104 protein-coding genes, 2 pseudogenes and 1 riboswitch (1 of these 107 cut by a window edge) are annotated in these 111,449 nt (G+C 61.1%); of the genes and pseudogenes, 52 read left to right on the plus strand and 54 right to left on the minus strand.

Annotation, left to right across the window (positions count from 1 at the left end; genetic code table 11):
* A protein-coding gene (tkt, locus tag ACIPL2_RS06455) for a transketolase (protein ID WP_401354066.1) crosses the window boundary here: on the minus strand, positions 1 to 1,158 show its 5' portion. Its footprint begins 840 nt before the window's first position; only the first 1,158 of its 1,998 coding nucleotides appear in the window; its start codon is at positions 1,156 to 1,158; the stop codon falls past the left edge of the window.
* 273 nt (positions 1,159 to 1,431) lie between these two features.
* On the opposite strand from tkt, the gene ACIPL2_RS06460 reads away from it, so the two are divergent.
* The 4 genes from ACIPL2_RS06460 (at position 1,432) to ACIPL2_RS06475 (ending at position 6,079) form a co-directional block, all read left to right on the plus strand.
* The gene (locus ACIPL2_RS06460) at positions 1,432 to 2,427 is read left to right on the plus strand and encodes an ArsR/SmtB family transcription factor (protein WP_401354069.1); all 996 of its coding nucleotides are present in this window, start codon (positions 1,432 to 1,434) and stop codon (positions 2,425 to 2,427) included.
* Positions 2,428 to 2,445: 18 nt separating this feature from the next.
* The gene (gene metK / locus ACIPL2_RS06465; RefSeq protein WP_401354071.1) at positions 2,446 to 3,636 is read left to right on the plus strand and encodes a methionine adenosyltransferase; all 1,191 of its coding nucleotides are present in this window, start codon (positions 2,446 to 2,448) and stop codon (positions 3,634 to 3,636) included.
* Positions 3,637 to 3,915: 279 nt separating this feature from the next.
* Positions 3,916 to 5,595, plus strand: coding sequence for an NAD-dependent DNA ligase LigB (ligB, locus tag ACIPL2_RS06470; protein WP_401354074.1), 1,680 nt, complete (start codon positions 3,916 to 3,918; stop codon positions 5,593 to 5,595).
* A gap of 91 nt (positions 5,596 to 5,686) precedes the next feature.
* On the plus strand, positions 5,687 to 6,079 hold the full coding sequence (locus ACIPL2_RS06475) for a DUF1090 domain-containing protein (RefSeq protein ID WP_401354076.1): 393 nt from the start codon (positions 5,687 to 5,689) through the stop codon (positions 6,077 to 6,079).
* 130 nt (positions 6,080 to 6,209) lie between these two features.
* Here ACIPL2_RS06475 and ACIPL2_RS06480 read toward each other — a convergent pair whose 3' ends face one another.
* A complete protein-coding gene (locus ACIPL2_RS06480; protein WP_401354079.1) occupies positions 6,210 to 6,659 on the minus strand; it encodes a c-type cytochrome in 450 nt (149 codons plus the stop codon).
* 127 nt (positions 6,660 to 6,786) lie between these two features.
* Between ACIPL2_RS06480 and ACIPL2_RS06485 the strand changes: the two genes are divergently transcribed.
* Positions 6,787 to 7,959, plus strand: coding sequence for a murein transglycosylase A (locus tag ACIPL2_RS06485; RefSeq protein WP_401354081.1), 1,173 nt, complete (start codon positions 6,787 to 6,789; stop codon positions 7,957 to 7,959).
* A gap of 131 nt (positions 7,960 to 8,090) precedes the next feature.
* On the opposite strand, the gene ACIPL2_RS06490 is transcribed toward ACIPL2_RS06485, so the two are convergent.
* Both ACIPL2_RS06490 and ACIPL2_RS06495 read right to left on the minus strand, forming a co-directional pair.
* Positions 8,091 to 8,474, minus strand: coding sequence for an MAPEG family protein (locus tag ACIPL2_RS06490; protein WP_401354083.1), 384 nt, complete (start codon positions 8,472 to 8,474; stop codon positions 8,091 to 8,093).
* 31 nt (positions 8,475 to 8,505) lie between these two features.
* Complete coding sequence (locus ACIPL2_RS06495) at positions 8,506 to 9,339, minus strand: EamA family transporter (RefSeq protein WP_401354085.1); 834 nt, start codon at positions 9,337 to 9,339, stop codon at positions 8,506 to 8,508.
* Positions 9,340 to 9,625: 286 nt separating this feature from the next.
* Between ACIPL2_RS06495 and ACIPL2_RS06500 the strand changes: the two genes are divergently transcribed.
* A complete protein-coding gene (locus tag ACIPL2_RS06500) occupies positions 9,626 to 10,795 on the plus strand; it encodes an MFS transporter (RefSeq protein WP_401354087.1) in 1,170 nt (389 codons plus the stop codon).
* Between the two features lie 250 nt (positions 10,796 to 11,045).
* A complete protein-coding gene (locus tag ACIPL2_RS06505; protein ID WP_401354090.1) occupies positions 11,046 to 13,106 on the plus strand; it encodes a patatin-like phospholipase family protein in 2,061 nt (686 codons plus the stop codon).
* A 43-nt stretch (positions 13,107 to 13,149) separates the two neighbouring features.
* Here the strand turns inward: ACIPL2_RS06505 and ACIPL2_RS06510 are convergent, their stop codons facing one another.
* Positions 13,150 to 14,028, minus strand: a complete 879-nt coding sequence (locus ACIPL2_RS06510; RefSeq protein WP_401354092.1) for a formate/nitrite transporter family protein — start codon at positions 14,026 to 14,028, stop codon at positions 13,150 to 13,152.
* Between the two features lie 205 nt (positions 14,029 to 14,233).
* Positions 14,234 to 14,638, minus strand: a complete 405-nt coding sequence (locus ACIPL2_RS06515) for an acyl-CoA thioesterase (RefSeq protein WP_401354094.1) — start codon at positions 14,636 to 14,638, stop codon at positions 14,234 to 14,236.
* Positions 14,639 to 14,836: 198 nt separating this feature from the next.
* Positions 14,837 to 14,939, plus strand: a riboswitch (S-adenosyl-L-homocysteine riboswitch).
* Between the two features lie 23 nt (positions 14,940 to 14,962).
* Between ACIPL2_RS06515 and ahcY the strand changes: the two genes are divergently transcribed.
* The 4 genes from ahcY to ACIPL2_RS06535 all read left to right on the plus strand — a co-directional run bounded on the left by ahcY (position 14,963) and on the right by ACIPL2_RS06535 (position 20,499).
* A complete protein-coding gene (gene ahcY / locus ACIPL2_RS06520; protein WP_401354096.1) occupies positions 14,963 to 16,372 on the plus strand; it encodes an adenosylhomocysteinase in 1,410 nt (469 codons plus the stop codon).
* 161 nt (positions 16,373 to 16,533) lie between these two features.
* Positions 16,534 to 17,379 (plus strand): methylenetetrahydrofolate reductase [NAD(P)H], encoded by an 846-nt coding sequence (metF, locus tag ACIPL2_RS06525; protein ID WP_401354098.1) that lies wholly within the window; start codon positions 16,534 to 16,536, stop codon positions 17,377 to 17,379.
* A 197-nt stretch (positions 17,380 to 17,576) separates the two neighbouring features.
* Positions 17,577 to 18,392 carry a substrate-binding periplasmic protein gene (locus ACIPL2_RS06530; protein WP_401354100.1) on the plus strand — a complete coding sequence of 272 codons (816 nt, stop codon included), beginning with the start codon at positions 17,577 to 17,579 and terminating at the stop codon, positions 18,390 to 18,392.
* 223 nt (positions 18,393 to 18,615) lie between these two features.
* Positions 18,616 to 20,499, plus strand: coding sequence for a DEAD/DEAH box helicase (locus tag ACIPL2_RS06535; RefSeq protein WP_401354102.1), 1,884 nt, complete (start codon positions 18,616 to 18,618; stop codon positions 20,497 to 20,499).
* Between the two features lie 276 nt (positions 20,500 to 20,775).
* On the opposite strand, the gene ACIPL2_RS06540 is transcribed toward ACIPL2_RS06535, so the two are convergent.
* From ACIPL2_RS06540 to ACIPL2_RS06550, 3 genes are all read right to left on the minus strand, one after another.
* Complete coding sequence (locus tag ACIPL2_RS06540; RefSeq protein WP_401354104.1) at positions 20,776 to 21,372, minus strand: YceI family protein; 597 nt, start codon at positions 21,370 to 21,372, stop codon at positions 20,776 to 20,778.
* 32 nt (positions 21,373 to 21,404) lie between these two features.
* Positions 21,405 to 21,956, minus strand: coding sequence for a cytochrome b (locus ACIPL2_RS06545; protein WP_401354107.1), 552 nt, complete (start codon positions 21,954 to 21,956; stop codon positions 21,405 to 21,407).
* A gap of 254 nt (positions 21,957 to 22,210) precedes the next feature.
* Positions 22,211 to 23,962 carry a flavin monoamine oxidase family protein gene (locus ACIPL2_RS06550; protein WP_401354110.1) on the minus strand — a complete coding sequence of 584 codons (1,752 nt, stop codon included), beginning with the start codon at positions 23,960 to 23,962 and terminating at the stop codon, positions 22,211 to 22,213.
* Positions 23,963 to 24,185: 223 nt separating this feature from the next.
* On the opposite strand from ACIPL2_RS06550, the gene ACIPL2_RS06555 reads away from it, so the two are divergent.
* Positions 24,186 to 25,592, plus strand: coding sequence for an adenosylmethionine--8-amino-7-oxononanoate transaminase (locus ACIPL2_RS06555; protein WP_401354112.1), 1,407 nt, complete (start codon positions 24,186 to 24,188; stop codon positions 25,590 to 25,592).
* A 142-nt stretch (positions 25,593 to 25,734) separates the two neighbouring features.
* The gene (locus tag ACIPL2_RS06560; RefSeq protein ID WP_401354115.1) at positions 25,735 to 26,454 is read left to right on the plus strand and encodes a 16S rRNA (uracil(1498)-N(3))-methyltransferase; all 720 of its coding nucleotides are present in this window, start codon (positions 25,735 to 25,737) and stop codon (positions 26,452 to 26,454) included.
* A 114-nt stretch (positions 26,455 to 26,568) separates the two neighbouring features.
* Here ACIPL2_RS06560 and ACIPL2_RS06565 read toward each other — a convergent pair.
* A pseudogene (locus ACIPL2_RS06565) lies at positions 26,569 to 27,186 on the minus strand (hemolysin III family protein).
* A gap of 285 nt (positions 27,187 to 27,471) precedes the next feature.
* Here ACIPL2_RS06565 and ACIPL2_RS06570 point away from each other — a divergent pair.
* On the plus strand, positions 27,472 to 28,386 hold the full coding sequence (locus ACIPL2_RS06570; protein WP_401354117.1) for a LysR substrate-binding domain-containing protein: 915 nt from the start codon (positions 27,472 to 27,474) through the stop codon (positions 28,384 to 28,386).
* Positions 28,387 to 28,497: 111 nt separating this feature from the next.
* Here ACIPL2_RS06570 and madM read toward each other — a convergent pair whose 3' ends face one another.
* From madM to pilG, 15 genes are all read right to left on the minus strand, one after another.
* The gene (gene madM / locus ACIPL2_RS06575) at positions 28,498 to 29,262 is read right to left on the minus strand and encodes a malonate transporter subunit MadM (RefSeq protein WP_401354120.1); all 765 of its coding nucleotides are present in this window, start codon (positions 29,260 to 29,262) and stop codon (positions 28,498 to 28,500) included.
* 1 nt (position 29,263) lies between these two features.
* The gene (gene madL / locus ACIPL2_RS06580) at positions 29,264 to 29,680 is read right to left on the minus strand and encodes a malonate transporter subunit MadL (protein WP_401354122.1); all 417 of its coding nucleotides are present in this window, start codon (positions 29,678 to 29,680) and stop codon (positions 29,264 to 29,266) included.
* A gap of 71 nt (positions 29,681 to 29,751) precedes the next feature.
* A complete protein-coding gene (gene mdcH / locus ACIPL2_RS06585) occupies positions 29,752 to 30,657 on the minus strand; it encodes a malonate decarboxylase subunit epsilon (RefSeq protein ID WP_401354124.1) in 906 nt (301 codons plus the stop codon).
* On the minus strand, positions 30,654 to 31,274 hold the full coding sequence (locus ACIPL2_RS06590; protein ID WP_401354126.1) for a malonate decarboxylase holo-ACP synthase: 621 nt from the start codon (positions 31,272 to 31,274) through the stop codon (positions 30,654 to 30,656). The genes mdcH and ACIPL2_RS06590 overlap by 4 nt, the downstream gene beginning before the upstream one ends.
* Positions 31,268 to 32,071, minus strand: a complete 804-nt coding sequence (mdcE, locus tag ACIPL2_RS06595; RefSeq protein ID WP_401354128.1) for a biotin-independent malonate decarboxylase subunit gamma — start codon at positions 32,069 to 32,071, stop codon at positions 31,268 to 31,270. The genes ACIPL2_RS06590 and mdcE overlap by 7 nt, the downstream gene beginning before the upstream one ends.
* Complete coding sequence (locus tag ACIPL2_RS06600) at positions 32,068 to 32,910, minus strand: biotin-independent malonate decarboxylase subunit beta (protein WP_401354131.1); 843 nt, start codon at positions 32,908 to 32,910, stop codon at positions 32,068 to 32,070. The genes mdcE and ACIPL2_RS06600 overlap by 4 nt, the downstream gene beginning before the upstream one ends.
* A complete protein-coding gene (locus tag ACIPL2_RS06605; protein WP_059402568.1) occupies positions 32,903 to 33,202 on the minus strand; it encodes a malonate decarboxylase subunit delta in 300 nt (99 codons plus the stop codon). The genes ACIPL2_RS06600 and ACIPL2_RS06605 overlap by 8 nt, the downstream gene beginning before the upstream one ends.
* Positions 33,202 to 34,077 (minus strand): triphosphoribosyl-dephospho-CoA synthase, encoded by an 876-nt coding sequence (locus ACIPL2_RS06610; RefSeq protein WP_401354134.1) that lies wholly within the window; start codon positions 34,075 to 34,077, stop codon positions 33,202 to 33,204. Before ACIPL2_RS06610 ends, ACIPL2_RS06605 begins: the two co-directional genes overlap by 1 nt.
* Positions 34,077 to 35,747, minus strand: a complete 1,671-nt coding sequence (mdcA, locus tag ACIPL2_RS06615; RefSeq protein ID WP_401354137.1) for a malonate decarboxylase subunit alpha — start codon at positions 35,745 to 35,747, stop codon at positions 34,077 to 34,079. Before mdcA ends, ACIPL2_RS06610 begins: the two co-directional genes overlap by 1 nt.
* Before the next feature lie 213 nt (positions 35,748 to 35,960).
* Positions 35,961 to 36,416 carry a chemotaxis protein CheW gene (locus tag ACIPL2_RS06620; RefSeq protein ID WP_401354140.1) on the minus strand — a complete coding sequence of 152 codons (456 nt, stop codon included), beginning with the start codon at positions 36,414 to 36,416 and terminating at the stop codon, positions 35,961 to 35,963.
* Positions 36,409 to 42,414, minus strand: a complete 6,006-nt coding sequence (locus ACIPL2_RS06625; protein WP_401354143.1) for an Hpt domain-containing protein — start codon at positions 42,412 to 42,414, stop codon at positions 36,409 to 36,411. The genes ACIPL2_RS06620 and ACIPL2_RS06625 overlap by 8 nt, the downstream gene beginning before the upstream one ends.
* A gap of 49 nt (positions 42,415 to 42,463) precedes the next feature.
* The gene (locus ACIPL2_RS06630) at positions 42,464 to 44,521 is read right to left on the minus strand and encodes a methyl-accepting chemotaxis protein (protein WP_401354145.1); all 2,058 of its coding nucleotides are present in this window, start codon (positions 44,519 to 44,521) and stop codon (positions 42,464 to 42,466) included.
* A 156-nt stretch (positions 44,522 to 44,677) separates the two neighbouring features.
* The gene (locus ACIPL2_RS06635; protein ID WP_401354148.1) at positions 44,678 to 45,211 is read right to left on the minus strand and encodes a chemotaxis protein CheW; all 534 of its coding nucleotides are present in this window, start codon (positions 45,209 to 45,211) and stop codon (positions 44,678 to 44,680) included.
* Between the two features lie 10 nt (positions 45,212 to 45,221).
* Positions 45,222 to 45,587: a twitching motility response regulator PilH gene (pilH, locus tag ACIPL2_RS06640; RefSeq protein ID WP_008068134.1), complete on the minus strand. Its 366-nt coding sequence runs from the start codon at positions 45,585 to 45,587 to the stop codon at positions 45,222 to 45,224.
* A gap of 56 nt (positions 45,588 to 45,643) precedes the next feature.
* Positions 45,644 to 46,048 carry a twitching motility response regulator PilG gene (gene pilG / locus ACIPL2_RS06645; RefSeq protein WP_150711282.1) on the minus strand — a complete coding sequence of 135 codons (405 nt, stop codon included), beginning with the start codon at positions 46,046 to 46,048 and terminating at the stop codon, positions 45,644 to 45,646.
* Positions 46,049 to 46,281: 233 nt separating this feature from the next.
* Between pilG and ACIPL2_RS06650 the strand changes: the two are divergent.
* The 8 genes and pseudogenes from ACIPL2_RS06650 to ACIPL2_RS06685 form a co-directional block, all read left to right on the plus strand.
* Positions 46,282 to 46,359, plus strand: a pseudogene (locus ACIPL2_RS06650) (outer membrane lipoprotein carrier protein LolA); the annotation flags it as partial.
* A 39-nt stretch (positions 46,360 to 46,398) separates the two neighbouring features.
* The gene (gshB, locus tag ACIPL2_RS06655) at positions 46,399 to 47,352 is read left to right on the plus strand and encodes a glutathione synthase (RefSeq protein WP_401354151.1); all 954 of its coding nucleotides are present in this window, start codon (positions 46,399 to 46,401) and stop codon (positions 47,350 to 47,352) included.
* A gap of 64 nt (positions 47,353 to 47,416) precedes the next feature.
* Positions 47,417 to 48,316, plus strand: coding sequence for a TonB family protein (locus tag ACIPL2_RS06660; RefSeq protein WP_401354153.1), 900 nt, complete (start codon positions 47,417 to 47,419; stop codon positions 48,314 to 48,316).
* Between the two features lie 191 nt (positions 48,317 to 48,507).
* A complete protein-coding gene (locus tag ACIPL2_RS06665) occupies positions 48,508 to 49,080 on the plus strand; it encodes a YqgE/AlgH family protein (protein WP_401354155.1) in 573 nt (190 codons plus the stop codon).
* Positions 49,080 to 49,517, plus strand: a complete 438-nt coding sequence (ruvX, locus tag ACIPL2_RS06670; RefSeq protein ID WP_005792259.1) for a Holliday junction resolvase RuvX — start codon at positions 49,080 to 49,082, stop codon at positions 49,515 to 49,517. The genes ACIPL2_RS06665 and ruvX overlap by 1 nt, the downstream gene beginning before the upstream one ends.
* Positions 49,518 to 49,597: 80 nt before the next feature.
* Positions 49,598 to 50,101: a bifunctional pyr operon transcriptional regulator/uracil phosphoribosyltransferase PyrR gene (gene pyrR, locus ACIPL2_RS06675; RefSeq protein WP_059407348.1), complete on the plus strand. Its 504-nt coding sequence runs from the start codon at positions 49,598 to 49,600 to the stop codon at positions 50,099 to 50,101.
* Between the two features lie 27 nt (positions 50,102 to 50,128).
* Positions 50,129 to 51,133 (plus strand): aspartate carbamoyltransferase catalytic subunit, encoded by a 1,005-nt coding sequence (locus ACIPL2_RS06680; RefSeq protein WP_053163287.1) that lies wholly within the window; start codon positions 50,129 to 50,131, stop codon positions 51,131 to 51,133.
* Positions 51,130 to 52,401 carry a dihydroorotase gene (locus ACIPL2_RS06685; protein ID WP_401354157.1) on the plus strand — a complete coding sequence of 424 codons (1,272 nt, stop codon included), beginning with the start codon at positions 51,130 to 51,132 and terminating at the stop codon, positions 52,399 to 52,401. The genes ACIPL2_RS06680 and ACIPL2_RS06685 overlap by 4 nt, the downstream gene beginning before the upstream one ends.
* Positions 52,402 to 52,502: 101 nt before the next feature.
* On the opposite strand, the gene ACIPL2_RS06690 is transcribed toward ACIPL2_RS06685, so the two are convergent.
* Positions 52,503 to 52,934: an NINE protein gene (locus ACIPL2_RS06690; RefSeq protein ID WP_401354160.1), complete on the minus strand. Its 432-nt coding sequence runs from the start codon at positions 52,932 to 52,934 to the stop codon at positions 52,503 to 52,505.
* Between the two features lie 249 nt (positions 52,935 to 53,183).
* Here ACIPL2_RS06690 and ACIPL2_RS06695 point away from each other — a divergent pair, with 249 nt between their 5' ends.
* Positions 53,184 to 53,813, plus strand: a complete 630-nt coding sequence (locus tag ACIPL2_RS06695; RefSeq protein WP_401354162.1) for a C40 family peptidase — start codon at positions 53,184 to 53,186, stop codon at positions 53,811 to 53,813.
* Between the two features lie 160 nt (positions 53,814 to 53,973).
* Here ACIPL2_RS06695 and ACIPL2_RS06700 read toward each other — a convergent pair whose 3' ends face one another.
* The gene (locus ACIPL2_RS06700; RefSeq protein ID WP_401354164.1) at positions 53,974 to 55,008 is read right to left on the minus strand and encodes a type IV pilus twitching motility protein PilT; all 1,035 of its coding nucleotides are present in this window, start codon (positions 55,006 to 55,008) and stop codon (positions 53,974 to 53,976) included.
* A 56-nt stretch (positions 55,009 to 55,064) separates the two neighbouring features.
* Between ACIPL2_RS06700 and ACIPL2_RS06705 the strand changes: the two genes are divergently transcribed.
* The 10 genes from ACIPL2_RS06705 to ACIPL2_RS06750 all read left to right on the plus strand — a co-directional run bounded on the left by ACIPL2_RS06705 (position 55,065) and on the right by ACIPL2_RS06750 (position 62,093).
* Positions 55,065 to 55,751, plus strand: coding sequence for a YggS family pyridoxal phosphate-dependent enzyme (locus ACIPL2_RS06705; RefSeq protein ID WP_401354167.1), 687 nt, complete (start codon positions 55,065 to 55,067; stop codon positions 55,749 to 55,751).
* A gap of 34 nt (positions 55,752 to 55,785) precedes the next feature.
* The gene (gene proC, locus ACIPL2_RS06710) at positions 55,786 to 56,604 is read left to right on the plus strand and encodes a pyrroline-5-carboxylate reductase (RefSeq protein WP_401354170.1); all 819 of its coding nucleotides are present in this window, start codon (positions 55,786 to 55,788) and stop codon (positions 56,602 to 56,604) included.
* Between the two features lie 24 nt (positions 56,605 to 56,628).
* Positions 56,629 to 57,216 (plus strand): YggT family protein, encoded by a 588-nt coding sequence (locus ACIPL2_RS06715; RefSeq protein ID WP_401354172.1) that lies wholly within the window; start codon positions 56,629 to 56,631, stop codon positions 57,214 to 57,216.
* 4 nt (positions 57,217 to 57,220) lie between these two features.
* Entirely contained in the window at positions 57,221 to 57,517 is a 297-nt protein-coding gene (locus tag ACIPL2_RS06720; RefSeq protein ID WP_401354174.1) for a DUF167 domain-containing protein, read from the plus strand.
* 206 nt (positions 57,518 to 57,723) lie between these two features.
* On the plus strand, positions 57,724 to 58,863 hold the full coding sequence (locus ACIPL2_RS06725) for a homoserine O-acetyltransferase (protein ID WP_401354177.1): 1,140 nt from the start codon (positions 57,724 to 57,726) through the stop codon (positions 58,861 to 58,863).
* A 7-nt stretch (positions 58,864 to 58,870) separates the two neighbouring features.
* Entirely contained in the window at positions 58,871 to 59,491 is a 621-nt protein-coding gene (metW, locus tag ACIPL2_RS06730) for a methionine biosynthesis protein MetW (RefSeq protein WP_401354180.1), read from the plus strand.
* Positions 59,492 to 59,517: 26 nt separating this feature from the next.
* Positions 59,518 to 59,952, plus strand: coding sequence for a DUF4426 domain-containing protein (locus tag ACIPL2_RS06735; protein WP_401354183.1), 435 nt, complete (start codon positions 59,518 to 59,520; stop codon positions 59,950 to 59,952).
* Positions 59,949 to 60,545: an RdgB/HAM1 family non-canonical purine NTP pyrophosphatase gene (rdgB, locus tag ACIPL2_RS06740; RefSeq protein WP_401354185.1), complete on the plus strand. Its 597-nt coding sequence runs from the start codon at positions 59,949 to 59,951 to the stop codon at positions 60,543 to 60,545. Before ACIPL2_RS06735 ends, rdgB begins: the two co-directional genes overlap by 4 nt.
* Entirely contained in the window at positions 60,542 to 61,747 is a 1,206-nt protein-coding gene (hemW, locus tag ACIPL2_RS06745) for a radical SAM family heme chaperone HemW (RefSeq protein ID WP_401354188.1), read from the plus strand. The genes rdgB and hemW overlap by 4 nt, the downstream gene beginning before the upstream one ends.
* A 22-nt stretch (positions 61,748 to 61,769) precedes the next feature.
* A complete protein-coding gene (locus ACIPL2_RS06750; protein WP_401354189.1) occupies positions 61,770 to 62,093 on the plus strand; it encodes a DUF3392 domain-containing protein in 324 nt (107 codons plus the stop codon).
* A 281-nt stretch (positions 62,094 to 62,374) separates the two neighbouring features.
* Here the strand turns inward: ACIPL2_RS06750 and trmB are convergent, their stop codons facing one another.
* The 4 genes from trmB to ACIPL2_RS06770 all read right to left on the minus strand — a co-directional run bounded on the left by trmB (position 62,375) and on the right by ACIPL2_RS06770 (position 64,732).
* Positions 62,375 to 63,100 (minus strand): tRNA (guanosine(46)-N7)-methyltransferase TrmB, encoded by a 726-nt coding sequence (trmB, locus tag ACIPL2_RS06755; RefSeq protein ID WP_111448446.1) that lies wholly within the window; start codon positions 63,098 to 63,100, stop codon positions 62,375 to 62,377.
* A gap of 9 nt (positions 63,101 to 63,109) precedes the next feature.
* Positions 63,110 to 63,904 (minus strand): thiazole synthase, encoded by a 795-nt coding sequence (locus tag ACIPL2_RS06760; protein WP_008068101.1) that lies wholly within the window; start codon positions 63,902 to 63,904, stop codon positions 63,110 to 63,112.
* Positions 63,905 to 63,964: 60 nt separating this feature from the next.
* A complete protein-coding gene (gene thiS / locus ACIPL2_RS06765; protein WP_401354191.1) occupies positions 63,965 to 64,165 on the minus strand; it encodes a sulfur carrier protein ThiS in 201 nt (66 codons plus the stop codon).
* 195 nt (positions 64,166 to 64,360) lie between these two features.
* Entirely contained in the window at positions 64,361 to 64,732 is a 372-nt protein-coding gene (locus tag ACIPL2_RS06770) for a DUF423 domain-containing protein (RefSeq protein ID WP_401354193.1), read from the minus strand.
* Between the two features lie 74 nt (positions 64,733 to 64,806).
* On the opposite strand from ACIPL2_RS06770, the gene mtgA reads away from it, so the two are divergent.
* Positions 64,807 to 65,529 carry a monofunctional biosynthetic peptidoglycan transglycosylase gene (mtgA, locus tag ACIPL2_RS06775; RefSeq protein WP_401354194.1) on the plus strand — a complete coding sequence of 241 codons (723 nt, stop codon included), beginning with the start codon at positions 64,807 to 64,809 and terminating at the stop codon, positions 65,527 to 65,529.
* Between the two features lie 211 nt (positions 65,530 to 65,740).
* Here mtgA and rpoH read toward each other — a convergent pair whose 3' ends face one another.
* The 4 genes from rpoH to ftsY form a co-directional block, all read right to left on the minus strand.
* Positions 65,741 to 66,595 carry an RNA polymerase sigma factor RpoH gene (gene rpoH / locus ACIPL2_RS06780; RefSeq protein ID WP_401354197.1) on the minus strand — a complete coding sequence of 285 codons (855 nt, stop codon included), beginning with the start codon at positions 66,593 to 66,595 and terminating at the stop codon, positions 65,741 to 65,743.
* Between the two features lie 113 nt (positions 66,596 to 66,708).
* Positions 66,709 to 67,731: a permease-like cell division protein FtsX gene (ftsX, locus tag ACIPL2_RS06785; protein WP_401354200.1), complete on the minus strand. Its 1,023-nt coding sequence runs from the start codon at positions 67,729 to 67,731 to the stop codon at positions 66,709 to 66,711.
* On the minus strand, positions 67,728 to 68,399 hold the full coding sequence (gene ftsE, locus ACIPL2_RS06790; RefSeq protein ID WP_010466809.1) for a cell division ATP-binding protein FtsE: 672 nt from the start codon (positions 68,397 to 68,399) through the stop codon (positions 67,728 to 67,730). The genes ftsX and ftsE overlap by 4 nt, the downstream gene beginning before the upstream one ends.
* Complete coding sequence (gene ftsY / locus ACIPL2_RS06795; RefSeq protein WP_401354202.1) at positions 68,396 to 69,958, minus strand: signal recognition particle-docking protein FtsY; 1,563 nt, start codon at positions 69,956 to 69,958, stop codon at positions 68,396 to 68,398. Before ftsY ends, ftsE begins: the two co-directional genes overlap by 4 nt.
* A gap of 343 nt (positions 69,959 to 70,301) precedes the next feature.
* Between ftsY and ACIPL2_RS06800 the strand changes: the two genes are divergently transcribed.
* The 5 genes from ACIPL2_RS06800 (at position 70,302) to ACIPL2_RS06820 (ending at position 75,663) form a co-directional block, all read left to right on the plus strand.
* The gene (locus ACIPL2_RS06800) at positions 70,302 to 71,657 is read left to right on the plus strand and encodes a M16 family metallopeptidase (RefSeq protein WP_401354205.1); all 1,356 of its coding nucleotides are present in this window, start codon (positions 70,302 to 70,304) and stop codon (positions 71,655 to 71,657) included.
* Positions 71,650 to 73,140, plus strand: coding sequence for a M16 family metallopeptidase (locus ACIPL2_RS06805; RefSeq protein WP_401354207.1), 1,491 nt, complete (start codon positions 71,650 to 71,652; stop codon positions 73,138 to 73,140). Before ACIPL2_RS06800 ends, ACIPL2_RS06805 begins: the two co-directional genes overlap by 8 nt.
* Complete coding sequence (rsmD, locus tag ACIPL2_RS06810) at positions 73,140 to 73,757, plus strand: 16S rRNA (guanine(966)-N(2))-methyltransferase RsmD (RefSeq protein ID WP_401354209.1); 618 nt, start codon at positions 73,140 to 73,142, stop codon at positions 73,755 to 73,757. Before ACIPL2_RS06805 ends, rsmD begins: the two co-directional genes overlap by 1 nt.
* 63 nt (positions 73,758 to 73,820) lie before the next feature.
* On the plus strand, positions 73,821 to 74,834 hold the full coding sequence (locus ACIPL2_RS06815) for a hydrolase (RefSeq protein ID WP_401354211.1): 1,014 nt from the start codon (positions 73,821 to 73,823) through the stop codon (positions 74,832 to 74,834).
* Positions 74,824 to 75,663 carry an AraC family ligand binding domain-containing protein gene (locus tag ACIPL2_RS06820; protein ID WP_401354213.1) on the plus strand — a complete coding sequence of 280 codons (840 nt, stop codon included), beginning with the start codon at positions 74,824 to 74,826 and terminating at the stop codon, positions 75,661 to 75,663. The genes ACIPL2_RS06815 and ACIPL2_RS06820 overlap by 11 nt, the downstream gene beginning before the upstream one ends.
* Before the next feature lie 119 nt (positions 75,664 to 75,782).
* Here ACIPL2_RS06820 and ACIPL2_RS06825 read toward each other — a convergent pair whose 3' ends face one another.
* Both ACIPL2_RS06825 and ACIPL2_RS06830 read right to left on the minus strand, forming a co-directional pair.
* Positions 75,783 to 76,637, minus strand: a complete 855-nt coding sequence (locus tag ACIPL2_RS06825; protein WP_401354216.1) for a sulfurtransferase — start codon at positions 76,635 to 76,637, stop codon at positions 75,783 to 75,785.
* A 45-nt stretch (positions 76,638 to 76,682) separates the two neighbouring features.
* A complete protein-coding gene (locus ACIPL2_RS06830; protein ID WP_401354219.1) occupies positions 76,683 to 77,354 on the minus strand; it encodes a TetR/AcrR family transcriptional regulator in 672 nt (223 codons plus the stop codon).
* 146 nt (positions 77,355 to 77,500) lie between these two features.
* On the opposite strand from ACIPL2_RS06830, the gene ACIPL2_RS06835 reads away from it, so the two are divergent.
* The 5 genes from ACIPL2_RS06835 (at position 77,501) to ACIPL2_RS06855 (ending at position 82,223) form a co-directional block, all read left to right on the plus strand.
* Complete coding sequence (locus ACIPL2_RS06835) at positions 77,501 to 78,931, plus strand: coniferyl aldehyde dehydrogenase (RefSeq protein WP_401354221.1); 1,431 nt, start codon at positions 77,501 to 77,503, stop codon at positions 78,929 to 78,931.
* Positions 78,932 to 78,957: 26 nt separating this feature from the next.
* Positions 78,958 to 79,503: a twin-arginine translocation pathway signal protein gene (locus tag ACIPL2_RS06840; protein ID WP_401354224.1), complete on the plus strand. Its 546-nt coding sequence runs from the start codon at positions 78,958 to 78,960 to the stop codon at positions 79,501 to 79,503.
* A gap of 99 nt (positions 79,504 to 79,602) precedes the next feature.
* Entirely contained in the window at positions 79,603 to 81,198 is a 1,596-nt protein-coding gene (locus ACIPL2_RS06845) for a GMC family oxidoreductase N-terminal domain-containing protein (RefSeq protein ID WP_401354226.1), read from the plus strand.
* A 115-nt stretch (positions 81,199 to 81,313) separates the two neighbouring features.
* Complete coding sequence (gene coaD / locus ACIPL2_RS06850) at positions 81,314 to 81,793, plus strand: pantetheine-phosphate adenylyltransferase (RefSeq protein WP_109635631.1); 480 nt, start codon at positions 81,314 to 81,316, stop codon at positions 81,791 to 81,793.
* Positions 81,794 to 81,971: 178 nt separating this feature from the next.
* Complete coding sequence (locus tag ACIPL2_RS06855) at positions 81,972 to 82,223, plus strand: YfhL family 4Fe-4S dicluster ferredoxin (protein WP_010466792.1); 252 nt, start codon at positions 81,972 to 81,974, stop codon at positions 82,221 to 82,223.
* A gap of 142 nt (positions 82,224 to 82,365) precedes the next feature.
* Here the strand turns inward: ACIPL2_RS06855 and ACIPL2_RS06860 are convergent, their stop codons facing one another.
* The 3 genes from ACIPL2_RS06860 to ACIPL2_RS06870 are packed head-to-tail and all read right to left on the minus strand — an operon-like array spanning position 82,366 to position 84,399.
* A complete protein-coding gene (locus ACIPL2_RS06860) occupies positions 82,366 to 82,689 on the minus strand; it encodes a multidrug transporter (RefSeq protein WP_401354228.1) in 324 nt (107 codons plus the stop codon).
* A gap of 53 nt (positions 82,690 to 82,742) precedes the next feature.
* Positions 82,743 to 83,555: a bifunctional DNA-formamidopyrimidine glycosylase/DNA-(apurinic or apyrimidinic site) lyase gene (gene mutM, locus ACIPL2_RS06865; RefSeq protein WP_401354230.1), complete on the minus strand. Its 813-nt coding sequence runs from the start codon at positions 83,553 to 83,555 to the stop codon at positions 82,743 to 82,745.
* A gap of 28 nt (positions 83,556 to 83,583) precedes the next feature.
* Positions 83,584 to 84,399, minus strand: a complete 816-nt coding sequence (locus tag ACIPL2_RS06870) for an HDOD domain-containing protein (RefSeq protein ID WP_401354294.1) — start codon at positions 84,397 to 84,399, stop codon at positions 83,584 to 83,586.
* A gap of 315 nt (positions 84,400 to 84,714) precedes the next feature.
* Here ACIPL2_RS06870 and ACIPL2_RS06875 point away from each other — a divergent pair, with 315 nt between their 5' ends.
* From ACIPL2_RS06875 to ilvD, 3 genes are all read left to right on the plus strand, one after another.
* Positions 84,715 to 85,911, plus strand: coding sequence for a class I SAM-dependent rRNA methyltransferase (locus ACIPL2_RS06875; RefSeq protein ID WP_401354233.1), 1,197 nt, complete (start codon positions 84,715 to 84,717; stop codon positions 85,909 to 85,911).
* Between the two features lie 187 nt (positions 85,912 to 86,098).
* Positions 86,099 to 86,557, plus strand: coding sequence for an REP-associated tyrosine transposase (locus ACIPL2_RS06880; protein WP_401354235.1), 459 nt, complete (start codon positions 86,099 to 86,101; stop codon positions 86,555 to 86,557).
* Positions 86,558 to 86,917: 360 nt separating this feature from the next.
* Complete coding sequence (gene ilvD / locus ACIPL2_RS06885) at positions 86,918 to 88,759, plus strand: dihydroxy-acid dehydratase (RefSeq protein ID WP_154855046.1); 1,842 nt, start codon at positions 86,918 to 86,920, stop codon at positions 88,757 to 88,759.
* Between the two features lie 213 nt (positions 88,760 to 88,972).
* On the opposite strand, the gene ACIPL2_RS06890 is transcribed toward ilvD, so the two are convergent.
* Positions 88,973 to 90,028 carry a haloacid dehalogenase-like hydrolase gene (locus ACIPL2_RS06890; protein ID WP_401354238.1) on the minus strand — a complete coding sequence of 352 codons (1,056 nt, stop codon included), beginning with the start codon at positions 90,026 to 90,028 and terminating at the stop codon, positions 88,973 to 88,975.
* A 241-nt stretch (positions 90,029 to 90,269) separates the two neighbouring features.
* Here ACIPL2_RS06890 and ACIPL2_RS06895 point away from each other — a divergent pair, with 241 nt between their 5' ends.
* Entirely contained in the window at positions 90,270 to 91,661 is a 1,392-nt protein-coding gene (locus ACIPL2_RS06895; RefSeq protein ID WP_401354240.1) for an L-cystine transporter, read from the plus strand.
* Between the two features lie 90 nt (positions 91,662 to 91,751).
* Here the strand turns inward: ACIPL2_RS06895 and ACIPL2_RS06900 are convergent, their stop codons facing one another.
* Complete coding sequence (locus ACIPL2_RS06900; protein ID WP_401354243.1) at positions 91,752 to 92,264, minus strand: dihydrofolate reductase; 513 nt, start codon at positions 92,262 to 92,264, stop codon at positions 91,752 to 91,754.
* A 99-nt stretch (positions 92,265 to 92,363) separates the two neighbouring features.
* Here ACIPL2_RS06900 and ACIPL2_RS06905 point away from each other — a divergent pair, with 99 nt between their 5' ends.
* The gene (locus ACIPL2_RS06905; protein WP_401354244.1) at positions 92,364 to 93,734 is read left to right on the plus strand and encodes a DUF2868 domain-containing protein; all 1,371 of its coding nucleotides are present in this window, start codon (positions 92,364 to 92,366) and stop codon (positions 93,732 to 93,734) included.
* Entirely contained in the window at positions 93,727 to 95,112 is a 1,386-nt protein-coding gene (locus ACIPL2_RS06910) for a GTPase/DUF3482 domain-containing protein (RefSeq protein ID WP_401354247.1), read from the plus strand. The genes ACIPL2_RS06905 and ACIPL2_RS06910 overlap by 8 nt, the downstream gene beginning before the upstream one ends.
* Before the next feature lie 71 nt (positions 95,113 to 95,183).
* Here ACIPL2_RS06910 and ACIPL2_RS06915 read toward each other — a convergent pair whose 3' ends face one another.
* The 8 genes from ACIPL2_RS06915 to ACIPL2_RS06950 form a co-directional block, all read right to left on the minus strand.
* Positions 95,184 to 95,720 (minus strand): hypothetical protein, encoded by a 537-nt coding sequence (locus ACIPL2_RS06915; protein WP_401354250.1) that lies wholly within the window; start codon positions 95,718 to 95,720, stop codon positions 95,184 to 95,186.
* Between the two features lie 94 nt (positions 95,721 to 95,814).
* Positions 95,815 to 96,414 carry a phosphonate degradation HD-domain oxygenase gene (locus ACIPL2_RS06920; protein WP_401354253.1) on the minus strand — a complete coding sequence of 200 codons (600 nt, stop codon included), beginning with the start codon at positions 96,412 to 96,414 and terminating at the stop codon, positions 95,815 to 95,817.
* Complete coding sequence (locus tag ACIPL2_RS06925; RefSeq protein WP_401354255.1) at positions 96,414 to 97,547, minus strand: TIGR03364 family FAD-dependent oxidoreductase; 1,134 nt, start codon at positions 97,545 to 97,547, stop codon at positions 96,414 to 96,416. Before ACIPL2_RS06925 ends, ACIPL2_RS06920 begins: the two co-directional genes overlap by 1 nt.
* A 117-nt stretch (positions 97,548 to 97,664) precedes the next feature.
* Positions 97,665 to 98,690 (minus strand): putative 2-aminoethylphosphonate ABC transporter substrate-binding protein, encoded by a 1,026-nt coding sequence (locus tag ACIPL2_RS06930; protein WP_059407303.1) that lies wholly within the window; start codon positions 98,688 to 98,690, stop codon positions 97,665 to 97,667.
* A 32-nt stretch (positions 98,691 to 98,722) separates the two neighbouring features.
* Complete coding sequence (locus ACIPL2_RS06935; RefSeq protein ID WP_401354258.1) at positions 98,723 to 100,447, minus strand: putative 2-aminoethylphosphonate ABC transporter permease subunit; 1,725 nt, start codon at positions 100,445 to 100,447, stop codon at positions 98,723 to 98,725.
* Positions 100,447 to 101,523 (minus strand): putative 2-aminoethylphosphonate ABC transporter ATP-binding protein, encoded by a 1,077-nt coding sequence (locus ACIPL2_RS06940; protein WP_401354261.1) that lies wholly within the window; start codon positions 101,521 to 101,523, stop codon positions 100,447 to 100,449. The genes ACIPL2_RS06935 and ACIPL2_RS06940 overlap by 1 nt, the downstream gene beginning before the upstream one ends.
* A 225-nt stretch (positions 101,524 to 101,748) precedes the next feature.
* Positions 101,749 to 102,612: a LysR family transcriptional regulator gene (locus ACIPL2_RS06945; RefSeq protein WP_401354263.1), complete on the minus strand. Its 864-nt coding sequence runs from the start codon at positions 102,610 to 102,612 to the stop codon at positions 101,749 to 101,751.
* A gap of 16 nt (positions 102,613 to 102,628) precedes the next feature.
* Positions 102,629 to 104,902 (minus strand): heavy metal translocating P-type ATPase, encoded by a 2,274-nt coding sequence (locus tag ACIPL2_RS06950; protein ID WP_401354266.1) that lies wholly within the window; start codon positions 104,900 to 104,902, stop codon positions 102,629 to 102,631.
* Between the two features lie 84 nt (positions 104,903 to 104,986).
* On the opposite strand from ACIPL2_RS06950, the gene cadR reads away from it, so the two are divergent.
* On the plus strand, positions 104,987 to 105,436 hold the full coding sequence (gene cadR, locus ACIPL2_RS06955) for a Cd(II)/Pb(II)-responsive transcriptional regulator (protein WP_401354269.1): 450 nt from the start codon (positions 104,987 to 104,989) through the stop codon (positions 105,434 to 105,436).
* Between the two features lie 125 nt (positions 105,437 to 105,561).
* On the opposite strand, the gene ACIPL2_RS06960 is transcribed toward cadR, so the two are convergent.
* The 3 genes from ACIPL2_RS06960 to ACIPL2_RS06970 form a co-directional block, all read right to left on the minus strand.
* Positions 105,562 to 106,533: a thymidylate synthase gene (locus ACIPL2_RS06960; protein ID WP_401354272.1), complete on the minus strand. Its 972-nt coding sequence runs from the start codon at positions 106,531 to 106,533 to the stop codon at positions 105,562 to 105,564.
* 48 nt (positions 106,534 to 106,581) lie between these two features.
* Positions 106,582 to 107,388 carry a prolipoprotein diacylglyceryl transferase gene (gene lgt, locus ACIPL2_RS06965; RefSeq protein ID WP_401354275.1) on the minus strand — a complete coding sequence of 269 codons (807 nt, stop codon included), beginning with the start codon at positions 107,386 to 107,388 and terminating at the stop codon, positions 106,582 to 106,584.
* A gap of 83 nt (positions 107,389 to 107,471) precedes the next feature.
* Positions 107,472 to 108,254 carry a sulfite exporter TauE/SafE family protein gene (locus ACIPL2_RS06970; RefSeq protein ID WP_401354278.1) on the minus strand — a complete coding sequence of 261 codons (783 nt, stop codon included), beginning with the start codon at positions 108,252 to 108,254 and terminating at the stop codon, positions 107,472 to 107,474.
* A 134-nt stretch (positions 108,255 to 108,388) separates the two neighbouring features.
* Here ACIPL2_RS06970 and ACIPL2_RS06975 point away from each other — a divergent pair, with 134 nt between their 5' ends.
* Complete coding sequence (locus ACIPL2_RS06975) at positions 108,389 to 109,135, plus strand: NRDE family protein (RefSeq protein WP_401354280.1); 747 nt, start codon at positions 108,389 to 108,391, stop codon at positions 109,133 to 109,135.
* Between the two features lie 105 nt (positions 109,136 to 109,240).
* Here the strand turns inward: ACIPL2_RS06975 and ptsP are convergent.
* The coding region (gene ptsP / locus ACIPL2_RS06980) for a phosphoenolpyruvate--protein phosphotransferase (protein WP_401354283.1) at positions 109,241 to 111,449 on the minus strand (2,209 nt) is incomplete at its 5' end.

Consider the following 111,449-nt stretch of genomic DNA (forward strand, 5'->3'; position numbering starts at 1 on the left):
CAGGTTGGAACCGGCGAGGTCAGCGGAACCGCCCAGCAGTTCCGGCAACAGCGGGCCGTAGGCATTCAGTGCGTTCTGGCTGGCTTTACGGCTGGCGATGGTTTCGCCCTTGGCCGCGACTTCAGCAATATAAGCCGAGGCTTTTTCCGCGAAGTCAGCCGGCAGTTCGCCGCTCAGGCGACGCACCAACTCGTTGGCCAGCTCAGGGAACTCGGCGGAGTAGGCAGCGAAACGCTGATCCCATTCGGCTTCGGCCGCGCGACCGGCTTCCTTGGCGTCCCACTCGGCATAGATATCGGCCGGGATTTCAAACGGGCCGTGGTTCCATTTCAGCGCCGCGCGGGTCAGGGCGATTTCTGCGTCACCCAACGGGGCGCCGTGGCAATCTTCCTTGCCTTGCTTGTTCGGCGAACCGAAGCCGATGGTGGTCTTGCAGCAGATCAGGGTCGGCTGCTCGCTTTTGCGTGCCGTTTCGATCGCGATCTTGATTTCTTCAGGGTCGTGACCGTCAACGTTGCGGATCACTTGCCAGTTGTAGGCTTCGAAACGCTTCGGCGTGTCGTCGGTGAACCAGCCTTCGACTTCGCCGTCGATGGAGATGCCGTTGTCATCGTAGAAAGCGATCAGTTTGCCCAGGCCCAAGGTGCCGGCCAGGGAGCCGACTTCGTGGGAGATGCCTTCCATCATGCAGCCATCACCCAGGAACACGTAGGTGTGGTGGTCGACAACATTATGGCCAGGACGGTTGAACTGCGCCGCCAGGACTTTTTCAGCCAGGGCGAAACCCACGGCGTTGGCCAGGCCTTGGCCCAGTGGACCGGTGGTGGTTTCAACGCCTGGGGTGTAGCCGAATTCCGGGTGGCCCGGGGTGCGGCTGTGCAGTTGGCGGAAGTTTTTCAGGTCTTCGATAGACAGGTCGTAGCCGGTCAGGTGCAGCAGCGAGTAGATCAGCATCGAGCCGTGGCCGTTGGACAGCACGAAGCGGTCACGGTCGGCGAACGATGGATTGCTCGGGTTGTGCTTCAGGTAGTCACGCCAAAGTACTTCGGCGATATCCGCCATACCCATAGGGGCACCGGGATGGCCGCTGTTGGCTTTTTGCACGGCATCCATGCTGAGGGCACGAATGGCGTTGGCACGCTCACGACGGCTGGGCATCGCTGTTCTCCTGCGGATATTGAATCGAGAGTGAATAAAACGAATCGGAAAAAAGGCGAGCATTTTCCCTCACCCACCCGCCTCGGGGCAATGACAGATAGTCATCTGAAGGCGTTTTTCCAATGGTTAACAGCGTATTCGACGGGTGAAACCTTTCCGCTGTTGGTTTGTTGACTAAACCTAACGCCGAGAAGTGCCATCTATCGAGCAATATCAAAACTTTTTGATATTGCCCTTGCGATGCTTTCTGACCGTCACTAGACTGCTGGCCTTATGAATTTACGCGCGCCCTCGATTCGACACGACGATTGCGATGAGCTGTCGGCCCTGTGCAAGGCCGGTGGTGATCCGCTGCGCCTGAACGTCTTGCGCGCGCTGGCCAACGATTCGTTTGGCGTACTGGAACTGGCGCAAATCTTCGGCATCGGTCAGTCCGGCATGAGTCATCACCTAAAGGTATTGGCCCAGGCCGACCTGGTGGCGACGCGCCGTGAAGGCAACGCGATTTTCTACCGTCGCGCCCTGCCCCACACCGACCTGCCGGGCGGCAAGCTGCATGCGGCCCTGCTCGAAGAAGTGGACAACCTGACCCTGCCTGCCGATGTGCAGTCGCGGATCGGTCAGGTTCATGGGCAACGAGCGGCGGCCAGCCAGGATTTTTTCTCACGGGTGGCAGAGAAGTTTCGCGCCCAGCAAGACTTGATCGCCGGCTTGCCGCAATACCGCGAAAGCGTGGTGGCCTTGCTCGACAAATTGAGTTTCAGTGACGGCGCCACCGCCATTGAAGTCGGCCCCGGAGACGGCGCATTCCTGCCGGAACTGGCGCGCCGCTTCACTCAGGTGACAGCGCTGGATAACAGCCCGGCGATGCTCGAACTGGCACGCCAGGTGTGCGAGCGCGAAAGGCTGAGCAATGTCAATTTGCAACTGGCCGACGCACTGAACGGCGTCAGCCTCAAGGCCGATTGCGTTGTGCTGAACATGGTGCTGCACCATTTTGCCGCGCCAGCCGAAGCGCTCAAACACATGGCCGGCTTGCTGCAATCAGGCGGTAGCTTGCTGGTAACCGATTTATGCAGCCACAACCAGAGTTGGGCCAGGGAGGCCTGCGGTGATCTCTGGTTGGGGTTTGAACAGGACGATTTGGCCCGTTGGGCCACCGCTGCGGGACTCGTTCCCGGGGAAAGCCTCTATGTAGGCTTACGTAATGGTTTCCAGATTCAGGTCCGCCACTTTCAGCGACCGACTGGCGACACTCACCATCGGTAATTTCAGGAAAACATCGAGATGAGCGAATACTCCCTCTTCACCTCCGAGTCCGTGTCTGAAGGGCATCCGGATAAAATCGCCGACCAGATTTCCGACGCGGTGCTGGACGCAATCATTGCTGAAGACAAGTTCGCCCGCGTGGCGTGCGAGACGCTGGTGAAAACGGGTGTGGCGATCATCGCTGGCGAAGTCACCACCTCGGCTTGGGTTGACCTGGAGCAGATCGTTCGTGACGTGATCACCGACATCGGCTATACCAGTTCCGACGTCGGCTTCGACGGTGCGACCTGCGGCGTGATGAACATCATCGGCAAGCAATCCCCGGACATCAACCAGGGCGTCGACCGTGCCAAGCCTGAAGATCAGGGTGCCGGTGACCAGGGCCTGATGTTCGGCTACGCCAGCAACGAAACCGACGTGCTGATGCCCGCGCCGATCACCTTCTCTCACCAGTTGGTGCAGCGTCAGGCTGACGCGCGCAAATCCGGCTTGCTGCCGTGGCTGCGTCCGGATGCCAAGTCCCAGGTCACCTGCCGTTACGAAAATGGCAAGGTGGTTGGCATCGACGCCGTTGTCCTGTCGACCCAGCACAACCCTGAAGTGTCGTACAAAGACCTGCGCGAAGGCGTGATGGAGCTGATCGTCAAGCACGTACTGCCTGCCGAACTGCTGCACAAGGACACCCAGTTCCACATCAACCCGACTGGCCAGTTCATCATCGGCGGCCCGGTGGGCGACTGCGGCCTGACCGGTCGCAAGATCATCGTCGACACCTACGGCGGCATGGCCCGTCACGGTGGCGGTGCGTTCTCCGGTAAAGATCCATCGAAGGTTGACCGTTCGGCCGCCTACGCCGGTCGTTACGTGGCCAAGAACATCGTCGCTGCCGGCCTGGCCGAGCGTTGCGAGATTCAGGTTTCCTACGCGATCGGTGTGGCCCAGCCTACGTCGATTTCGTTGAACACCTTCGGCACCGGCAAGATCAGCGATGAGAAAATCATCAACCTGGTCCGCGAAGTGTTCGACCTGCGTCCGTACGCAATCACCACCATGCTCGACCTGCTGCACCCGATGTACCAGGAAACCGCGGCGTACGGCCACTTCGGTCGCACCCCGGAAACCAAGACCGTTGGCGACGATACGTTCACCACGTTCACCTGGGAAAAAACCGACCGCGTCGACGCTCTGCGTTCCGCTGCGGGTCTGTAAGACTTTCCCGGCGGTACCCAAAGCCCCGCACGGTTCGCCGTGCGGGGCTTTTTATTGTCTTCACTTCAGACCGCGTCGCCGCCTTCGCGAGCAAGCCCGCTCCCACATTTAATCTATAGCGCTCACAAATAATATGTTCACTGGAGATCCAGTGTGGGAGCGGGCTTGCTCGCGAAGAGGCCAGCCCTGCCACCAGAAATACCCGGAAAAACACCGACCCGTTGTGCCAACCAATACTGATCTAGCCTTCAAGCATTCTCCCGAGCAAGGACGCTCACAATGCTCCCCTCCCTGCACCTGTTTTTCGGTCTCCTGCTGACCCTTGCCTGTCTGACCGCCAACGCCACCGAATGCCCCGACTGGCCCCCTGCACGAGCGCTGAACGAAATCACCGCCCTGCAAAAACAGATCGACCTCTGGGACGACAACTATCATCGCCAGGGCCGCTCATTAGTCACCGATGAACTCTACGATCAGTCCCGCGCCCGCCTGACCGAATGGCATCAGTGTTTCAATTCAGGCCCGCTCGCAGACCCGTTGCGCACCGCGGGCGGCAAGATTCCCCACCCCATCGCCCATACCGGTCTGGAAAAACTTCGTGATGGCCGTGCCGTCGAAAACTGGCTGCGTGACCGCACCGACATCTGGGTCCAACCCAAAGTCGACGGCGTGGCGGTGACGCTGATTTACCGCAAAGGCTTACTGACTCAGGCCATCAGTCGCGGAGACGGAATGAACGGCCAGGACTGGACGGCTTCGGCGCGTCAGATCGCCGCTATCCCTCAACACCTGCCACAACCACTGGACATGCTGCTGCAAGGCGAACTCTATTGGCGCCTCTCCGAGCACATTCAAGCCAAGGCCGGCAGCCTCAATGCCCGCGCCACCGTCGCTGGCTTGATGGCACGTAAGACATTGAGCATCGAACAAGCCGAAGGGATCGGCCTGTTCGTCTGGGACTGGCCCCAAGGCCCGGCCAACCTTCCCGCCCGCGTGGCGGCGCTGGATGAACTGGGTTTCCCGAGCACCGCGCCCTACAGCCAGCCGATCAAGGCATTCGCCGAGGCGGAACGCTGGCGCGAGCACTGGTATCGCACTCCCCTGCCTTTTACCAGCGATGGCATTGTCCTGCGCCAGGATCAACGCCCGCCCGCCGAACGCTGGCAAGTAAAACCGCCTTATTGGAGCGTCGCCTGGAAATACCCGTTTGCCCAAGCGCTGACCGAGGTGCGCAAGGTTCACTTCAAGATTGGACGGACCGGGCGAATAACCCCGGTGCTGGATCTAACGCCGGTGCAACTGGATGACCGGCAGATCAAGCGCGTCAGCGTCAGCTCACTGCGGCGCTGGGAGGAATTGGACATCCGCCCCGGCGATCAGGTGTCCATCAGCCTCGCGGGCCTGACCATTCCCAGGCTGGATGGCGTCGTACTGCGCAGCGCCGAGCGCCCTGAAATGGAGTTGCCGCTGGCAGCGGACTTTCATCAGCTCAGTTGCTGGCAGCCGACACCGGGATGCGAGAGTCAATTTCTGGCGCGCCTGACCTGGCTCAGTGGCAAGCAGGGACTGGCCTTGCCCCACGTCGGCCCGGGGACCTGGGAGAAACTTCTCGAAACAGGCCGCCTGAACGGCCTGCTGGATTGGTTAACCCTCGATGCCCAAGAGCTTGCTAACATTGGCGGCTTCGGCGAGCGCAGCAGTGCTCGTCTTTTGAACAGTTTCAACAACGCCCGCCAACGCCCTTTCGCCCGCTGGCTCAAGGCCCTGGGCCTACCGCCAACCGGGCAGGCACGCCTCGCCGATTCATGGCAGGCGTTGGCGCAGCGAACCACCGAACAATGGCAGGCCGAAGCCGGTATCGGTCCGGGACGCGCGGCGCAATTGAGCGCATTTTTCCGCGACCCGCAGGTGCTGGCCTTGAGCGAAACATTACGGGTCGCAGGGATCGACGGTTTTTAGCCAACGGCGATGCCCGCCACCCCGGGAACCCACGAGTGCCGCGGGGCTCAAACACCCCATCGCCACGATCGCTTTTTCACATGGAGCTTTTATGAAATTTCTACCGCTCGCCTTGTTGACGCTTTGCAGCGTGATGGCCGCTCCACTGATGGCCGGCGAAGAAGCGCCGGGGCTGACCGGCTGCGCCGCCAAGAAACAGGGCATCATCAACCAGATCGAACTGGCCAAATCCCACGGTAACGCCGATCAACAGGCCGGCCTGGAAACCGCACTCAGCGAAGTCACCGCCCACTGCACCGACGCCTCCCTGAAGAAAGAACGGGAAAACAAGGTGCTCGATGCCAAGCACGAAGTGAGCACGCGTCAGGCTGATCTCGACAAGGCGATGAAAAAAGGCGACCCGGAGAAGATCAACAAGCGCAAAGACAAACTCGCCGAATCCCGCAAGGAATTGCAGGACGCGCTGGATGAGTTGGACAAGTAAGTAGAGGTGAAAACCAGGGATCTTTGGTAGTGCCAAATCAGCCTTCGCGAGCAAGCCCGCTCCCACAGGGGAATGCGGTCAACTGTGGGAGCGGGCTTGCTCGCGAAGACGTCAGCCAGAGCACCATGAATCAATGATCCCGAAACTCTTTATGGCACGCGCTGCACGCATCTTCGACCTTCTGCACCGCCGGGCCCAGGTTACTGGCCTTGTAGGGTTGAACCTTGCTGGCTACCACCAATTCACCGGTGGCGGTTTCAAGGGTGCGAGCCATTTCCTGGAAGCGTTCCTGCTTCTGCCAGACATCGCTCTTGGCGCTGGTGTGATCTTCTTCGCGCACCTGCGGAAAATGTTTCCACGGCTCACGGGACAGCGCATCGAGCTTCACCGCGCCGTCCGCGAATTTCGGACCGTCGAACGGAATGCGGCCACGCAACATGCCGCCCAGGTCTTCACCGGTCTTGAGCATTTGCTTGAAAATCGCCTTGCGCTGGCCCAGCGGAGAGTTGGGATCGACACCACCGCAGGCGGACAAGGTCAGACAGGCCAGCAATACAACAGAAAGTCTTTTAAGAGTCATGGTGGCTTCAGGTCACGGGAACGGCGGCCAGTATCCTCGTGTCATCGGCAAAGACCAATAGCCCTATTATCAATACGGGTTGTTTGAGCGCATGGAGCACTCAGGCAACCGGCAAAGGAATTACTCCATGAACAGCCGTTACAAGGCATGGCGCCACAGCCTGGCCTGGACCCTTCCGATGGTGGCCGTGCTCGCGGGCTGCACCGGTGGCGATAACACCAAGCCGAAAACCCATGCACTGGCCACTTACTCCAGCGCCACGTGGGAGGCACTTCCGAGCGTGTCCGACAACGACCTCGTCGCCGGCTTCGGTTCGTGGCGCAGCGCCTGCACCCGACTCAAGGCCGATCCGGTCTGGGGCTCGACCTGCGCGGCTTCCGCCAACGTGCCGCAAACCGCCAACGAGATTCGCGGGTTCCTCAAACAGAATCTCGACGTCTATGGCCTGCGTGCCGCCAATGACAACCCCAACGGCCTGATCACCGGTTACTACGAACCGGTCTACCCCGGCAGCCTGACCCAGACCGCCGTGGCGAACATTCCGGTGTACGGCGTCCCCGAGGACATGATCATCGTCGCCCTGGACAGCCTCTATCCGGAACTCAAGGGCAAACGCCTGCGCGGGCGACTCGAAGGCCGCGTGCTCAAGCCGTACGACGACGCAGCCACCATCGAAACCAAAGGGGTCAAGGCGCCGGTCGTGGCCTGGCTGACCGACCCGATGAACCTGCAATTTCTGCAAATCCAGGGTTCGGGTCGCATCCAGCTCGACGATGGCCGCCAGTTGCGCATTGCGTATGCCGATCAGAATGGCCATCCCTATCGACCGATCGGCCGTTGGCTGGTCGAGCAAGGTGAGCTGAAAAAAGAAGACGTGACCATGGGCGCGATCAGCACCTGGGCCAAGGCCAATCCGACGCGGATTCCGGAGCTGCTTGGCAGCAACCCCAGCTACGTGTTTTTCACCCGTAACCCGGACAGCAACGAAGGACCGCGTGGCTCGCTGAACGTCCCACTGACCGCCGGTTACAGCGCGGCGGTGGACCGCAAGGTGATTCCGCTGGGCAGTCTGTTGTGGCTATCGACCACCAAACCGGACGGCACCGCACTGGTACGCCCGGTGGCGGCTCAGGATACTGGCGGCGCGATTGCCGGCGAAGTGCGTGCGGACTTGTTCTGGGGCACCGGCGAAGCGGCCGGGCAATTGGCCGGGGATATGAAACAGCAGGGGCAAATCTGGATGCTTTGGCCTAAAGGCGCGGCGTTGCCGCAAGTGCCTCAAGTCACTGACAAGCTCTAACGTCAAAAGATCGCAGCCTCGTTGCACTCGTCAGCTCCTACATTGACCGCATCCTCCGCAATATCGCGGATGCATTCGATCCCCGTAGGAGCTGACGAGTGCAACGAGGCTGCGATCTTTTGATCTTGCCCTTAAACAGACACCACAAAGAAACTGACGATCAACCCCAACCCCACCAGCCACACCAGCGATCGCAACATCGCCCAGTCCGCCAGGTAGCAAATGATGTACAGCAGCCGACTGGTGATGAACAACACCGACAGCACATTGATCGTCACCAGTTCGGCATTGCCGGCCAGGTGCGCGACAATCACCGCAGCCGCGAACGCCGGAGTCACTTCAAAACTGTTCAGGTGCGCCGCATACGCGCGTCGGCCCACACCGTTCAGTGATTCGAGAAAGTCACGGGGGTCATGGTTGTCTTTCGGCCTGAACCCGCCACAGGCCCTGGCGATGCCCGTGCAGATATAGGGCAGGACAATCGCGATCAAAATGCACCACAGAGCAACCGTCATAAAGCAGTCCTTTTTTCACGTTTCAGAACAGTCAGAGTTTCATTACCAGCATGCCGATCAGCACCAGCCCACAGGCTAAGAGCCGTGGCCGGCCGAAAGGTTCTTTCAGGTAGCGCATGCCAAACAGCACCACCAGAATCACGCTGATCTCGCGCAATGCCGCCGCTTCGGCTATCGAGCCCAGCTGCATGGCCCACAGCACCAGAGCGTAGCTGAACAACACGCAAAACCCGACCGCCAACCCCAGTCGCCACTGCTCACGCCAGAACAGCATGAACGCCGGGCGCTTGCGCACCAGCGCCAATAACGGAAACGGCCAGGCGCTGAGCAGTGTGACCCAGACCAGGTAATCCAGCGGATGAGACCAACGCCGCAACGCCTGGCCATCGATGAAGGTGTAGCAGCCGATGCACAAGCCGATCAGCGCTACCACCGGCAGCATCGACCACGGCAAACGCGCACCGCCCCCGCCCTGCCACAGCAGGCAAAGCATGCCGAACGGGATCAGCAGGATGCCGAAGATCTGCTGGTGGGTCAGCACCTCCCCGGCAAAGATCAGCGTCAGCGCCAACACCACCAACGGCGACAAGCCCCGCATCAGCGGATAGACCAGGCCGAGGTCGCCGACCCGATACGCCTGGATCAACAGATAGCGATAGAGCAACTCGAACGCTGCCGACGCCAGAATCCACGGCCAGATATCCAGTGGCGGCAGTGCCACGAAGGGCAGCATCACGGCGACAAACAACATCGCCACACTGTCCATGCAGGCCACCACCAACAGCCGCTCGGCACTGAATTTGATCAGGGTATTCCACGCCGCGTGCAACAGCGCCGCCACTAACACCAAAGCCGTCGCAAGCACGGCACACTCCTTTTGTTGTCCTCCCCTCCCTTGTAGGAGCGAGGCTTGCCCGCGAAGGCGTCCTTGAGATCGCCTTCGCAGGCAAGCCTCGCTCCTACAAGGAATCGGGGTGGAGAATTGATTCGCCATATGTCAGCAGCTGTTTATACTGCAAGCGACCACGCCGCACTCAGTTGCGCACAGACTAATTCCAATAATTTCTGCCTGTGTCCGTTCTCTTGGAGAACGGTCATCGGCATGCGTATGCCTGATCAAAGCGTCAAGACTACCGACAGAGACCTTGCGCATGCCACTCGCCTTGCTTGCCCTCGCCGTTGCCGCGTTCGGCATCGGCACCACTGAATTCGTCATCATGGGCTTGCTCCCCGATGTCGCCCGCGACCTTGCCGTGAGCATCCCCGACGCCGGCCTGTTGATCACCGGCTACGCCCTGGGCGTGGTGTTCGGTGCACCGATCCTCGCGGTCGGCACCGCCAACATGCCGCGCAAAGCCACGTTGCTGGGCATGACGCTGATGTTCATCCTCGGCAACATCCTCTGCGCCCTCGCGCCGAACTACGCCACGCTGATGGCCGCGCGCGTGATCACCGCGCTCTGCCATGGCGCGTTCTTCGGCATCGGCTCAGTCGTCGCCGCCGGACTGGTCGCACCGAACAAACGGGCCCAAGCGATTGCCATGATGTTTACCGGCCTGACGCTGGCCAATGTGCTTGGCGTGCCGTTGGGCACCGCGCTCGGGCAATACGCCGGCTGGCGCTCGACATTCTGGGCCGTGTCGGTGATCGGCGTGATTGCCGCCATCGCGCAATGGGTCTGGCTGCCAAAGGACATCACCATGGACAAGGCCAACCTGGCCAGCGAGTTCAAAGTACTGGGCAAGGTCAATGTGCTGCTGGCCCTGGGCATGAGCGTATTGGCCTCGACCAGTCTGTTCAGCGTGTTCACCTACATCGCGCCGATCCTGCAGGACATCACCGGTGTCAGCCCCCACGGCGTGACGATCATGCTGCTGTTGTTCGGCGTGGGTTTGACGGCAGGCAGCATGCTCGGTGGTCGGTTGGCTGACAGCCGTTTACTGCCTTCGCTGGTCGGCATGGCGCTGGCGGTGCTGGTCGTGCTGGCCGCGTTTACGCAGACCAGTCATTCGGTGATCCCGGCGGCGATTACGCTGGTGCTGTGGGGGATTTTTGCCTTCGCGCTGTGCCCGATCCTGCAACTGTTGATCATTGATCAGGCCCATGAAGCACCGAACCTTGGATCGACGCTGAACCAAAGCGCCTTCAACCTCGGCAATGCGGCGGGCGCCTGGATCGGCGGACTGGTGGTCGCCAGTGGCGCAGATCTGGCGGACTTGCCGTGGACCGGCGCGCTGGTCAGCGGGCTGACGGTACTGACCGCGCTGCTATTCATCTACCTGCAACGTCGCGGTGTCGCAACAGTCAATGTGTCCGGCTGACAGCCAGTCAGAAAAGCGGTCCTGAATGCCGAGGCGTTCAGGACGCCCGTTGTGTGAATTTTCTTCAGGCCGCTCGACGGGCGACCTGACACCCCGCTGAAAGCCTCTAAACAGAGCCTTTCAGCTCATGACCAAGCCCTGCGCCAACCGTCTTTGCGCTTGTGTTCCCAATTGCTACGCAGCGATCTCCCGCGCCTTCGACTCTTTTAAAGTGCAGCTTCCGCAAACGCGCTCAAAGGAAGAGGCACTCATGACCCTCATCGGCATCAACCCAATATCCTCATACAGATCGTCGACCCCGACGGATACTTCACAGCGCTCAACGTCAGGTCCGATAGACCATGACCGGGATGATTTCATGAAGGAGTCAATGGAAACAGGTCAAGGTAACCTCGAAACGCTTGCGGACTCATTGACTGATCGAGACATGACTATCCGCCGTTACAAAGAAAACGGCATGGTCGAAATCGACCTCAAGCGCCCCGACATCGAACGCCTGGTACTCAGCGGCGGTGGCGCCAAGGGCGTCGCTTTCTCCGGGATGGTGAAAGCGCTGGAGGAGAATCAGGCACTGGACAAAATCCGCAGCATCTCCGGCTCCTCGGCCGGCGCTATTTCTGCGGCGTTCCTGGCCAGCGGCATGGACCACGCAGGCTTCGACAAGATGTCGGACGAGACCAACCTCGTTTCACTGCTCGACAGTCAGAACAAGGTGCTGGGCCCCCTGCAACACGCCAGCTCCGTCTTAGGCAAAGGCGCCGCGAAAATCCCGGGAAAGGCTGGCAACATCGGGAGGTTGCTGTTCGACCTGATGCCTCGCCTGCAAACCAAAGCCATGCCGCTGGAAACCCTGATCCGCGAAAAGATGATTGAGTCAATTCTGGCGCGTTTCAACCAGGCCCGTAACGATCTACAACGAGAGTTACCAGAAAAAGTCGAAGTTCACATAAAGGAAATACTGAAAACAAATTTTGTCACCTTTGGCGATCTGGAGAAGCTAAGCAAGGACATCCCTGAAATCAAGCAACTGCACATTACCGGTACGGCCATGTTCGACGATCGACCGCAGATGGTGGTGTTCAATGCCAGCCTGACGCCCGACTTGGACGTGGCGGTCGCAGCGCATATTTCAGGTTCGTTGCCTGTGGTCTTTCAAAAGCCTTCGGAACAAGGATTAGCTTTTCAGGCTGACGGAGAGCGAACTGCATTTCAGGACGGCGGGATCATGCTCAACACACCGGTCATGGAGCTTTACGAACCTCAATTTCCGATGAGCATAATTCCCGAAAGCGATCAGTTGATTCTCAAATTCCAAAGCGAGAATGACGGCAAAAAGAATGATCGCGGAACACTCTCCACTGCGATGGCCGACAAGTTTGTCGGCGTGGCCTACTCGGCTCGAGACGCACAAGAAGCCGATGGCATCAAAGCGTTTGAAAAGAGCACGGTCATCGTTCCTTTAAAGACCGAACGCGGCAACTTTACCGGCACGATAAAAGGCACCGTCAATTTCAGCATGCCAATAGAGGACAAAAACCACCTGCAGCAAAAACTGCAAAGTGCAGTGCAAATGCACCTGGCCAGTCGAAATAACACCAGTGAAACGTACACGTTCAAATCCATTGACGGCGCGCTGCTGGCACTCGACGATCAATTGTTCAATGCGGCAGCGACAGCACTGGAAAGCGATCAGGCATCTGGCGCCGTCATTACTTTCCGTCAAGAATCTGAACGGGCGCTGAAAAATTTACAGGATATCTTCAGCAAGGCCAAAGAAGCGCAAGAGGAAAAGTACGAGAAGCTTACGAAGGAAGAGAAAGATGAGACGAAGACGGAACTGGTCCTGACTCCGGAAATACTCGGTGCCATCGCCGAGTTAGATAAGCTCGCCGTTACTTCGACACAAACCGAGTGGTTAGCGAAACGGCTCAATCACGGGAATGCCCTGGACTCAATACAATTGCTGGACACGATCAAGCTCAAAGATGCGACTGCGCCAACAGCTTCCAAGTCTCATATCATGACCAAGGCCATCGAGGAAATGGGCGTCCGCGACATCGCCACCAAGAGCGAAAACTTCATTCGCGAAGTGATCTTTCCCTCCGTGTATCGTCTTGACCAGCCTGATTCGAACATCAGGCTGTTAAAGGGGGCCATCGCTGACCTGCGAGAATCCACCAGCGCCGAGGGTTACAACGCGGTACTCCATCGGATTGCCGATCAGTACGTCTCGCGGAACTTCCCGAATTCGTCGCGTCCTTTCAATTCGACAACCGTCGATCAAGCCCGGGCATGGTTGATTCCTGGCTGATAAACACTACGTTCGGTCGGGCGAGCGTTGATGCCTCGCCCGGCTAGTGTTCGTCAGACGGCGACTGCGCTGCGCTTTCCTTGTCTTTCGGAGGGCCGGATTCACTGCGAATCTGCGCATGGCTGATCAGCGCAAAGATAAAACTGCCGCCGACGATATTCCCCACCAGCGTCGGACCGGCGAACACCAGCCAGAAATCCTTCCACGGCAATTCCCCGGCAAACACCAGGTACGAGACTTCGGCCGAACCGACCACGATGTGAGTGAAATCCCCCAGCGCCATGAGGTAGGTGATGAGGATGATGATCCACATCTTGGCGCTCTCCATGGATGGGATCATCCAGACCATGGTCGCGATCATCCAGCCCGAGACGATGCCTTTGGCGAACATCTGGCTGGCGTCGTTTTCCATGATCTTGCGCCCGATATCGAGGAAAGCCAGGTCGGTCTTGCTGTCGAAAATCGGCAGGTTCAACATCACATACGCCACCAGTAACGTGCCGCAGAGGTTGCCCACCAACACCACTGACCATAAGCGCAGCAAGCGGCCGAAGTTAGCCAGCGTGGGCTTGCTCATGATCGGCAGCACAGCGGTCAGAGTGTTTTCGGTAAACAGTTGCTGGCGGGCGAGGATCACCGCGAGAAACCCCGCGCAATAACCGAAACTGGCGATCACCTTGAAGCCTTCGCCGTCCGGCAGGCGGGAGTTGAGCAGCCCCATGGCCATCAGCGAAAGCCCCATGGTCAGCCCGGCGGCCAATGCCGACCACCACAACGCGGCGACGCTGCGTTCGAGTTCCTGATCGCCTTGGGTGCGGATGATTTCGTGCAATACCGCGGCACGCGGAGGCTGACTCTTGTCGACCTCGTGCTGCTCTTTCGCCGAGAGGTCCGGGGTCTTGCCGTCTTTTTGCGTGTCCATAAAGCTCCTGAACCGGTGGCGTGTCATGTAGGTACGACACGTGGGGGTTGGCGCTGTTCAGTGGTCCGCTAAATCATCGTTGACGGGTAGACCGCTTTCGCGAGCAAGCCCGCTCCCACATTTGATCTCCAGCGAACACAATTTCTGTAAACGACAGAGATTCACTGTGGGAGCGGGCTTGCTCGCGAAGGGCGCACCACCGATCTCACTCGTGAACAACATCATCCTTGAACTGGTCTTTGACGTACTTGATCTCGGTCTGGCCGTGCGGCGCGGGCAAGCCGTCTTCGCCCAGGTTGACGAAGACAATCTTGTCCACCGTCAGGATGCTTTTGCGGGTGATCTTGTTACGCACTTCGCACTTGAGGGTGATCGAGGTGCGACCGAACTCCGTAGCGGTGATGCCCAGTTCGATGATGTCGCCCTGGCGCGAGGCGCTGACGAAGTTGATTTCGGAAATGTACTTGGTGACCACGCGCTGGTTGCCCAGCTGGACGATGGCGTAGATCGCCGCTTCTTCGTCGAGCCAGCGCAACAGGCTGCCGCCGAACAGCGTGCCGTTGGGGTTGAGGTCTTCGGGTTTTACCCATTTGCGGGTGTGGAAATTCATATTCACTCCTGAGCGTCTTGCCGAATGATGGTGGGCATCATGGCAGAGCCCGACCTAGAGCTCTATCAAGCTTCGACTATGGTCTCGATTACCGTTCAGACATTGATCAACAGAAAGGCTTTGGAAGATAAGAATAGCCCGCTATAATCGCCACCGTTTCAAAACGGTAACGTTCCATTGATACCGTTTTCCCGCCACCTGTCCGAGGGGCGCTGCAGCAGGTTCGACCTGTCAGGCTCGGATGGGGCGTTGCCTGGTCGTCATCGACCAGACACTAAACGCACAACGGCGCCCATTCGCATACATTACGAATGGAGGCTCATCATGAGCGCTGTTATCACGCCTGCCGATTTTAACGACTACAAAGTCGCCGACATGTCCCTGGCTGCCTGGGGCCGTCGCGAAACCATCATCGCCGAATCCGAAATGCCAGCCCTGATGGGTCTGCGCCGCAAGTATTCCGCCGAGCAACCGCTCAAAGGCGCGAAGATCCTCGGCTGCATCCACATGACCATCCAGACGGCCGTGCTGATCGAAACCCTGGTTGCCCTGGGTGCCGAAGTGCGTTGGTCGTCCTGCAACATTTTCTCGACTCAGGACCAGGCCGCTGCCGCTATCGCCGCTGCCGGTATCCCGGTTTTCGCCTGGAAAGGCGAGACTGAAGAAGAGTACGAGTGGTGCCTGGAGCAAACCATCCTCAAAGATGGCGCGCCTTGGGACGCCAACATGATCCTCGACGACGGCGGCGACCTGACCGAGCTGCTGCACAAGAAATACCCGGCGATCCTGGACCGCGTCCACGGCGTCACCGAAGAAACCACCACTGGCGTTCACCGCCTGCTGGACATGCTGGCCAAGGGCGAGCTGAAAATCCCGGCCATCAACGTCAACGACTCGGTGACCAAGAGCAAGAACGACAACAAGTACGGCTGCCGTCACAGCCTGAACGACGCCATCAAGCGCGGCACCGACCACCTGTTGTCCGGCAAGCAAGCGCTGGTCATCGGTTACGGTGACGTGGGCAAGGGCTCGGCCCAGTCCCTGCGTCAGGAAGGCATGATCGTTAAAGTCTCCGAAGTCGACCCGATCTGCGCCATGCAGGCGTGCATGGACGGTTACGAGCTGGTTTCGCCGTTCATCGACGGTATCAACAACGGCACCGAAGAAAGCATCGACAAAGCGCTGCTGGGCAAGATCGACCTGATCGTGACCACCACCGGTAACGTCAATGTTTGCGACTCGAACATGCTCAAGGCCCTGAAGAAGCGCGCCGTGGTCTGCAACATCGGTCACTTCGACAACGAAATCGACACCGCTTTCATGCGCAAGAACTGGGCATGGGAAGAAGTGAAGCCACAGGTTCACAAGATCCACCGTACCGGTCCTGGCGCATTCGATGCCCAGAACGACGACTACCTGATCCTGCTGGCCGAAGGCCGTCTGGTTAACCTGGGTAACGCCACCGGTCACCCAAGCCGCATCATGGACGGTTCGTTTGCCAACCAGGTGCTGGCGCAGATCTTTCTGTTCGGCCAGAAGTACGCCGACCTGTCGCCAGCCCAGAAAGCCGAGCGCCTGACGGTTGAAGTACTGCCGAAGAAACTCGACGAAGAAGTGGCCCTGGAAATGGTCCGTGGCTTCGGCGGCGTCGTGACTCAACTGACCAAGACCCAGGCCGACTACATCGGCGTGACCGTCGAAGGTCCGTTCAAGCCGCACGCTTATCGCTACTGATCGGCCGGCTGCCTGCTCTCCCTTGTGGGAGCGGGCTTGCTCGCCAATGCGGTTTAGCATTCAACATTAATGTTGTCTGATCCACCGCTTTCGCGAGCAAGCCCGCTCCCACATTGGGATGTGCACGTCTTCAAGGCTCACGTGTTTCCAAGGATATGACCATGTCCCAAGACCGTCGCTACAGCTTCGAGTTCTTCCCCACGAAGACCGATGCTGGGCATGAAAAGCTGCTCGCCACTGCTCGTCAGCTGGCCACGTACAACCCCGATTTCTTCTCCTGCACCTATGGCGCTGGTGGTTCGACCCGCGATCGCACGCTCAACACCGTGTTGCAGCTCGAAAGCGAAGTCAAAGTGCCTGCCGCACCGCATTTGTCGTGCGTTGGCGACAGCAAGGCCGACCTGCGCGGCTTGCTGACTCAATACAAGGCCGCCGGCATCACCCGTATCGTCGCCCTGCGCGGCGACCTGCCTTCGGGCATGGGCATGGCCAGTGGCGAACTGCGCCACGCCAATGACCTGGTTGAATTCATTCGTGAAGAGACCGGCGATCATTTCCACATCGAAGTTGCCGCTTACCCGGAGATGCATCCGCAAGCACGCAACTTCGAAGACGATCTCGCCAACTTCGTCCGCAAGGCCAATGCTGGCGCCGACAGCGCGATCACCCAGTACTTCTTCAACGCCGACAGCTACTTCTACTTCGTCGAGCGTGTACGGGCGATGGGCGTGAACATCCCGATCGTGCCGGGGATCATGCCGATCACCAACTACAGCAAGCTCGCACGCTTCTCCGATGCCTGCGGTGCGGAAATCCCGCGCTGGATCCGCAAGCAACTGGAAGCCTACGGCGATGACACCCAGAGCATTCAAGGCTTTGGTGAGCAAGTGATTACCGAGATGTGCGAACGCCTGCTGCAAGGTGGCGCTCCGGGGCTGCACTTCTACACGTTGAACCAGGCTGAGGCGAGTCTGGCGGTGTGGAATAACCTGAAGTTGCCGCGCTAGAAGCAAGATCAAGAGATCGCAGCCTCGTTTTACTCGACAGCTCCTACAGGGAGTGTAATCCCCTGTAGGAGCTGTCGAGTAAAACGAGGCTGCGATCTTTTGCATTTAATGCCCTTTTACTGTGCAGCAACACACTGAGTTAGAGCTTCTGGATCCCGTTTCTGGCTCTTTCCGGTTTCTCGTCGTAATCTCAACCCATGCCTTTGATCGCGCAGTTAATGACCGTGTTTCTTTTTACTTGCCTGAGCTTTGCCGCTCGGGGCGAGAAATTGCGCATTGTCACAGAACCGTGGGCGCCGTATGTGTATGAGGAAAACGGCAAATCCCTGGGGCTGGACTACGACACCACGGCCATCGTCTTCAAGCGCTTGGGTATCGAAGTGGAATGGCAATTCCTGCCATGGAAACGCTGTCTGTCGATGCTTGAGCAAGGTCAGGCGGATGGCGCGCTGGATATTTTCCACAGCGATGAGCGCGACGCGACCCTGCTCTACCCCAGCGAACCGCTCTCGGAAGTCGAGTTCGTGATGTTCTACGCCAATGAGCGACCCCATCCGTTTCGCACCCTGAACGACCTGAAAGGCCTGACCATCGGCACCTCTCCGGGCTATCTCTACAGCAAGGATTTCAGTGACTCGACCCTGTTCACGCGGGAGCCGGCACCGACTCACGAAGCCAACTTCGGCAAACTGGTGCGCGGCCGGATCGACTTGCTGATCACTGATCGCCGGGTCGGCCAGCATTTGCTCGATGAACTGAACATCCGCGACCAGATCAGCGAAAACCCGACCGTCATCAGCCAGCAAAGCCAGTTTCTGGCGGTGCGCCGCAACGCGGGCATGGATTTGCTGGTGCAGCGCTTCGGTGCCGAACTCAAACGTTTCAAGCGCGAACCTGCCTACGCTGAACTGAGCGCCCGTTATGGCGCCGCCCCGGCGGCAGAAGTCAAAGCCATAAGGGCCACCGCCGCCAGCGGAAAAACCGTTGAGCAGCAGGAAAGCGGCGCGCAGTGATTGCTCTGTTATACTCCGGCCTTCCCGCCAGGCTCACGCCCGGACGCTCGGACTTGTTCAAGGCATCTCGACCCCGCTACAGCGCAGCTTTTCAGCCCGCGCGAGCGCTCCAGACGAGCTTTCAAGCCCCAGCAGGACCGGACGGGATTGCGTTCCTCATAAACGCCATTCGCGCCAGGCAAGACTCCCATTGGGCCAAGCCCTAACTAAAACAGGATTACTCATGTCCTTTGCTTCCCTCGGTCTCTCCGAGGCTTTAGTCCGCGCCATCGAGGCAGCGGGCTATACCGAGCCTACTCCGGTGCAACAGCGGGCCATTCCCGCCGTGTTGCAAGGTCGCGACCTGATGGTTGCGGCACAGACAGGTACTGGTAAAACCGGTGGCTTCGCCCTTCCGATCCTGGAGCGGTTGTTTCCAGGCGGTCACCCGGACAAGTCCCAGCGTCACGGCCCGCGCCAACCGCGCGTCCTGGTCCTGACCCCTACTCGCGAACTCGCGGCTCAGGTGCATGAAAGCTTCAAGGTCTATGCCCGTGACCTGAAGTTCGTCAGCGCCTGCATCTTCGGCGGCGTCGGCATGAACCCACAAGTTCAAGCCATGTCCCGCGGGGTTGACGTGCTGGTGGCCTGCCCTGGCCGCCTGCTCGACCTCGCCGGCCAAGGCAGCGTCGATTTGTCCCACGTGGAAATCCTCGTGCTGGACGAAGCCGACCGCATGCTCGACATGGGCTTTGTCCATGACGTGAAGAAGGTTTTGGCTCGTCTGCCGAGCAAACGCCAGAACCTGCTGTTCTCGGCGACGTTCTCCAAAGACATCACCGACCTCGCCGGCAAGCTGCTGCACAACCCGGAACGCATCGAAGTCACGCCGCCGAACACCACGGTCGAGCGTATCGAACAGCGCGTATTCCGTCTGCCAGCCAACCACAAGCGCTCGCTGCTGGCGCACCTGATCACCGCTGGCGCCTGGGAACAGGTCCTGGTGTTCACCCGCACCAAGCACGGCGCCAACCGCCTGGCCGAATACCTGGACAAACACGGCCTGAGCGCCGTCGCGATCCACGGTAACAAGAGCCAGAACGCTCGCACCAAAGCCCTGGCCGACTTCAAGGCCGGCGAAGTACGTATCCTCGTTGCTACGGACATCGCCGCTCGCGGCCTCGACATCGACCAGTTGCCACACGTGGTCAACTTCGAGCTGCCGAACGTTGACGAAGACTACGTGCACCGTATCGGCCGTACGGGCCGTGCCGGTCGTTCGGGCGAGGCGATCTCGCTGGTTGCCCCGGACGAAGAAAAACTGCTGAAAAGCATCGAGCGCATGACCAAGCAGAAGATTGCCGACGGCAACCTGATGGGCTTCGACTCCAGCGCTGTAGAAGCCGAGAAGCCAGAAGTTCGCGAGCGTCCGGATGTGCGTAACCCGCGCAACCCACGTGGCCCGCGCGGCGACGGTCCGAACGGCACCGGCGGTGGCGGCGGTCGTAAAGACAAGGGCAAGGACAAGGGCGGCAAGGAAAAACCTGCTGCCACTGGCCGTGGCGATCGCCCGGCGCGTGAACACAAGCCCCGCGAAGGCACCCCGGCGCGCGAGCAACAGCGCCCGGCCCCTCGCGCCGCTGCTGACCGTGCTCCGGACGAGTTCCTCGACGACGATATCGATAACTTCGGTAACCGCGTCGACTACGTTCCTCAAGCCAAACCGGCTCAGGGCCGTGGTCGCCGTCCGGGTGCTCCGGCACAAGGCGCCGCAGCTGGCGCAGGTGCAGGTGCGCCGCGCACTGGCGGCAAGCCTCAGGGTCGTCAAAGCGGTCCGCGCAGCAGCGATGGCGCCACCACCGGCACTCCGCCAGCCAAGCGCAGCGGTCCACGCAACGGCGCTCCACGTGACGGTCAGGCCCGTCGCGAAGAATCGCGCAACCGTCGCCCGGCCCGTGCCGACGACCAGCCGCGTTCGGAACCCGCCGTGCAAAACCCGCGCGGCCCGGCACCGAAGATCATTCACAAGGAGTCGAAAACCGATCGTTTCCCGACGCCTGAACAACTTGATCAACTGCCAGGCCGTCCGCGCGGCGAGAAACCAGCGTTGCTGACCCGCAACCGCTGATTTAACGCAGCACTAAAAAATGCCCCTGATCTCACGATCCGGGGCATTTTTGTTTTCTGCTACGGACACAAATCCTGAAATCGCCAACGGTCTAATGTGGGAGCGGGCTTGCTCGCGAATGCGGTTGAACACTCAACATTGATGGCGACTGATCCACCGCATTCGCGAGCAAGCCCGCTCCCACAGTGGATTTGTGGTGGCCATGCCATTTGTGTTGGGCAATAAAAAACGCCCGCGATCGTGAGATCGGGGGCGTTTTTGGGTCAGGCGCGAAAGTTACTTCGCTTTGACACCTTCAAACGTTACGTACAACTCGACGGCGTCAGACGTCGGGCCGAGGTCTTTCTGCTTGCCGAAATCGGAACGCTTGAGGCTGGTGGTGCCTTCAAAACCGGCACGGTAGCCGCCCCATGGATCCTTGCCTTCACCCAGGAAGGTCGCCTTGACCACGACTGGCTTGGTCACGCCCAGGATAGTCAGGTCGCCGGTTACATCGGCAGTGTCTTTGCCCGCGGCGTTTTTGCCGGTGGATTTAACGCTGGTGGACACAAACGTGGCCTTGGCGAACTTGCTCGCGTTGAGGAAATCACCGCTGGCGATGTGCTTGTCGCGCTCAGCGTTGTTGGTGAACACGCTGGCGGTGTTCACGTTGAACTCGATCTTGCTGTCTTCAGGCTTGGCAGCATCGAAGCTGAACTTGCCATCGATATCCTTGAAGGTACCGATGATGTTGCTGTAGCCCAGGTGGCTGATCTTGAAGTTGACAAACGCGTGCTGGCCTTCTTTGTCGACGACGTAGTCGGCAGCCATTACGTGACCGGCGGACAGCAGAGCGGAACCGATTGCCAGAGCGGCGAGGGTCTTTTTCAACATGCTTTCTATTCCTTTGGAGTCGAGGTTGAACTTCAGGCTTTGCGGCCCAGCATTCGCGTAAGGGTCGCATCACGATCGATAAAGTGGTGCTTCAGTGCAGCCAACGCATGGAGACCGGAAAAAATTACCAGCACCCATGCCAGATACAGATGAATCACACCGGCGGTATCTGCCTGGTCCGGTAGTCCGGAAACCAGCGCAGGCACTTCAAACAGGCCAAACACCGAAATACCGACACCGTCTGCGGTGGAAATCAGGTAACCGGCAATCATCACAGCGAACAAAGCGACATACAGGAACGAATGGCCGAACTTGGCGCCAATGCGCGTCATGCGACTGTAGCTTTCCAGCTCCGGCGGCGGTGGGCTGATAAAGCGCCACAGCACCCGTAGAACCATCACGGCCAACAGCACCAGACCAATGCTCTTGTGCAGCTCCGGCGCATCTTTACGCCAGGTGCTGTAGTAGTCGAGACCGACCATCCACAAGCCCAGCGCAAACAAACCAAAGACTGCCAGCGCCACGCCCCAATGCATGAAGATGCTGACCCAACCGTAGCGGGAAGTAGAGTTACGTAGCTGCATTGCCCAAATCCTGTGAGAACTGCGACCAAGACTATCGAGTTATCTATCGAATTAAAGCGGAAAATTTCGCTTTGAAATATCGAGAAATACGATCAAGAGTCTGAAATGGGTGAGTTAAGGAAAGATTAAAGACCAAGGTGTGACAAAAAATGAAGGCCAACTAAGGAACACCTGCGCCTTCATCTTTATTCGATTGTTTTTCTTCAGGCATAAAAAAACGCGGCATCTCTGCCGCGCTTCTTTAAGCCCAACGTTTACTGCGCTTTGGTATCGATTGCCGCGGTCGCAGCAGGCTTGGCCGCTGGTTTCTTCACTGGTGTTTTGGTCGGCGCCTTTTTGGCCTCGGTTTTCGCCGCTGGCTTTTTCACCGGGGCTTTGGCCGGAGCCTTCTTGGCTGGCTCGGCTTTCACCGGTACCGCTGGCTTCGGCGCTTCAACCGGAGCAGGTGCAGGCGTCGGTGCTGGCGTTGGCGCCGGTGCCGGAGCAACCGGTGCGACAGGCTCTGGCGCCTTGACCGGGGCCGGTTTGTCGTCCGAACCGCCGAACAGATTAGTGAAGAAATTGCCTTTCTTCGCCGCCACTGCGCCAGCCGCTACAGCGGTCGCCGCCGGCACAACTTTCGCGGGTTCAAACGACTTGCCCGCCGCCAGGTCTTCAACCTGACTGGCCGCACGCTGACCGGTGCGCAACGCGCCTTCCAGAGTGCCCGGGTACAAGGTGTCGGTGTGTTCGCCGGCAAATGCTACACGTTGCAGCGGACGCTCCCACAGGCGCCAGTATTTGCTGATCTGGCCCGGGCCGAAGGCCAGGTACGCGCCGCCCATCGACGGGTCGGTGCTGTAGCGACGAATTTCATAACCGGTGAACGAGCCACGCGCCTGTGGATAAAACGCGTGCAGGCGAATCAGCACCTGATCGGCCATCTGCTTGTCGCCGAAGGCCTGCATCACGCGAGCGTTGTCGCCGGACAGGTTGATCACCACGTTGGCGCCGCCCTTCAGGGCTGGCTCAACCCACAACATGCCCAGGCCGGTGTTGCTGTAGATTTCGCCGGACATGCGCGCCTTGCTTTCCCACACTGGCGTCTTGAACTTCAGCATGATCTGGTCGCGCCAACCGTAGTTGGTGCCTTTGATCGCGCCCATGTGCTGGGCATCCAGGGACGGGGTCATGACAATCTTGTTCAGTGCACGCAATGGCACGGCAACCACGACGTAGTCAGCCTGATAACCAACGCTGCCGACTTTGACGGTCACGCCGTCCTTGTCCTGGGTGATGGCCGAGACCGGGGAGCTGGTCTTGATCGTTTTCAGCTCCTTGACGAAAGCCTGGGCCAGCACCGGGCTGCCTCCGACCAGGCGCGAAGCGCGCAGGTCACGGTCGGAAACGCCACGGTAAACGCGGCTCTGTTGTGCGTAGTACAACAGCGACAGGCGCGAAGGTTCGTCATAACGGGTACGAATCTGCTGATTCACCAATTGACGGGCCGTGGCTGGCAAGCTCACGCGATCAAGCCAGTTGGACACGTTGATCTGGTCCAATGCGTGCAGCGTGCTGTTGGCGGCCGGGTTCTGCGGGTCTTCGATCGAGCGAGCCAGGTCATCCAGGGTCTTTTCGTAGCGCTTGAGCGCATCGCTAGTGGCCGGCTCCTTGGTCGCCAGATCGGCTGCGGTGTAATACACGCCGTCGATCAGATAGCCTGGCGTGCGCACGAACTCAGGCGCTGGCGTGGTGCTCAGCTTGAAGGTCGAGACGTACTTGTTCAAAACCGGTTGGGTCTTGTCGTTGCCGATCCACTCACTGGTGGCCATGCCGGAACGCCCGCCCATGCTCGGCTTGGCTTCCAGCAACGTGACCTGCCAGCCCTTATTCTGCAGTTCGTATGCCGCCGTGAGGCCTGACAGCCCGCCGCCGATCACGATCGCTGTTTTATCCTTGGCCAGCGCAGACACGCTGAACAGCCCCAACATCACCAGCGCACAGGCGCGCAGCCAACCAGCAGACATTCAGCGAACTCCGGAAAATACACGAGGAAATAGCGGTTTTACGAGTCAGACGACTCAAAGAACCGCGAAGAATACGTCAGCCATCAAAAGGCCGCCAGCGACGTCTATCGCCCTATACAAAGTAGTTCAAAAGACACAATAGGTTGTCCCCGGGCGACGCATTGCATAGGCTTGCGCGATTGTATGTCCGCGCCTGTCCCGGACCGCCTCGAGGAGACTGAAAATGGGCCTGAATAATCAGTGGATGCAACGCGATCTCGCGGTGTTATGGCATCCCTGCACCCAGATGAAAGACCACGAACAACTGCCGCTGATCCCGATCAAGCGCGGTGAAGGCGTCTGGCTGGAAGACTTCGAGGGCAAACGCTACCTCGATGCAGTCAGTTCCTGGTGGGTCAACGTGTTCGGCCACGCCAACCCGCGCATCAACCAGCGCATCAAGGATCAGGTCGATCAGCTGGAGCACGTGATCCTCGCCGGCTTCAGCCATCAGCCGGTGATCGAGCTGTCCGAGCGCCTGGTGAAGATGACGCCGGAAGGCCTGACCCGGTGCTTCTACGCCGATAACGGTTCGTCCTGCATCGAAGTCGCGCTGAAAATGAGCTTTCACTACTGGCTCAACCGCGGCCAGCCGAACAAGAAGCGCTTCGTCACCCTGACCAACAGCTACCACGGCGAAACCATGGCGGCGATGTCGGTGGGCGACGTGCCGCTGTTCACCGAAACCTATAAGGCGCTGCTGCTCGACACCATCAAGGTGCCGAGCCCCGATTGCTACCATCGCCCTGAGGGCATGAGCTGGGAAGAGCATTCGCGCAACATGTTCGCCGCCATGGAACAGACCCTGGCGGAGAACCATGACTCCGTGGCGGCGGTGATTGTCGAGCCGCTGATCCAGGGCGCCGGCGGCATGCGCATGTACCACCCGGTGTACCTCAAACTGCTGCGCGAAGCCTGCGACCGTTACGGCGTGCACCTGATCCACGACGAAATCGCCGTCGGCTTCGGTCGCACCGGCACGATGTTCGCCTGTGAACAGGCCGGCATCCGTCCGGACTTCCTGTGCTTGTCCAAGGCCCTGACAGGCGGCTATCTGCCGCTGGCGGCCTGCGTCACCACCGAAGAGGTCTACAGCGCCTTCTACGACGACTACCCGACGCTGCGCGCCTTCCTGCATTCCCACAGCTACACGGGCAATCCGCTGGCGTGCGCGGCGGCCTTGGCGACGCTGGATATCTTCGAAGAAGACAACGTCATCGAAAACAACAAGGCGTTGGCACAGCGCATGGCGACCGCCACCGCGCACCTGGTCGATCACCCGAACGTTTCGGAAGTGCGCCAGACCGGCATGGTCCTGGCCATCGAGATGGTCAAGGACAAGGCCACCAAGGAAGCCTATCCGTGGCAGGAACGTCGCGGCTTGAAGGTGTTCCAGCATGCGTTGGAGCGTGGTGCTTTGCTTCGGCCGTTGGGCAGCGTGGTGTATTTCTTGCCGCCTTACGTCATTACGCCGGAGCAGATCGACTTCCTCGCCGAAGTGGCCAGCGAAGGGATCGACATCGCGACCCGTGACAGCGTCAGTGTGTCGGTGCCGCAGGACTTCCATCCGGGTTTCCGTGATCCGGGTTGATTGATTTCACCTAAGCTTCAGCGCTGACCGGACTACCGTCTTCGCGGGCAAGCCCGCTCCCACAGGTACCGTGCAATCTTGTGGGAGCGGGCTTGCCCGCGATGAGGCCGTCAGACTTTCAGACTTTTTTCAGAGACTCCGCATGAGACTGTCCCGCTTTTTTATCGACGCCCCCCTTAGCACTGGCGAACACGAATTGCCCGAGGCCCAGGCCCATTACATCAGCCGCGTGCTGCGCATGGCCGAGGGCGATGCGCTGCAATTGTTCGATGGCTCGGGCCAGGAATTTCGCGCCACGCTGGTGGAGGTCGGCAAGAAGCGCGTCGTGGTGCAGATCGATGAAAGCTTTGCCGGGCAAGTCGAGTCGCCGCTGGCGATCCATCTCGGCCAGGGCCTGTCCCGTGGCGAGCGGATGGACTGGGCGATTCAGAAAGCCACGGAACTGGGCGTCACCGAAATCACCCCGATCTTCAGCGACCGCTGTGAAGTCCGCCTCAAGGACGAACGCGCTGACAAACGCCTGATGCACTGGCGTCAGGTGGCAATCAGTGCGTGCGAACAATGCGGGCGTTCACGGGTGCCGGTGATTCATCCGCCGCTGCTGTTGGCGGACTGGTTGAAGCAGACCGAAGCAGAATTGAAGCTGGTGCTACACCCGGTGGCGGAGCCGTTGGTGAGCCATGCGAAGCCGGGGACGTTGGCGTTTCTGATCGGGCCTGAGGGTGGGTTGTCGGATGCAGAAGTCGAGCAGGCCAAGGCCAACGGATTCCATGCCGCCCGCCTCGGCCCTCGAGTGCTGCGAACAGAAACCGCGCCGGTGGTGGCGTTGGCGGTGGCCCAGCAACTTTGGGGTGACTTCTAGGCCGCCATCGCTAGCAGGCTAGCTCCCACATTGAATGTTGGGTGTTCACCCATTTCATGTTCACTGGAGATCTCCTGTGGGAGCTAGCCTGCTAGCGATTGGCCGCGACGCGGTTTAAAGGACGTAAAACATAATCGCCACAAAGTGCAGCAAACTCCCGGCAATCACGAACAAATGCCAGATCCCGTGGGCATGCCGCAGCCGATGATCCAGCGCAAAAAAGATAATCCCCACGGTGTACAACACCCCGCCCGACGCCAGCCACGCAAACCCGGCACTGCCCAGCGCCGCCAGTAACGGCTTGACCGCCACCAGCACGATCTAGCCCATCACCGCGTAAATCACGATCGACAGAATCCGTGCTTCTGAACGCGGCTTGATCTCTTGCAGGATGCCGATCAGCGCCAGCCCCCAGACAATCCCGAACAGCGTCCAGCCCCACGGCCCGCGCAACGTCACCAGGCAGAACGGCGTGTAACTGCCGGCGATCAGCAAGTAGATCGAAAAGTGATCAACCTTCTGCATGATCTCTTTCTTGCGCCCGCGCACGCTGTGGTAAACGGTCGACGCGCTGTAGAGCACCAGCAAGGTGAAACCGTAAATCGCCACGCTGACGATCTTCCACGGGCTGCCGTCCATCCCGGCGATCACCAGCATCCACACCACACCGACACACGCTGCCACCGCCCCGACCAGATGCGTCCAGGCGTTCAATCGTTCCCCGTGATACATGTATTGCTTACCTCAAAATTCGTTACAACATGGCCCAAGGCTCAGGCCTCCAGCCTAAAAGCGCAATGTTTCAAAACACAAAATCCCCCTGTCGGACTGCACAACGTCAGGACTGTAGGCGCTGAGTAGGAGCTGTCGAGAGAAACGAGGCTGCGATCTTTTGATCTTCAGCAATGGTTAAGATCAAAAGATCGCAGCCTCGTTTCTCTCGACAGCTCCTACACAGCGCCGACACAAAGGCTCGCATGCGTGCACAATCAGGTCATTCAAATAAGAGTCCGCGCCATGCTGATCGATGAAGAGTTGACCCTGAAAAAACTCGAGGTGTTCCTCGCTTTCATGCGCACCGGCAACCTGGCCCGGGCCGCCGCTGAGTTGCAGACCAGCAACGTCAGCGTGCACCGGGCCATCCACTCGCTGGAAAGCGCCCTGCGCTGCCCGCTGTTCAAGCATGAAGGCCGTAACCTGACGCCACTGGAAAGCGCTTATGTGCTGGAAGAACGGGCGCAGAAGCTGATTCAGGACGTGGTCGAAACCGTGCGCCTGACCCGCGAAGCCGCCGGGTTCTCCGCCGAACGCTTCAAGCTGGGCTCGTTGTATTCGCTGACGGTGAAGACCGTGCCGCAGCTGATCATGGGCCTGAAGATCCGCCGCAGCGAGCTCAACATCGACCTGATCCTCGGTTCAAACTTCGACCTGCTGTACAAGCTCAAGAACATGGAAGTCGATGCGATCCTGGTGTCCCTGGACGACAGCGTCAATGACCCGGATTGCGAGCAGATTCCGCTGTTTTCCGACGATATTTTCCTGGCCACGCCGGCCGATTCGAAGTTTGCCCTACGCACGGAAGTCGACCTGGCCGAGGTGCGCGACGAGACCTTCATTACGCTGACCCAGGGCTTCGCCACGCACCAGGACGGCAATCGGGTGTTCAAGCAGGCGGGGTTCGAGCCGAAGGTGGCAATGCAGGTCAACGACATCTTCACCCTGCTGAGCATGGTCAGCTCGGGGGTGGGTTATGCATTGCTGCCGGGGCGGATTGCGGCGGTGTATGAGAACCGGGTGAAGCTGATTCCATTGCAGGAAAAGTACCGGTTGCAGCAGCACATCGGGGTGGTGTTTTTGAAAGCCAAGGAGCGTGATCCGAACTTGCTGGCGTTGCTGGCGGAGTGTCGGATGTACGCCAATCGGCAGGCTTGAGACCGCGTCGCGCCCTTCGCGAGCAAGCCCGCTCCCACAGGAGAACGCATTCCAATGTGGGAGCGGGCTTGCTCGCGAAGGCGCCGGTACAGTCAACGAAAATCCAGCGGCTTACCCCACAATCCCGCGAACAATGAAGTACAGCAACGAAGGCCCCAACAAGCACCCAAGCCCGGTATGGAACGTCGCCGTCAGCGCGCCATAAGGCACCAGCCGCCGATCCGTCGCCGCCAGCCCCGCCGTCACACCGCTCACGGTCCCGGCCAACCCGCCAAACACCATCGCCGAGCGCGGGTTATCCAGCCCCATCCATTTCGCGGCCATCGGTGTACCCACCATCACGAAAATCGCCTTGATCAACCCGGTGGCAATCGACAACGCCACCACATCCGAACTCGCGCCTATCGCCGCGCCCGTCACCGGTCCGACGATGTAGGTCACCGCGCCAGCACCAATGGTGGTCATGCTCACCGCATCGCGATAGCCGAACGCCCAGGCAATGCTCGCGCCGACAATGAACGGCAGAATCGTGCCAAGCAGCAGCGCAATCGCACCGATCAACCCGGCCTTCTTCGCTTCGGTGGCCTGCACTTCAAACGCGGTAGCGACGATCGCAAAGTCCCGCAGCATGGCGCCGCCCATCAAACCAATGCCGGAAAACAGCGACAGGTCTGCCAGGCCTTTCTGCCCGCCGGTCAGGGTGCCGCCGACCCAGGCCAACACCAGCCCGATGACGATGGCAATCGCCGAGCCGTGAATCCGCCCGTACGTCAGGCGCTTGGACAACACCACCGACACCCACATGATCACGCCGACGAACGCGAACGCCGTGACCAGACCGTTATGTTCCAGACCTTTTTCAATGAGATCCCACATATCAGCGGCCTCCTACAGGTGTGCCGACGGGGGTGACTTCCGTCGGTTCGTCGGGCAAGGGTTCGCCTTTATGAGTGCGGCTGATCAGGGCAATCGTGCAGCCGCAGATCACCACCGAACCAATCGCCGCGAGCACGGCTACCGGGCCGCCGTGCAGCGCGGTCACGACGTTTTGCTGCGCCGCCATGGCGACCACCACCGGAATGTACATGGCGCCCCAGAAGCCGACGCCCATCTCGCAATCCTTGGTCATGCCGCCGCGTTTTTGCATCCACAACCGCGCGCAGATCAGCAGGATCATCGCGATCCCGACGCCGCCGACGTTTGATTGCACACCCAGCAACACGCCGAGCATGTCCCCCACTATCACCCCTGCCAGCGTACAAATCGCCAACAGCGCCACACCGTAAATAATCATTGTTGTTGTCCTCAAAGTGCATCGTCGAATGTTGTTTTTGTTGTTCGAAGGCCTGAGTCGGTGGTCTCGGGTTAGCGGCTTCCCTCCTCACGCAACAGCGCTTGCAAGGTGTCGAGCCGCGCACCGTCGAAAGCCATCACGGTGCCCTGCTCGAACACCCGGCGCGCCAGCCCGGTCAGCACCGCACCGGGCGGCAGTTCGATCTGTAGCCGTACGCCGCGCTCGTAGGCGCTTTGTACCGTGCCGCGCCAATCCACCACGCGGCACATGTTGAACGCCAGGTCGTCGCGCAAGGCTTCGATGCGGGTGACGGGCCGGGCGCGACTGCCGCTCAGGTAACCCAGCGTCGGCGTTTTCAATTGCACCTTGGCGAAGGCTTCGGCCAGGGTTTTGGCGGGTGCGTCCAGCAGTGGGCAGTGCGAAGGCACGCTGACCGCCAGACGCTTGGCCAGTCCGGCACCGTGAGCTTTCGCCAACTCGGCCACCGCTTGCATCGCCCCGTCGCTGCCGGCAATCACCACCTGGTTATCGGCGTTGATGTTGGCCAGGTAAACCGGTGAGTCGATGCTGTGAACCTGCGCCAGCACCCCTTCCACCGTCGCCAGCTCCAGACCGATGATCGCGGTCATGCCGTAGCCCTGTGGATACGCTTGCTGCATCAGTTCACCGCGCAGGCTGACCAGATGCAGCGCATCGCTGAAATCCAGGGCGCCGGCGACGACTGCTGCCGGGTAGGCGCCGATGGACAGTCCGGCCACGTAATCCGCCGTCAGCGACAACTGCCGTGCAGCCGCCACGCCGGCGATCAGCAGGCACAACTGAACCGCCCGCGTCGACTTCAACGCTTCGGCAGAATCCAGCAGTAACGCATCTTCGCCGAGGACATCACTGGCCTCGTTCACCGTTTCCCGAGGCAAACGATGGAGCATGCCCGGCTGCTGCGCGCCCTGGCCGGGGAACACCAGCAAGCTGCTCACGCTGCTTGCTCCTGCGGGTTCCACGGATCAATCACCAAGCAGGCTTCAGTAGCATTTTTCAGCAAAACCCGACGTGCAGAGCTGGCCCATTCGCGCAACGCGACAGCACCGAATGGCGTCTGCAATTGCAGGTCCACCTGGCAGACAGTAGCGTCGAGAAATTTCACCATGTCGAGCGCTTGAGCACGCGCCAGCGGTTGCGGTGTACGCAGGATCAAGTCGAGATCACTGCGTTCATGCAAGGCTGCAAATCCGCTGGCCAACTCAAACCCGGCACTGCCGCTGACACCCCACACCCAACCGCAAGCGTCGAGCATTGGCCGCAGGTGATTCAGGGCACGCAGTGCCGGCAAATCCCGACCGATATCGACATGACAAAGCTCTTCCGGCCGCACCCGACGCTGAATCGCAGCAGTCGCCATCGACGTCGCATAACGCTGCTCACGCAAACGCCCACGCACCCCGACCGCGATCTGATCCGGTGCGCTCAACGCACGCCGAACCACCACCGGTTGACCCGCGCTGAGCGACTCGATCACCCACGAAGGTGCGTCCGCCGGCAACTGTTCCGGAGTCATTCCCCAGAGCAGGTCGTGGGCCAGATACGTGTTCACCACTGTTCTCTCAACAATTGGCGAACCTTGCTCGATGCGGCGCGGTTTGCTGCCCCCAAACGACTGCTCAGGTCACGTCCTTTAGCGACAACGTCAGCCACAGCCTGATTCAGGCATTCGTTGACGCGTGCCAGATCCGCCGCCGTTGGCTGCTCGATCTGCTCCACCGACAAGGTTTCCCAGAGCAAACCGAGGCTGGCGTAGCTGTCGATGTCATACGCCATCGGCGGCACGCTGGCGGCCAGGGCTTCGAGTTCTTCGACGCTGCGCAAGGTCACCCGCGCCGCCGACGCCTTGCCCATCGCATGCACCATCACCCCCGGATCACGCAGGGCAATCAGCCGATTGGCCTGATACCCATGAGCGAGAAACGCCCCGGACATCGCCTTGCCTACCAGCAGACCAATTACCGCGTGACCGGCCAGCCGCGCGCGGGCGTAACTGTCTGCCGCACCGGCCAGTGCCTGATGAATGCCGAGCGCTTCTTCGCGCCGACCGTAAGCCTGACTGGGCACATCGACGATGGCGATCAGCGCGCTTTTTTCCGATTTATCGAGATCGGCGGCGATGACTTCATCCACCGCTTTAGCCAGTCCCCAACCTTCCAGCAGACCGACTTCGCCATTGCGGGCGCGGACAAAACGGTTCTCGGGATCGGCCACCACCGCGATGAAGCGAACCGGTTGGTCGCCCAACACGCCATCGGCCACCTTCAGTGAAGCGGGCAAACCTTCGACGGTGTTGGCCCCGGCACTCAAGGCGTTGAACCAGTTCAAACCTCTCAGGGAATACGAACTCATGAGCGCTCTCCTTGATACAGATCGCGAACCGTCGCCGGCTCGATTTGTGGCTCGGCGTCCAGACGGGCCAGCCGTTGCAGGAAAAGCTCGGCCTGTTGGCTGCGTTGCTGTGCTGGCAAACCCTGTTGCAGCAGTTCGCTGATCTGCTGTTGAACTTGCGCCACGTCATCCGCGACAAAACGATCGACCAAACCACTGGCGAAACGCTGCTCGCCACCGGTCAGGCTCCAGATAAAAGGACGATCACGGGAGTCATATTCCTCAAGCCCGGCTTCCTGTTCGATCACCTGCGGACCGTTGAGGCCAAGGCGTGCTTCCTGGGTCACCAGCAAGTAACTGCACAACCCGGCCGCAATCGACATGCCGCCAAAGCAACCCACACTGCCGGCCACCACGCCGATCACCGGTTGGTACTGACGCAGGTCGACAATCGCCGCGTGGATATCGGCAATCGCCGCCAGCCCCAGGTTGGCTTCCTGCAACCGCACGCCACCGGTTTCCAGCAGCAGCACGGCGCGAGTCGGCGTGCCGTTGCGGTTGTCTTCGGCGGCCAGTTCCAGCGCGCCGGCAATTTTCGCCCCGCCGACTTCACCGAGGCTGCCGCCCTGGAAGGCGCCTTCGATGGCCGCGATCACCACCGGCAATCCACCGATGCTGCCCTTGGCGATCACCACGCCGTCATCCGCTTGCGGCACCACGCCCTGGCGCGACAGCCACGGCGACATGACGCGTTGAAACGGGTCGAGCAATTCGCGGTAGGTGCCGGCATCGAGCAAGGCTTTCGCCCGTTGCCGGGCACCGAGTTCAACGAAACTGTGCTTCTGCAGGAGATCAGTCATGGCCGATCTCCTCGAAGCCCTGCTCCAGACGCAAGCGCACCACGCCCGGCGTCGCGCCGAAGTCGTGGATATCGATGGCCATTGCCGGTGGTGTCTGGCCGTCGAACATCCGCGCAAACAGATGCTGCCAGCGTTGTTCGGCGCCGTTGACCGAGGTCTGCACCTTGATCGTCAACTTGCCGGCCTGACCCGGCTCGATCAGCACTTCCAGATCACCCGAGCCGACACAGCCCACCAGCGTCTTGCCGCGTGGCGGCTGCCCGGCGGGAAATTCAAAGGATAAGGTTTCCATCACAAAGCTCCCTGGATGAGGCCGTCGCCAGACTCGATACGGTCAATGAACAGGCAGGCTGCGAGCAGGTCGGCAGCGCCACCGGGCGAGGCATTCAAATCAATCAGTTGTTCGTCCAATTCATGCAGACGGCGGCGGCCGGCGAGGCTGGCGCTGCCGCCCGCGTCGAGCACGGCTTGGGCGCCGAGTTGCATGGTGTGCAGGCCTTGTTCGCCGGCGCGGTAGAGCACGCAGGTGTCAGCCAGTTGAGTCATGATCGCCAGCAGCGCATCGAGCCGGGCGTTCTGCTCACCATGGCCAGCGGCGCGGCTGCGCTTGAGTTGCGGCAGTGCCCGTTGAATCACCGCAGGGAAGCCGAGTTGCGCTTCTTCACGGGCACCGCGTGCGCCGTAACGTTGTGCGACTTGGGCGCCGTGGCTGAGCGGACGCGGGGCATAGCGGTCGTCGAGCAAGGCCAGGCGCGCAGCGCGCAACGTCATCGCGCCAGCGCTGCTTGATTGAGGTTCCAGCGCCGCAGCGGCGACCAGCAGGCCCAAGGCCCAGATGGCCCCGCGATGGGTGTTCACGCCGTTGGTGGTGGCGAGCATCGCGTGTTCGCCGTCACGACCGATCTGCCCGACTGCTTCGCGCAGTGGCAAACCGACGTCGCCGAATTCGATGGCCGCTTCCGCCATTTCCTTGAACGCCGGCCAGAGCGCCAACGCCGAAGCGTGCATCAGCCCGAGGTGCAAATCGGTGTGGGCGCCATTGCCGCGACGGTCAACCAATGCCGGTTTCGGCGACAGGTCCGCTTCGTCGATCAGCGCGTCCACTGCCAGGTCCGCCAGCCGCTCGGCCAGCGAGAGAGGTTTGGGTTGCAGGTTGAATGCGTGCATTACCAGCTCCTGAACTTGGCGGGCGGGTTGTAGAGGCCACCGGACCACTCGACCAGATCCGCTACGCTTTTCGCCGCGAGCAGTTCGCGGGTGGCGTCGGTGCGGCGGATGCCGAGGTCTTCGGGCAAGGCGATCAAGCCTTCGCGGCGCATGCGCGCGGTGTCTTTCGGGTTGTGGCGCAGGCCGATGACGGTGACGCCTGCGACCGCAGCGATCATCGCCTGGCGTTCTTCCAGCGAACGCGCCTTGTACAGATAGGCGATGCCTTCTTCGGTCAGCAGGTGCGTGACGTCATCCCCGTAGACCATGATCGGTGCCAGCGGCATGCCGCTTTTGCGCGCGACTTCCACTGCGTCGAGGGTTTCGACAAAGGTCGGTTTGCCGCCTTCCTGGAAGGTCTCGACCATTTGCACCACGAGTTTCTTGCCGCGTTCGAGCATCGGTTCGGGCGCGTCGGTGTGGCGCATGTCGAGCCAGGCCGGCGTGCCATGGCGGCGACCGCGCGGGTCATGTCCCATGTTCGGCGCGCCACCGAAACCGGCGAGGCGGCCGCGGGTGACAGTGGAGGAATGGCCGTCGCCGTCGACCTGCAAGGTCGCGCCGATGAACAGGTCCACCGCGTACTGCCCGGCCAGTTGGCAGAACATCCGGTTGGACCGCAGCGAGCCGTCACGCCCGGTGAAGAACACGTCGGGCCGGGCGGCGATGTAGTTTTCCATCCCCAGTTCGGTGCCGAAGCAATGCACGCTTTCGACCCAGCCGCTTTCAATCGCCGGGATCAGCGTTGGGTGCGGATTGAGCGTCCAGTTGCGGCAGATCTTGCCTTTGAGGCCGAGGGATTCGCCGTAGGTGGGCAGGATCAATTCGATGGCGGCGGTGTTGAAACCGATGCCGTGGTTCAGGGATTGCACGTTGTGTTTTTCGTAGATGCCGCGAATCGCCATCATCGCCATCAACACGTGCACAGGTTTGATGTGCCGTGGGTCGCGGGTGAACAGCGGTTCGATGTAGAACGGCTTGTCGGCCACCGCCACAAAATCGACCCAGGACGCGGGAATGTCGACGCGAGGTAGATCGCTGACATCGTCGACCAACTGGTTGACCTGAACGATGACGATGCCGTCGCTGAAGGCGGCCGGTTCGATCAATGCGGGGGTGTCTTCGGTGCTCGCGCCGGTGTAGATGTTGCCGGCGCGGTCGGCCATGAAACCGGCCGAGAGCACGACGTTGGGGATCAGGTCGACCACCAGTCGCGCATACAGCTCGATGTAGGTGTGGATCGCGCCGATTTCCAGCAGGCCGTCTTCGAGCAATTGGCTGATGCGCAGGCTTTGGGTGCCGGCGAAGGAGAAATCGAGCTTGCGGGCGATGCCGCGTTCGAACAGGTCCAGGTGCTCGGAGCGTCCGACGCTGGGCATGATCATGTGCAGGTCATGCAGCTTGGCCGGATCGGCCTTGGCCAGGGAGCGCGACAGGAAATCCGCCTGCTTCTGGTTATTGCCCTCCAGCACCACACGGTCGCCGGGCAGGATCAATGCCTCCAGCGCTGCCACGATCTTGTCGGTGGGCAGAACTGCGCCGTCGGCAAAGCCTTTGACCAACTCGAGACGCCGCTGCTTTTCGCTGCGCCGCCGCGTCCATCGCGAGTCGGGGGATATTGTTGTTGTCATGACCACTCCACGGGTTCGCTGTCGTGGGGTCACCTTAGGAGTGTTGGGTGGGGGGCATCAATCAAGCGCAGCGTTGGATCGTTACGGTCAGGGTAATGGTTGAAAAGATTGCGGTGATTGTGCGGGCCTCTTCGCGAGCAAGCCCGCTCCCACATTTAATTTGTGAACGATGCAAAACCAATGTGGGAGCGGGCTTGCCCGCGAAGGGGCCCGTCAGATCAACCCAGCACTCACAAGTAAACCCTCCAGTGCCAACAAATCCGGCACCTTCGCCACTTGATCTCCGACCTGCACCGCCGCCTGTTCCAGCGCGCACAACGGCACATCGACGTAGCTCAACTGACTGTCCAACTTGTACGAACGCGGAATGCCCTGCACCAGTAACGCGATGAATTTCAGTTCAGGTCGCCCGCCCAAGGCATTGAGAATGACGATCCGCGCCCGCTCGCCGATGACGATTTTCTGGCCGCACGCCGATTCGAAACTCAGCAGCGGAATCTGCCGGTCGCGCCACCTCACCCGGCCCAGGTACCACGGCGGCGTATCCAGGTCGAAGGCGCCGGGCTGGTAGTCGATCAGCTCGGCGACAGCGACGTTGGGCAGGATCAGGTTGCGGTCAGCCAAGGGCAGCAGCAGGCCGGTGAGGTTGCTGGTGCGGTGTTCAAGCATGGGATTTGCTCCACAGGGCGATGCTTTCGAGCAGCACCGATTCCTGGTACGGCTTGCCGAGGTAGTCGTTGACGCCGATGGCCATGGCGCGGTCGCGGTGTTTCTGGCCGGTGCGTGAGGTGATCATGATGATCGGCAAATGCTGCAAACGCTCGTCGGCGCGCACCTGGGTCGCGACTTCGAAGCCGTCCATGCGCGGCATTTCGATGTCCAGCAGCATCAGGTCCGGCGTGTGTTCTTCGAGCAGCAGCATAGCGTCGACTCCATCCTTGGCGGTCAGCACGTTCATGCCGTGGCGTTCCAGTAAACGGCTGGTGACCTTGCGCACGGTCACCGAGTCATCTACCACCAACACCAGCAGTGGTTTGTGCGGCTCGACCTCGACATCCTGGGTCAACGTCCGCTGTGGCACATGCGCCTGCATGGCCCGGATCGGCGCGAGCAGATCGAGAATCAGCACCACCCGACCGTCACCGAGAATCGTTGCCCCGGACAAACCCTGCACCGCCGCAAATTGCGGGCCGAGGCTTTTCACCACGATCTCGCGGGTGCCGGCCATGGCGTCGACTTGCACGGCGATGTGGCGTTCGTTGCACTGCACCAGCAACACTGGCAACGCCAGGCTCTGGCCCAGCAGTTTCGGGCGGGTGCTGGTTTTCAGCAATTCGCCGAGGTAGCACAGCTCATAGTGTTGCCCGGCGTATTTATAGGTCGGTGGATCGAGCCGGTAATGCCCTTCGAGTTCGTTGGGCAGCACGCGCACGATGCCGTCGATGGTGTTCAGCGGGATCGCGTATTGGTCCTCTCCGCACTGCACCATCAGTGCACGGTTGACCGACACGGTAAACGGCAGGCGGATGCGAAAATGCACGCCCTGCCCTGGCACCGAGTCGATGCTCATCGAGCCGCCGAGTTGCCGCACCTCTTCATGCACCACGTCCATGCCGACACCACGTCCGGAGATCTGGGTGATTTTTTCGGCGGTGGAGAACCCCGGCTGCAGGATGAATTGCAGCACGTCGCGGTCGCTGATGTCGCTGTCCGGCGCCAGCAATCCGCGCTTGATCGCCTTGCGCCGTACCGCCTCCAGCGGCACGCCGGCACCGTCGTCGCGGATGTCGAAAATGATGTCGCCACCCTCTCGCGACAGGTCGAGGGTGATCCGCCCTTGCGCCGTTTTACCCGCCGCCATACGCACCTCGGCGGATTCCAGCCCATGGTCCACGGCGTTGCGCAGCATGTGTTCCAGCGGCGCAGCCATGCGCTCGAGGACGTTGCGGTCCATCTCGCCTTCGGCGTTGCCGACGATGAATTCGACGTCTTTGCCCAGCTCGCTGGAGACCTGACGGACAATGCGTTTCAGCCGTGGCAGCATCCGTTCGAACGGCACCATGCGCGTGCGCATCAGGCCTTCCTGCAATTCGGTGTTGATGCGGCCCTGCTGTTGCAGCAGGTTTTCCGCGTCCTGATTGCGTCGGTCGAGGGTTTCCTTGAGGTCGAGCAAGTCGGAGGCGGACTCGAACAGCGCGCGTGACAGCTGCTGCAACTGCGAGTGACGGTCCATTTCCAGCGGGTCGAATTCTTCGTAGCCCAGGCGCTCGGCGTCGACTTGCTGACGGCTGAGAATCCGCCCCTGGGTTTCGGTATCGAGGCGGCGCAATTGATCGCGCATGCGCTCGATGGTGGTTTCCATCTCGCTCAGGGCCACCCGTGCATCGTTGACCTGCTGTTCGATGCGGCCGCGAAAGATCGAGGTTTCGCCGGCCAGGTTGACCAGGTCATCGAGCAGTTCCGCCGAGACCTTGACCATGTCGGCAGCGGCATCGGGTTGTGGCGCGAGCGTCTCGATTTTTGCCGTTGAGACCAGCGGTTCCGCCGCCTCGGGCAGCGCCGGGTGGCTGAAATTCTGGATCGCGTCGATCAGTCGATCAGCCGGCGGCATGGGATGACCGGCGCGGGCCGCGTCGAGCATCTGCGCCAGTCGGTCGTGACTGCTTTGCAACAGCGCAAACAGCGCAGCGGTTGGTTGCAGCACACCCGTCGACAAGCCTTCGTAGAGGAATTCCAGCTCGTGGGCGAGGTCACCGATCGCCGCGATTTCGACCATTCGCGCGCCCCCCTTGAGGGTATGCAGATCGCGCAACAGGGTTTCCATTTCCTGACGATTCGACGGCTCGGCCTGCCAGCGCAGCAGCGCCGCACCGGAGTTTTCGATGATGTCGAAACCTTCTTCGAGGAAGATCTCCAGCAGCTCCGGATCATGCCCCGGCGAATCCTCGCCCCGAGCAGGCTCGAGCGTTTCAGCCGCGCTGGCATTGCCTTTGCGGAAGTCACGAATGGCTTCGATCAGCTCGCCCGGATTGCCCAGAGGCTGCTGGTCCTGCAACTGTTCGAGCAACGTTGCGAGCCGGTCATGGCTCTGTTGCAGCAGTTGCGCCAACGCCTCGCTGTGGCTGTAACGGCGATCTACCAGACCTTCATAGAGGCTTTCCAATTCATGGGCCAGGTCGCCGACCGGCTCGACCTCAGCCATGCGGGCGCCGCCCTTGAGGGTGTGCAAATCTCGCTGTAACGACAACAACGGCGCGGCGTTGTCCGGGTCGTTCAGCCAGCGCTGCAAAGCCTGGCCCGCGCTTTCGAGAATATCCACGGCCTCTTCGAGGAAGATCGAAACGATTTCATCGTCCAGTTCTCGGTCCCTTGTGGGAGCGAGCCTGCTCGCGATGGGCTCATGGGCGCCGCGCTCATCCAATGAAAACGCGTCATCGTTGACGTCCATCGCGAGCAGGCTCGCTCCCACAGGGGGTAAGGTGTTTTCCAGTTCGGCGGTGGCTTCGCCCAAATCGCGGATATTCAGGGTGCGGCTGCCGTCGCTGCGGATCAGGCCCATGGCCGACGGGTCGAGGCTCGTGTCGAGCAAGTCGCGCAAGGCCCGGATACGTTCCGGTTGCGGGCTGACTTCCTGGCCGGCGGCCAGTTCGTCGAGCATGTTGATCAGCGCTTCATGGGCACTTTGTGCCTCATGGAAAAACGTCTCGCTGACCGCCAGGCTGCTTTCTTCCACGGCGCCGTACAGGTCAAGCAAGGCTTCGCAGAGGTCATCCACCGGGTGCAGATCGGCCAGGTGCGCGCCTTCGCCGAGGGTGGTCAATTCGTCCAGCAGCGCGCTGAGTTCCTGACGCTCGCCGGGGTGCTGCTGCCAGCGTTGCAACAGGCTTTCGGCGTCCAGCAGGATGTCCATGCCCTGGGCGAGAAAGTTGTTGATCAGTTGCGGATCGCGCTTGGTGCGCAGTGCGGTGTGCGGCGCGCTCAACAGGGCTTGCAGGCGCTCGGCCAACAACGCCTGGGGGCGTTCGATCAACGCGTGGGCACCGGGAATCTCGGCCAGCGGATCGGTCTTGAGTTGACGCAAGCCGAGCCGGAACAGGCCTTCGGCTTCGAGCAGCAGCTCCACTTCGTCCAGGTCCAGGGCGATGAGGTGCGCCTTGTACTCACGGGCCAGTTGATCCAGCGAAGCCGCGAGCTCGGCAATCGGCAACACGCCGGCCATGTAGGCGCTGCCCTTCAAGGTGTGCAACGCGCGCTGCAGCTCGTCGCTGGCCTGCAACGGCACCTGCTCGGCGGCTTGATCGAGGAAGCGGTTGAGGCTGTTTAAATGGGTCTCGGCTTCTTTGCGGAAAATCTCCAGCAGCAGCGGATCGAGGGCCGCGACATCCTGTGTGTCCTCATCGCTGGCCTGGTCATCGCCCTTGGCCAAGGCATGCGCGCGGGCTGCCAATTGATCGACATCGTTGCGCTGGCGTTGGGCATTGGCGGCGAATTCGGCCACCAGTTCCGGCAACAGGTTCAGTGCATCAGTCACTAATTGCTGGACCGCAGCACCGGGAGCGACGCTGTGTTCGAGCACGCGATTAAGCAGATTTTCCACGGTCCAGGCCAGTTCGCCGAGCACCAGGGCGCGGACCATCCGGCCACTGCCCTTGAGCGTATGAAAGGCCCGGCGCAATTCACTCAGGGCCGATTCACTGTCGGGATTGGCCGCCCAGCGTGGCAGGTATTCCCGGAGGATCTCCAGGACTTCATCGGTTTCTTCGAGGAAGACTTCCCGCAGCTCATCGTCCACGGGCTCTTCACCCGTCGGCGGCGGTAACAGGCTACCCGGGGTGTTCCGCGCGGGGGGATTGACGGCGGGAACGGGACTGCCCAGCACCTCGGCCAGCGTCTGCACGACCTCGGGATCGTCGAGTGCCTGCTGCTCCTGCATGACCTGCGCTTCACTCGGGCTCAGCACGTCCTCAAGCACCGGCACGTTCTGTTCACTGGGGAAAAAACCGAGTGCGGCGAGGCTTTTCTGCGCAACGTCGAGTAACTGTTCACCGGGGGCTTCGGGGTCGTCGCTGAGACGCTCCAGGTAATACTCGATGCTGGTGACCACATCGGCCAGGCTGTCCAATTCCTGCCAACCGGGCTGGTCCGGTTCCAGCAGCAGATGCTCGCGGATAAAGTGGTTGCAGGCCTCGATCAGGCTTGCCGCGCGGCTCAACGGAATCATCGCCAGCGCCCCGCGCACCTGGGTCAGCAAGGCCGGCAATGGCTGCAAGTGCTGTCGGTCCCAGTCGGCGTCGATGTAGTCGACGATCATGTCCTTGGCCTGTTGCAGGCAGATGCGTGCTTCGCGGATGACGATCTGGTGAATCTGCGTCAGGTCGGTGGTCGGCAGGCGGCTTTCTTCCTGGCTTTCCGGTTCCACGGTGCCAACCATGCCGGCCAGGGTCGCCTCGACGTAGAGCAAGGCCCCGGCGACGTCCATGAGGATCGCGTCGTTGGGTTCGCGCTGGCCCTGGGCAAGGCTCAACACCACCGCCAATTGATCAATGATGACCTTGCGCGGCTGGCCGAAACCCAGCACCGCCAGGGTGTCGGCGATCTGGCGCAGCGGCGCCAGCAGGCTTTCAAGGTCCGAGGTGTGCTGGCGGTCGCTGCGCACGAACAAGTCCAGGCGCTCTTTGACCCGCACCAATTCTTCACACAGCGCTGCCAACACCGAACGCATGGCGTCGCGGTCGGGGCCCGCCAGCCGTGCGCGTTCTTCGTCGACCATTGCGCTGTCGGGCAGCGCGTCGTCCAGTCCGTAGCGATCTTTCATGGTCAGCATCTGCCCGGTGGGATGTTCGGCCTTGGCAATGTAAAACAGCAAACTCTTGAGCAGCTCCGGCGGCGCCGGTTGATTGATGCCACGCATGCCCTGTTCGAGCAGGCGCTTGAGTTCTTTGTCGGCGTCCTTGAACAAGCTGCGCAGCGCCGGACTGTTGGCGATCGAACCGCTGCGCATGCCTTCGACCAGCGCCGAGGCGACTTGCCACAACGGGCTCAGCGGCGCGTTGCCGCACAACCCTTCGAGGCGCGCGAAGACCTTGGCCAGGTAATCGAGATTGGTCTGGTTATCCTGCTCACGCAGGAATCCGACCAGGGCCATTTGCAGCATCTGGCGCAATTTGCGCAGCACGTTGGGCAATTCTGCCGGTTCCAGCAGCGCCAACGATTCTTCGTCCAGCGCGGGCAGTTCCGGCAGTTGCGGGCTGAACAGGCTGGTTTCCGAGAGCAGGCTTTCACCACGGGCGCTGCGCAAGTCGTTAATCAACGGTAGCACCACCAGCGGCAAGTCGCGGCGGGCGCCTTGCACCCGATCAAGGTAAATCGGCAGTTGCCCAAGGGCCTGCATCAACAGGTGGATCGATTCGTCGCGATGGCTGACGCGATCCTGCTGCAAGGCGGCGGCCAGTTGCTCCATTTCTTCGGCGAGCAATGCCGCGCCGTAGAACTCGACCATCTGCAAACTGCCGTGAACCTGATGGATGCACGCCAGGCATTCACTCAGGGCGTGCGTCGCCTGCGGGTCATCGAGCAAGGTTTCGATTGCCTGATGAGCCACTTTCAGTGTTTCGGCAATCTCGCCTTTGACCCACTCGAGGGCCACATAGTCGTGCCGATCACCCATAACCACTCCAGTCCCCACGCCAATCAAGAATCATACGCCCGCAGGCGCTTCACGCCTTGTCCACTGCCGTGGCCCGGGCGGCCGGCAAGGTGAAACCGGACACCGAACGCCGCAGCTGGCTGGCCATTTTCGCCAGGTTGCCGATGCTCTCGGCGGTGGCGGTCGAGCCTGACGAGGTCTGCGAAGTGATCTGCTGGATCACGTTCATCGTCAGGGAAATCTGCCCGGCCGAAGACGTCTGTTGCTGCGCTGCATTGGAAATACTCTGGATCAGCGCCGCGAGGGTCTTCGATACCCCTTCGATTTCTTCCAGGGCCACTCCGGCATCCTGCGCCAGACGCGCGCCGCGCACCACTTCGGTGGTGGTCTGCTCCATGGAAATCACCGCTTCGTTGGTGTCGGTCTGAATCGCCCGCACCAGGGTTTCGATCTGCCGGGTCGCGGCGGATGAGCGCTCGGCCAGGCGCTGCACTTCGTCGGCCACCACCGCAAAACCGCGCCCGGCATCACCGGCCATCGAGGCCTGGATCGCCGCGTTGAGCGCGAGAATATTGGTTTGATCGGCAATGTCATCGATCAGGCTGACAATGTCGCCGATTTCCTGAGAAGACTCACCCAGGCGCTTGATGCGTTTGGCCGTGTCCTGAATCTGCTCGCCGATATTGTCCATCCCGTGAATGGTGTTGTGCACCACCTCGTTGCCTTTGTTGGCGATCTCCACGGAGCGCTCGGCCACCGCCGAGGATTCGGCCGCATTGGCGGACACCTGGTCGATGGACTGGGCCATGTCGTTGATCGCGGTGGAGGCTTCGGAAATCTGTTGCGCCTGATGCTCCGAGGCCTGGGCCAGGTGCATCGCGGTGGCCTGGGTTTCCTGCACGGCGGCGGCGACCTGGCCGGCGGTGAGGTTGATGGTCGCCACCAGATCGCGCAATTGGTCCACGGAATAGTTGATCGAGTCGGCGATGGTCCCGGTGAAGTCTTCGGTCACCGAGGCGGTGACGGTGAGGTCGCCGTCGGCCAGGTCCTCGATTTCGTCGAGCAGGCGCATGATCGCGTTCTGGTTGCGTTCGTTCTTCTCGGCGGTCTCGCGTAACTGGCGATTGGTTTCGCGCACCATCACCAGGCCGATCAGGATGATCGACATCAGCGCCGCCAGGCCCAGCACATAGCCGCCAATGGTGTCGGTATTGCGCCCGCCGGCGAGGTTTTCGAAACCGATGGCCAGGTGCGAGGCTTCGTCGAGCAGGGTTTGTGACAAGGTGAAAATGTTGCTGGCCGATTCGCGAACCTTGAACAGCTCCGGCGAGGTTTCGAGGATTTCATCCACCGACCCGGACACGAATTCGAACAGCTCGGAAATCTCGGTCAAGCGGGCGCGGGCATCGCGGTCTTCAACCTGGCTGACCCTTAGCGCTGTATTGCCCTGCAGCATGCCGTTGAGCACCTGGCCGAAACGCGCGGCGTCGCGCCCGAAGGCGTCGGCGGCCTGTTGCGAGTTTTCGTCGCCGGACAACACGGTGTTCACCGCGCCGAGAATCCGTTCGGCCAGCAGCGACTGGCGCTGGGCCATCGCCACCTGGGCTGCCGGTGCACCACGTTGCAGGAGGATTTCGACGACTTTTTCGTACTCGACCTGCAACTGCGGCACGGTTTCGGCCAGGGTCGCGGCGACTTGATGCAGGGACAGCACGGTCTGTTCGCTGGAGAGGATCGCGTCAGTGTTTTTCAGCAGGCGCTCCCAATCCAGCTGCACGGCGCGCATTTCCGGGCGCACGGTGGACGGTGCCGGCGGCAGGCCCGTGGACGGATCGCCCTTCTTCAGATAACCCCAGCGCTGGGCAAAATCATTGCGCGCATCGCTCAGCAACTTGAACGCCGCCGCTTTGCCGGCAGCGGCTTCGGTGGCGTTCTTGGCAATGCGCTGGGACAACACGCGCAGCTCACCGGCGTGGGCGATGTACTGTTTGTCGTACGTGGCCTGGGTGTTGAGGTAAGCGAAGTTGGCGAACAGCAGCATGATGAAGACGATCAGCGCGATGAACAGCACGATGATCTGCGAGCGGCTGCGCGACCCTTCTGGCTTGCCTGTTTTTGCTTTTATCATCGGTCCTCGCCTAATAACCAACCTTTAGAACCCACCGAAGATCCCTTGTGGGAGCGGGCTTGCTCGCGAATGCGGTCTCTCATTCAACCTCTATGCTGACTGACCCACCGCATTCGCGAGCAAGCCCGCTCCCACATTGGGTCGGTGTCGGGCCAGCTAGACCGCGACGAGCATAAAGCTTTGGGACTGCACCAACGCAAACGGGCTGAACACCTGCCAGCTCTGCTCGCGCTGGAACCGGCCTTTGATGAACGGTGCAATCGGGCCGCCCAGGGTCTCCATGGGTTCAAGACTGTCCTGGGCGAAGTGCTGGAGGCCGAAGACTTCATCGACCATCAGCCCGGCAAACACGTCTTCATGCTCAACCACCAACACCCGCCGCTGCTTGCGCACCGCCGACAGCTCATGACCAAAGAAACCGTACAGGTCCATGATCGGCAACAGCCGCCCGCGCAGGTTGGCCACGCCCTTGACCCAGGGTTTGACCCCCGGCAGCTGGGTGAAACGCGGTTCATGCAACACTTCGCTGACTTCGCCCATGGGCGCGACGTACCAGTGTTCGCCCAAGCGAAAACCGATGCCGCTCCAACTATCCTGCCGGGTCGGCTGGGACGGCAAGTCCGCCGCCAGCAGACGACAGCGCTGGTCGATCTGCAGCAGCAGTTCGAAGGCGGTCAGCGACTCGGTCATGGCCGGACGATCAACCGGCCAGCACGTTGTTCAGGGTCTTGATCAGGGTTTCTTCGTCGACCGGTTTGGTCAGGTAATCCTTGGCGCCCTGGCGCGTGCCCCAGACTTTGTCGGTTTCCTGATCCTTGGTGGTGATGATGATCACCGGGATGTGCCCGGTTTCCGGGTCTTTGGTCAACTGGCGGGTCGCCTGGAAACCGTTGAGGCCGGGCATGACGATGTCCATCAGCACCGCGTCGGGTTTTTCCTGGCGGGCCAGGGCTACGCCGTCGGCGCCGTTTTCGGCTTTCAACACTTCATGACCGTGCTTTTCCAGCATGCCGGTCAGTTTGTACATTTCAGTCGGCGAATCATCGACGATCAGAATACGTGCCATGGTCTTCCCCATTCTTGTCGACGCGGGCCCGCTGGCCGAGCGTCACTGTGCGTGTCCTACTGCGGCAAAACGGCGGCGAAGCCCGGTACATGGGCCTGGATCGCGTTCAGCAGTTCTTCCTTGCTGAAAGGCTTGGTCAAAAACTGGTCGGAGCCGACGATGCGCCCCTTGGCCTTGTCGAACAGCCCGTCCTTGGACGACAGCATAATCACTGGCGTGGACTTGAACGCACTGTTGTTCTTGATTAAAGCGCAGGTCTGATAGCCATCCAGACGCGGCATCATGATGTCGACAAAGATAATGCCGGGATGATGGTCGGCAATCTTCGCCAGCGCATCGAAACCATCGATGGCCGTGATGACTTCACACCCCACATTCTTCAACAGCGTTTCGGCGGTGCGGCGAATCGTCTTCGAATCGTCGATCACCATGACCTTCAAGGCGCTGGAATGCTGTTCCATAAATGCTCTACCGTCGCCTTTGCGAATCAATTTGTCCGTTTGACGGCTCGAAACCCTTGATGATCAAGGGCCAGCGCGACATGGCAGCCTTTTTAGCACAGTCTCCATGTCCAATCTATCGGGGGACCTTCGAGGTGGTTTTTCCTTGACCGGGAACACACTCAGCGCCACTCTGACGCCACTTTTATACGGTCCTTTTGGACTGATCCTCTGTGGGAGCGAGCCTGCTCGCGATGATCGTTAACGATAATGCTGACCGCCTGACACCCCGAGGCGCTCTCAGGTTTATCGCGAGCAGGCTCGCTCCTACAAGTGATCGACATTAGCCCCCCATTTTCGAGGAAAAACCCATGAGCGTTCGCGTCGGGATTGTCATGGATCCTATTGCCGGCATTTCCTATAAAAAGGATAGCTCGCTGGCCATGCTGCTGGCCGCACAGAAGCGCGGCTGGGAACTGTTCTATATGGAACAGAGCGATTTGTACCAGGCTGAAGGTGAAGCCCGGGCGCGGATGCGTCCGCTGAAAGTGTTCGCCAACCCGGAAAAATGGTTCGAGCTGGAAGCCGAGACTGACGCGCTGCTGAGCGATCTGGACGTGATCCTGATGCGCAAGGATCCGCCGTTCGACATGGAGTTCGTCTACTCCACGTACCTGCTGGAACAAGCCGAGCGCGCCGGCGTGCTGGTGGTCAACAAGCCGCAAAGCCTGCGTGACTGCAACGAAAAACTGTTCGCCACGCTGTTCCCGCAGTGCACGCCGCCGACCATCGTCAGCCGTCGCCCGGACGTATTGCGTGAATTCGCCGATCATCACGGCGACGTGATCCTCAAGCCGCTGGACGGCATGGGCGGCTCGTCGATCTTCCGTCACACCGCTGGCCACCCGAACCTGTCGGTAATCCTCGAAACCCTGACCCTGCATGGCAAACAGCAGATCATGATCCAGGGTTACCTGCCAGCCATCGTCGATGGCGACAAGCGCATCCTGATGATCGACGGCGAGCCGGTGGATTACTGCCTGGCGCGGATTCCGGCGGCTGGCGAAACCCGTGGCAACCTCGCGGCCGGTGGCCGTGGCGAAGCGCGTCCGCTGACCGACAAGGATCGCTGGATTGCCGCACAAGTCGGCCCGACCCTGCGTGAGAAGGGCCTGCTGTTTGTCGGTCTCGATGTGATCGGCGAGCACCTGACCGAAATCAACGTCACCAGCCCGACCTGCATTCGCGAGATTGATAATGCGTTCGGCACCGATATTGGCGGGATGCTGATGGATGCCATCGATCAGAAGCTCAAGGCTCGTTGATAAGCCAAACCAACATTGCGTTATCATGCGCGGCCTGTGAAAACGCGATGTTGGTTTCCTTGTTATGACCCTGCCGTCCGATCTGCCCGTTGAACTCGCCCATCGTGGCGTGCGCCCGGCCGATCGCCTCGGTTTTACCCTGTTTCTCGCGGCGCTGATTCACTTGGCCTTGCTGTTGGGCGTCGGCTTTACCATGGTCGAACCCAAGCAGATCAGCAGGACCCTGGAAATCACCCTCGCCACGTTCAAGAGTGAAAAGAAGCCTGAAAAAGCCGATTTCCTCGCTCAGGAAAATCAGCAAGGCAGCGGCACCCTGGATAAAAAGGCAATTCCCAAGACCACCGAGGTCGCGCCCTTCCAGGACAACAAGGTGCAGAAAGTCACGCCACCGCCGGCCGCCAAGCCTGAAGTGCAGGAAGCCGCGCCCAAGGCTGCCGTGACGACCGTCGCGCCGAAGCCGAAAAAAGCCGCCGCCAAAACCGAAGAACCCAAGCCCGTCAACAAACCTGCCGTAGCAGCGCCGACCTTCGACGCCGAACAGCTGTCCAGCGACATCGCCAGCCTGGAAGCGGAACTGGCCAATGAACAGCAGCTGTACGCCAAGCGACCGCGCATCCACCGTCTGAGCGCGGCGTCGACCATGCGCGACAAGGGCGCCTGGTACAAAGACGAATGGCGCAAGAAGGTCGAGCGTATCGGCAACCTCAATTACCCCGACGAAGCGCGGCGCAAACAGATCTACGGCAATTTGCGCCTGATGGTCTCGATCAACCGCGATGGCTCGCTATATGAAGTGCTGGTGCTCGAGTCCTCCGGGCAACCGCTGCTGGATCAGGCGGCGCAGCGGATCGTCAGGCTGGCGGCGCCGTTTTCGCCGTTTACCGGGGACTTGTCGGACATCGACCGGCTGGAAATCATCCGCACCTGGAAGTTTGCGCGTGGGGACAGACTCTCCAGTAATTGATCGATGTGTGGTGACTGGGCCGACGCCTTCGCGGGCAAGCCTCGCTCCTACACAGACGCCGTGTTCCTGTAGGAGCGAGGCTTGCCCGCGAAGAGGCCCTCAAGCAAACCCGATCAAAAAGGCAACCGCGCGGGCATTTCCTGTGCATCCCCAGCTTGTCAGTTCGTCCCTCCAACGCCACACTAGCGCTCATGAAGAACGTCAGCCCCAGCTACCTCAAGCATCACTTCCTGATCGCCATGCCGCACATGGTCGACCCGAACTTTGCGCACACCTTGACCTACATCGTCGAGCACACGGCCAATGGTGCCATGGGGCTCGTGGTCAACCGTCCGCAGGACCTGAACCTGGCCGATATTCTCGAGCAACTGCGCCCCGATATCGAACCGCCGATGCTCTGCCAGCATGTGCCGATCTTTATTGGCGGCCCGGTGCAGACCGATCGCGGGTTTGTCCTGCATCCCTCCGGCAAGAGCTTTCAGGCGACCGTTGATCTGGAAGGCGAGTTGTCCCTGTCGACCTCCCAGGACGTGCTGTTTGCCATCGCCGACGGCGTCGGCCCAGCCAAAAGCCTGATCGCCCTCGGCTATGCCGGTTGGGAACCCGGGCAGCTTGAAGCCGAACTGACCCAGAACGCCTGGCTGACCTGCCCGTTCGACGCCGACATCCTGTTCAACACCAGCAGCGAACTGCGCCTCGAAGCGGCGGCCAAGCACCTGGGCGTCAACCTCAGCCTGCTCACCAGCCAGGCGGGGCACGCCTGATGGCCCTGCGGTTGATCCTGGGTTTCGATTACGGCACCAAACAGATCGGCGTGGCGGTCGGCCAGGTCATTACCGGCCAGGCCCGCGAGCTGTGCACCTTGAAGGCACAAAACGGCATTCCCGACTGGAACCAGGTCGAAGCCCTGATTAAAGAGTGGAAACCCGACGCCGTGGTGGTCGGCCTGCCGTTGAACATGGACGGCACACCGAGCGACATGTGCCTGCGCGCGGAAAAATTCGCCCGCCGCCTGAACGGCCGCTACAACCTGCCCTTCTATACCCACGACGAACGCCTGACCACCTTCGAGGCCAAGGGCGAGCGGCGTGACCGTGGCGGGCAGAAAGGCAGTTACCGCGACAACCCGGTCGACGCCATCGCGGCCGCCCTGCTCCTGCAAGGCTGGCTCGACGAAAACACCGCACTGTTTGAATCCTGAAGAGCCGTCACGGCGTCTCTCTTAGCTACAACCCGAGCCAACCCCCGCACGCACCGGCTCGGGCCCAAGAAGGAGCAACCATGAGCCTGCCCAATCCCGCCGAACTGATCAGCCAGATGGCGATCCGTCTCAAGGCACACCTGGAACACCGTGGCATCAGCGAACCGCGCTACATCGGTATTCGTACCGGTGGCGTCTGGGTCGCCCAGGCCTTGCTCGATGAACTGGGCAGCGATTCGCCCCTGGGCACGCTGGACGTGTCCTTCTACCGCGACGATTTCAGCCAGAACGGCCTGCACCCGCAAGTGCGCCCCTCGGCGCTGCCGTTCGAGATCGAAGGCCAGCACCTGGTGCTGATCGACGACGTGCTGATGAGCGGCCGGACCATCCGCGCCGCCCTCAACGAACTCTTCGACTACGGCCGCCCGGCCAGCGTAACGCTGGTGTGCCTGCTGGACCTCGACGCCGGCGAGCTGCCGATCCGCCCGAACGTGGTGGGCGCGACCCTGTCACTGGCGGCCCACGAGCGCGTGAAGCTCTCCGGCCCGGAGCTCAAGCTCGAACTGCAAGACCTCGCCCTTTAATTCGCCCTATTGAGAGTCCCCCTCGCGATGACGCCTCTAGAAACCAAGCGCCCGCTGCAGCTCAATGATCAGGGCCAGCTGCGCCACTTCCTCTCGCTCGACGGTTTGCGCCGCGAGCTGCTGACGGAAATCCTCGACACCGCCGACTCGTTCCTCGAAGTCGGCGCCCGGGCGGTGAAGAAGGTCCCGTTGCTGCGCGGCAAGACCGTGTGCAACGTGTTCTTCGAGAACTCCACCCGCACCCGCACCACCTTCGAGCTGGCGGCCCAGCGCCTGTCGGCCGACGTGATCACCCTGAACGTGTCGACCTCGTCGGCAAGCAAGGGCGAAACCCTGCTTGACACCCTGCGCAACCTCGAAGCCATGGCGGCCGACATGTTTGTCGTGCGCCACGGTGATTCCGGCGCGGCGCACTTCATCGCCGAGCATGTGTGCCCGCAAGTGGCGATCATCAACGGCGGCGACGGCCGTCACGCGCACCCGACCCAGGGCATGCTCGACATGCTGACGATTCGTCGGCACAAGGGCGGCTTCGAAAATCTCTCGGTGGCCATCGTTGGCGACATCCTGCACTCGCGGGTGGCGCGCTCGAACATGCTCGCGCTGAAAACCCTCGGTTGCCCGGACATCCGCGTGATCGCGCCGAAAACCCTGCTGCCGATCGGCATCGAGCAATACGGCGTGAAGGTCTACACCGACATGGCCGAAGGCCTGAAAGACGTCGACGTGGTGATCATGCTGCGCCTGCAGCGTGAACGCATGACCGGCGGCCTGCTGCCGAGCGAAGGCGAGTTCTACCGCCTGTTCGGCCTGACCACCGCGCGCCTGGCCGGGGCCAAGCCGGATTGCATCGTCATGCACCCGGGGCCGATCAACCGTGGCGTGGAGATTGAGTCGGCGGTGGCCGACGGCCCGCACTCGGTGATCCTCAATCAGGTCACCTATGGCATCGCGATTCGTATGGCCGTGCTGTCCATGGCCATGAGCGGGCAGACTGCCCAGCGCCAATTCGAGCAGGAGAACGCCCAGTGAAGCTCAGCATTCTCGGCGCACGCGTTATCGATCCAACCTCCGGTCTGGATAAAGTCACCGACATCCATATTGAAGCCTGCAAGATCATCGCCCTGGGCGCCGCCCCGGCCGGTTTTGTCGCCGTCGATACTATCGACGCCAAAGGCCTGGTGGCCGCACCTGGGCTGGTTGACCTGAACGTCGCCCTGCGCGAGCCCGGTTACAGCCGCAAAGGCTCGATCGCCAGTGAAACCCGCGCCGCCGCCGCTGGCGGTGTCACCAGCCTGTGCTGCCCGCCGAAAACCAAACCGGTGCTGGACACCTCGGCCGTGGCCGAACTGATCCTCGACCGCGCGCGCGAAGCCGGCAACACCAAAGTCTTCCCGATCGGCGCCCTGAGCAAAGGCCTGGACGGCGAACAGCTGGCAGAGCTCGTGGCACTGCGCGATGCCGGCTGCGTGGCCTTCGGCAACGGCCTGGAAAGCTTCCGCAACACCCGCACGCTGTGCCGGGCGCTGGAGTACGCAGCGACGTTCGACCTGACGGTGATTTTCAATTCGCAGGACCATGACCTGGCCGAAGGTGGCCTGGCCCACGAAGGCCCGACGGCAAGTTTCCTCGGTTTGCCGGGCATTCCAGAGACTGCTGAAACCGTGGCTTTGGCCCGGGATCTGCTGCTGGTCGAGCAAAGTGGCGTACGTGCGCACTTCAGCCAGCTCACCAGCGCGCGCGGCGTGGCCCTGATCGCTCAGGCCCAGGCGCGTGGGCTGCCGGTGACTGCCGATGTGGCGTTGTATCAGCTGATCCTGACCGACGAAGCGCTGATCGACTTCAGCAGCCTCTATCACGTCCAGCCGCCGCTGCGCACCCGCGCCGACCGCGATGGCCTGCGTGCAGCGGTGAAGTCGGGCGTGGTCTCGGCCATTTCCAGCCATCACCAGCCCCACGAGCGGGACGCCAAACTGGCACCGTTCGGTGCCACCGAGCCGGGCATCAGCAGTGTTGAACTGCTGCTGCCGCTGGCGATGACACTGGTAGAAGACGGTTTACTGGACCTGCCGACGCTGCTGGCGCGTCTCAGCGCTGGACCTGCCGAGGCCTTGCGCCTGCCGGCGGGCAAATTGGCGGTGGGCGGTGCGGCGGACATCGTGCTGTTCGACCCTGCGACTTCGACCGTGGCCGGTGAAACCTGGCTGTCCAAGGGTGAGAACTGCCCGTTCATTGGGCATAGCCTGCCGGGTGTGGTGCGTTACACGCTGGTGGATGGGCGGATCAGCCACCAGGCTTAAGACCGAGTTGCCTGCATTCGCGAGCAAGCCCGCTCCCACATTTAACCGAGTTCCCCCATAGGAATGCGGTCGAATGTGGGAGCGGGCTTGCTCGCGATGGCTTACTGGAAGGCGCCTCTATTCTGCGCATTGCGAATAGAAACCTGGTCATTCAACGTCCAGAAGTCATACAGCACCCCGACAAAGAACAACCCGCCCGTCACCAGGTACAGCAACCCGCTGATCCATTTCCCCTGATACATCCGGTGTACGCCGAACACCCCAAGAAACGTCAGCAGAATCCAGGCAACGTTGTATTCGATAGGTCCGGCGGTAAAACGCAGGTCGGCTTCACGGTCCATGGCCGGGATCAGAAACAGGTCGATCAGCCATCCGATGCCCATCAAGCCAAACGTGAAGAACCAGATCGTCCCGGTCACTGGCTTGCCGTAATAGAAGCGATGGGCCCCGGTAAAACCGAGAATCCACAGCAGGTAACCAATCACTTTACTGTGCGTATCTTGGTGCGAAACAGGGTGTTGATAGGTGTTCATGAAGGACCTCGATTCACACGATAGATAAATATTCTTGAATTCTTTGTGACTTTTTTACAGGTGGCCGACGTATGGCATCTGCTACCTTGTGTCCCGTCAAAGCCTTATACCACCTGACTTCTGTCGGACAATTGCGTCAATTTTCAGCTTATTTGGTTCCGTTGCCCGAAAGTTGAATCGACCAACGGCCTCGGAAGGGCCAAAAAAGCTGTTATAAAGTTGCGCGCTAACCTATATGAGCCTTGCCTAATGCGTCCATTTTTCAAGACATGGCTAACCATTTGCCTTTTGATGCCACTGGCCGCCCACGCCACCAATCGTGAGCAACGTCTTCCAAACGTTAATGGTTACACCCCAAAATCCCATGTATCTGTTCCTTCGAGCAAATACAAATCGACCGTAAAACGCTCCACTCGACTGAGCAGCGTCAGCAATGCCAGCAGCAAGCTTGTTCCGCCGATGGCGAACAAGGAAAGCAGCAACGTGTTGAGCCGTGCCGTGAATGTCCTCGGTACGCCTTACCGTTGGGGCGGCAGCAGCCCAAGCAAAGGCTTCGATTGCAGCGGCCTGGTGAAATACGCGTTCAATGACGCCACGTTCGACCTGCCACGCACGTCCAACGCAATGGCCAGCGGCCATGGCACGAAAGTCGATCGTAACGACCTGAAGCCGGGCGACCTGATTTTCTTCAACATCAAGAGCCGTCGGGTCAATCATGTTGCTATTTACCTGGGCAACGACCGCTTTATCCACGCACCGCGTCGTGGCAAGTCGGTGACCATCGACACCCTGAAGAAACCGTACTGGGAAAGCCACTACGTGGTTGCCAAGCGGGTGCTGCCGAAAGAGCAGAACGCCATACAGGTTGTTCAGCGCTGATTCGAAGCGCCGGGTGCTGACCCGGCATCTGTTTCGATCATGACGGCCTCTTCGCGAGCAAGCCCGCTCCCACATTTGACCGAGTTCCCCCTTGGGACTGCGGTTAAATGTGGGAGCGGGCTTGCTCGCGAAGGCGTCTTTGGAAGCGCTACAAATCCCCTCAGAAATTATCCGGCGAGCGCGCCTTCTCCCGCGCATGATCCCGGCTGATCAAGCCCTTGGTCACCAGCTCCTTCAAGCACATGTCCAGCGTCTGCATCCCCAGGTTCCCGCCGGTTTGAATCGACGAGTACATCTGCGCCACTTTGTCTTCGCGGATCAGGTTACGGATCGCCGACGTGCCGAGCATGATTTCATGCGCCGCGATCCGCCCACCGCCGACCTTCTTCACCAGCGCCTGGGAAACCACCGCCAGCAGTGACTCGGAAAGCATCGAACGCACCATCGACTTCTCGTCCCCCGGAAACACATCCACCACCCGGTCGATGGTTTTCGCCGCCGACGTGGTGTGCAGCGTGCCAAACACCAAATGGCCAGTCTCGGCAGCGGTCAACGCCAGGCGAATCGTCTCGAGGTCGCGCATTTCCCCCACCAGAATCACGTCCGGGTCTTCCCGCAGGGCCGAGCGCAGGGCCGTGGCGAAGCTGCGGGTATCGCGATGGACTTCGCGCTGGTTGATCAGGCATTTGCGCGATTCGTGGACGAACTCGATCGGGTCTTCGATGGTGAGGATGTGGTGATGGCGATGGTTGTTCAGGTGATCGATCATCGCCGCCAGGGTGGTGGACTTGCCGGACCCGGTCGGGCCCGTGACCAACACCAGCCCACGGGGCGATTCGGTAATCTTGCGAAACACTTCGCCCATGCCCAGGTCGTCCAGGCTCAGGACCTTGGACGGAATGGTGCGGAACACCGCCCCCGCGCCGCGATTCTGGTTGAACGCGTTAACCCGAAAGCGCGCGATGCCGGGCACTTCGAAGGAAAAATCAGTTTCCAGGTGCTTCTCGAATTCCACCCGCTGGGTGTCGTTCATGATGTCGTAAATCAGCGCCTGCACCTGCTTGTGCTCCAGCGCCGGCAAATTGATCCGCCGCACATCGCCATCCACCCGAATCATCGGGGGCAGGCCGGCGGACAGGTGCAAGTCGGACGCGCCCTGTTTAGCGCTGAAAGCCAGCAGCTCAGTGATATCCATAGCGTTCCTCAATTCCAGTAGAATGCCGCGAACCTTCAGACCGCTGGCGCCTCTTGATGTCCACGATAGCAGACAACATCGCACAGGTTAGTTCGCGCATACATGCCGCAACACTCGCCGCCCACCGCGACGAACACAGTGTCCAATTGCTCGCCGTGAGCAAGACCAAGCCCGCCGAGGCCTTGCGTGAAGCCTACGCCGCCGGGCTCCGCGACTTTGGCGAGAACTATCTGCAGGAGGCCCTGGGCAAACAGCTCGAATTGGCCGACCTGCCCTTGATCTGGCACTTCATCGGCCCCATTCAATCGAACAAGACTCGCGCTATCGCCGAGCATTTCGCCTGGGTGCATTCCGTGGACCGCTTGAAAATCGCACAACGCCTGTCCGAACAACGTCCCGTCGATTTGCCGCCCTTGAACATTTGCATCCAGGTCAACGTCAGCGGTGAAGCCAGCAAGTCCGGCTGCACCCCGGCCGATCTGCCGGCCCTGGCCAGCGCCATCAGCGAATTGCCGCGCATCAAGCTGCGCGGGTTGATGGCGATCCCTGAACCGACTGACGATCGCGCCGCCCAGGATGCCGCTTTTGCTGCTGTACAAAGCCTGCAAGCCAGCCTGAACCTGCCGCTCGACACACTTTCCATGGGCATGAGCCACGACCTCGAGTCGGCCATCGCCCAAGGCGCCACCTGGGTCCGTATCGGTACGGCCCTGTTTGGCGCCCGCGACTACGGCCAGCCATAAACATGGCTGACTTACCTCTCTATAAGGACCTGACATGAGCAAGACTCGTATTGCCTTTATCGGTGCCGGCAACATGGCCGCCAGCCTGATCGGCGGCCTGCGCGCCAAAGGTCTGGACGCCGCGCAGATCCGCGCCAGCGATCCAGGCGCTGAAACCCGCGCCAAAGTGAAGGCTGAACACGGTATCGAGGTGTTCGCCGACAACGCCGAAGCCATCCAGGACGCCGACGTCGTCGTACTGGCGGTCAAACCCCAGGCGATGAAAGCCGTGTGCGAAGCGATTCGCCCAAGCCTCAAGCCGAATCAACTGGTGGTGTCGATTGCTGCCGGCATCACCTGCGCCAGCATGAACAACTGGCTGGGCGCCCAACCGATCGTGCGTTGCATGCCCAACACCCCGGCGCTGCTGCGTCAGGGCGTCAGCGGTTTGTACGCCACGGCCGAAGTGAACGCCGAGCAACGCCAGCAGGCGCAGGAGCTGTTGTCCGCCGTCGGCATCGCGCTGTGGCTGGATGAAGAGCAGCAACTGGATGCGGTCACCGCCGTGTCCGGCTCGGGCCCGGCGTACTTCTTCCTGCTGATCGAAGCCATGACCGCTGCTGGCGTGAAGCTCGGCCTGCCGGCAGACGTCGCCGCGCAGTTGACCCTGCAAACCGCGTTGGGCGCCGCGCACATGGCCGTCGCCAGTGACGTCGATGCGGCCGAATTGCGTCGTCGCGTGACATCGCCTGCGGGCACCACGGAAGCTGCAATCAAGTCGTTCCAGGCCGGGGGCTTCGAAGCCCTTGTAGAAAAAGCACTCGGCGCCGCGGCTCACCGCTCGGCCGAGATGGCTGAACAACTTGGTCGCTAATCAGCTCTTACAAAGGAATCAATGATGCTCGGACTCAATGACGCTGCCATTTTCATCATTAAAACCCTAGGCAGCCTATACCTGCTGATCGTGCTGATGCGCTTCATCCTGCAACTGGTCAGGGCGAACTTCTACAACCCGCTCTGCCAGTTCATCGTCAAAGCCACGCAACCGTTGCTCAAGCCTCTGCGCCGGGTGATCCCGAGCATGTTCGGGCTGGACATGTCATCGCTGGTACTGGCGCTGATCATCCAGATGCTGTTGATAGCGGTCATCCTGCTGCTCAAAGGCTTCATGGTCGACTGGCTGTTCCTGGTGCCGTGGGCCCTGATCGCGCTCTTCTCGCTGTTTTTGAATATTATTTTCTGGGCGATGATCATCAGCGTGATTCTGTCGTGGGTCGCACCGGGCAGCCACAATCCGGGCGCCGAACTGGTCGCGCAGATTACTGAACCGGTACTCGCGCCGTTCCGCCGGATCATTCCGAACCTGGGCGGCCTCGATATCTCGCCGATCTTCGCGTTTATCGTGATCCAGCTGCTGCAAAGCTGGCTGATCCCGCGTCTGGCGTACTTCGCCCTCATGCCCAACGGCTTGCTCGGGCTGATCTGACCCGGTGAGCTACTTTCGCTGGGACGGTGACGACTTGATTCTGGAATGTCACCTGCAACCGGCGGCCCGCAGCGATGATTTCTGCGGGCTGCACGGTGATCGCCTGAAGATCCGCCTGACCGCACCGCCGGTTGAAGGCAAGGCCAATGCCTATCTGATGGCGTTCCTGGCCAAGGCGTTTGGGGTTGCCAAAAGTCAGGTGAGTTTGATCAGTGGTGAGTTGAACCGGCAGAAGCGGGTGCGCATCTGTTCGCCGAAGAAGCTGCCGAATTTGCCCGATCTGGCGCGTCCGGCAGGCTGACCGCGTTATCGTTCTTCGCGGGCAAGCCTCGCTCCTATAGGTATGGGTTAAACGCAACATCGCGCACCACCACAAATCTGTAGGAGCGAGGCTTGCCCGCGAATGCCGCGCCCCGGTCCACCTGAAAAAAATCAGGCCCGGCCTTTGCTTGCCGCTGGCCACACTGGTCTTTAGACTTACGCCTCATTTCAACGAGAGCAGGGTCGATGCCAACTGCCTTTCCCCCCGATTCTGTTGGTCTGGTGACGCCGCAAGTGGCGCACTTCAGCGAACCCCTGGCTCTGGCCTGCGGCCGTTCGCTCCCAGCGTATGACCTGATTTACGAAACCTACGGCACGCTGAACACCACGGCGAGCAACGCCGTGCTGATCTGCCACGCCTTGTCCGGTCACCATCACGCGGCTGGCTTCCACAGCCCCGACGACCGCAAACCCGGCTGGTGGGACAGCTGCATCGGCCCCGGCAAGCCCATCGACACCAACAAGTTCTTCGTGGTCAGCCTGAACAACCTCGGCGGTTGCAACGGCTCCACCGGCCCGAGCAGCATCAACCCGGAAACCGGCAAGCCCTTCGGCGCCGACTTCCCGGTGCTGACCGTGGAAGACTGGGTGCACAGCCAGGCACGCCTGGCGGACCTGCTCGGCATCAGCCAATGGGCTGCGGTCATCGGCGGCAGCCTCGGCGGTATGCAGGCGATGCAGTGGAGCATCACCTACCCGGAACGCATTCGGCACTGCCTGGCCATCGCCTCGGCCCCCAAATTGTCGGCGCAGAACATCGCCTTCAACGAAGTGGCGCGCCAGGCGATCCTCACCGACCCCGAGTTCCACGGCGGTTCGTTCCAGGAGGCCGGGGTGATCCCCAAGCGCGGGCTGATGCTGGCGCGGATGGTCGGGCACATCACGTACCTGTCCGACGACTCCATGGGCGAGAAATTCGGTCGCGGCCTCAAAAGCGAAAAGCTCAACTACGACTTCCACAGCGTCGAGTTCCAGGTTGAAAGCTACCTGCGTTATCAGGGCGAAGAGTTCTCCGGGCGTTTCGACGCCAACACCTACCTGCTGATGACCAAGGCGCTGGACTACTTCGACCCGGCAGCGAACTTCGACGATGACCTGGCGAAAACCTTCGCCGGCGCCACGGCCAAGTTCTGCGTGATGTCCTTCACCACCGACTGGCGCTTCTCCCCTGCCCGCTCGCGGGAACTGGTGGACGCGCTGATGGCGGCCAAGAAAGACGTCTGCTACCTGGAGATCGACGCTCCGCAAGGCCACGACGCCTTCCTGATTCCGATCCCGCGCTATTTGCAGGCGTTCAGCAATTACATGAACCGTATTTCGCTTTGAGGAAGACATGAGAGCCGATCTGGAAATCATCCAGGAATGGATCCCCGCCGGCAGCCGCGTGCTCGACCTCGGCTGCGGTGACGGCGAGTTGCTGACCTGGCTGCGTGACAACAAGCAAGTCACCGGCTATGGCCTGGAAAACGACCCGGACAACATCGCCGAGTGCGTGGCCAAGGGCATCAACGTCATCGAGCAGGACCTGGACAAGGGCCTGGGCAACTTTGCCAGCAACAGCTTCGACGTCGTGGTCATGACCCAGGCGCTGCAAGCCGTGCATTACCCGGACAAGATCCTCGACGAGATGCTGCGCGTGGGCCGCCAGTGCATCATCACCTTCCCCAATTTCGGTCACTGGCGCTGCCGCTGGTACCTGGCGAGCAAGGGCCGCATGCCGGTTTCCGATTTCCTGCCCTACACCTGGTACAACACGCCGAACATCCACTTCTGTACCTTCGCGGACTTTGAAGCGTTGTGCCGCGAACGTGAAGCCAAGGTCATTGATCGGCTTGCCGTGGATCAACAGCACCGCCACGGGTGGGCCAGTAAGCTATGGCCTAATCTATTAGGTGAGATCGGCATTTACCGCGTCAGCAGCCCCGGGCTGCAAGACCACAAGGTCGCGGTCTGAACAGCGACACTTCGAGGAGAACGAACATGGGTCGTCTAGCGCTGCTTTTACTCACTGCCTGCCTGAGCGTCACCGCCATGGCCGCCGACGTCATCAAGGGCGAGCGCCAGGAAACTTTCGGCGACGTGACGGTGCACTACAACACCTTCAACTCCACCTTCCTGACACCCGACATCGCCAAGGCGGCCGGGCTGACACGCAGCAAGAACCAGGGCGTGATCAACGTCTCCGTGCTCAAGGATGGCAAGCCGCAGACCGCTGAAGTCAACGGCACGGTCAAAGACCTCACCAGCCAAAGCGTCTCGCTGAAATTCAAACAGATCACCGAGCAGGGCGCTGTCTACTACATCGCGCAATACCCGGTCGATCAGCAGGAAACCCGGACCTTCCAGATCAACGTGAAGAACGGCGATAAAACCAACACCATCAATTTCAACCAAGAGCTCTTCCCCGGCGAATGATCAATTTCACGCAACTCGTACTGGCCAGCCACAACGCCGGCAAACTCAAGGAACTCCAGGCCATGCTCGGCGAATCGGTGCAACTGCGCTCGATCGGCGAGTTCAGCAGCATCGAGCCTGAAGAAACCGGCCTGTCGTTCGTCGAAAACGCCATCCTCAAGGCCCGTAATGCCGCGCGCATTTCCGGTCTGCCGGCACTGGCTGACGATTCGGGGCTGGCGGTGGATTTCCTTGGCGGTGCGCCGGGCATCTACTCGGCCCGCTACGCCGACGGCAAGGGCGATGCGGCGAACAACGCCAAACTGCTCGACGTGTTGAAAAACGTGCCGGAAGCCGAGCGCGGCGCGCAGTTCGTTTGCGTGCTGGCGCTGGTGCGACACGCCGACGATCCATTGCCGATCCTCTGCGAAGGCCTGTGGCACGGGCGTATCCTGACTCAAGCCAGCGGCGAACACGGTTTTGGCTACGACCCGCTGTTCTGGGTGCCGGAGCGCGATTGTTCCAGCGCCGAGCTGAGCCCGAGCGACAAGAACCTCATCAGCCACCGCGCCCGTGCAATGGATCTGCTGCGCCAGCGTTTGGGCTTGAAATGACCCATGAATCGTCCGCGTCGCCACTGATTTTCGGTGGCGCCGCACAATCGCCTCGGGCGGCCCTGCCTGTGCTGCCGCCCTTGGCGTTGTACATCCACATCCCGTGGTGTGTGCGCAAATGCCCTTATTGCGACTTCAACTCCCACACCGCCAGCCCGGTGCTGCCGGAAGAAGAGTATGTAGACGCGCTGCTCGCCGACCTCGATCAAGACCTGCACGCGGTCTATGGCCGTGAGTTGAGCTCGATTTTCTTTGGTGGCGGCACGCCGAGCCTGTTCAGCGCCGAGGCGTTGGGCCGTTTGCTCAAAGGCGTCGAGCAACGCATCCCGTTTGCCAGCGACATCGAAATCACCCTGGAAGCCAATCCGGGGACGTTCGAGCAGGAGAAGTTCGTCGCTTATCGCAAGCTGGGCATCAATCGCCTGTCGATCGGCATCCAGAGCTTTCAGGAAGAGAAACTCAAGGCCCTCGGTCGAATCCACAACGGTGACGAAGCGGTACGCGCTGCCGGCATGGCCCGTCAGGCCGGGTTCGACAACTTTAACCTCGACCTGATGCACGGTTTGCCCGATCAGTCTCTGGACGATGCCCTGAGCGACCTGCGCCAGGCCATCGCCCTGAAGCCGACGCACTTGTCCTGGTATCAGCTGACCCTGGAGCCGAACACGGTGTTCTGGAACCAGCCACCGACGCTGCCGGAAGACGACATGCTGTGGGACATTCAGGAAGCCGGCCAGGCGCTGCTGGCCGAGCACGGTTACGCGCAATACGAAGTCTCGGCCTACGCCCAGCCCGGTCGTCCGGCGCGGCATAACCTCAATTACTGGAGTTTCGGCGACTTCATCGGCATCGGCGCCGGCGCCCACGGCAAGCTCAGTCATCCGGACGGGCGCATCGTCCGTACCTGGAAGACGCGACTGCCGAAGGATTACCTCAACCCGGCCAAAAGCTTCAAGGCTGGCGAGAAAGCCCTGACCAACGAAGAGATGCCGTTCGAGTTCCTGATGAACGCCTTGCGCCTGACCGAAGGCGTCGAATCACGGCTGTACCCGGAGCGTACCGGTCTGAGCCTGGAAAGCCTTGCCGAAGGCCGCCTCGAAGCCGAACAAAGTGGCTTGTTGCAGGTCGAACCGTCACGTCTGGTGGCCACCGAGCGCGGACAACTCTTCCTCAACGATTTGCTGCAGACATTTCTGAGCTGATTTCAGCCTTAAGGGAAAACGAATGGATTTGATACTCGACCTGCTCGCCACCGCCTCCCGCTGGAGCCGCAGCAACCTGTCGGAAATCGCCCTGGCGCTGGTGGGCTGTCTGCTGGTCCTGTTTGGCGCGGATATCAAAGGCTGGGTCGACGCACGCCTGGGCAGCATCGCCGGCGCCTTGCGCGTCCCGCTGATGGCCCTGCTGTGCATGATCGGCAGCGGCGTGGCGCTGATCTACGCCACCCCGTGGGTGATCAAAGGCCTGAGCCAGTTCAACAACTACAGCCTGGCACCGGTGCTGTTGGTGGTACTGGTGCTGATTGGCGTCGTCGCCGACCGCCGCTGAATCCCAGGCACAAAAAAACCTGTAGGAGCGAGGCTTGCCCGCGAAGGCGTCGTGTCAGTCAATGATGAGGTTGACTGGTACAACGCCTTCGCGGGCAAGCCTCGCTCCTACAGGTTTATGTCGTCCCGGCCCGGCGCGGTGTCGTCGCAGACCTCAGCTACAACCGAAAACAACTGTGGGAGCGGGCTTGCTCGCGAAGGCGTCGTGTCAGCCAACATCAATGTTGAATGATCGACCGCTTTCGCGAGCAAGCCCGCTCCCACAGGTTTGGGTATTACCGTTTAGGACTGTTTCTCGAACTTCAGGTCCCACACGCCATGCCCAAGGCGTTCGCCGCGGCGTTCGAACTTGGTGATCGGGCGCTCGGTCGGGCGTGGAACGCATTTGCCGTCTTCGGCCAGGTTGCGATAACCCGGCGCAACGTTCATCACTTCCAGCATGTACTCGGCGTACGGTTCCCAGTCAGTAGCCATGTGCAACACACCGCCGACCTTCAACTTGCTGCGCACCAGCTCGGCGAACGACGCCTGCACGATGCGACGCTTGTGGTGGCGGCTCTTGTGCCACGGGTCCGGGAAAAACAGCATCAGGCGATCGAGGCTGTTGTCAGCGACGCAACGGTTGAGCACTTCGATCGCGTCGCAATCGTAGACCCGCAAGTTGGTCAGGCCTTGAGTCAGCACGCCATTGAGCAGCGCGCCCACACCCGGGCGGTGCACTTCCACGCCGATGAAATCCTGCTCCGGCGAAGCCGCGGCCATTTCCAGCAGCGAATGGCCCATGCCGAAACCGATTTCCAGGGAACGCGGCGCCGAACGGCCGAACACCTGATCGAAGTCCACCGGCGCATCGGCCAGGGGCAGCACGAACAGCGGCGTGCCCTGCTCCAGACCGCGTTGCTGGCCTTCGGTCATGCGTCCGGCGCGCATCACGAAACTCTTGATGCGGCGGTGTTGGCGCTCGTCGCCTTCTTCCGTCTGGATAGGCGTGTCGTTTGATTCAGTCATCAATGGCTCTTACTTGATCAGACCATCCAGCGGCGAGGAGGCGCTGGCATAGAGTTTTTTCGGCATGCGGCCGGCGAGGTAGGCCAGGCGGCCCGCGACGATGGCGTGTTTCATGGCTTCAGCCATCATGATCGGCTGCTGGGCATGGGCGATGGCCGAGTTCATCAGCACCGCTTCACAGCCCAATTCCATGGCAATGGTGGCGTCGGAAGCGGTACCGACACCGGCATCCACCAGCACCGGAATCTTGGCTTCTTCAAGGATGATCTGCAGGTTGTACGGGTTGCAGATCCCCAGGCCCGTGCCGATCAGACCGGCCAGCGGCATGACCGCGATAACGCCGATTTCCGCCAGTTGACGGGCGATGATCGGGTCATCGCTGGTGTAAACCATCACGTCGAAACCTTCCTTGACCAGCACTTCGGCGGCCTTGAGGGTTTCGATCACGTTGGGGAACAGGGTTTTCTGGTCGGCCAGTACTTCCAGCTTCACCAGGTTGTGGCCACCGAGCAGTTCACGGGCCAGGCGGCAGGTGCGCACAGCCTCGGTCGCGTCGAAGCAACCGGCGGTGTTCGGCAGGAAGGTGTAGCGATCCGGCGACAGGACTTCGAGCAGGTTCGGTTCGCCCGGGTTCTGGCCGAGGTTGGTGCGGCGCACGGCGAAGGTGACGATCTCGGCACCCGAGGCTTCGATGGCCAGGCGGGTTTCTTCCATGTCGCGGTACTTGCCGGTACCTACCAGCAAACGCGACTGGTAAGTACGACCGGCCAGGACGAAGGGCTTGTCGCTACGAACGATGCTCATGGGAAATCCTCTGTAGGGGTGAGGTTCTTGCAGAATTCTGTGCCCTTGCGGGCTGCGCGGCTAGCCGCCGCCGATGGCGTGTACCACTTCGACGGAATCGCCGTGGTTCAGCGTGGTGTCAGCGTGCTGGCTGCGCGGGACGATATCCAGATTGAGCTCGACCGCCACCCGGCGTCCGGTCAATTCCAGACGGGTCAGCAGGGCCGCAACGGTTTCACCGTCGGGCAGTTCAAGGGATTCGCCGTTCAACTGAATGCGCATACCGAATGCCGCCATCATTTTTAGGGGCAGGCATTCTAGCCCGATCAGTCTTGGTGACCCAAGCCATTCGTCTTGAAACACAACCTTGTAGGAGCGAGGCTTGCCCGCGAAGGCGTCGTGTCAGTCAATGAAAGGGTGGCTGACACGACGCCTTCGCGGGCAAGTCGGGTCGCCGCATCGCTCGCTCCTACAGGGTCAAGATATTCGCCAGGCAGCCAGGCCCAGGCAGAGCCAGCCGATCAGGAAGGCCAGGCCGCCGAAGGGCGTGACGATGCCGAGCTTGCTGACGCCCGTCATCGTCAGCAGGTACAGGCTACCGGAGAACAATAGAATGCCAATGGCAAAGGACGCGCCGGCCCAGGTGATCAAACGGCCGGGAATCTGCGCGGCCAGCAGCGCCACACCGAGCAAGGCCAAGGTGTGCACCAGCTGATAGGTGACGCCGGTATGGAAAATCGCCAGGTACTCGGGCGTCAGGCGGCTTTTCAAGCCATGGGCGGCGAACGCCCCCAGGGCAACACCGGTGAAGCCGAAAAAAGCGGCCAGCATCAGAAAGCCACGCAGCATGAAGAACTCCAGTCAGACTCGATCCACAGGGTCTGTATAATGGCCCGCTCAACGGGTTCGGCCAAGCCATCTCTATGCTGCGTTTATTTCTGCGACGATTCATCAAAGCCCTGCTCTGCTTCGCGGGCGGCAGCGTATTGCTGGTTCTGATCTTTCGCGTGGTGCCGCCACCGGGCACGGCGCTGATGGTCGAACGCAAAATCGAATCCTGGTTCGACGGTGAGCCCATCGACTTGCAACGCACCTGGAAGCCTTGGGACGAGATCTCCGATGACCTGAAAGTCGCGGTGATTGCCGGCGAAGACCAAAAATTCCCGGAGCACTGGGGCTTTGACTTCGGCGCGATCCAGAAAGCCCTGGCCCACAATGAGCTCGGCGGCACCATTCGCGGCGCCAGCACCCTGAGCCAGCAAGTCTCGAAGAACCTGTTTCTGTGGTCCGGTCGCAGTTGGCTGCGCAAAGGCCTGGAGGCGTGGTTTACCGGATTGATTGAAGTGCTCTGGCCCAAGCAGCGGATTCTTGAGGTGTACCTGAACAGCGTCGAGTGGGATGAGGGCGTGTTTGGTGCCGAAGCGGCGGCCAGGCATCACTTTGGCGTTGGCGCCAAAAGCCTCAGCCGTCAGCAATCGAGCTTGCTGGCTGCCGTATTGCCCAACCCACGCGTGTGGAGCGCCAGCCATCCAACTTCGTACGTAGCGAGACGAGCCGGGTGGATTCGGCAGCAGATGAGTCAGTTGGGTGGCGACAGTTATCTGGTCGGCCTCAACGATTCGCGCCGGGCGCCGTGGTCCCAATAAATAATCACAAATCTCCTGACCACTGAAGATCCCCTGTGGGAGCGGGCTTGCTCGCGAAGGCGGTGGATCAGTCGATATCAATGCTGAATGATCAACCGCCTTCGCGAGCAAGCCCGCTCCCACATTGGGGTTGTGGTGTAGCTGGAATAACGAACACAAACAAAAACGCCCCGATCAATGATCGGGGCGTTTTTTATTGCCAAGGCGCAGGTTAAGCGGCGATCGACAACTTGAGCTTGTTCATCGCGCTCTTCTCGAGCTGACGAATACGCTCGGCCGACACGTTGTACTTCTGCGCCAGGTCGTGCAGCGTGGCTTTTTCTTCTGCCAGCCAGCGCTGGTAGAGGATGTCACGGCTGCGGTCGTCCAGCACGTCCAGCGCTTCGTGCAGGTTGTGGTTGGAGTTGTCGCTCCAATCGGCATCTTCCAGTTGACGAGCCGGGTCGTACCGGTGGTCTTCCAGATAGTTGGCCGGCGACTGGAAAGCACTGTCGTCGTCCGCTTCCGCGGCCGGGTCGAAAGCCATGTCATGGCCGGTCAGGCGACTTTCCATCTCGCGCACTTCCCGCGGCTCTACGCCAAGGCTTTCCGCCACACGGTGGACTTCCTCGTTGTTCAGCCACGCCAGGCGTTTCTTCTGGCTGCGCAGGTTGAAGAACAGCTTGCGCTGGGCCTTGGTGGTCGCGACTTTCACAATGCGCCAGTTGCGCAGGATGAACTCGTGGATTTCCGCCTTGATCCAGTGCACAGCGAACGAAACCAGACGCACACCCATTTCCGGGTTGAAGCGCTTCACGGCCTTCATCAGGCCGACGTTGCCTTCCTGGATCAGGTCAGCCTGAGCCAGACCGTAGCCGGAATAGCTACGGGCGATATGTACAACAAAACGCAAGTGGGCGAGCACCATCTGCCGAGCCGCCCCCAAATCCTGCTCATAATAGAGACTCTCGGCCAGTTCACGCTCCTGCTCCGGCGTCAGCAATGGAATGCTGTTCACGGTGTGCACATAGGCCTCCAGGTTCGCACCCGGGACCAGAGCATATGCAGGTTGCAAAGAATTGGTCATACGAAAAAACCTCCGACTTACATAACTCGTGCAGTTCAGCACTGCGAAAATTGACCGGAAACCGATAGACAAGTTCCCAAAAACGCTGAAAGGTCAATACGAGCAAAATGATATTACTTTGGCGCAAGCTCCCGCAGGTGGCGTGCGACTGCAATCCATGCACCGATATACCCCAACAGCACCGCGCCAAGCAAGAGCGACAGACCATCGGCAACTGGCACGCCGGCCAGCGCAAAATCACTGCCGTACAAACCGGCCAGGCCAACCACTGCATCGTTCAGCCAATCCAGGCCAAACGCCAATACACCCCAGGAAAGAATCCCCGCACCAAAGCCATACAGCGCGCCCATGTACAGAAAAGGCCTGCGCACATAGCTGTCAGTGCCGCCCACGAGTTTAATCACTTCTATCTCTGTGCGGCGGTTTTCAATATGAAGACGAATGGTATTGCCTATCACCAAAAGTAATGCAGAAACCAGCAGCACGGTCAGACCGAAGACAAAACGGTCGCCCAGCTTGAGGATGGCGGCCAGACGCTCGACCCAGACTAGATCAAGTTGCGCCTGTTGCACCTTCGGCAACTCGGAAAGTTTTTGTCTTAATGCTTCAAGGGCCGGCTTGTCGACCTCGTTCGGCGTCACCAGAACCACGCCCGGCAGCGGGTTTTCCGGCAGCTCCTTGAGCGCCTCGCCCAGACCGGACTGCTGCTGGAACTCTTCCAGCGCCTGATCGCGACCGACGTATTCAGCCTCCGCGACACCCGGCATGCCTTTGATCTGCTCGCGCAGCGCCTCGCCTTCAGCGGGGCTGGCTTCGATTTGCAGGTACAGGGAAATCTGCGCCGCACGCTGCCAGGAACCACCGAGACGCTCGACGTTACTTAGCAAAAGTGACAGGCCCATGGGCAAGCTCAGTGCAACCGCCATCACCATGCACGTGAAAAAGCTGCCGATGGGTTGCTTGCCCAGGCGGCGCAAGCTGTCGACCAGACTGGCGCGATGACTTTCGATCCACGCGCGGAACAACGTGGCGAAGTCCGGGCCGTCGTCATCGTCGCGTTTTTTCTTCTGCGGCTGCGGATCGGCGGCCTTCGGCGCTACGCGCTCGGACACCTTGGGGCTGCGTGTCGCACTCATACGCCGGCCTCCCCGTCGCCGATCAATCGGCCGCGTTGCAGGGTCAGCATGCGGTGACGCATACGGGCGATCAGTGCCAGGTCGTGACTGGCGATCAGCACGCTGGTGCCCAGGCGGTTGATGTCTTCGAACACGCCCATGATTTCGGCGGCCAGGCGCGGGTCGAGGTTACCGGTCGGTTCGTCCGCCAGCAGCAAGGCCGGGCGGTGAACGATGGCGCGGGCGATGCCGACGCGCTGCTGCTGACCGGTGGACAGGTCGCCGGGGTACAGATCGGTCTTGTCCGAGAGCGCCACGCGCTCCAGGGCCGAATCCACACGCTTGACGATCTCGGCTTTCGACAGACCGAGGATCTGCAACGGCAGCGCGACGTTGTTGAACACCGTGCGATCGAACAGCAACTGGTGATTCTGGAACACCACGCCGATTTGCCGGCGCAGGTAAGGAATCTGCGCGTTGCTGATGGTGGCGAGGTCCTGGCCGGCCAGCAGCAATTTGCCGGTGGTCGGACGCTCCATCGCCAGCAGCAGCCGCAACAAGGTGCTTTTACCGGCGCCGGAATGACCGGTGACAAACAAGAATTCGCCCCGACGGACTCGAAAGCTCAGCTCATGCAAGCCGACGTGACCGTTCGGGTAGCGTTTACCGACCTGTTCGAAACGAATCATGAACGCTCCCGCTCGGCAAACAGTGCCTGGACAAAGGGTTCTGCTTCAAAAGTACGCAAGTCATCGATGCCTTCACCAACGCCGATGTAGCGAATCGGCAAGCCAAACTGCTTGGCCAGGGCGAAAATCACCCCGCCCTTGGCGGTGCCGTCGAGCTTGGTCAGCGCCAGGCCGGTCAGTTCGACGGTCTGGTTGAACTGTTTGGCCTGGTTGATCGCGTTCTGCCCTGTACCGGCATCGAGCACCAACAGCACCTCGTGCGGTGCATCGGCATCGAGCTTACTGATGACCCGGCGAACCTTTTTCAGTTCTTCCATCAGGTTGTCTTTGGTGTGCAGGCGACCGGCGGTGTCGGCGATCAACACATCGATGCCACGGGCCTTGGCGGCCTGCACGGCATCGAAGATAACCGAAGCCGAGTCAGCGCCGGTGTGCTGGGCGATGACCGGGATCTTGTTGCGCTCGCCCCAGACCTGCAATTGCTCGACTGCGGCGGCGCGGAAGGTGTCACCGGCGGCGAGCATGACTTTCTTGCCTTCGAGCTGCAGCTTCTTCGCCAGCTTGCCGATGGTGGTGGTCTTGCCGGCGCCGTTGACGCCCACCACCAGAATCACGAACGGTTTGTTCTGCGAGGTTATTTTCAGCGGTTGCTCGACCGGCTTGAGCATAGCCGCCAGCTCGGCTTGCAGGGATTTGTAGAGCGCATCGGCATCGGCCAGTTCTTTACGGGCGACTTTCTGCGTCAGGCGCTGAATGATCACGGACGTGGCTTCAACGCCCACGTCGGCGGTCAGCAGACGGGTCTCGATGTCTTCGAGCAGCTCGTCATCGATGATCTTCTTGCCCAGGAACAGGCTGGCCATGCCTTCGCCGATGCTGGCGCTGGTCTTGGACAGGCCTTGCTTGAGGCGGGCGAAGAAACCGGCTTTGGTTTCTTCGGTGCGCGCAGGCTCGACCGGGATTTCGACGGGAGCGACAGGCGCGGCAACAACCGGAGCGATGACCGGTGCAAGTGCAGGCTCGGGCGCTTGAACAACTGGGGCAGCGGGAGCAACCGGGGCAACCGGGGCAACCGGGGCAATCGGAGCAATAAACGCAGGAGCCACTGGCTCTGGAACAACCGGCGCTGGCTCGACCACAACCACCGGCGCGACAACCGGCTCCACCACTGGCGGCCGAACCGGTTCAGGGCTGAACGCCGTCGGGGCGGGGATCGGCGGCGTAACGTGCGGCGCCAGTTCATCTTCGACCAGCGACACCGGCTCTTCCGCCACCGGCAAGGTCAGCCATGGCTCGGCGACAGGTGTCAGCGGCGCCTGGGTCACGACTTCGGCGATCACATCAGGTTCAGCCTCGACCCGCGGTTGCAACACCGGCTCGGCGATCGGCAAGACAATCGGTGCCGGCTCTTCTTCTATTACCGGCGCAGGGACTGGCTCAGGAAGTGGCTGTGGCTGTTCGACGACGGGTTCCTGCGGCTTTTTGCGCAGCCATCCGAACAGGCTTTTCTTCTCGCCAGCCGCAGCTGGGTTCTTCTTGTCGTCGTTGGAACCAAACATGGAGGACGGCTATCTCACGGTAGCGACGCGCCAACAGGCGCCTCGGCAAATAAATATTCGATGCAGAACAGACTGCGATTGACCCAGCTTGTTCACGCGCAACATTTTGTCGGGGTGCAAATGGCGCCCTGCAAAAACGATTTCACGAAGGACTGGAGCGGCAAAATCGGCGAAAAAGCAGAGTTTAGTTGATAAACCACAGCTTTCTGCCGCAAACCCATTCAACCTGATCAAACGCAAAGGCCTGATAGGCGTGGCCGCCAGTAAAACGGATCAGTATCCTAGCACCCTCTCGCCCGCTGACGCTAAGACCAAGCGGGCAGCCCCAAAGGTTTAAAAACGAATGAATGCTTTAGCCCGCCGCGCTGCAGGCCTGCTGCTCAGCACAGTTTGTCTGCCCCTCTCGGCCCTGGCTGCCGATCCACAACCCACCCACGAATTCACCCTCGATAACGGCTTGAAGGTCGTCGTGCGCGAAGACCATCGGGCGCCGGTGGTGGTTTCCCAGGTCTGGTACAAGGTCGGCTCCAGCTACGAGACCCCGGGTCAGACCGGTTTGTCCCACGCCCTGGAACACATGATGTTCAAGGGCAGCGAGAAAGTCGGGCCCGGCGAAGCGTCGCTGATCCTGCGCGACCTCGGCGCCGAAGAGAACGCCTTCACCAGCGACGACTTCACCGCATACTACCAAGTGCTGGCCCGTGATCGCCTGGGCGTGGCTTTCGAGCTGGAAGCCGACCGCATGGCCAGCCTGCGCCTGCCACCTGACGAGTTCGCCCGCGAAATCGAAGTCATCAAAGAAGAGCGGCGCCTGCGCACCGACGACAAGCCGATGTCCAAGGCTTACGAACGCTTCAAGGCCATGGCCTACCCGGCCAGTGGCTACCACACGCCAACCATCGGCTGGATGGCTGACCTGGACCGCATGAAGGTCGAGGAGCTGCGCCACTGGTATGAATCCTGGTACGTGCCGAATAACGCGACCCTGGTGGTGGTGGGCGACGTGACCCCGGACGAAGTCAAAACCCTAGCCCAGCGCTACTTTGGCCCGATCGCCAAGCGTGACGTGCCGCCCGCGAAAATCCCGGTGGAACTGGCCGAGCCCGGCGAACGGCAGATCACCCTGCACGTGCAAACCCAATTGCCGAGCCTGATGCTGGCCTTCAACGTGCCGAGCATCGCCACCGCAGAAGACAAGCGCCCGGTGCACGCCTTGCGCCTGATCTCGGCCCTGCTTGACGGCGGCTACAGCGGGCGCATCCCGACGCAACTGGAACGCGGCGAAGAGCTGGTGTCCGGTGGCTCGTCGAGCTACGACGCCTACACCCGTGGCGACAGTCTGTTCACCCTGTCGGCGACACCGAACACCCAGAAAAAGAAAACCATGGCGCAAGCCGAAGCCGGTCTGTGGAAGCTGCTGGAGCAGCTGAAAACCACCGCGCCGTCCGCCGAAGAACTGGAACGCGTGCGCGCGCAGGTCATTGCCGGCCTGGTCTACGAGCGCGACTCGATCACCAGCCAGGCCACCGCGATCGGCCAACTGGAAACCGTCGGCCTGTCGTGGAAACTGATGGACACCGAACTCGCCGAACTGGAAAGCGTGACCCCGCAAGATATCCAGAACGCCGCCAAGCTGTATTTCACCCGCGAACGTCTCAGCGTCGCCCATGTACTGCCACTGGAGACGACTCATGAGTGAGCGTAAAAAACCACGTCTGGCCCTGATCGGCCTGATCGCCGTCGCACTGATCGGCTCCGCTGCCTTCTATCTGTCGAAAAGCGACGATTCCAAGGCCAGCGAAGCCCTCGACAAGGCCAAGTCCAGCCAGAAGCTGCAATCGCTGGCAGAACTCGACGGCAAAGCGCCGAGCCGCCGCAGCCTGGACGTTCAGAGCTGGAACACCGCCGAAGGCGCGAAAGTATTGTTCGTCGAAGCTCGCGAGCTGCCGATGTTCGACCTGCGCCTGATCTTCGCCGCCGGCAGCAGCCAGGATGGCGATGCACCGGGCCTGGCCTTGCTGACCAACGCCATGCTCAACGAAGGGGTGGCCGGCAAGGATGTGGGCGCGATTGCCCAAGGGTTCGAAGGGCTGGGAGCCGACTTCAGCAACGGCGCATTCAAGGACATGGCGCTGGCTTCCCTGCGCAGCCTCAGTGCCGCGGACAAACGTGAGCCGGCGTTGAAACTGTTCTCCGAGGTGGTCGGCAAACCGACCTTCCCGACCGATTCGTTCGCGCGTATCAAGAACCAGATGCTCGCCGGTTTCGAATACCAGAAACAGAACCCGGGCAAGCTGGCCAGCCTGGAACTGATGAACCGCTTGTACGGCGATCACCCGTACGCGCACTCCAGCGACGGCACAGCGAAAACCGTTCCAGCGATCACCGTGGCGCAAATGCGGGCCTTCCATGAGAAAGCCTACGCCGCCGGTAACGTGGTGATTGCGCTGGTGGGCGACCTGTCCCGTGCCGAGGCCGAAGCGATTGCCGCTCAAGTCTCCAGCGCACTGCCAAAAGGCCCGGCGCTGGCGAAACTCGCGCAACCGGAAGAACCGAAAGCCAGCATCGGCCACATCGAGTTCCCGTCCAAGCAGACCAACCTGATGCTTGCGCAACTGGGCATCGACCGTGACGATCCGGACTACGCCGCACTGTCCATGGGCAACCAGATCCTCGGCGGCGGCGGTTTCGGCACTCGACTGATGAGCGAAGTGCGTGAAAAGCGTGGCTTGGCCTATGGCGTGTATTCGGGCTTCACCCCGATGCAGGCGCGCGGTCCGTTCATGATCAACCTGCAAACCCGCGCCGAAATGAGCGAAGGCACCTTGAAGCTGGTGCAGGACGTGCTCGCCGACTACCTTAAAACCGGCCCGACCGAAAAAGAACTCGACGACGCCAAGCGTGAACTGGCCGGCAGCTTCCCGCTGTCCACCGCCAGCAACGCCGATATCGTCGGTCAACTCGGCGCCATGGGTTTCTACAACCTGCCGCTGAGTTATCTGGAAGACTTCATGCAACAGTCCCAGAGCCTGACCGTCGAGCAAGTCAGAACCGCACTGAACAAACACTTGAGCACGGACAAAATGGTCATCGTCAGCGCTGGCCCGACCGTGCCGCAAAAGCCGTTACCGGCCCCATCTGATAAACCTGCCGAGCAGCCGCTCGGGGTTCCGGAGCATTAATGGCCAGTCCATCGCGTCCTAAAAAACCTGTTCACAACGTGCACAACGGTGTGAACCAACTGCGCATCATCGGTGGTGAATGGCGCAGCCGAAAGCTGAGCTTCCCTGATGCACCGGGCCTGCGCCCGACGCCGGACCGGGTGCGTGAAACCCTGTTCAACTGGCTTGCGCCGTACATTGCCGGGGCCAAGGTGCTTGATCCATTCGCCGGCAGCGGCGCGTTGTTCCTTGAGGCGTTGTCCCGTGGCGCCGCGCTGGGACAGGCGCTGGACGCCAGCAACATCGCGGTGTCCAGCATCAAGGAACACCTGGGCACGCTGCGCTGCACCACCGGCCAGATCCAGACCGCCGATGCGTTGCGCTACCTGGAAACCCAGACTGCCTCCGCTTACGACCTGGTGTTCCTCGATCCGCCGTTCAACCAGAACCTGCTGCCCGCCGTCTGCGCGCTGCTGGAAGAGCGTCAATGGCTGGCGGACGAAGCCTGGATCTACACGGAAAGCGAAAACGCGCCATCCACCCTCGGCCTGCCAGGCAACTGGCGCCTGCACCGTGAGCAGAAATCCGGGCGCGTCTACTACTCGTTGTGGCAACGTATGGCAGAGATCGCCGGTTAATCGACCGGCCTGAACAAGGCGCGGACCTCAGCCGAGGTGCGCGCCGCTGCATCGAGAGTAATCGTGTCCCATCCGCCAGAACGCTTCACCCCCGCCTTAGGCCTCGGCAACCCGCACTTGCAGACATTGTGGGGACCGCTGTGGCGCAAAACCACGCACATTGAACGTCAGCGCGAACGCTTGTGGCTTGAGGATGGTGACTTCCTCGACCTCGACTGGCACGGCCCGCACAGCGCCGATGCCCCGTTGGTGCTAGTGCTGCACGGGCTGACCGGCTCATCGAACTCACCTTACGTGGCCGGCGTACAAAAAGCGCTGGGTGCCCAAGGCTGGGCCAGCGTTGCGTTGAACTGGCGCGGCTGCTCGGGCGAACCCAATCTGCTGGCGCGCAGCTACCATTCCGGTGCCAGTGAAGACCTGGCCGAAGCCATCAAACACCTGCGTTCCAATCGCCCTTTGGCGCCGCTGTACGCCGTCGGCTATTCTCTGGGCGGCAATGTCCTGCTCAAGCATTTGGGCGAGACCGGCAGTGACAGCGGCGTGCTCGGCGCAGTGGCGGTGTCGGTGCCGTTCCGCCTCGATCACTGCGCCGACCGGATCGGGCAGGGGTTTTCCAAGGTCTATCAAGCGCACTTCATGCGCGAGATGCTGGCCTACATCAAGAACAAGCAGCGACAGTTCCAGCATGACGGGCGCGAGGATGGGCTGGCAGCATTGGCTGCGCTGGGTTCTCTGGAAAACATGCGCACGTTCTGGGATTTCGACGGCCGGGTGACGGCGCCGCTGAACGGTTTCGTCGACGCCGAGGACTACTATCGTCGTGCCTCGAGTCGCTATTTCCTTGGCGAGATTCGTACGCCGACGCTGATTATTCAGGCAGCAGACGATCCCTTCGTCTTCCCCCACAGCCTGCCGCACGCCGACGAACTGTCCGCCTGCACCCAATTCGAACTGCAAGCCAAGGGCGGCCATGTCGGCTTCGTCGATGGCACGTTCCGGCGACCGGGCTACTACCTGGAACGGCGCATTCCGCAGTGGCTGGCCGCCACCCGTCGCGAGTCAGGCCATGGACGCTGACCAGGGCGAGTCGATCCGTTTCTGGCAAACGGCGCCGTTGGCCGGGGTCGAGTTGTTGTCGGCGCGCTACATCGAGCACCGTTTCGCGCCCCATGTGCATGATGGCTACGTGATCGGCATAATCATGGCCGGCGCCCAACGTTATCGCTATCGCGGCGCCGAACATTTGGCGGGGAGCGGCACGCTGGTGCTGATCAATCCCGATGAGTTGCACACCGGCCACAAAGGCACGGAAGACGGTTGGTTGTACCGGGCGTTTTACCCGGACAGCGGTCAGATTCTGTCGTTGCTGGCGGAGCTTGAACTGCCGACCGACACTTTGCCGATGTTTGGCGCGACGCTGTATCGCGACCCGGATCTGGTGAAGGGTTTCTGCCAACTGCATCGCCTGCTGGAGAATCCGTCGACGGCCCTGCAACAGCAAACGGTGTGGCGGGAAATGATGCTGTTGCTGCTGCAACGTCACGCGGCCGTACCGATCGCCGGCAAACCCGGCAAGGAACACCGCGCCGTGAGCCTGGCCAAGGATTTGCTGCATGCGCAACTGGCGGCGCCACCGTCTCTGGAAGAACTGGCGGCGGCGGTGAACCTCTCGCCCTTCCACTTTGCCCGGGTGTTCCGCCGCGCCACCGGCATGCCACCGCATACCTGGCTGATGCAGCAGCGCATCGCCCGGGCACGGGCGTTGTTGCAGGGAGGTTGTTTACCGCTGGAAGTGGCCATGCAATTGGGCTTTGCCGACCAGAGTCACCTGAGCCGGCAGTTCAAGCAGGTTTACGGGGTTGGGCCGGGGGCGTATCGCAGTGCCCGGCAACTACCCCGAAGTTAAGGCCGACACAAATCCAAATGTGGGAGCGGGCTTGCTCGCGAAAGCGGTGGGTCAGTCGGCATCAATGTTGACTGACACACCGCTTTCGCGAGCAAGCCCGCTCCCACATTTGAAGGGTGTTATTCGCCGATGGCGATGCCGCGTGCGGGATCGTTGATCCACTCGCTCCACGACCCGGCATACAACGCCCCCAACGGATAACCCGCCAGGCACAGGGCAAACAGGTTGTGGCAAGCCGTCACACCCGAACCGCAATACGCCACCAGATCGTTCGGTGAACGGTCACCGAGCTTCGCCGCAAAGCGCTGCTTGAGCTGATCCGCCGGCAGAAAACGCCCGTCGCTGCCCAGGTTCTCGGTGAACGCCGCACATTGCGCACCGGGAATGTGCCCGGCAATCGGGTCAATCGGCTCCACCTCGCCCTTGAAGCGCGGCAAGGCACGAGCATCGATCAAGGTCAGCGCGGGCTGGTCGAGACGTTGTGCGAGCTGTTCGGCACTCAAGATCAGCGCGTTGTCCGGGGTCCCGGCAAACGTGCCACGTTCGATGTGCGGCGCATCCAGGCTCAGCGGCAAACCCGCCGCGTGCCAGGCCTTGAGCCCGCCATCGAGGATGAACACACCGTCACGCTTGCCCAGCCAGGCCAGCAACCACCAGGCCCGCGCCGCGAAGGCACCCGGACCGTCGTCGTACAAAATCACCTCGCTGTCGGCGTTGATGCCCCAGGCTTGCAGGCGCTCGATCAGGTCTTGCGGTTCAGGCAACGGATGCCGCCCGGTCACGCCCTTGACCACGGTCCCGCTCAAGTCACGCTCAAGATCGGCAAAACTCGACCCGGCGATATGCCCTTCGGCATAGCTGCGCTGACCGTAGTCCGGGTCTTCGAGGGCAAAACGACAATCCAGAATCACCAGCCCGGGCACGTCCTTTTTCAAGTCCAACGCTTGCGGGCTGATCAATTGCGCAATGGGCATAACGGGCTCCTGTGATTAAGGCGATGCTTGATCCTACTGCACTTTCTATCCCACTTCTTCCAGGGCCTGGGCCAACGGCACGTAAAACTCTGCGAACAGCGCGGTGACCGCATCGCGTGCTTGATCCGTGACGAAGCCGGCCTCGAGCACCAGCACCTGATACACCCCACGCTTGATCGCCTGTTCGCTCAGGTGACTGGAGTTTTCCCGCGTGGTGCACAGAAAGCGCACCCACGACGTCAGGATGATCCAGGCATTGAGCGTCAGGGATTCGATCTGGACCTTGTCCATCTGCAGGATTCCGGCCTCGACGAAGCCGGCGTAGATGTGCGTGCCGTGGATCAGGCAGCGCTGGGAAAAGCGTCGATACCGGGCGGCCAGTTCCGGATCGCTGTCGAGCAAGTGCTCAAGATCGCGATGCAAAAACCGGTAGCGCCACATCGCGGCCAACAATTCCTGGAGGTAGAAACGCTTGTCTTCAACCGTGGCGGCGCGGCCCTGGGGTGGGCGCAGGAAGCTGTCCACCAGGCTTTCGTACTCACTGAACAGCACGGCGATGATCGCCTGCTTGTTAGGGAAGTGGTAGTACAGGTTGCCCGGGGAAATTTCCATGTGGGCAGCAATGTGGTTGGTGCTGATGCTGCGCTCGCCCTGCTGATTGAACAGCTCCAGGCTGTTCTGCACGATGCGCTCGCTGGTTTTGATCCTGGGGGCCATGGCTTGGGCTTTAATTCAGAGTGCGTTGACGGGCATCTTACGACCTATCCGCGAACGGATAAAACAAAGCTGCGCCAGGATGCCATTTGACTTTTTAGAGCATAGACTCTAAAAACATCCCCATTACAATAAATCCGGAGCCGACCATGACTGCTGACATCGCCTACCTGCAAAACCTGCAGCAGCCACTGGAAGAACTCCAAACCCTGTTCGAAGCCCAGCGCACGGCCTATGCCGCCAACCCGATGCCGCCGGCCGCCCAGCGCCAGCAATGGCTCAAAGCGTTGCGCGAGATGTTGAACAATGAACGCCAGCCACTGATCGAGGCGATCAGCCAGGACTTCAGCCACCGCAGTGCCGATGAAACCCTGCTCGCCGAACTGATGCCCAGCCTGCATGGCATTCATTACGCCAGCCAGCACCTCAAAAGCTGGATGAAAGCGTCGCGGCGCAAGGTCGGCATCGCCTTTCAACCCGCCTCGGCCAAGGTCGTTTATCAACCGTTGGGCGTGGTCGGGGTCATCGTGCCGTGGAACTACCCGCTGTACCTGGCCATCGGCCCATTAGTGGGCGCGTTGTCGGCGGGCAATCGGGTGATGCTCAAACTCAGCGAATCGACCCCCGCCACCGGTTTGCTGCTCAAGGAACTGCTGGGCCGGATCTTTCCCCAGGACCTGGTCTGCGTGGTGCTCGGCGAGGCCGATATCGGCGTGGCGTTTTCCCGGTTGCGTTTCGATCACCTGCTGTTCACGGGCGCCACCAGCATCGGCAAACATGTGATGCGCGCGGCGGCCGAGAACCTGACGCCGGTCACCCTCGAACTGGGTGGCAAGTCCCCGGCCATCGTTTCGCGCGATGTGCCGCTCAAGGATGCCGCCGAACGCATCGCGTTCGGCAAGACCCTCAACGCCGGGCAAACCTGCGTGGCGCCGGATTACGTGCTGGTGCCGGAAGACCGCGTCGGTTCTTTCGTCGAGGCCTATCGTCAGGCGGTTCGCGGGTTTTATCCGACACTGGCCGACAACCCGGACTACACCGCCATCATCAATGACCGACAACTGGCGCGACTCAACGGCTACCTCAGCGACGCCACCAGCAAGGGCGCGCTGCTGATTCCGCTGTTCGATCAGGGTCAGGGCCGGCGCATGGGCCATAGCCTGCTGCTTAACGTCAGCGACGACATGACGGTGATGCAGGACGAAATCTTCGGCCCGTTGCTGCCGATCGTTCCGTACAAGGACCTGGATCAGGCGTTTGCCTACATCAACCAACGCCCTCGCCCGCTGGCGCTGTATTACTTCGGCTACGACAAGCGCGAACAAAACCGCGTGCTCCATGAAACCCATTCCGGTGGCGTGTGCCTGAACGACACCCTGCTGCACGTCGCTCAGGACGACATGCCATTCGGCGGCATCGGCGCCTCGGGCATGGGCCATTACCACGGCCATGAAGGTTTCCTGACCTTCAGCAAGGCCAAAGGCGTGCTGATCAAGCAGCGGTTCAACGCCGCGAAGCTGATCTATCCGCCGTACGGCAAAGCCATTCAGAAACTGATCCAGAAGCTGTTTATCCGCTAACGATCACCCTTCGGGTAATAACAATAATGAGCCCAAGCCTGTCCGATACACCCGCGCTGTCACGGCGCGGCTTGCTTAAATTCAGCCTCGGCGCCAGTGCGTTTCTGGCCACGGCCGGTTTGGGCGCGAGCCTCAGCGGCTGCTCGTCGAGCATCCCGGCCAGCGGTTTTACGATTTTGCGCAGTGGCGACCTGTTGTTTCTGCGGGCGTTGATCCCGGTGATGCTCGACGGCGCCGTGGCGGTTGAAAAAATGCCGTCGGCCGTCGGAGAAACCCTGCACTGCCTGGATAACGCGCTGAATCATCTGTCGCCGGAAATGCTCAAGCTGACCCAGCAATTGTTCGACGTACTGGGGATGGCCGTGACGCGCGGGCCTTTGACCGGGATCTGGGGCAGTTGGGAAAACGCCAGTCCCGATGAGATCCGGCACTTTCTCGATCGCTGGGAAAACAGCTCGCTGAGCCTGCTGCGCATGGGCCACAGCTCGCTGCAGCAACTGGTGATGATGGCCTGGTACAGCCGCGCGGAATCGTGGGCACATTGCGGGTATCCCGGACCGCCTACTGTCTGAAACCGAGTCGACCCTTTCGCGGGCAAGCCTCGCTCCTACAGCGAAGACGTCAGCCGCCCCACCACTGCACCCAAAACATAACAACAAGAGAGCCCGAACATGCCCGTACCCGATCCGTTCCGCGAAGGCCTGGCCCGTGGCTGGAAAACCTACAACGGTTCGCAACTGACCCGGGACCTGGCCCTCGAAGCGGACGTGGCGATCATCGGCAGCGGCGCTGGCGGCGGCACCACGGCCGAAATCCTCAGCGCCGCCGGCTACAAGGTGTTGCTGATCGAGGAAGGCCCGCTCAAGACCAGCAGCGATTTCAAGCTGCTCGAAGATCAGGCCTACACCAGCCTCTATCAGGAAGGCATCGGCCGCATGAGCAAGGACGGCGCGATCACCATCCTTCAGGGTCGGGCGGTTGGCGGCACCACGCTGATCAACTGGACGTCGAGCTTTCGCACGCCAGCGCCGACCCTCGACCACTGGGCCAAGGAACACAACGTCAAAGGTCACACCCCGGCCGAGATGGCGCCCTGGTTCGAGAAAATGGAACAGCGCCTGGGTGTCGCCCCATGGATGGTCCCGCCCAACGCCAACAACGACGTGATCCGCAAAGGCTGCGAAAAACTCGGCTATGCCTGGCACGTGATCCCGCGCAACGTACGTGGTTGCTGGAACCTCGGCTACTGCGGCATGGGGTGCCCGACCAACGCCAAGCAATCGATGCTGGTGACGACCATTCCGGCAACGCTGGAAAAAGGTGGTGAGCTGCTCTATCTGGCCCGCGCCGAAAAGCTCTCGATCCAGGACGGCAAAGTCACCGGCCTGCAATGCGTGGCGATGGACGAGCGTTGCGTCGTCCCCACGGGCAAGACGATTACGGTCAAGGCCCGGCATTACGTGCTGGCCGGTGGCGGAATCAACAGCCCGGCGCTGCTGCTGCGCTCCGAGGCGCCGGATCCGCACAAACGGCTGGGCAAACGGACCTTCCTGCATTTGGTCAACATGTCCGCCGGGCTGTTCGACGAGGTGATCAACCCGTTCTACGGCGCGCCGCAGTCGATCTATTCCGACCATTTCCAATGGCAGGACGGCACCACCGGCAAGATGTCCTACAAACTGGAAGTGCCGCCGCTGCACCCGGCGCTGGCCACGACCCTGCTGGGCGGCTTCGGCAAGGAAAACGCGCAACACATGGAACACCTGCCCCACACCCACGCCATGCTGGCATTGCTGCGCGACGGTTTTCACCCGGACAGCCCCGGCGGCAGCGTGGAACTGCGCGGCGATGGCACACCGGTGCTCGACTATCAGGTTTCACCCTACGCCTGGGACGGGTTGCGCCGGGCATTCCACAGCATGGCCGAGATCCAGTTCGCCGGTGGCGCCAATGCGGTGATGCCGATGCACGCTGACGCTCGCTACGTGAAAACCCTGGCCGAAGCGCGCACGCTGATAGACAGTTTGAGCCTTGAGTTGTATCGCACCCGCCTGGGCAGTGCGCACGTGATGGGCGGTTGTGCGATGGGCGAAGACCCGAAAAACGCCGTGACCGACAGCCTCGGCCGGCATCATCAGTTGGCGAATCTGTCGATTCATGACGGCTCGCTGTTCCCCACCAGCATTGGCGCGAACCCGCAATTGTCGGTCTACGGGCTGACGGCGCAACTGGCCACTTCCTTGGCTGAACGTTTGAAAAATCCATGAAAACGGAGAATATTCGTATCGTCTATAGTGCTTTCTTACCCAAAAGGCGACTTGGCCGACCGGGAAGGCTGCGATACCATCCGACTCCCCAACGGACTCCCGCCAGGACGACGCGATGAACCGAGTGTTGTACCCAGGTACCTTCGACCCTATTACCAAGGGCCATGGCGACTTGGTCGAACGCGCCGCGCGCCTGTTCGATCACGTGATCATTGCCGTCGCCGCCAGCCCGAAGAAAAACCCGTTGTTTCCCCTGGAACAACGAGTGGCGCTGGCCCGCGAGGTCACTAAACATTTGCCGAACGTTGAAGTCGTCGGCTTCTCGACGCTGTTGGCGCATTTTGCCAAAGAGAAGAACGCCAACGTGTTCCTGCGTGGTTTGCGCGCGGTGTCGGACTTCGAATACGAATTCCAGCTGGCCAACATGAACCGCCAACTGGCGCCGGATGTGGAAAGCCTGTTCCTGACGCCGTCCGAGCGTTATTCGTTCATTTCCTCGACGTTGGTGCGCGAAATCGCAGCGTTGGGCGGCGATATCACCAAGTTTGTCCACCCGGCTGTAGCGGACGCGCTGACCGAGCGCTTCAAGAAATAACCCCGCCACTGTAGGCGCGAGCTCGCTCGCGATGGACTTCAACGATGACGATGGCTGCCTGGATCAACGCGCGGCCCTCGCGTCCATCGCCAGCAAGCTGGCTCCTGCAGCGCCAATGCGGCACAATTGTGTGCATTGGTTTATTACGCCCGGGCCCGCCGCCCCGGCTGGAGTTAGCATGTCCCTGATCATCACCGACGATTGCATCAACTGCGACGTCTGCGAACCCGAGTGCCCGAACGCTGCCATTTCCCAGGGCGAAGAGATCTACGTGATCGACCCGAACCTGTGCACGCAGTGTGTTGGCCACTACGACGAACCTCAGTGCCAGCAAGTGTGCCCGGTGGATTGCATTCCGCTGGACGAGGCGCACCCGGAAACTGAAGAACAGTTGATGGCGAAGTATCGGATCATTACCGGCAAGGCTTGAGCCTGAGGTTTTTGTAGCGTTTGTCCGGGCCCTTTCGCGAGCAAGCCCGCTCCCACATTTGACCTGTGAACGACGCAGATCAAATGTGGGAGCGGGCTTGCTCGCGAAAGGGCCATCAGCCACACCAAAGAAGTAACTGACATCACTCCCTTTGCTCAAACCCCTCGCCGATACACCCCAAACACCGCACAAACGCCGCTTTCGCCGGATCGACCACCAGCGCCTGCCCCGCATCGCCAACACCGCCACCCAGTGCAGTAAACGGCAACGACACGATGAACGCCCCGGCACCGATCACTGTCGCCACGACCAACAACGGTCGGGCAATCAGCAAGTCGCCGAGCATGGCGTACGCCGGGGGATTCTGGATGGTGTAGCGCGGGTCGCCGCTGCCTGTATTTGCCGCCAGCGCGGGTGCACCGACGCTCAACAGCAGCGTTACGACAAGGGCTCGAAACAGATTCATGGCACGGTCCTTCGGCTAGGCAGTGAGAACACTGACTATAGACCGTAGGACACTCAGCTCTGACAGCGCGGGCAAAAGACGCTGGCGCGCTGCCCGAGTTTCACTTCCCGCAGCTCCGTCCCACAGACCTTGCAAGGCTCGCTACCGCGGCCGTAGACGAACAGTTCCTGCTGGAAATACCCCGGCTGACCGTCACCGCCGATAAAGTCCCGCAACGTCGTGCCGCCGCGCTCGATGGCGGCCGCCAGAATGCGTTTGATCTCGATGGCCAGTTTCAGGTATCGCCCTCGGGAAATGCTCTTGGCCTCCCGGCGCGGGTCGATACCGGCCGCGAACAGCGCTTCGGTGGCGTAGATATTACCGACACCCACCACCACCGCGTTGTCCATGATGAACGGCTTGACCGCCATCGAGCGCCCGCGTGACTGCTGGAACAAACGGTCACCGTCGAACAGGTCGGTCAACGGCTCCGGCCCCAGGCGAATCAGCAGTTCATGGTTCAGCGGGTCGAGGCTCCAGAGCATCGCTCCGAACCGTCGCGGATCGGTGTAACGCAGGGCCAGGCCGGATTCCAGCTCGATGTCGACGTGCTCATGCTTGGCGGCCGGCAGGCCGACTTCCACCAGACGCAAATTCCCTGACATGCCCAAATGGCTGATCAGCGTGCCGACCTCGGCATTGATCAACAAGTACTTGGCGCGGCGCTCCACCAGCACGATGCGCTGACCGGATAGCCGAACATCCAGGTCCTCGGGAATCGGCCAGCGCAGGCGCCGGTCGCGCACGATCACCCGGCTGACGCGCTGGCCTTCCAGGTGCGGGGCGATCCCGCGACGGGTGGTTTCGACTTCTGGCAATTCAGGCATGGTGCTCTCGAATCAGGCTGTCCGGCACTCAGCGGTGAGCGCCAAGGTCGCGGATCGTTTGTTTGAGGGTCTCGAAGTCGTAGTCCGACAGACCGATGTAATCAAGCACCAATGGCGCGATGCTATTCCATTCGTGGTCCTCTTTCTGGTTGCCCAGAACCCGGTACGAGGCACAAATATGCTCGGCCATCTTCAGGATCGCCAGCAGGTTCTTCATCTGGCAGTTGCGCGACGATTCATCGCTGAAAATCGCCAGGGCATTGTGGTGATTGGCAATGGCCGTGCTCACATGCTCCGGCAGGCGCCAGGATTTGGCCGTGTAATAACCGACCACTGCGTGGTTGGTATTGAACACCCGGTTCTCGGTGTCGACCACCCGGCATTCGGCACTGGCGCTGGCATAGGCCTCTTCCAGAACGGTCATGTAGTTGGGGAACCGCTGGAGCATCAGCGGCACGCCGCAATCGTGGAACAGGCCCAGCGCGTACGCTTCATCGCCGGCCTGGACGCCGATGCGCTTGGCCAGGGTCAGGCAGGTCATCGCCACGTCCTGAGCGGTGTCCCAGAAACGGTTCAAGGTGACGATGGTGTCGTCGTTCATTTCGCCCTTGATCGACTGCGCGTTGATCAGGTTGATGATCGAACGGCTGCCCAGCAGGTTCACCGCACGCTGGATCGAGGCAATCTTGTTGCTCAAGCCGTAATACGGCGAGTTGACGATTTTCAACAAGGCGCCAGAGAGGCCCGGGTCCTGGGAGATCAGCTTCGCGATCACCTCCAGATCCGGATCGGGCATGTACTGCTCCATCTGCAAATCCACCATGATCTGCGGCTGGGCCGGCACGCTAATGCCTTGCAGGGACTGTTGAATCTGTTCGGTGGTCAGCTCTTGGGACATAGGTACACACTCTGGGTCAGGCGCAGATTCTAACCGTTATAAAGTTGGATCCGACACCTTGGCCGGCACATTGCCTGAAGTTTCATTGTCGGCGTGGTATTCGAAATGGCCTTCGCGGGCAAGCCTCGCTCCTACAGGATTTACGCGCCCCTTGCAGGAGCGAGGCTTGCCCGCGAAGAGGCCATCAGCGTTTCATCGCCCACCCAGCCCGCCACAAGCCTCAACACGCTATACTCCCGCTCTTTTTTCCGGAGCGACGTCATGTCCCTGCCTAGCCTGCGCCTCAAAGCCAACGCCGACCGTCGCCTGCGAAACGGCCACTTGTGGGTCTACAGCAACGAAATCGATGTAGCGGCGACCCCTTTGCACGGCTTCAAGGCCGGTGACCAGGCGATCCTCGAAGCCGCCAGCGGCAAGCCGCTGGGCATCGTCGCCATGAGCCCGAACAACCTGATCTGCGCCCGCCTGCTGTCGCGCGACATCAAGTTGCCGCTGGACAAGTCGCTGCTGGTGCATCGCCTGAACGTCGCGCTGTCCCTGCGCGATCGCCTGTTCGACAAGCCGTTCTATCGCTTGGTCTACGGTGATTCCGACCTGCTGCCAGGCCTGGTGGTCGACCGTTTCGGCGACATCCTGGTGGTGCAGATCGCTTCGGCGACCATGGAAGCCCATAAAGAAGACGTGATCGCGGCACTGACCCAAGTGCTCAAGCCAAGCGGCATTCTGTTCAAGAACGACTCCGCTGCGCGCGATGCCGAAGGCCTCAACCGCTACGTCGAAACCGTGTTCGGCCTGGTGCCGGAGTGGGTTGCGCTGGAAGAGAACGGCGTGAAATTCGAAGCACCGGTCATCCAGGGTCAGAAAACCGGCTGGTTCTACGACCACCGCATGAACCGCGCACGCCTGGCCCCGTATGCCAAAGGCAAACGCGTACTCGACCTGTACAGCTACATCGGCGGCTGGGGCGTGCAAGCCGCCGCATTCGGCGCCAGTGAAGTGTTCTGCGTCGACGCATCGGCCTTCGCCCTCGACGGCGTCGAGCGCAACGCCGCGCTGAACGGCTTCGCCGAGAAAATGACCTGCATCGAGGGCGACGTGTTCGAAGCCCTCAAAGAATTGAAAGCCAGCGAAGAACGTTTCGACGTGATCGTGGCCGACCCGCCGGCGTTCATCAAACGCAAGAAAGACATGAAGAACGGCGAAGGCGCCTACCGTCGCCTGAACGAGCAAGCCATGCGCCTGCTCAGCAAGGACGGCATCCTGATCAGCGCATCGTGCTCGATGCACCTGCCGGAAGACGATCTGCAGAACATCCTGCTGACCAGCGCCCGTCACCTGGACCGCAACATCCAGATGCTCGAACGCGGCGGCCAGGGCCCGGATCACCCGGTGCACCCGGCGATTGCTGAAACCCGCTACATCAAGAGCATCACCTGCCGTCTGCTGCCAAATAGCTAAGCCCCTGTAGGAGCGAGCTCGCTCGCGATGGACGTCAACGATAACGCTGGCAACCTGGCACCCAGCGGCGCTGTCGAGTTCATCGCGAGCAAACTCGCTCCTACATATCTTGAACTACGTGTAACAGCGACAACCGCCTGTCCTGCACCTACCGTTTCTCTTCACGTATCAAGAAGAGGACAACGGAATGTCCAGCACGCCGCAAGCCCACCGCTTACGTACAGGTCGTCACTCGGAACCCGGTCGCATCTATCTGCTAACCGCAGTCACCTCTGAACGAAAACTGATTTTCAAGGATTGGCGCATGGGGCGCTTACTGGTGCACGAGTTCAGAAGAGCGCAGGAAGCCGGTAACGCCACCTCAATTGCCTGGGTGATCATGCCGGATCACTTCCACTGGTTGGTCGAGCTGCACAACGGCGATTTGCCGAAACTGATGCAAGCCACCAAATCCCGTTGCGCACGACTTATCAATCAGCAGCGAGGCATTTCAGAACCCGTATGGCAAAAGGGTTACTTCGATCGTGCCCTGCGTTATGAGGAAGATCTGAAGGCGATGGCTCGATACATCGTTGCCAACCCATTGCGAGCCGGTCTGGTCGAGCATATCGGCGACTATCCGCTATGGGACGCCATCTGGATCTGACCACCCCCTGTAGGAGCGAGCTCGCTCGCGAGGGTCGTCAACGATAACGCGGGCTAACTGACACCCAGCGGCGCTCTCGGGTTCATCGCGAGCGAGCTCGCTCCTACGGGGGTGGTTTGGTTTGCGCATCCGTATGTCACGTAAGCGCGGTTGCGGGCATTCCCTCCAGCCGCCAGCCGTGTAGAATCGCGACATTCATCGCCAGTCATCCCCCGGCGGGTTTATGAGCTCAAGCTGAAGCGCGCGGCGATCCCGCAAAGTTATCGGCAACTTCCGGACACACGGCCATTTCTGGGTGTTCCAGACGTCAATAGAAGCTCACTTCCCTTTTGATACCTGATTAGCCGCCCGGAGTGCTTCATGCCTGATTACCGCTCGAAAACATCCACCCATGGCCGCAACATGGCCGGCGCCCGCGCACTGTGGCGCGCCACGGGGATGAAAGATGACGACTTCAAAAAGCCGATCATCGCCATTGCCAACTCCTTCACCCAGTTCGTACCGGGCCACGTCCACCTCAAGGATCTGGGCCAACTGGTCGCCCGCGAAATCGAACGCGCTGGCGGTGTAGCGAAAGAATTCAACACCATCGCCGTGGATGACGGTATCGCCATGGGTCACGACGGCATGCTGTACTCGCTGCCGAGCCGCGAGATCATCGCCGACTCCGTCGAGTACATGGTCAACGCTCACTGCGCCGACGCCATCGTCTGCATCTCCAACTGCGACAAGATCACCCCTGGCATGCTGATGGCCGCCCTGCGCCTGAACATCCCGGTGATCTTCGTTTCCGGCGGCCCGATGGAAGCCGGCAAGACCAAACTGGCCAGCCACGGTCTCGACCTCGTCGACGCCATGGTGATCGCCGCCGACTCCAGCGCTTCTGACGAGAAAGTCGCTGAGTACGAGCGCAGCGCCTGCCCGACGTGCGGTTCGTGCTCCGGCATGTTCACCGCCAACTCGATGAACTGCCTGGTGGAAGCCCTGGGCCTGGCCTTGCCGGGCAACGGTTCGACCCTGGCCACCCACAGCGACCGCGAACAGCTGTTCCTGCAGGCCGGCCGCACCATCGTCGAGCTGTGCAAGCGTTACTACACCGACAACGACGAGTCGGTGTTGCCGCGCAACATCGCCAACTTCAAGGCGTTCGAAAACGCCATGACCCTGGACATCGCCATGGGCGGTTCCACCAACACCATCCTGCACTTGCTGGCCGCGGCGCAGGAAGCCGAGATCGATTTCGACCTGCGCGACATCGACCGTCTCTCCCGCCACGTACCGCAACTGTGCAAGGTCGCGCCGAACATCCAGAAGTACCACATGGAAGACGTGCACCGCGCTGGCGGGATCTTCAGCATCCTCGGTTCGCTGGCCCGTGGCGGTCTGCTGCACACCGACCTGCCGACCGTGCACAGCAAGACCCTGGCCGAAGGCATCGCCAAGTGGGACATCACCCAGACTGACGACGAAGCCGTGCATCACTTCTTCAAGGCCGGTCCGGCGGGCATCCCGACGCAAACCGCTTTCAGCCAGTCGACCCGTTGGGAAACCCTCGACGACGACCGTGAAAACGGCTGCATCCGTAGCGTTGAGCACGCTTACTCGAAAGAAGGCGGCCTGGCCGTTCTCTACGGCAACATCGCGCTCGATGGCTGCGTGGTGAAAACCGCCGGCGTCGATGAATCGATCCACGTCTTCGAAGGCAACGCGAAGATCTTCGAAAGCCAGGACAGCGCCGTACGCGGCATCCTCGCGGACGAAGTGAAGGCCGGCGACATCGTGATCATTCGTTACGAAGGCCCGAAAGGCGGCCCGGGCATGCAGGAAATGCTGTACCCGACGTCGTACCTGAAATCCAAAGGCCTGGGCAAAGCCTGCGCCCTGCTCACCGATGGCCGTTTCTCCGGCGGCACTTCGGGCTTGTCCATCGGCCACGCTTCGCCAGAAGCCGCTGCCGGCGGTGCAATCGGCCTGGTGCAGGACGGCGACAAAGTGCTGATCGACATTCCGAACCGCTCGATCAACCTGTTGATCAGCGATGAAGAAATGGCTGGCCGTCGCGCCGAGCAGGATCAGAAAGGCTGGAAGCCTGTGGAAAAACGTCCACGCAAGGTGACCACCGCCCTGAAGGCCTACGCCCTGCTGGCGACCAGCGCCGACAAAGGTGCCGTGCGTAACAAGGCAATGCTCGACGGGCTGTAAGGCTTAACCGTCGCACAAAAAAATGCCCCGCCAAGTGCGGGGCATTTTTTTGGCCTGCTCGGTCAATTGTGGGAGCGGGCTTGCTCGCGAAGGCGGTGTATCAGGCCAGATCAATGTCGGACGTGATGGCCTCTTCGCGGGCAAGCCTCGCTCCTACAGGTCAGCGGAGATTCTGTAGGAGCGAGGCTTGCCCGCGAAGGCAGCAACTCGGTCTTACTGAATTTCTTCAGGCTTCACGACCACCCAGTTCTTGTCCGCCGTCACCGGTAAACCTTCTTTAGCCTGGGCCGCAGCGTGCTTGGCCATCATGCCGTTTATCTGGGTCATGTATTTGTCTTTGCGGTTGACCCACAAGTGAATGCCACCCTTGGCCACGTCGACACTGTGGAACAGCATGTAACCGTCGCTGCTTGGCGTATCGCCGCCCACCAGGATCGGTTTTTTCCACTCATCGATGTACGTCAGGATCGCCGCTTGCTTGCCGGCCATCCAGGTCGCCGGGGTCCACAGGTACGGGGTCAGTTCAAGGCCGAGGTTGGCCTTCTCGTCATACTTGCCGGCGGTGATCTGCTTGCGCGCCGTGGTCAGCTCGCCAGTCTTGGGGTCCTTGAGCAGCAGGCTCACGCCGATGACGTTTTGCGGTTTGACGTTGTAGCCGTACTTCGGATCGGCCGCGACCATACGCACCAGCTCTTCGGAGGCGGCGGTCATGACGTAGACCTCGATGCCGTTCTCCATCAGCTTGTTGTAGAGCTCTTGCTGACCGGTGAAGATTTTTGGCGGATTGACGTCGAGGTTCTTCACCACGTCGCCTTCGTAATAAGTGGCCGGCACCGGTTTGCCGGAGGCCATCAGCTCGTCGACATAGCCTTTGAGTTCGGTCAGCGTGAAACCGGAGAACACCTGCGCGACCCATGGGTAGCAAACCATGTCGTCGAGTTCGCAGAGGCGGTAGTAGTAGCTGAACAGGCTTTCCTTGTGTTCAGCGGTGTCTTTGAACGGGATCAGTTTCAGGGAGGGGTCGAGCTTGTCGCGGGTGATCAGGCCCTTGTTCTCCATGAACGGCAGCAACGACTCTTCAAGGTCGTAGCGGTAACTGGTGTTGTCCATGTCGAACACCGCGTAGTTACCCTTGTTGGCATTGGCCGCAATCATTGCGTCCAGCGCCTTGGCCTGATCGACCGGCCAATGTTTCAGATCCGTGGCGAGTACCTGGCCTGCGAGGCCAAGACAGAGTGCGGCAACCAGAAATTTCGGTGCGAACTTCATTGGCATTTCTCCCTGATTCAAAGATATCGACGCTATCAAATTAGTGTGACAGTCCCCGTCTGCCTGCGACCGCCCGCGTCCCTTTCGCGTCAGCTGCATCCCCGACAACGACACCCGCTTATTCCAAAAACGACAGTGAACAGACTTTTTTGATATTAATTCATTAGTTTTCAAGCTGTTAGGCTTGCCGGTTCGCAGCTGCCCCGGAAGGTGGCTGGCACAAGTCTCTCTCGGAGTTCACATGAATCTGCCGCTGATCCTCAATCTGCTGGTATTCCTCGCCCTGCTCTTCGGCTTGGCGCAAGCCCGACATACGACGTGGAGCTTAGCTAAAAAAGTCCTGCTCGCACTGGTGCTGGGCGTGGTGTTCGGTGTGGCACTGCACACTGTTTACGGTACCGGTAACCCGGTGCTGAAAACCTCGATCGGCTGGTTCGATCTGGTGGGCAACGGCTACGTGCAGTTGCTGCAAATGATCGTGATCCCGCTGGTGTTCGCCTCGATCGTCAGCGCCGTGGCGCGGCTGCACAACGCTTCGTCGCTGGGCAAGATCAGCTTCCTGACCATTGGCACGCTGCTGTTCACCACCGCCATCGCGGCGTTGATCGGTATCGGCCTGACCAACCTGTTCGGCCTGACCGCCGAAGGCCTGGTCGCCGGCACCCAGGAAATGGCTCGCCTGCAAACCATCCAGACCGATTACGCAGGCAAGGTCGCGGACCTGAATGTGCCGCAACTGCTGCTGTCGTTCATTCCGCAAAACCCGTTCGCCGACCTGGCGCGGGCCAAGCCGACCTCGATCATCAGCGTGGTGATTTTCGCCGCGTTCCTCGGCGTCGCGGCGCTGCAACTGCTGAAGGATGATGTCGAGAAAGGTCAGAAAGTGATCAATGCCATCGACACCCTGCAAGCCTGGGTGATGCGCCTGGTGCGCCTGGTGATGAAGCTGACCCCGTACGGCGTCTTGGCGCTGATGACCAAAGTGGTCGCCGGTTCCAACCTGCAGGACATCATCAAGCTCGGCAGTTTCGTGGTGGTTTCCTACATCGGCCTGGGCCTGATGTTTGTGGTCCATGGTCTGCTGGTATCGGCGGCCGGGATCAACCCGCTGCGCTTCTTCCGCAAGATCTGGCCGGTGCTGACGTTTGCTTTCACCAGCCGTTCGAGCGCGGCGACGATTCCGTTGAGCATCGAAGCGCAGACCCGCCGTTTGGGCATTCCGCAATCCATCGCCAGTTTCGCCGCCTCGTTCGGCGCGACCATTGGCCAGAATGGTTGTGCCGGTCTGTACCCGGCGATGTTGGCGGTGATGGTGGCGCCGACCGTGGGGATCAATCCGCTGGACCCGCTGTGGATCGCGACGTTGGTGGCGATTGTGACGCTGAGCTCGGCCGGTGTGGCGGGTGTGGGGGGTGGTGCAACGTTCGCGGCGCTGATCGTGCTGCCGGCGATGGGTTTGCCGGTGTCACTGGTGGCGTTGCTGATTTCGGTTGAGCCGCTGATTGATATGGGGCGCACGGCGTTGAACGTCAGCGGGTCGATCACGGCGGGGGCGATTACCAGCCAGATCATGCAGCAGACCGATAACGAACTGCTGGATGCGGATGAGCATTCGGAGTTGGCTCACGCTTAAGTAGCGTCAGATAGATCGCCTTCGCGGGCAAGCCTCGCTCCTACAGGACTCACGCGATCCCTGTAGGAGCGAGGCTTGCCCGCGAAGCTTTTAGGCCTTTTCCCAAACCTCAAAGGTGTACGCGGGTTTGTCGCCTTCGGCCGGATTCGGCACATTCGACACCAGCTTCCACTCGTTCAAATCAAACGCCGGAAACCACGCATCCCCTTCCGGGCTCAACGCCACGCGCGTCAGGTACAGCCGATCAGCCTGGGCCAACCCCTGCGTATACAACTGCGCCCCACCAATCAACATCACCTCATCAACGCCCTGCGCGTTCGCCCATTCTTCGGCGCGAACCACGGCGGCCTCCAGCGACGGATAAACCTCCGCGCCTTGCAACACTAGATCCGCCTGACGGCTGACCACAATGTTCAACCGGCCCGGCAGCGGACGACCGAGGGAATCCCAGGTCTTGCGACCCATGATGATCGGCTTGCCAAGGGTGGTGGCCTTGAAGTATTTGAAGTCCCCCGGCAAGTGCCAGGGCATGCTGTTGTCGACGCCGATCACACGGTTTTCACCGAGGGCTGCGATCAGGCTGAGGGGGAGTGATTTAGTCATGCCGGCGAGGATACCAGAGCCTCCGCTTCTCGCAACGTGGCCCCCCGACAAGCGCCACAGCGGTTATGCTCACAGCTGGATTGAGCGACGGGATGCCGCGTGACTGAACTGAATAACCTCTGGCTGACGGAAACCATTCGCCTGCGCGAAGAACACGCCGGCCCTCTGGACGATGTGGAAGCCAACCGACTGGCGCGCAGCGCGGGTGGCGACCTGCCGGCCCGCATCCAACGACGCGCGCTGTGGCTGGCCGAGCGCGATGGACTGAGCGCCGCGCTCACACATTGGCGGCAAGGTGCGCGCCTGGCGCTGCTAGTGCTGGCGGTGCTGGCGGTGGTCAGCGGTGCCGGCCTGGCGTTTGCCGCGCTCGGTGACGGCCAAACGCCAGTCAATGTGTTCTGGGCGTTGGGCAGCCTGCTCGGGTTGAACCTGATTCTGCTGCTGAGCTGGGCGCTGGGCCTGGTGTTTGCCGGCGAACACGGCGCCACGCTGGGGCGCTTGTGGCTGTGGCTCAGTGAAAAACTCGCCCGCGATGCCAAAGCCGCGCAACTGGCGCCGGCCCTGCTGTTGTTGCTGCAACGGCAGAAACTCAATCGCTGGGCGCTCGGTATGCTGGTCAACGGCCTGTGGTTGCTGGCGATGCTCAGTGCCCTGGTGACGCTGCTGATGCTGATGGCGACCCGGCGTTACGGCTTCGTCTGGGAAACCACGATTCTCAGCGGCGAAACCTTCGTGGTCATGACCCAAAGCCTCGGCGCCCTGCCCGCCTTGCTCGGGTTCAGCGTGCCCACCGTCGAGATGATCCGCGCCAGTGGCGATGCCGCGCTGAACATCGAAAGCGCCCGCCAGGCCTGGGCCGCGTGGCTGGTCGGGGTGTTGCTGGTGTATGGCGTGTTACCGCGTCTGCTGCTCGCACTGTTCTGTCGGTGGCGCTGGAAATCCGGCCAAACCAAATTGCGCCTGGACTTGAACCTGCCCGGCTACGCCCAACTGCGCGAACGGCTGATGCCCACCAGCGAACGCCTGGGCATCAGCGATGCCGCGCCCGAACACCTACATCGCGTCGAGACCGCGGCCAGCGACCTGCCCAGCGATGGCGCATTGCTGGTGGCCATCGAACTGGACGATCAACGCCCATGGCCACCGCCACTGCCGAAAACCGTCAGCAACGCGGGCATCCTCGACAGCCGCGAGTCGCGCCACAAACTGCTCGAACAACTCAGCCGCTTCCCCCCGGCACGCTTGGCCATCGCCTGCGATCCACGGCGCTCGCCGGACCGTGGCAGCCTGGCATTGATCGCCGAACTGGCACGCAACGCCAGCGCCACCCGCGTCTGGTTGCTGCAAGCACCACCCGGCGAAGCACTGGATGCCGAGCGCCTCGGCGACTGGCATGTGGCGCTGCAACAGCTGGAGCTGCCGTTCGCCGATTGCGCGCCGTTGAACTGGCTGGAGACCGGTCATGACTAAGCCCTGGAAACCGCCGTTGAAACTCGCGGTGGTCGGCCACACCAACGTCGGCAAAACCTCGTTGCTGCGAACGCTGACCCGCGATGTCGGTTTCGGCGAAGTGTCCCATCGTCCCAGCACCACACGGCATGTCGAAGGCGCGCGGTTATCGGTGGACGGCGAGCCGTTGCTCGACCTGTTCGACACCCCCGGCCTGGAAGACGCGATCGCCCTGCTCGACTACCTCGAACGCCTGGAGCGCCCCGGCGAACGCCTCGACGGCCCGGCTCGACTGGCGCGATTTCTTGACGGCAGCGAAGCGCGGCAGCGTTTCGAACAGGAAGCCAAAGTGCTGCGGCAACTGCTGACCTGCGATGCCGGTCTCTACGTGATCGATGCCCGCGAGCCGGTGCTGGCCAAGTACCGCGACGAACTGGAGGTGTTGGCCAGTTGCGGCAAACCGTTGCTGCCGGTGCTCAATTTCGTCAGCAGCGCCAACCACCGTGAACCGGATTGGCGCGAAGCGCTGGCGCGGCTGGGCTTGCATGCACTGGTGCGTTTCGACAGCGTCGCCCCGCCGGAGGATGGCGAGCGTCGACTCTACGAAAGCCTCGCGCTGCTGCTGGAAAACTCGCGCGAACAACTGGAGCGGCTGATCGCCGATCAGCAAGCGCAACGCCTCGCTCGTCAGCAGAGTGCGGCGCGCCTGATTGCCGATTTGTTGATCGACTGCGCGGCATGCCGACGCAGCGTGGCAAGTAATGCCGAAGAGGAACAGCAAGCGATCAGCGAACTGCGCAAAGCGGTGCGCCAACGAGAACAGCGTTGCGTCGAGGCGCTGCTCAAGCTTTACGCCTTCCGCCCGCAAGACGCGGCGGCCAGTGACCTGCCGTTGCTCGATGGGCGTTGGGGCGATGACCTGTTCAATCCGGAAACCCTCAAGCAACTGGGCGTACGCGTCGGCAGCGGAATCGCCGCGGGCGCAGCGGCCGGTGCCGGGGTCGACTTGCTGGTCGGCGGCCTGACCCTCGGCGCGGCCGCATTGGCCGGGGCGATTGCCGGCGGCGCCCTGCAAACCGCGCGCAGTTATGGCAGCCGCTTGCTGGGCAAACTCAAAGGCCAGCGTGAGCTGACCGTCGATGACAGCGTGCTGCGTCTATTGGCACTGCGCCAACGGCAACTGCTGCAAGCGCTGGAGGCCCGAGGGCACGCCGCGATGGACAGCATTCAAGTGGCCACGCCCCAGGACAAATCCTGGCGCGAAGGCAAACTACCCGAAGCCCTGAACAAGGCGCGGGCACATCCGCAATGGTCGTCGCTCAACCCGCATTCGAAATTGAATCAAACGGAAAGGCAGGAGCAGGTTGAGGAATTGGCCGGAAAGGTTGGGGAGTTTTAATTTTGCGCCGATGCTCGTAGCAGCTGTCGAGCCTGCGAGGCAGCTGCTACATGCAATATGTCGCGGCTGTATTAGCGCCAGTTGAACTTGAGAAACTCGGTTGCCAGCGACTTGACGTAATGCTCGTCCTTTTTATTGGCATGACCGTCGTTATTGACGTCCGACGCCAGTATCCACTCCAGGCTGCCGTTGTTATCGACGTCATAAGCTGTCGCCTTGTACGCGATCGATGCGCCTACCGGACTTCCCGTACCTTCGTGAAAATGCAGTCGCACGGCCTCGGGCGTTTCGTCGGTAGTAAAGTCCTCGGCGAAAATTTGCAGATAACGACGAGAGCTGTCTGCCGGATTAAACCAATTCAGTTTCAAATACAGTTTGGAGAAGCGCTTGAGCAATTGCTCATCACGCACATTACGCTTGCCATCGGCATTGACGTCGCCGCTGCACAATTGATCGATCCTGCCATCGCCATTCATATCGAATGCCGAAGCCTTGAACAGCAACTTGTCCTCTCCCGGCCCCGGAGTGGCTTCACAAAAGTGGAAATGCACGGTGTCGCTGGCCCCACTTTGACTCTGATCCTGGGCTATGACTTTTAAATAACGCATGGGAATATCTCTGTTGAAAGAGCTATCAACCTAAGGCTCCGAGCTGCGTTCCTCCATACTCCCTTTCTTCATTGGCTGTGGGACATCTGACTATCTAGTGCGGGACGATATTTTTGCTTTCAATCTCAGCGTTGTCTTTGCCCGACAATAGACTGTGAGCCTTGCGCTTCAACACCCCAAGATCCATCACCGGCACGTGCATTTCCTTGGCCTGCTCATCCCACTGGCGCATCCGCAGACTGACAGCACACAGCGGATCCTGCTCGAAGGCTTCTGCCTCTTCAACGCTCATCACCCCGCCCTGATATTCCAGGGTCCGGCGGCTGGCTTCGCTCAGGCGTTCGTAGTACCCAGGCTCTTTGAGTGTCAGATAACGCTTGGCCTGAACGTGGTATTCCACCAGCCGCGCCATGCGTTCGCTGAAGCCTGCGCGACGCAGGTAGTCGGCGCCCAGTCGCTCATGACTGACCACGCCATAGCCGCCCATGTTCTCGGCGCTCTCGGTGCAGATATGCCCGATGTCGTGGAAGAACGCCGCCAACACCACTTCGTCATCGAAGCCTTCGGCCATGGCCCGTTCGGCGGCCTGGGACATGTGCTCGATCTGCGACACCGGCTCGCCGATATAGTCGCTGTCGCCAAAGCGTTCGTACAACGCAAACACCTCGGCGATCACTTGTTCATTGCGCGCCATCAATGCTCTCCCAATAAAGTCGCGACGTTACGTTCGGCCATCGCCGGGCCGACGCTCATGCCGACACCGGTGTGCATCAGCGCCACGCTCACACCCGGCATCGGGCGCAGGAACGAGAACGGCCCCGGCCCCCGTGAACCATAGACACCCTGCCAGCGTTCGACCACTTGCACCTTGCAACTTAGCGTCTGCTCCGCCAGTTCAAGCATCCAGTTGTCGACCTGCTCGGCGTTGAACGGCGACGGGTCGCTGCCGTAATGATGAGAATCGCCGATGATCAGTTCGCCATACGGCGTCGGGCTGATCAGCAGGTGAATGCCGTGTTCATGCAGGTGCGGTTCCTCTCGCAGAATCTGCGCCTGCACCGCCGCCGCTTCCGGCAGATCGGCAAATGCGCCGTAGTGCACACAGCTCAAACCGGTGAGCAACGCATGTTGCAGGTTGAGGTTGATTTGCGGTCGGGCACGGAGCATTTGCAGGCGGCAGATGTGCGGGTTGAGTTCGGCGATCGGCTCGGCCAGCAAGGTCTGATAATCGTGGCCGGAGCAGACGATGATCTGCTCGGCGCTGAAGGTGCCGGCGGTACTGTGCAAACGCCCCGGCTCGATGTCGCGCACCAGGGTGGAGAAGTGAAACTCGACCCCGAGCTCGCGGCGCAGGTAGTCGATCAACGCCGGAATCGCTTCGCGCGAATACAGTTGCTGATCGTCCATGCCGTGCAACGCGGCGCGGTGATGGCGGAACTGGCCGCCGTACAGATCGCGCAAGGCGGCGCCGCGCAGCAGCTCGACGCGGTAACCGTGTTCCACGGCACGGCCGGCGCAGAAGGTGTCCAGCAGGTGTTCTTCGGCTTCGGTGCGGGCGAACAGGTATGAGCCGTTGCGCTTGAGTTGCAGGCCGGCCACGTTTGCCCAATGGCCCCAAATCTCGCGGCTGGCCTTGGCTAGTTCGAGCATCGGGCCTGGGGGTTGGCCGGTGACCAAGGCTTGGCCGAAGTTGCGCACCGAGGCGCCGAGTGGCGTTTCGCTGCGTTCGAAGACGGTGACTTTAAGACCGCGGTTGGCGGCGGCGAAGGCGTGGGACAGGCCGAGGATGCCGGCGCCTACGATCAGCAGGTCGTTGTGGTGTGTCATGAAGAGATGTCCTGAATTCGAAGCCGCCTTCGCGGGCAAGCCTCGCTCCTACAGGGGAATGCGTTTCCCTGTAGGAGCGAGGCTTGCCCGCGAAGAGGCCCGTCAGCCAATAAAGGCTTACTTGGCAGCCACTTTCTCGGACTTGCCGTCATAACGCTTACGCCATTCGGTCAAAATCTCATCGCGATTCTTCGACGCCCAGGCAAAGTCGTTCTTGATCAAACGCTGCTCGTAATCCGCCGGCAATTCAGTCTGCGGCTTGGCGATCCCAGGCTGAGCGAGCACCGCGAAGTTCTCTTTGTACAGCTCCATCGCCGCGGGGCTGGCCGAGAAGTCAGCCAGTTTTTTCGCCGCTTCTTCGTGCTGCGTGCCCTTGATCACGGCAGTCGCTTCGATCTCCCAACCCAGGCCTTCTTTCGGCAGGATGATGTCCAGCGGCGCGCCCTGGCGCTTCAACTGAACAGCCGGGTATTCAAAGGAAATGCCGATCGGGAATTCGCCCGCCGCCGCCAGTTTGCAAGGTTTGGAGCCAGAGTGAACGTACTGGCCGATGTTCTGGTGCAGGTCGTCCATGTACTGCCAGCCCTGCTTCTCGCCGAAGGTTTGCAGCCAGGCGCTGACGTCGAGGAAACCGGTGCCGGACGAGGCCGGGTTGGGCATGACGATCTTGCCTTTGTACTCAGGCTTGGTCAGGTCCTGCCAGCTCACCGGTTTGGTCAAACCTTGCTTCTCGGCTTCGACGGTGTTGAAGCAAATGGTTGCGGCCCAGACGTCCATGCCGACCCAGGCGGGCGGGTTGGCAGCGTCGCGGTAGTTGCCGCCGATTTTGCCCAGGTCTTTCGGCGCGTAGCTTTGCAGCATGCCTTGCTGATCGAGGATCGCCAGGCTCGACGCGGCCAGGCCCCAGACGGCGTCAGCCTGCGGGCGGGCTTTTTCGGCCAGCAGCTTGGCGGTGATGATCCCGGTGGAATCACGCACCCACTTGATCTCGACGTCCGGGTTGGCCTTTTCGAAGGCGTCCTTGTAGGTCTTCAGTTGTTCGGCTTCGAGGGCGGTGTACACCGTCAACTCGGTTTTCGCCGCGAAGGCGTTCAGGCTGAAAGCGGTGAGGACAGCAGCGGCCAGGGCCAGGGGCTTGAACATGATCGTTTTCCTGTTTGAGTTGAGGGTGTGAGTCAGTTGCCGGGCGCGGTTTGCCGCCAGGCTTGTGAGCGGCGCAGCAAACCGCGCGAAGCCCAGGCCAGCAGCAGGGACACGCCCGCCGAGGTGAACAGAATCAGGGTCGACATCGCTGCCGCACCGCCGACGTTGCCGGCGTCGTCCATGTTCAGCACTGCCACCGCCGCGAGGATGGTGTCGGGGCTGTAGAGGAAGATCGCTGCCGAAACAGTGGTCATGGCCGAGACGAACAAGTAGCGCACGATGTCCAGCAACGCCGGCAGGCAGATCGGCACGGTGACCCGCAGGTAATGCCGATACAGCGGCGCTTTCAGCGACAGCGCAGCGGCTTCGAACTCGGCGTCGAGTTGGCGCAGCGCGGTGGTCGCGGTCATTTGCGCGGTGGTCAAATAGTGAGCAATGGTGCAGACCACCAGCAGGGTCATGGTCCCGTAGAGCACATGCAGCGGGTTATCAGTGAGGTTGAAAAAGAAGACGTAACCCAACCCCAGCACCAGGCCCGGCACCGCCATCGGCACGAAACTGAGCATGCGCAGGGTCAGGTTCAACCCGCGCTGGCCCTTGGTTTTTTCCATCAGGTAGGCGCCAGTGAAAATCAGCACGCTGCCGATCAACGCCGTGCACAGGGCCATCTTCACGCTGTTGCCGTAGGCCAGCCAGCCGCCGCCCGCCGTGTCGTTGAACTGGTAATGGTTGAGCGACAGCGACAGGTTGTACGGCCAGAATTTCACCAGCGACGAAAACACCGCCATGCCGAATACCAGCAGCAACACCGCGCAGATCAGCAGCACGATCGCCAGGTAGCAGCCGTCGCGCAGTGTCGATGGCGCCGGTTTGAACACTTGTGCCCGACCGCTCATGGAGTCGCCGTGACGCCGACGCAGCCAGGCATCGACACCGAAACTGAACAACGCCGGCAGCAGCAGGACCATGCCGATCAACGCGCCGCGACCGAACTGTTGCTGGCCGACCACGGCTTTGTAGGCTTCCAGCGCCAGCACTTGATAGTCGCCACCGACCACCACGGGCACGCCGAAGTCGGTGATGGTCAGGGTGAACACCAGGCAGAAAGCGGCGAACACCGCCTGACGCGTCGCCGGCCAGGTGATGCTGCGAAAGGCTTTCGCCGGGCTGGCGCCCATGCTGGAGGCGGCATCGAACAGTCGCGCATCCGCCAGGGACAGGGCCGACAGCAAAATCATCAAGGCGTGTGGGAAGGTGTAGATAACCTCACCCAGAACAATGCCCCAGAAGCCGTAGATATTGTCCGAGAGCAAACCGCGCAACATGCCCTGGTTGCCAAACAGGTACACCAGCGCAATCCCCGGCAACATCGACGGCGCCATCAGCGGCAACAACGACATGCCACGCCAGATGCCTTTGCCGGGAATCAGGGTGCGTTGCAGGGCGTAGGCAAACAGGTAGGCCAGCGGTACGACAATCGCCGCGACGCTGAGGGAAACTTTCAGGCTATTGCCGAGCAACCAGTGGAAATTCTCGCTGGTCACCAGTTCACGTGCGGCCACCCAACCACCGCCCTGCCCGGCTTCAGAGCTGAAGCCGCGCCAGAAGATCGCCAGCAACGGCATCAACACCGCGACGCCGAGCAACACCAGCAAAAGGATTTTGCCGCCGACCACGAACACCCGGTCGCCGATCTCGGCACGGGAGGTCTGCCGAACCTGCTTGTGCGGTATCGGCAGCGCGATGTTCGCGCTCATCAGGCAAACACCTGCAGGCTGCGTGGCGGCAAGGCGACCATGATGTGCTGGGCACCGAGGCGTGGCATGGCTTCCGGTGCCAGTTCCGCCAACAGTGCATGGCCCGGCAACTGGTCGAGTTCGAAGCTCATGCGGCAGCGGTTGCCGAGGAAGGTGATTTCGCGAACCTTGGCCGGGAACAGGTTTTCTTCATGCACCACAGGGTTGACGTTGATCGCTTCGGGGCGGCAGAACAGACGACCCGATGGGGTTTTGGCACTGCCATCCGCCAGGCGCATGCTCATTCCGCCGACCTGCGCATGGCTGTCGCTGCTGCGGCTGAACGGCAACCAGTTGCCCTGACCGACGAACTCCGCCACAAACGGCGTCGCCGGGCAATCGTAGATTTCCTGCGGCGTGGCGTATTGCTCGACCTTGCCGTTGTTCATCACGGCGATGCGGTCGGCCATCAGCATGGCTTCGTCCTGATTGTGCGTGACCATCAGGGTGGTGATGCCGAGGTTGCGCTGCAGTTGGCGCAGCTCGGTGCACAAGTGCTCGCGGACCCGGGCGTCGAGGGCCGACATCGGTTCGTCCAGCAGCAACAACGACGGCGCCGGGGCCAGGGCGCGGGCCAGTGCGACACGTTGCTGTTGGCCGCCAGACAATTGGCCGGGGTACTTTTTCTCACTGCCGATCAGGCCGACCAGTTCCAGCATCTGACTAACGCGCTGGCGTACTTCATCGCGACCGCTGCCGGCGAGGCCGTAGGCAATGTTCGCTTCGACGGTGAGATTGGGGAACAGCGCGTAGGACTGGAACAGAATGCCGTAGTCCCGAGCCTGTGGCGCCAGGTGGGAAACATCGCGATTGCCGAGGTACAACTCGCCGCTGTCCTGTTTCTCCAGACCGGCGATGCAGCGCAGCAAGGTGGTTTTGCCGCAGCCCGACGGGCCGAGCAGACACACCAGCTCACCGGCCGCGACGTCGAGGGAAACGTTGTCCAGCGCGGTGAAAGCGCCGAAGCGTTTCTGCACGCCGCGCACCCGCATCGGGGCGCCGGGGTTGGTCAGGGCTGTTGCGATCGAATGGTTCATGGACGGACCTCATCAAGCAGATGAGGCTCATCCTAGGGATGTAATGCGTACGTCATGTGGCAGTGAGGCAAAAACGGCCGATAGTGGTATTCGGGGATTTGGGTTGGAGTTAAGGGTTGTCTGGTCTGGCGCCTTCGCGGGCAAGCCTCGCTCCTACAGGTTGATCGCATTCCCCTGTAGGAGCGAGGCTTGCCCGCGAAGACGCCAGGCCAGACACCGCAAATCTCAAGCCGGGGCCATTTCCTGCGCCAACCCGAGGAACGCCGCCGGTAACCGCGCGCCTTTTCGTTCCTTGAGGCAGTACAGATACTCGGGGATCTGCGGCGCATTCTCGATAGTCAGCACGCGTAATTGCGGATCATGCGGCACTTCCTGCCGGGCAATGATGCTGATGCCAATATTGCGCAGCACCGCCTCGCGGATCGACTCACGGCTGCCGATCTCCAGCAGCGGGCCGAAACTCACCCCGGCGCTGGCTAATAACTCTTCCGTCAGTCGACGAGTCGTCGAGCCCGACTCGCGCATCAACAGCGTATGCCCGGCCAATGCACTGAGCGGCACATGATCGTGAATGGCCAACGGATGATTGCGGTGCACCGCCAGCACCAGCGGATCGCTGCCGAGTACCCGGCGAATCAGCCGCGCATCGTCGAGCAATTGTGAGGACGCCGCGACATCGACCCGGTAATCCTCCAGCGCTTCGAGCACCTGCTGGGAGTTGCCGATTTCCACCGACACTTCCACTTGCGGCAGGCGCTCGCGGAAAGTCTTCACCAGATCGAGGATGTAATACGGCGCCGTGGCAGCAATGCGCAACGTGCCCTGAACCTGGCCACTGTTACGCAGGAAAAACTCGATATCGGCTTCCTGCTGCAACAGCGCCTTGACCATCGGCAGCAATCGCGCGCCCTCATCACTGACGCTGAGGCGGCGGCCGCCGCGGTAGAACAGTTCAACCGAGTACTGACTTTCCAGGTGCCGAATCTGCGTCGTCACCGTGGGCTGGCTCAAGCCGAGCTTTTTCGCCGCGAGGGTGATGCTGCCCAAACGGGCAACCATGTAAAACGCCTTCAGCTCGGCACTCAGCACACCGTTCCCTCATCCTTTATTTACGCAGCAGGCGCAAACCGTTGAACACCACCAACAGGCTCACGCCCATATCGGCGAACACCGCCATCCACATGGTGGCGATCCCGGCGAAGGTTACCCCAAGAAAGATCGCCTTGATGATCAATGCGAGGGCGATGTTCTGCTTGAGGATACTTGAGGTCTGCCGCGACAGTCGGATGAAGGTCGGGATCTTGCGCAGATCGTCGTCCATCAGGGCGACATCGGCGGTCTCGATCGCGGTATCGGTACCCGCTGCGGCCATCGCGAAGCCGATCTCCGCCCGTGCCAGTGCCGGGGCGTCGTTGATGCCGTCGCCGACCATGCCAACGTTGTGGCCCTGTGCATAAAGCGCTTCGATGGCTTGCAGCTTGTCGGTCGGCAGCAAATCGCCCTTGGCCTCGTCGATGCCGACTTGCGCGGCAATCGCCTGAGCGGTGTGCACGTTGTCGCCGGTGAGCATCAGGGTTTTGATGCCCAAGTCGTGCAGTTGCTGGATCGCCTCGCGGCTCGACGCTTTCACCGTGTCCGCCACGGCGAACAGCGCCAAGGGGCCGGCTTGATCGAGCAACAGCACCACGGACTTGCCCTGTTTTTCCAGGGCGAACAGCTTCTCTTCCAGTGCCGGCGAGCACAGGTTCAGCTCTTCCACCAGACGGTGGTTGCCCAAGTGGTAGGTCTTACCGTCGATGTCACCGCGTACCCCGCGACCGGCCAGCGCTGCGAAGTTATCCACAATGAGCGAGGCCAATTGTTTATCCACAGCCGCATTGGCGATGGCCAACGACACCGGGTGATCCGAACGACCGGCCAGCGCCGCCGCAATGGCCGGGGCTGTTTGCTCGGCGGTTGGGTCAAGCGACAGGTAATCGGTCTGCACCGGTTTGCCGTGGGTGATCGTGCCGGTCTTGTCCAGCGCCAGGTAATCGAGCTTGTAACCGCCCTCCAGGTAGACGCCGCCCTTGACCAGAATCCCTTTGCGCGCCGCTGCCGCCAGGCCGCTGACGATGGTCACCGGCGTGGAAATCACCAGCGCACATGGGCACGCCACCACCAGCAACACCAAGGCCCGGTAGATCCAGTCGAACCACAGCGCCTCCATGAACAACGGCGGAATCACCGCAACCGCCAGGGCCAGGATGAACACTGCCGGGGTGTAGATTTTCGAGAAGCTGTCGACGAAACGTTGAGTCGGCGCCCGCGCGCCTTGGGCCTGTTCGACGGCGTGGATGATGCGCGCCAGGGTCGAATTGTTGGCGGCGGCGGTCACGGCATATTCCAGTGAGCCCGCCTGGTTGATGGTGCCGGCGAACACCTTGTCGCCCACGGTTTTCTCCACCGGCAGGCTTTCACCGGTGATCGGCGCCTGATCGATGGTCGAGCTGCCCGACACCACTTCGCCGTCGAGGCCAATCCGCTCGCCGGGGCGCACTCGCACCCGCGCGCCCAACTCGATCGTTTTGACGTCCTGCAAAACCCAACTGCCGTCAGCCTGCTGCACCGTCGCCTGCTCCGGCGTCATCTGCATCAGGCCGCCGATGGCGTTACGCGCGCGATCCAGGGATTTGGCCTCGATCAACTCGGCCACGGTGAACAGGAACATCACCATTGCCGCTTCCGGCCACTGGCCGATCAGGATCGCGCCCGTCACCGCGATGCTCATCAGCGCGTTGATGTTCAGGTTTAGGTTTTTCAGGGCGATCCAGCCCTTCTTATACGTACCGAGGCCGCCGCTGAGGATCGAGACCAGCGCAATGATCGCCACCACCCAGTTCGGCGCAGCGTCGGTGAAGTGAATGACTTCGGCTGCCAGTGCGCTAACGCCGGACAGCGCCAACGGCCACCAGGGCTTTTTCTCGGGCGCCGGGGCTGGCGCCTCAACGCCCTGTTCCAGTGGCTCGGCCTGCATGCCGAGGGACTTGATGGCGTCGATGATCGGCGCGGTGCCCGGCAGGTCGTGGGTCACGCCCAACACCCGGTTGATCAGGTTGAATTCCAGTTGTTGCACACCCGCGAGCTTGCCCAGTTTGTTCTGGATCAGCGTCTGTTCCGTCGGGCAGTCCATGGCATCGATACGGAAACTGCTGAGCCGTGCACCGGCGGTCGGCGTTTCGCTCAACTTGATCAGCGACGGTGCCGCCACGTTGGCGGAACAGCAGGAATCCCCGTGGCTGCCGTGATCGTGCTTTTGCACAGGCTGCAGCTTGTGGCTGTGATCGTGATCGTGATCGTGATCAGCCTCGGGTTTGTGGGTGTGAAGGGAGTCGCTCATTGGTCGCGTCCATAAAGGTGCCTGTTGCCAAGTAAAGACCCTGTAGCCACTATAGGGTCAAGCACCCATTTGGAGATGTCCGTCATGAAGATCGGAGAACTGGCGAAACTCACCGACTGCGCCGTGGAAACCATCCGCTACTACGAGCGCGAAAACCTGCTGCCGGAGCCGGCCCGCAGCGACGGCAATTACCGCGTCTACACCCAGGCCCACGTCGAACGCCTGACCTTCATCCGCAACTGCCGCACCCTCGACATGACCCTCGAGGAAATCCGCAGCCTGCTGGCCTTGCGCGACAGCCCGCAGGATCAGTGCGAAAGCGTCAATGCGCTGATCGACGAACACATCCACCACGTCAAGGCGCGGATCGATGGCTTGCTGGCATTGCAAACACAACTGCTCGACCTGCGCCAACGTTGTGGCGAAGGGCCGGACATCGAACAGTGCGGGATTTTGCAGCGGCTGGAAGTCAGCGGCGGGGTTGTGGCGACGGAAGTTGAGCATTCCCACGTGGGCCGCAGCCACGGGCATTAAGGGCGACGCATAACCAATGTGGGAGCGGGCTTGCTCGCGAAGGCGGTGTGTCAGGCAACATTGATGTCGACTGATCCACCGCTTTCGCGAGCAAGCCCGCTCCCACATTTGGTCGGTGTGAAGGCTTACACCGCCATCGGCGCGGTCATTGGGGCGTGGTGTTCGTAGCCTTCCAGCGAGAAATCGCTTGGCTCGATCAACTCCAGCCATTCCGGCTGGTACACGCCGGTCTTGGCAAACTCCGGCACACGGTCGCTGATCACCAGTTTCGGCATCGGGAACGGCTCGCGTTTGAGCTGTTCGTTGAGCATGTCCAGGTGGTTCTCGTAGACGTGTGCGTCGCCGATGAAATAGGTGAACCAGCGCGGCGTGTAGCCGGTCAGGCGCCCGATCAGGCTCAGCAGCGCGGCGCCTTCGGTGAGGTTGAACGGCGTGCCCAGGCCTAGGTCATTGGAGCGGATGTAGAGGGTCAAAGAAATCTCTTTGGTCTCGACATTCGGGTGGAACTGGTACAGCAGGTGGCACGGCGGCAAGGCCATTTCATCGAGCTGGGCAACGTTCCAGCCATGGAACAGGATGCGGCGGCTGCCCGGGTCCTTGATGATGGTGTCGACGCACTGGCGAATCTGGTCGATCGCCTTGTACAGCACCACATAGGCCTGGCCGTCTTCTTCGCCTTCAGCAATCTGCCGATAGCCTTGCTTCAGCGTCTGCTCGATGGCGGCCTGATTGCTCACCGGAATCTGCTTGTACGCCGGCCATTTGCGCCATTGCACGCCGTAGATTTCGCCGAGGTCGTCTTCACCCTGACGGAACGGGTTGGCCAGCCACTGGGCGTTTTCGTTGGCGTTCTGATCCCAGACCTTGCAGCCCAGCGCGCGGAATTCGGCGGCGTTGTTCACCCCACGCAGAAAACCACACATCTCGCCAATGGCCGATTTGAAGGCCATTTTGCGCGTGGTGATTGCCGGGAAACCTTCCTTCAGGTCGTAACGCAGCATCGCGCCCGGGAAGCTGATGGTGTTGACGCCGGTGCGGTTGGCTTGTTTGGTGCCGTTCTTGATGACGTGGGCGACCAGTTCGAGATATTGCTTCATGAATTACCTGTGTCCTTGAACCCGGAGCCGTCGCCCCGGGGTTCGAATTTATACGGCTGCCGCTGGAGTCGCTGGAGCACGGCGATACGCCAGCCAGATCAGGAACAGCCCGCCGACGATCATCGGCACGCACAGCACCTGACCCATGGTCAGCCAGTTCCAGGCCAGATAGCCCAGTTGCGCATCCGGCACGCGGACGAATTCGACGATGAAACGGAAGATGCCATAGAACAGCGCGAACATCCCGGACACCGCCATGGTTGGCCGCGGTTTGCGCGAGAACAACCAGAGGATGGCGAACAGTGCCACGCCTTCCAGGGCGAACTGATACAGCTGCGACGGGTGACGCGCCAATTGCGCCGGATCGGTCGGGAAGACCATCGCCCACGGCACATCGGTGGCCTTGCCCCACAATTCGGCGTTGATGAAGTTGCCAATACGTCCGGCGCCCAGACCGATCGGCACCATCGGTGCGACGAAGTCCATCAGCTGGAAGAACGACTTGTTGTTCTTCTTACCAAACCACAACGCGGCCAGCATCACGCCGATGAACCCGCCGTGGAACGACATGCCGCCCTTCCACACTTCAAAGATCAACAGCGGGTTGGCGATGTAAGCACTCAGATCGTAGAACAGCACATAACCCAAACGGCCGCCGACGATAACGCCCATCGACATCCAGAAGACCATGTCGGAGAGTTTCTCCTTGGTCCAGGTCGGGTCGAAACGGTTCAACCGGCGCGACGCCAGCAGCCAGGCGCCGCCGATGCCGATCAGGTACATCAGGCCGTACCAGTGGATTTTCAGCGGACCGATGGCCAGGGCCACCGGGTCGATCTGCGGGTAAGGCAGCATTGCGACTCCTCGTTAGAGTTTAAAGCTTCAAAATTCCCGGGCGACGCTGCCACCTCAGGATTAAGCCAGGATTGCGCCGCGTGCTAGAGCAGGAAGCTCAGGCCCACGCAGAACAGCAAAGCGGCGAACAGTCGTTTCAGCAAGCGCGGCGACAAATTGTGCGCCAGCCGCGCACCGAAGCGGGCGAAGACCATGCTGGTCAGGGCGATCCCCAGCAACGCCGGCAAATAAATAAAACCGAGACTATGGGCCGGCAGCAACGGATCGTGCCAGCCCAGAATCATGAAACTTAATGCACTGGCCAGGGCGATGGGCAGGCCGCAGGCCGACGAGGTCGCCACCGCTTGCTGCATCGGCACGCTGCGCCAGGTCAGGAACGGCACGGTCAGCGAGCCGCCGCCAATCCCGAAAATCGCCGAGGCCCAACCAATCACAGTGCCCGCGAGGGTCAGACCGACTTTCCCCGGCACCGTTCGGCTGGCCTTGGGTTTGAAGTCCAGTGCCAGTTGCACGGCGATGATCAGCGCAAACACGCCAATGATTTTTTGCAGGTTCGGCCCGGAGATCGCTTCAGCGGTCAGCGCGCCAAACCCGGCGCCGATCAGAATGCCGAGGGTCATCCAGGCGAAGATCGGCCAGCGCACCGCACCGCGGCGGTGATGCTCGCGCACGGCGTTGACCGAGGTGAAGATGATCGTGGCCAGGGACGTACCGACCGCCAGGTGGGTCAGGATCGACGTATCGAAACCCTGCAAGGTGAAACTGAACACCAGCACCGGGACGATGATGATCCCGCCGCCGACGCCGAACAGCCCGGCCAGCACGCCTGCGCAGGCGCCCAGCGCCAGATAGAGCAAAAATTCCATGGTGTTTCCCCGCCCATCCCCAAAACCGGAGCGGCATGGTAACGGATGCACGGCCTCAAGCTCTACTGTGCAAGGCGATGGATCGACAGACGATGACTGCGTAGAGTGGGCAAAAAACACACAAGGACCACCTTATGTGCCTGATTGTTTTCGCCTGGCGACCCGGCCACGCGCAGCCGCTGATCGTCGCCGCCAACCGCGACGAGTTCTACGCCCGGCCCAGCCGGCCCCTGGCGCAATGGCCCGAAGCCCCGCACGTCCATGCCGGGCGTGACCTGGAGGCTGGCGGCACCTGGCTCGGTGTCGGCGCCAATGGGCGTTTCGCCGCGCTGACCAATATCCGCGACCCTCATCAACCGCCCGCGCGAAAGTCGCGAGGGGAGCTGGTCGCGCGATTTCTCACCGGCGACATGCCGATTGATGACTATTTGAACGACGTTGTCGGACGTTCGGTGGAATATGCCGGGTTTAACCTGTTGGTCGGCAATGCCAACGAGCTGTGGCACTTCAATGCCCGGGAGACTGAGGCGGTGATGTTGCCGCCGGGGGTTTACGGGTTGTCGAACGCCGGGCTGGATACGCCGTGGCCGAAGTTGCTCAAGGCGCGGGCTGCGTTGGAGGAAGTGCTGGACGATCCGCAGCCAGAGGCGCTATTGGCGATTTTGCACGATCCGCAGGTGGCGCCGTTTGCCGAGCTGCCGGACACCGGGGTGGGCCTGGCGACCGAGACGTTGCTGTCGAGTGTGTTTATCGCCAGCCCGACGTATGGGACGCGGGCGAGCACGGCATTGATTGTTCAGGCGGATGGCACGCGGCATATGGTCGAAAGGAGTTTCGGGCCGTATGGCGGGCATCTTGGGGAGGTAGAAGTCAGGGTTTAGAGAGGTGTTGTCTGATCTGACGCCTTCGCGGGCAAGCCTCGCTCCTACAGGGAGGGTGTGAACCTTGTAGGAGCGAGGCTTGCCCGCGAAAGGGCCATCAGCCTTTTAAAGGGTCTTGACCGAAGCCGGATTGATCATCCGCGCCAACCCAAGGTTCTTCAGCGCCAGTTGCAGCGAGCTGTGGATAACTTGCGGGTTGTCGATGGTCATCAGCTCCGCCAACAGTTCCTTGGCCCGGCTCAGGTTGATCTGACGCAGCATCCACTTCACTTTCGGCAGGTTGGTGGCGTTCATCGACAGGCTGTCGAAGCCCATCGCCATCAACAGCACCGCCGCTGCCGGGTCACCGGCCATTTCGCCGCAGATGCTCACCGGCTTGCCTTCGGCATGGGCATCACGCACCACGCTCTGAAGCGCTTGCAGGACCGCTGGGTGCAGGTAGTCGTAGAGGTCAGCCACTCGCGGGTTGTTTCGGTCCACCGCCAGCAAGTACTGGGTCAAGTCGTTGGAACCGACCGACAGGAAGTCCACTTGCCGCGCCAATTCCTTGGTCTGATACACCGCCGCCGGAATTTCGATCATTACGCCAATCGGCGGCATCGGCACGTCACAGCCTTCATCGCGCACTTCGCCCCAGGCCCGGTGAATCAGGTGCAGGGCTTCTTCCAGCTCGTGAGTGCCGGAGATCATCGGCAGCAGAATCCGCAGGTTGTTCAGGCCTTCGCTGGCCTTGAGCATCGCGCGGGTCTGCACCAGGAAGATTTCCGGGTGGTCGAGGGTGACGCGAATGCCGCGCCAGCCGAGGAACGGGTTGTCTTCCTTGATCGGGAAGTACGACAGCGACTTGTCGCCGCCGATGTCCAGGCTGCGCATGGTCACCGGTTGCGGGTGGAACGCGGCGAGTTGCTCGCGATAAATCGCCAGTTGCTCTTTTTCACTCGGGAAGCGCTGGTTGATCATGAACGGCACTTCGGTGCGGTACAGGCCCACGCCCTCGGCACCGCGCTTCTGCGCCCGCGCCACGTCCGCCAGCAGGCCGGTGTTGACCCACAACGGCATGCGGTGGCCATCGAGGGTCACGCACGGCAAGTCCCGCAGCGCATCCAGCCCGAGGGCCAGTTGCTTCTCTTCCTCGACCACTTCGGCGAACTGCTTGCGCAGCACTTCGCTGGGGTTGGTGTAGACCTCGCCGTGGTAGCCGTCGACGATCATCTGGATGCCGTCGACTTTCGAATACGGCAGGTCGACCAGACCCATCACCGTCGGGATGCCCATGGCGCGCGCCAGGATCGCCACGTGGGAGTTGCCGGAACCGAGTACCGAGACCAGACCGACCAGCTTGCCTTCCGGGACCTCGCCGAGCATGGCCGGCGTCAGTTCTTCGCTGATCAGAATGGTGTTGTCGGGGTAAACCAGGGTCTGCTGCCGCTCTTCCTGCAAGTACGCCAGCAAGCGCCGACCGAGGTCCTTGACGTCCGAGGCGCGCTCACGCAGGTAGGCGTCGTCCATCAATTCGAAACGATTGACGTGCTCGGTGACCACCTGACGCAACGCGCCCTGGGCCCACTGGCCGGTCTTGATCACGGTAGTGATTTCGCTGCCGAGCGAGGCATCGTCGAGCATCATCAGGTAGACGTCGAACAGCGCGCGCTCTTCCGGGCGCAGCTGGTTCGCCAGTTTGGCGGACAAGGCACGCATGTCGGCGCGCACGCCTTCGATGGCGGTCTTGAACAGCCCGAGCTCGGCCTCGATGTCGGTGATGGTCTTGTCCGGCACCACGTCCAGATCGGCCGGTGGCAGCATGACCACCGCCGTCCCGACCGCCGCACCCGGCGAACCCGGCACGCCGACGAACTTGGCTTCCTGGATGCCTTTGCCCTGACGGCCCAGGCCACGGATCGAACCGGTGGCCTCGGCGTGGGCGATAACACCGGCGAGCTGCGCGCTCATGGTCACGAGGAAGGCTTCTTCACCTTCATCGAACTGGCGACGTTCTTTTTGCTGGATGACCAACACGCCGACGACGCGGCGGTGGTGAATGATCGGCGCCCCGAGAAACGAGGCGTAGCGCTCTTCACCGGTCTCGGCGAAGTAGCGGTAGCGCGGGTGATCCGCGGCGTTTTCGAGATTGAGGGGTTCTTCACGCGTGCCGACCAGGCCGACCAGACCTTCGTTGGGTGCCATGCTGACTTTGCCGATCGAGCGCTTGTTCAAGCCCTCGGTGGCCATCAGCACGAAGCGGGTGGGCTCAGGGTCAAGCAGGTAGACCGAGCAGACCTGGCTGCCCATGGCCTCTATGACGCGCAACACAATA

The sequence above is a fragment of the Pseudomonas sp. NPDC086251 genome, assembly GCF_044746405.1.
Classification (GTDB): Bacteria; Pseudomonadota; Gammaproteobacteria; order Pseudomonadales; family Pseudomonadaceae; genus Aquipseudomonas.

What these genes read in the sequence shown, in the direction of transcription:
- ACIPL2_RS06460 (WP_401354069.1), top strand. Translation starts at nt 1,432, where the DNA reads ATGAATTTACGCGCGCCCTCGATTCGACACGACGATTGCGATGAGCTG.
- metK (WP_401354071.1), top strand. Translation starts at nt 2,446, where the DNA reads ATGAGCGAATACTCCCTCTTCACCTCCGAGTCCGTGTCTGAAGGGCAT.
- ligB (WP_401354074.1), top strand. Translation starts at nt 3,916, where the DNA reads ATGCTCCCCTCCCTGCACCTGTTTTTCGGTCTCCTGCTGACCCTTGCC.
- ACIPL2_RS06475 (WP_401354076.1), top strand. Translation starts at nt 5,687, where the DNA reads ATGAAATTTCTACCGCTCGCCTTGTTGACGCTTTGCAGCGTGATGGCC.
- ACIPL2_RS06480 (WP_401354079.1), bottom strand. Translation starts at nt 6,659, where the DNA reads ATGACTCTTAAAAGACTTTCTGTTGTATTGCTGGCCTGTCTGACCTTG.
- ACIPL2_RS06485 (WP_401354081.1), top strand. Translation starts at nt 6,787, where the DNA reads ATGAACAGCCGTTACAAGGCATGGCGCCACAGCCTGGCCTGGACCCTT.
- ACIPL2_RS06490 (WP_401354083.1), bottom strand. Translation starts at nt 8,474, where the DNA reads ATGACGGTTGCTCTGTGGTGCATTTTGATCGCGATTGTCCTGCCCTAT.
- ACIPL2_RS06500 (WP_401354087.1), top strand. Translation starts at nt 9,626, where the DNA reads ATGCCACTCGCCTTGCTTGCCCTCGCCGTTGCCGCGTTCGGCATCGGC.
- ACIPL2_RS06505 (WP_401354090.1), top strand. Translation starts at nt 11,046, where the DNA reads ATGACCCTCATCGGCATCAACCCAATATCCTCATACAGATCGTCGACC.
- ACIPL2_RS06510 (WP_401354092.1), bottom strand. Translation starts at nt 14,028, where the DNA reads ATGGACACGCAAAAAGACGGCAAGACCCCGGACCTCTCGGCGAAAGAG.
- ACIPL2_RS06515 (WP_401354094.1), bottom strand. Translation starts at nt 14,638, where the DNA reads ATGAATTTCCACACCCGCAAATGGGTAAAACCCGAAGACCTCAACCCC.
- ahcY (WP_401354096.1), top strand. Translation starts at nt 14,963, where the DNA reads ATGAGCGCTGTTATCACGCCTGCCGATTTTAACGACTACAAAGTCGCC.
- metF (WP_401354098.1), top strand. Translation starts at nt 16,534, where the DNA reads ATGTCCCAAGACCGTCGCTACAGCTTCGAGTTCTTCCCCACGAAGACC.
- ACIPL2_RS06530 (WP_401354100.1), top strand. Translation starts at nt 17,577, where the DNA reads ATGCCTTTGATCGCGCAGTTAATGACCGTGTTTCTTTTTACTTGCCTG.
- ACIPL2_RS06535 (WP_401354102.1), top strand. Translation starts at nt 18,616, where the DNA reads ATGTCCTTTGCTTCCCTCGGTCTCTCCGAGGCTTTAGTCCGCGCCATC.
- ACIPL2_RS06540 (WP_401354104.1), bottom strand. Translation starts at nt 21,372, where the DNA reads ATGTTGAAAAAGACCCTCGCCGCTCTGGCAATCGGTTCCGCTCTGCTG.
- ACIPL2_RS06545 (WP_401354107.1), bottom strand. Translation starts at nt 21,956, where the DNA reads ATGCAGCTACGTAACTCTACTTCCCGCTACGGTTGGGTCAGCATCTTC.
- ACIPL2_RS06550 (WP_401354110.1), bottom strand. Translation starts at nt 23,962, where the DNA reads ATGTCTGCTGGTTGGCTGCGCGCCTGTGCGCTGGTGATGTTGGGGCTG.
- ACIPL2_RS06555 (WP_401354112.1), top strand. Translation starts at nt 24,186, where the DNA reads ATGGGCCTGAATAATCAGTGGATGCAACGCGATCTCGCGGTGTTATGG.
- ACIPL2_RS06560 (WP_401354115.1), top strand. Translation starts at nt 25,735, where the DNA reads ATGAGACTGTCCCGCTTTTTTATCGACGCCCCCCTTAGCACTGGCGAA.
- ACIPL2_RS06570 (WP_401354117.1), top strand. Translation starts at nt 27,472, where the DNA reads ATGCTGATCGATGAAGAGTTGACCCTGAAAAAACTCGAGGTGTTCCTC.
- madM (WP_401354120.1), bottom strand. Translation starts at nt 29,262, where the DNA reads ATGTGGGATCTCATTGAAAAAGGTCTGGAACATAACGGTCTGGTCACG.
- madL (WP_401354122.1), bottom strand. Translation starts at nt 29,680, where the DNA reads ATGATTATTTACGGTGTGGCGCTGTTGGCGATTTGTACGCTGGCAGGG.
- mdcE (WP_401354128.1), bottom strand. Translation starts at nt 32,071, where the DNA reads ATGAGTTCGTATTCCCTGAGAGGTTTGAACTGGTTCAACGCCTTGAGT.
- ACIPL2_RS06600 (WP_401354131.1), bottom strand. Translation starts at nt 32,910, where the DNA reads ATGACTGATCTCCTGCAGAAGCACAGTTTCGTTGAACTCGGTGCCCGG.
- ACIPL2_RS06605 (WP_059402568.1), bottom strand. Translation starts at nt 33,202, where the DNA reads ATGGAAACCTTATCCTTTGAATTTCCCGCCGGGCAGCCGCCACGCGGC.
- ACIPL2_RS06610 (WP_401354134.1), bottom strand. Translation starts at nt 34,077, where the DNA reads ATGCACGCATTCAACCTGCAACCCAAACCTCTCTCGCTGGCCGAGCGG.
- mdcA (WP_401354137.1), bottom strand. Translation starts at nt 35,747, where the DNA reads ATGACAACAACAATATCCCCCGACTCGCGATGGACGCGGCGGCGCAGC.
- ACIPL2_RS06620 (WP_401354140.1), bottom strand. Translation starts at nt 36,416, where the DNA reads ATGCTTGAACACCGCACCAGCAACCTCACCGGCCTGCTGCTGCCCTTG.
- ACIPL2_RS06625 (WP_401354143.1), bottom strand. Translation starts at nt 42,414, where the DNA reads ATGGGTGATCGGCACGACTATGTGGCCCTCGAGTGGGTCAAAGGCGAG.
- ACIPL2_RS06630 (WP_401354145.1), bottom strand. Translation starts at nt 44,521, where the DNA reads ATGATAAAAGCAAAAACAGGCAAGCCAGAAGGGTCGCGCAGCCGCTCG.
- ACIPL2_RS06635 (WP_401354148.1), bottom strand. Translation starts at nt 45,211, where the DNA reads ATGACCGAGTCGCTGACCGCCTTCGAACTGCTGCTGCAGATCGACCAG.
- pilH (WP_008068134.1), bottom strand. Translation starts at nt 45,587, where the DNA reads ATGGCACGTATTCTGATCGTCGATGATTCGCCGACTGAAATGTACAAA.
- pilG (WP_150711282.1), bottom strand. Translation starts at nt 46,048, where the DNA reads ATGGAACAGCATTCCAGCGCCTTGAAGGTCATGGTGATCGACGATTCG.
- gshB (WP_401354151.1), top strand. Translation starts at nt 46,399, where the DNA reads ATGAGCGTTCGCGTCGGGATTGTCATGGATCCTATTGCCGGCATTTCC.
- ACIPL2_RS06660 (WP_401354153.1), top strand. Translation starts at nt 47,417, where the DNA reads ATGACCCTGCCGTCCGATCTGCCCGTTGAACTCGCCCATCGTGGCGTG.
- ACIPL2_RS06665 (WP_401354155.1), top strand. Translation starts at nt 48,508, where the DNA reads ATGAAGAACGTCAGCCCCAGCTACCTCAAGCATCACTTCCTGATCGCC.
- ruvX (WP_005792259.1), top strand. Translation starts at nt 49,080, where the DNA reads ATGGCCCTGCGGTTGATCCTGGGTTTCGATTACGGCACCAAACAGATC.
- pyrR (WP_059407348.1), top strand. Translation starts at nt 49,598, where the DNA reads ATGAGCCTGCCCAATCCCGCCGAACTGATCAGCCAGATGGCGATCCGT.
- ACIPL2_RS06680 (WP_053163287.1), top strand. Translation starts at nt 50,129, where the DNA reads ATGACGCCTCTAGAAACCAAGCGCCCGCTGCAGCTCAATGATCAGGGC.
- ACIPL2_RS06690 (WP_401354160.1), bottom strand. Translation starts at nt 52,934, where the DNA reads ATGAACACCTATCAACACCCTGTTTCGCACCAAGATACGCACAGTAAA.
- ACIPL2_RS06695 (WP_401354162.1), top strand. Translation starts at nt 53,184, where the DNA reads ATGCGTCCATTTTTCAAGACATGGCTAACCATTTGCCTTTTGATGCCA.
- ACIPL2_RS06700 (WP_401354164.1), bottom strand. Translation starts at nt 55,008, where the DNA reads ATGGATATCACTGAGCTGCTGGCTTTCAGCGCTAAACAGGGCGCGTCC.
- ACIPL2_RS06705 (WP_401354167.1), top strand. Translation starts at nt 55,065, where the DNA reads ATGTCCACGATAGCAGACAACATCGCACAGGTTAGTTCGCGCATACAT.
- proC (WP_401354170.1), top strand. Translation starts at nt 55,786, where the DNA reads ATGAGCAAGACTCGTATTGCCTTTATCGGTGCCGGCAACATGGCCGCC.
- ACIPL2_RS06715 (WP_401354172.1), top strand. Translation starts at nt 56,629, where the DNA reads ATGCTCGGACTCAATGACGCTGCCATTTTCATCATTAAAACCCTAGGC.
- ACIPL2_RS06725 (WP_401354177.1), top strand. Translation starts at nt 57,724, where the DNA reads ATGCCAACTGCCTTTCCCCCCGATTCTGTTGGTCTGGTGACGCCGCAA.
- metW (WP_401354180.1), top strand. Translation starts at nt 58,871, where the DNA reads ATGAGAGCCGATCTGGAAATCATCCAGGAATGGATCCCCGCCGGCAGC.
- ACIPL2_RS06735 (WP_401354183.1), top strand. Translation starts at nt 59,518, where the DNA reads ATGGGTCGTCTAGCGCTGCTTTTACTCACTGCCTGCCTGAGCGTCACC.
- rdgB (WP_401354185.1), top strand. Translation starts at nt 59,949, where the DNA reads ATGATCAATTTCACGCAACTCGTACTGGCCAGCCACAACGCCGGCAAA.
- hemW (WP_401354188.1), top strand. Translation starts at nt 60,542, where the DNA reads ATGACCCATGAATCGTCCGCGTCGCCACTGATTTTCGGTGGCGCCGCA.
- ACIPL2_RS06750 (WP_401354189.1), top strand. Translation starts at nt 61,770, where the DNA reads ATGGATTTGATACTCGACCTGCTCGCCACCGCCTCCCGCTGGAGCCGC.
- trmB (WP_111448446.1), bottom strand. Translation starts at nt 63,100, where the DNA reads ATGACTGAATCAAACGACACGCCTATCCAGACGGAAGAAGGCGACGAG.
- ACIPL2_RS06760 (WP_008068101.1), bottom strand. Translation starts at nt 63,904, where the DNA reads ATGAGCATCGTTCGTAGCGACAAGCCCTTCGTCCTGGCCGGTCGTACT.
- thiS (WP_401354191.1), bottom strand. Translation starts at nt 64,165, where the DNA reads ATGCGCATTCAGTTGAACGGCGAATCCCTTGAACTGCCCGACGGTGAA.
- ACIPL2_RS06770 (WP_401354193.1), bottom strand. Translation starts at nt 64,732, where the DNA reads ATGCTGCGTGGCTTTCTGATGCTGGCCGCTTTTTTCGGCTTCACCGGT.
- mtgA (WP_401354194.1), top strand. Translation starts at nt 64,807, where the DNA reads ATGCTGCGTTTATTTCTGCGACGATTCATCAAAGCCCTGCTCTGCTTC.
- rpoH (WP_401354197.1), bottom strand. Translation starts at nt 66,595, where the DNA reads ATGACCAATTCTTTGCAACCTGCATATGCTCTGGTCCCGGGTGCGAAC.
- ftsX (WP_401354200.1), bottom strand. Translation starts at nt 67,731, where the DNA reads ATGAGTGCGACACGCAGCCCCAAGGTGTCCGAGCGCGTAGCGCCGAAG.
- ftsE (WP_010466809.1), bottom strand. Translation starts at nt 68,399, where the DNA reads ATGATTCGTTTCGAACAGGTCGGTAAACGCTACCCGAACGGTCACGTC.
- ftsY (WP_401354202.1), bottom strand. Translation starts at nt 69,958, where the DNA reads ATGTTTGGTTCCAACGACGACAAGAAGAACCCAGCTGCGGCTGGCGAG.
- ACIPL2_RS06800 (WP_401354205.1), top strand. Translation starts at nt 70,302, where the DNA reads ATGAATGCTTTAGCCCGCCGCGCTGCAGGCCTGCTGCTCAGCACAGTT.
- ACIPL2_RS06805 (WP_401354207.1), top strand. Translation starts at nt 71,650, where the DNA reads ATGAGTGAGCGTAAAAAACCACGTCTGGCCCTGATCGGCCTGATCGCC.
- rsmD (WP_401354209.1), top strand. Translation starts at nt 73,140, where the DNA reads ATGGCCAGTCCATCGCGTCCTAAAAAACCTGTTCACAACGTGCACAAC.
- ACIPL2_RS06820 (WP_401354213.1), top strand. Translation starts at nt 74,824, where the DNA reads ATGGACGCTGACCAGGGCGAGTCGATCCGTTTCTGGCAAACGGCGCCG.
- ACIPL2_RS06825 (WP_401354216.1), bottom strand. Translation starts at nt 76,637, where the DNA reads ATGCCCATTGCGCAATTGATCAGCCCGCAAGCGTTGGACTTGAAAAAG.
- ACIPL2_RS06830 (WP_401354219.1), bottom strand. Translation starts at nt 77,354, where the DNA reads ATGGCCCCCAGGATCAAAACCAGCGAGCGCATCGTGCAGAACAGCCTG.
- ACIPL2_RS06835 (WP_401354221.1), top strand. Translation starts at nt 77,501, where the DNA reads ATGACTGCTGACATCGCCTACCTGCAAAACCTGCAGCAGCCACTGGAA.
- ACIPL2_RS06840 (WP_401354224.1), top strand. Translation starts at nt 78,958, where the DNA reads ATGAGCCCAAGCCTGTCCGATACACCCGCGCTGTCACGGCGCGGCTTG.
- ACIPL2_RS06845 (WP_401354226.1), top strand. Translation starts at nt 79,603, where the DNA reads ATGCCCGTACCCGATCCGTTCCGCGAAGGCCTGGCCCGTGGCTGGAAA.
- coaD (WP_109635631.1), top strand. Translation starts at nt 81,314, where the DNA reads ATGAACCGAGTGTTGTACCCAGGTACCTTCGACCCTATTACCAAGGGC.
- ACIPL2_RS06855 (WP_010466792.1), top strand. Translation starts at nt 81,972, where the DNA reads ATGTCCCTGATCATCACCGACGATTGCATCAACTGCGACGTCTGCGAA.
- ACIPL2_RS06860 (WP_401354228.1), bottom strand. Translation starts at nt 82,689, where the DNA reads ATGAATCTGTTTCGAGCCCTTGTCGTAACGCTGCTGTTGAGCGTCGGT.
- mutM (WP_401354230.1), bottom strand. Translation starts at nt 83,555, where the DNA reads ATGCCTGAATTGCCAGAAGTCGAAACCACCCGTCGCGGGATCGCCCCG.
- ACIPL2_RS06875 (WP_401354233.1), top strand. Translation starts at nt 84,715, where the DNA reads ATGTCCCTGCCTAGCCTGCGCCTCAAAGCCAACGCCGACCGTCGCCTG.
- ACIPL2_RS06880 (WP_401354235.1), top strand. Translation starts at nt 86,099, where the DNA reads ATGTCCAGCACGCCGCAAGCCCACCGCTTACGTACAGGTCGTCACTCG.
- ilvD (WP_154855046.1), top strand. Translation starts at nt 86,918, where the DNA reads ATGCCTGATTACCGCTCGAAAACATCCACCCATGGCCGCAACATGGCC.
- ACIPL2_RS06890 (WP_401354238.1), bottom strand. Translation starts at nt 90,028, where the DNA reads ATGAAGTTCGCACCGAAATTTCTGGTTGCCGCACTCTGTCTTGGCCTC.
- ACIPL2_RS06895 (WP_401354240.1), top strand. Translation starts at nt 90,270, where the DNA reads ATGAATCTGCCGCTGATCCTCAATCTGCTGGTATTCCTCGCCCTGCTC.
- ACIPL2_RS06900 (WP_401354243.1), bottom strand. Translation starts at nt 92,264, where the DNA reads ATGACTAAATCACTCCCCCTCAGCCTGATCGCAGCCCTCGGTGAAAAC.
- ACIPL2_RS06910 (WP_401354247.1), top strand. Translation starts at nt 93,727, where the DNA reads ATGACTAAGCCCTGGAAACCGCCGTTGAAACTCGCGGTGGTCGGCCAC.
- ACIPL2_RS06915 (WP_401354250.1), bottom strand. Translation starts at nt 95,720, where the DNA reads ATGCGTTATTTAAAAGTCATAGCCCAGGATCAGAGTCAAAGTGGGGCC.
- ACIPL2_RS06920 (WP_401354253.1), bottom strand. Translation starts at nt 96,414, where the DNA reads ATGGCGCGCAATGAACAAGTGATCGCCGAGGTGTTTGCGTTGTACGAA.
- ACIPL2_RS06925 (WP_401354255.1), bottom strand. Translation starts at nt 97,547, where the DNA reads ATGACACACCACAACGACCTGCTGATCGTAGGCGCCGGCATCCTCGGC.
- ACIPL2_RS06930 (WP_059407303.1), bottom strand. Translation starts at nt 98,690, where the DNA reads ATGTTCAAGCCCCTGGCCCTGGCCGCTGCTGTCCTCACCGCTTTCAGC.
- ACIPL2_RS06935 (WP_401354258.1), bottom strand. Translation starts at nt 100,447, where the DNA reads ATGAGCGCGAACATCGCGCTGCCGATACCGCACAAGCAGGTTCGGCAG.
- ACIPL2_RS06940 (WP_401354261.1), bottom strand. Translation starts at nt 101,523, where the DNA reads ATGAACCATTCGATCGCAACAGCCCTGACCAACCCCGGCGCCCCGATG.
- ACIPL2_RS06950 (WP_401354266.1), bottom strand. Translation starts at nt 104,902, where the DNA reads ATGAGCGACTCCCTTCACACCCACAAACCCGAGGCTGATCACGATCAC.
- cadR (WP_401354269.1), top strand. Translation starts at nt 104,987, where the DNA reads ATGAAGATCGGAGAACTGGCGAAACTCACCGACTGCGCCGTGGAAACC.
- ACIPL2_RS06960 (WP_401354272.1), bottom strand. Translation starts at nt 106,533, where the DNA reads ATGAAGCAATATCTCGAACTGGTCGCCCACGTCATCAAGAACGGCACC.
- lgt (WP_401354275.1), bottom strand. Translation starts at nt 107,388, where the DNA reads ATGCTGCCTTACCCGCAGATCGACCCGGTGGCCCTGGCCATCGGTCCG.
- ACIPL2_RS06970 (WP_401354278.1), bottom strand. Translation starts at nt 108,254, where the DNA reads ATGGAATTTTTGCTCTATCTGGCGCTGGGCGCCTGCGCAGGCGTGCTG.
- ACIPL2_RS06975 (WP_401354280.1), top strand. Translation starts at nt 108,389, where the DNA reads ATGTGCCTGATTGTTTTCGCCTGGCGACCCGGCCACGCGCAGCCGCTG.